Origin of the sequence: Pseudomonas sp. NBRC 111132 (assembly GCF_001320565.1) — a bacterium.
Classification (GTDB): domain Bacteria; phylum Pseudomonadota; class Gammaproteobacteria; order Pseudomonadales; family Pseudomonadaceae; genus Aquipseudomonas; species Aquipseudomonas putida_P.
Map to the genome: position 1 here is coordinate 1 of NZ_BCBI01000016.1, position 101,082 is coordinate 101,082.

A 101,082-nucleotide genomic window follows, 5' to 3' on the forward strand; every position below is an offset into this window, starting at 1 on the left:
TGCGGATGGGCCCCGCCCTTGCTGCTGATGCGCTCGTTGTTGACGACGAAGTGCCTGGCAACCTTGCCATCCAGCGTCTGCATCTGGAACACCAGGTCCTTGCCCTTGAGCTGCTGCTGGAATGCCGGATTGTTACGGCTGGCCCTGGCCATCAGCAGCCCCATGGCCCAGAGAAGAAAGCGGAACTTCATCGACGCGCCTCGATTGAAAAGTGACTAAGTTGCGCAGTTTATCCTCTTAACGACCTGATTATGCAAGTTCGCAGCAGTTACTGCGTGTAAAGCACAACGGGCGCCATGAAGGCGCCCGTTCGGGATCAACGCGTCGTCAGCGCAAGCTTACTTTTTCTTGGCGGCCTTGCTAGGCGCGGCCGGGGGATTGACGCTGTCCTTGAGGTTCTTGCCTGGCTTGAAGGCCACGGTGTTGCTGGCCTTGATCTTGACCGGCTCGCCGGTTTGAGGGTTCTTGCCGGTACGTGCACCGCGATGGCGTTTTTCGAAGGTGCCGAAACCGACCAGGGTCACGGTGTCCTTGTCCAGGGCACCGGTGATGCTGTCGAGAATCGCGTTCAAAACCTGATTGGCCTTTTCCTTGGTCAGATCGGCCTTTTCGGCGATGACGGCGGCGAGTTCTGGTTTGCGCATAGTGAAGCCTCTTTGACGGAATTCTTGTTGTTATGCCGTGCTGCCTTTAGGAGCAGCGCTCAAGGCACCGCAGGCTCTAATCTGCGGCAGACGGGAGTGAGAATGGCACGTGCTCAGAGGCCGCGCCAGTATCAGGCCGGCCATTGTGCGGGCAACAACAGGATAAATCCGACAGAACGCCCTCTATTTACGCCATTACCGGTGGCAACTGGCGATTCAGTGACAGCTTGTCCATCACGGCTGCCCCGGTCAGGGCATAGCCCAACAATTTGCCGTCAGCGCCATGGCAGAGCACCTTGAGGTCACTGCCCTGCCCCTCCACCTGCCAAGTCCCTTCGTTGCCCAGAGGCGGTGGCGAAACCACCAGCGGGCAGGCCGGGGTTTTCACGGTAATCGGCATCGGCCCGTAGGCAACCGCGGTCGGCTTGCCTGCCAGGGTTTGGGCCAGTGCCCGCGCACAACTCATCAGCGGCATCACATAGAGCAGGTTGATGCCATCCACTTCGGCACAGTCACCCAGGGCAAAGATGTTGGCGTGGGACGTGCGCAACTCGCGGTCTACGCTGACACCACGATTGGTCCGCAAGCCGGCTGCGGCGGCCAGGTCGGTACGCGGGCGCAGGCCGATGGCCGATACCACCAGGTCGCACGCGATCACGCTGCCATCCGACAGGTGCGCCTCCAGGCCTTGAGCTACCTGTTGCAGGCGGGTCAGCACCGGCCCCAGGTGGAAGCTTACGCCCAGGCCCTGCAGCCCAGCCTGCACCGCCGCTGCGGCAGCCGGGTGCAGCAGCGTCGGCATGACTTGTTCGCATGGCGCCACTACATCGACCTTGAAGCCGCCCAGGCTCATGTCGTTGGCGAATTCGCAGCCGATCAGGCCGGCACCGAGAATCAGCACACGCTGCTTGCCGACGGCGGCGGCACGGAAGCGCGCGTAGTCTTCCAGGTCGTTGATCGGGAACACCAGGTGGCTGCCATCACCCTCGATCGGCACCTGCACGGTCTGTGCGCCCCAGGCCAGCACCAGGTCGCGGTATTCCACGGCCTCTTCGCCGATCCACAGCCGCTTGTGGCCCGGGTCGATGCCGCTGATGCGGGTGTGGGTGCGGATTTCAGCGTTCAGCTGTGCGGCCATGACGCCCGGCTCGGCCATGCACAGGCCGTCGGCGTCCTTCTGCTTGGCAAAGCCCATGGACAGCATGGGCTTGGAGTACGAACGACCGTCGTCGGCGGTGATCAGCAGCAGCGGCGTCTGCGCATCGAGCTTGCGAAATTCACGGGCCAGGTTGTAGCCCGCAAGGCCGGTACCAATGATTACCACAGGGGACGTCATGTCGTGCTTTCCTCGATTAGCCGATGGAGATCATTTCAAAATCGCTTTTGCCGACGCCGCAGTCGGGGCACAGCCAGTCTTCAGGCACATCTTCCCAACGGGTGCCAGGGGCGATACCGTCGTCGGGCCAGCCTTCGGCTTCGTCGTAGATCAGGCCACAGACAATACATTGCCACTTTTTCATGGGGGTGGATTTCCTCGGTTCAGGCTTGGTTTCGTGTTGCTGCTGAGGGCCCTCTCGCAGGTGCCGACGCGCAATTCATGGGGGGCTTTTTATCGGCCCTGCCCGCAGTATGCAAGCACTCGGGGCAATCATGCTAAGCTCGCCGCCTCTCTGGTTGTAACAAGCAGACCGACGTGTCGTACGAATCCCCGCTAGCAGCCGCTGTCGCGTGGCTGCCGTATTCACAGCTGGCGACCGACATCGACCAGCCTACTCTTGACTGGCTGTTCGACGAGGGCTCGCTGACTCGCCGCCTGACCCGCCTGTCCTTCGATCACTTCTCCGTCACCCCGCTGTTCGAGGGCTGGCAGCCGCTGCGCGATGACGAATGCCAGGCGCTGGGTATCGCCGCCGGCGCCGAAGGCTGGGTGCGCGAGGTGTACTTGCGCGGCCATGGCCAACCTTGGGTGTTCGCCCGCAGCGTGGCCAGTCGCAGCGCCCTGGAGCGTGGTGGCCTGGACCTGGAAACCCTGGGCAGCCGCTCGCTGGGCGAGTTGCTGTTCTGCGACCAGGCATTCATCCGCCACCCGCTCGAAGTGTGCAGTTATCCACAGGCCTGGCTGCCGCCCGAAGCCGCCCATGCGGCGCTTTGGGGCCGCCGCTCGCGCTTCGAGCGTGACGGCCTGGACCTGCTGGTGGCAGAAGTGTTCCTGCCGGCATTGTGGCAAGCGGCCAAGGAGGAAAACCGCTGATGTACCTGCAACTGCTCAAGTCGCTCAACCGCCTGCACCCGCGGGCCTGGGACTTTGTCCAGCTCAGCCGCATGGACCGCCCGATCGGCATCTACCTGCTGCTGTGGCCGACGCTGTCGGCAGTGTGGATTGCCGGCAACGGTTCACCGACCCTGGCCAATGTGCTGATCTTCGGCCTTGGCGTGGTGCTGATGCGCGCGGCCGGCTGCTGCATCAACGACTTCGCTGACCGCAAGGTGGATGGCCACGTCAAGCGCACCGCCGACCGCCCCCTGGCCAGTGGCCGCGTGCGGCCACGCGAGGCGCTGGCACTGTTTGCGATGCTGGTCGGGGTGAGTTTCCTGCTGGTGCTGTGCACCAACAGCCGCACGGTCTGGCTGTCGTTCGGCGCGGTGGCGTTGGCGTTCTGCTACCCGTTCATGAAGCGCTACACCTACTACCCACAGGTGGTGCTGGGGGCGGCGTACTCCTGGGGTATTCCCATGGCTTTCACCGCCGCAGGTGGCGAATTGCCGGCCAGCGCCTGGCTGCTGTACATCGCCAACCTGTTATGGACGGTGGGTTACGACACCTACTACGCCATGGTCGACCGCGATGACGACCTGAAGATTGGCGTGAAGTCCACGGCGATTCTGTTCGGTGACGCGGACCGCAACATCATCCTGACCTTGCAGTTGCTGTCGCTGGGGTGCTTGTTGTTGGCGGGTAGCCGCTTTGACCTGGGGGGCTGGTTCCACCTGGGGCTGCTGGGCGCTGCGGCGTGCTTTGCCTGGGAATACTGGTCGACACGCAAGCTGGACCGGGAGTCGTGCTTCAAGGCGTTTCTGCACAATCACTGGGCGGGGTTGCTGGTGTTCATTGGGGTAGTGCTGGATTACGCGTTTCGCTGAATAGGTTGGGGCCGCTGTGCGGCCCCGGCAGTTTCAAGGCTTGGCGACGTGCCACACGTCTTTGACGCCATCACCCGTCATGTCCCCAGCCTTCTTGTCCTTGACGAAGGTATACAGCGGCTTGCCGTCATAGGCCCATTGCATCGAGCCGTCATCACGCTTTATCTGCGTCCACTTGCCCTCGGCTTTTTCGCCATCCATCACTTTCAGCGGCGGCCAGTTGGTGGCGCAATCGCCATTGCACATCGACTTTCCACCCGCATCCTTGTCGAAGGTGTAAAGGGTCATGCCGGCATGATCGACCCACATGCCGTCCTTCTCCATGGCATGGTGGGCGGACGCCACCCCCGGAAGCGCCAGCGCAGCGAAAAGGGCCATCCAGCTCAGCGTTTGTCGTGTCATTGGATTCACCATTGTTTCGGGGGAATTGAGTTCGGGTTGCCGCGATTGCGGCCCTTTCAAGCCTAGTTCAGTCATGGAATGTCGCCAGAACGGCCAACACCCTGTCACACAGCTGCAATAATTCCGTTATCTAATGCGGGCCAAGACACCGAATCCAGGAGAGGTTTTGAGCATGGTTGGCAGGAACATTCTGATCGTCGACGACGAAGCGCCCATTCGCGAGATGATCGCCGTTGCCCTGGAAATGGCCGGCTATGACTGCCTGGAAGCGGAAAACTCCCAACAGGCCCACGCGATCATCGTCGACCGCAAGCCGGACCTGATCCTGCTCGACTGGATGCTGCCGGGCACCTCCGGCATCGAGCTGGCCCGCCGCCTGAAGCGCGATGAGCTGACGGGCGACATCCCGATCATCATGCTCACCGCCAAGGGCGAAGAGGACAACAAGATCCAGGGCCTGGAAGTGGGTGCCGACGACTACATCACCAAGCCGTTCTCGCCGCGTGAGCTGGTTGCACGACTGAAAGCCGTGCTGCGCCGTACCGGCCCGAGCGACAGCGAAGCACCGATCGAAGTCGGCGGCCTGCTGCTCGACCCGATCAGCCACCGCGTGACCATCGACGGCAAGCCGGCCGAGATGGGCCCGACCGAATACCGCCTGCTGCAATTCTTCATGACCCACCAGGAGCGCGCCTACACCCGTGGCCAACTGCTGGACCAGGTGTGGGGCGGCAACGTATACGTCGAGGAGCGCACCGTTGACGTGCACATCCGTCGCCTGCGCAAGGCGCTGGGTGAAGCCTACGAAAATCTGGTACAAACCGTCCGGGGCACTGGCTACCGCTTCTCGACCAAGAGCTGATCGAGTTCAAAAGCGCCAAGCTGCACGTCGTTGTACAAGGACCGTCAATTGAACCAGAACTGGCATGCAACCCTGATTCGCCATCTGCTGTTGCTGATTACCGTCTGCCTGATCGGCGGGCTGGTCAGCGGCTACTATGGCTGGAGCCTGGCCATTGGCCTGGCGCTCTACCTGGGCTGGACCCTCAAGCAACTGCTGCGCCTGCATGACTGGCTGCGCAATCACCAGCCCGACGAAGCACCGCCCGATGGTTACGGCCTGTGGGGCGAGGTGTTCGACAGCATCTACCACCTGCAACGCCGCGACCAACGTGTTCGGGGCCGCCTGCAGGCCGTGATCGACCGGGTGCAGGAGTCCACCGCCGCGCTACGTGACGCAGTGATCATGCTCGACAGCGACGGTAACCTGGAATGGTGGAACCGCGCTGCCGAGACCCTGCTGGGCTTCAAGACCCCGCAGGACGGCGGCCAGCAAGTGACCAACCTGGTACGCCACCCGCGCTTCAAGGAATACTTCGAGGCAGAAAACTACCTCGAGCCGCTGGAAATCCCTTCGCCAATCAATGACCGCATGCGTGTGCAGTTGCACATCACCCGTTACGGCAACAACGAACACCTGATGCTGGTGCGCGATGTCACCCGCATTCACCAGCTGGAACAGATGCGCAAGGACTTCGTCGCCAACGTGTCGCACGAGCTGCGCACGCCGCTGACGGTGATCACCGGCTACCTGGAAACCCTGCTGGACAACGTCGAAGACGTGAACCCACGCTGGAGCCGCGCACTGCAGCAGATGAGCCAGCAAGGTTCGCGCATGCAGACCCTGCTCAACGACCTGTTGCTGCTGGCCAAGCTGGAAGCCACCGATTACCCCTCGGACAACCAGCCGGTGGCGGTCGATGCCCTGCTCACTGCCATCAAGGGCGACGCCCAGGCCCTGTCCGGGCCGCGCAACCAGCGCATCAGCCTGGAAGCTGCGCCTGGTTTGAAGCTCAAGGGCAGCGAGTCGGAGCTGCGCAGCGCCTTTTCCAACCTGGTATTCAACGCGGTCAAATACACTCAGGACGAAGGCAACATCCGCATCCGCTGGTGGGCCGATGCCCAGGGTGCGCATCTGTCGGTGCAGGATTCGGGGGTGGGCATCGATGCCAAGCACCTGCCACGCCTGACCGAGCGTTTCTACCGTGTAGATTCCAGCCGTGCGTCGAACACCGGCGGTACCGGGCTGGGGCTGGCAATCGTCAAGCATGTGCTGATGCGCCACCGCGGCAAGTTGGAAATCAGCAGCGTGCCGGGGCATGGCAGCACCTTTACCTGTCACTTTGCGCCGGCACAATTGGCCAACGGCAAGGCTTGAGGGCCTCGGGGGCTGCTTTGCAGCCCATCGCGACACAAGGCCGCTCCTACACGGGATCGCGGTCTCCTGTAGGAGCGGCCTTGTGTCGCGATGGGGCGCAAAGCGCCCCCAAAGAATCCATCGCCCTTTGCTTTTGCGGCCCCAGCCGCTACATTGGATCCCCTGTGCCAGCAAAAGCTGGCACTTTTTTTCTCTATCTCAAAGACGGACCCCGTAAAAACTCCATCATGGACCCTTCCCCTGGTATCAGTCTCACCTCGTTATTCGCCGACTTCGGCATGATCATCTTTGCCTTCCTGCTGGTGCTGCTCAACGGCTTCTTCGTTGCCGCCGAGTTCGCCATGGTCAAGCTGCGCGCCACCCGCGTAGAGGCCATCGCCGAGCAGCACGGCTGGCGCGGCAACATCCTGCGCAAGGTACACAACCAGCTCGACGCCTACCTGTCGGCCTGCCAGTTGGGCATCACCCTCGCCTCGCTGGGCCTTGGCTGGGTGGGTGAGCCCGCCTTCGCCCACCTGCTGGAGCCGCTGCTGGCCTACTTTGGCGTGGACAGCGCCGAGCTGGTCAAGGCGATCTCGTTCTTCGTCGCCTTCTTCGTCATCTCGTACCTGCACATCGTGGTTGGCGAGTTGGCCCCCAAGTCCTGGGCCATTCGCAAGCCAGAACTGCTGTCGTTGTGGACGGCCGTGCCGCTGTACCTGTTCTACTGGGCAATGTACCCGGCCATCTACCTGCTCAATGCCAGCGCCAACACCATCCTGCGCATTGCCGGCCAGGGCGAGCCCGGCCCGCACCACGAGCACCACTACAGCCGCGAAGAACTGAAGCTGATCCTGCACTCCAGCCGCGGTCAGGACCCAAGCGACCAAGGCATGCGCGTGCTGGCCTCGGCCGTGGAAATGGGCGAGCTGGAAGTGGTCGACTGGGCCAACTCGCGTGAGGACATGATCAGCATCGACGCGCATGCGCCGCTGAAGCAGATCCTGGCCCTGGTGCGCCGCCACAAATTCAGCCGCTACCCGGTGTATGACGCCGAGCGCGAAGAATTCACCGGCCTGCTGCACATCAAGGACCTGCTGCTAGAGCTAGCTGAGCTTGAGCATTTGCCCGAGACCATCGACCTGGAAGACCTAGCCCGGCCACTGGAGCGCGTATCGCGGCACATGCCGCTGTCGCAACTGCTGGAGCAGTTCCGCAAGGGTGGCGCGCATTTCGTCCTGGTGGAGGAAGCCGACGGCAAGGTAATCGGCTACCTGACCATGGAAGACGTGCTGGAAGTGCTGGTAGGCGATATCCAGGACGAACACCGCAAGACCGAACGCGGCATCCTCGCCTACCAGCCGGGCAAGCTACTGGTACGCGGCGACACACCGCTGTTCAAGGTCGAGCGTCTGCTGGGCATCGACCTCGACCACATCGAGGCAGAAACCCTGGCCGGGTTGATCTACGAAACCCTCAAGCGAGTGCCTGAAGAAGAGGAAGTGCTGGAGGTCGAAGGGCTGCGCATCATCATCAAGAAGATGAAAGGGCCCAAGATCGTGCTGGCCAAGGTACTGAAGCTGGATTGAGGGCCATGGGGCTGCTTTGCAGCCCCAAACATCTCAGGGGTTACCCGCAGTAAAGTCGGGCAACCCGCTGATTGGCCTGTCGAACCGGTAAGGTATCGACTCCAGCGCCAACCCCACATTGCGCTGCACCACGAAATGCAGGTGCGGCCCTGTGCTGTTGCCGGTATTACCCGACTTGGCCAGCATCTGCCCCTGCCGTACCCGCTGCCCCTCCGCCACCACCACCGAGCCACGCATCAGGTGCAGGTAAACGCCCATGGTGCCATCCGGGTGCAGGATCCTGACAAAATTGCCCGACGGGTTGGGCTCGCGCCCGCTCTGGCTGTTCTGCATCTTCACCACCACCCCTTCCCGCGCCGCGATGATGGGCGTGCCTTCGGGCATGGCGATATCCATGGCATAGCGCCCCTTGGGTCCAAAATGACTGACACGGCCATTGGGCCCCTGGGTGACGCGGAACGGCCCGCCGATCCACGGGAATGCATAGCGAAAGCCCTGGGGCCGTTTGCCTGGGTCACCCATGGCCTGTAGCAGGGTCGAACGGTAGTTCAGCAGCAGCCCTGGCCGCCCCCTGAGCACGCTGAGCATCTGCGTGGTGCGCGGCGGTAGCAGCCGGCGCACGATACGCGGGGCATCGCCGCCTTGTGCGTTCACCAGGTTGTCCAGCCGTAACTCGACCTCTACCGGCACATGCAGCTCGTTGCGTGCCGAGAAGCTCACACCACCGTCGAAGGTTTTTGCGTTAAGCAGCACCTGGCCTTCGAGCGTTTCGACCATGGGTTCGAGCAACACCAGGGGCTTGGCGCCGGGGCCGGGCCGGTCGGAGTAAGAGATCACACCGGATTCGTCAGTGATCTTGTAGAGCGTCACACCCAGGCTCGACGCCGAGGCCATGAGCATTGCACAGAACAGCAGCAGGCGCGCGGGCATGATAGTGGCTTTTTGACAGTTATGATCTGTCGAAGCCTAGCAGCGGGTTCTGTGGCGGGTATTGCAGTTGGTCGGATGGCGCAGGAGCAGCCCTGTGCTGCCCCTGCCCCTGCCTCAGGCGCCGGGGGTGAAGTGCTTCTGCGCAGTCCCTCGGGCAATCAGCCGCGACAGGTAGTCGAGCTTCTGGGCATCCTGGTCGACGAACTTGAACGTCAACTGCAGCCAGTCACTGTCAGGCTTGGGCTCCAGCGCCGCGACAGCATGCAGGTAACCGTTCAGGCGAGCGACTTCGGCGCTTTCGCCCTGCTCCAGGTCCAGCACCGCACCTTCGAGCACCTGTGGCAGCGCTTCGCTGCGGCGTACCACCAGCAGCGCTTCTTTCAGGCTAAGCGCCTTGATCACGCACGGCTGCATGCCACTGGCCAGGCGCAGCTGGCCCTGACCACGGCCGCTCGGCGCGCAGGCAGCAGGTGCGGGCGCCGTGACCAGAGGCTTAGCCGGTGCTGGCGCAGGCGCCGAAACCTTGACCGCTTCCGGCTTGCCGGCGGTCAGCGCGTTCAACGAATCGTTCGCGAACGCCGAATTGGTACGCGCCGGGCCAATAGCCATCAGGCTGTCGAGCTTGCCGATCTTGGTCAGGGCTTTTTTCACCTTGGTCAGCAGTTGTTCGTTGGTGAACGGCTTGCCGACAAAGTCGGAAACGCCCGCCTGGATCGCCTGAATGACATTTTCCTTGTCGCCACGGCTGGTCACCATGATGAACTGAAGGTGCTTCAGCGCAGGCTGCTGGCGGCACCAGGTGAGCAGCTCCAGGCCGGACATTTCCGGCATTTCCCAGTCGCACAGGACCAGGTCGAACGCTTCCTTGCCGAGCATGGCCATGGCCTTGCGACCATTGACCGCGTCGTCGATGGCCATGCCCGGGAAGGCATTGCGCAGGCACTTGCGGACCAGGTCACGGATAAACGGGGCGTCATCCACGACCAGCACATTCACTTTACTCATCGATACTCCTTCTGAATCCCGACTAGCCTACTGCCAAGTACTGGCCATTTGCTACAACCTGGTCACGCCGGGATCGTTCGCGGGTGCCTGCCGGCTCTCGACCGCAAACGAAAACGCCCGGCCAAGGCCGGGCGTCGATGCTCGGGAGCAACCTTATTTATCGTCAGATTCACCTGGAACATTAGCCTTTTCGCCGTCGACGACAGCAGTGCCCTGCACTTCTGCAGTCATGCGCTTGAGGCCCATGTGCCGCACGTCGGTGCCGCGCACCAGGTAGATAACCAATTCGGAGATGTTGCGCGCATGGTCGCCAATACGCTCCAGCGAGCGCAGCACCCAGATCACGCTCAGCACCCGCGAGATAGAACGCGGGTCTTCCATCATGTAGGTCACCAGCTCACGCAGCGCTGTCTTGTATTCGCGGTCGATGGTCTTGTCGTACTGGGCCACCGACAACGCCAGGTCGGCATCGAAGCGAGCAAAGGCGTCCAGCGCATCGCGGACCATGTTGCGCACCTGGTCGCCGATGTGGCGCACCTCGACGTAGCCGCGTGGCGACTCGCCTTCTTCGCACAGCTGGATAGCGCGGCGGGCGATTTTGGTCGACTCGTCACCAATGCGCTCCAGGTCGATCACCGACTTTGAAATGCTGATGATCAGGCGCAGGTCGGAGGCCGCCGGCTGGCGGCGGGCGAGGATGCGCAGGCACTCCTCGTCGATGTTGCGCTCCATCTGGTTGATCTGCTCGTCGACCTCACGCACTTGCTGGGCCAGGCCAGAGTCGGCTTCGATCAGCGCGGTCACCGCGTCGTTGACCTGCTTTTCCACCAGTCCGCCCATGGCCAGCAGGTGGCTGCGCACCTCTTCGAGCTCGGCGTTGAACTGCTGGGAAATGTGATGGGTAAGGCTTTCTTTGTTGATCATCATTCGCTCCGCGAAGAAGCTGCAAGCTTCAAGTAGTTCGTCTCGTTCCCTGGCGGGTCGGGCTTAGCCGTAGCGCCCGGTGATGTAGTCTTCGGTCTGCTTCTTCGCCGGGTTGGTGAACAGGGTATCGGTATCGCCGAATTCGACCAGTTTGCCCATGTACATGAACGCGGTGTAATCCGAAACACGGGCCGCCTGTTGCATGTTGTGGGTCACGATGACGATGGTGTACTTGGATTTCAATTCGTAGATCAGCTCTTCGACCTTCAACGTCGAGATCGGGTCCAGCGCGGAGCAGGGTTCATCGAGCAACAGCACCTCCGGCTCCACGGCGATGGTGCGGGCGATGACCAGGCGCTGCTGCTGGCCACCGGACAGGCCCAGCGCCGACTCGTGCAGGCGATCTTTCACCTCATCCCACAAGGCCGCGCCCTTCAACGCCCATTCGACGGCTTCATCCAGCACGCGCTTCTTGTTGATGCCCTGGATGCGCAGGCCGTAGACGACGTTCTCGTAGATGGTCTTGGGGAACGGGTTGGGCTTCTGGAACACCATGCCCACACGGCGGCGCAGCTCGGCCACGTCTTCGCCCTTGCGGTAGATGTTGTTGCCGTACAGGTTGATGGCGCCTTCCACGCGGCAACCGTCAACCAGGTCGTTCATGCGGTTGAAGGTGCGCAGCAGGGTCGACTTGCCGCAGCCGGACGGCCCGATGAAGGCGGTCACGCGCTGCTTGGGGATGTTCATGCTGACGTCGAACAACGCCTGCTTGTCGCCGTAGAACAGGCTCAGGCCCGGTACTTCGATGGCCACGGTTTCTTCGGCCAGGCGCAGGCTCTGCTTGTTGCGGCCCAGGGCAGACATGTCGATGCCGTGGGTATGGGAATCTTGCTGCATGGTCAACTCCATACGCTATCAATTCGTTTCAAAGGGCCGCCCGGCGTTCGGGCGGCACGCTTGCAATCAGGGTCAGCTGTCCAGCGCCTTGTACTTCTCGCGCAGGTGGTTGCGGATCCACACGGCCGACAGGTTGAGGGTGGCGATCACCAGCACCAGCAGCAGCGCCGTGGCATATACCAGCGGCCGCGCGGCTTCGACGTTCGGGCTTTGGAAGCCGACGTCATAGATATGGAAGCCCAGGTGCATGATCTTCTGGTCCAGGTGCAGGTACGGGTAGTTCCCGTCCACCGGCAGCGACGGCGCCAGCTTCACCACACCCACCAGCATCAGCGGCGCCACTTCACCGGCAGCGCGGGCCACGGCGAGGATCATGCCGGTCATCATGGCCGGGCTGGCCATTGGCAGGACGATCTTCCACAGCGTTTCCGCCTTGGTCGCACCCAGCGCCAGCGAACCTTCACGCACGGTGCGTGGGATACGCGCCAGGCCTTCTTCGGTCGCCACGATCACCACCGGCACCGCCAGCAGTGCCAGGGTCAGCGATGCCCACAGCAGGCCAGGGGTGCCCAGGGTCGGCGCCGGCAGTGCTTCGGGGAAGAACAGGCGGTCGATCGAGCCACCCAGCACGTAGACGAAGAAGCCCAGGCCGAACACGCCGTAGACGATCGCCGGCACACCGGCCAGGTTGTTCACCGCAATGCGGATCAAACGGGTCACCGGGCCTTGCCTTGCGTATTCACGCAGGTAGACAGCGGCCAGCACGCCGAACGGGGTGACGATCACGGCCATGATCAGGGTCATCATCACCGTACCGAAGATGGCCGGGAAGATACCGCCCTCGGTGTTGGCTTCACGCGGGTCGTCGCTGAGGAACTCCCAGACCTTGGCAAAGTAGGTGCCCAGCTTGGTGAAACCGGACATGCCGTTCGGCTGGATGGCGTGCACCACCTTGCTCAGGTTGATTTCCACTTCACGGCCATTGCCATCGCGCGCCACCAGGCTGTCGCGGGCGAAGGCCTGGTGCAGGCCGGTCAGGCGGTCTTCGATGGCCTTGTAGCGGCTGTTCAGCTCGGCGCGGTCGGCGTCCATGTCGGCCTGGGCGGCAGCGTCCAGCTTGCCGTCCAGTTCCAGCTTGCGGGCCTGCAGGCGTAGGCGCTCGAGGCCATGGTTGATGGCACCGATGTCCTTCTTTTCCAGTTGCTGCAGCTCGCCATTAAGCTGGTTGGCACGCTTGAGACGGGCTTGCAACTCGGTCCAGGCTGCAGGGCCTTCGGCAACCACGCGGCCTTGTTCCTTGACGCTGACCAGGTAGCCGTAGAAGTTACCCCACTCGCGGCGCTCCAGGGCCATCAGGTCGGCCGGGCGCTGTTCGTCGACCAACCAATCGCCAACCACCCAGGTGAAGTCGCTGCCGTTGAGGTCGCGGTTACCCACCTTGATCAGCTCGCGGGTCATGAACTCCGGGCCTTGGTCCGGTACCGGCAGGCCGGCGCCCTTGAGGCGGGCACGCGGCACCTCTTCCTTTTGCACCACTTCGCCGATAACGATGTGATCAGCCTGGCCCGGCACCTTGTAGGTGGCCTGGACAAGATCGGCCGGCCAGAAGTGGCCCAGGCCGCGCACGGCGATCACCGCCAGCAGGCCGACGGTCATGATCACCGCCATGGCCACCGCGCCGCCGCTCATCCAGACGCCTGGGGCGCCGCTCTTGAACCAGCCTTTGAGGGAATCCTTTTTCACGGATCGCTACCTTTCTATCAAAGCGACGAGTATTTCTTGCGCAGACGCTGGCGAATCAGCTCGGCCAAGGTGTTCATGATGAAGGTGAACATCAGCAGCACCAGGGCGGCCAGGAACAGCACGCGATAGTGGCTGCCACCGACTTCCGATTCCGGCATTTCCACGGCCACGTTGGCGGCCAGGGTGCGCATGCCTTCGAACAGGTTCATTTCCATCACCGGGGTGTTGCCGGTGGCCATCAGCACGATCATGGTCTCGCCCACTGCCCGGCCCATGCCGATCATCAACGCCGAGAAGATGCCTGGGCTGGCGGTGAGGATGACCACGCGGGTCAGGGTCTGCCAGGGCGTCGCGCCCAGTGCCAGCGAGCCGAGGGTCAGGCTGCGTGGCACGCTGAACACCGCATCTTCGGCAATGGAATAGATGTTCGGAATGACCGCGAAGCCCATGGCGATGCCCACTACCAGGGCGTTGCGCTGGTCGTAGGTGATACCTAGGTCGTTGGTGATCCACAGGCGCATGTCACCGCCGAAGAACCAGCTTTCCAGGTGCGGGCTCATGGTCAGGGCGAACCAGCCGGTGAACAGGATGACCGGGATCAGGATCGCCGCTTCCCAGCCATCCGGCACACGCAGGCGGATCGACTCCGGCAGGCGGCTCCAGACGAAGCCGGCCAGCAGGATGCCAAACGGCATCAGCAGGAACAGGCTGAACACACCCGGCAAGTGGCCTTCCAGGTATGGGGCCAGGAACAGGCCGGCGAAGAAGCCGAGGATCACCGTCGGCATCGCTTCCATCAGCTCGATCACCGGCTTGACCTTGCGGCGCATGCCAGGGGCCATGAAGTAGGCGGTGTAGATGGCAGCGGCAATGGCCAGCGGGGCGGCCAGGATCATCGCGTAGAACGCGGCCTTGAGGGTACCGAAGGTCAGCGGCGACAGGCTGAGCTTGGGCTCGAAGTCGGTGTTCGAAGCGGTCGATTGCCAGACGTACTTGGGTTCGTCGTAGTTCTCGTACCACACCTTGCCCCACAGCGCACTGAAGGAAACCTCCGGGTGCGGGTTGCGCAGGCTCAGCGGCAGCAGCTTGCCACCTTCTTCGATGATGATGCGGTTGGCGCGTGGCGACAGGGCCAGGATGCCAGGGCCTTCGGCAGCCGGCTCGACCAGCAAGGTACGGTGCGCGGTGCTGTGGAACACGCCCAGCTTGCCGTCGGCGTCGAGGGCGATGAAGCCCTTGCGGCGCTCTTCGGCGTCGATCTGCACGATAGGCGCCTTGCCCATCTGGAAGGTACGAATCTGCTTGAAGCGCGATTCGCCATCCGGGTCGCGGGCCATGAACCACTGGGCCAGGCCGCCCTTGGAGTCACCGATGATCAGCGAAATGCCACCGACCAGCTGGGCCGTGGCGGTAATTTCAGTGTCGGCGCTTTCAGACAACTTGTAACGGCCGTTGAGGCTCTTGTCGCGCAGGCTGAACACGTCAGCCGTGGCGCGACCGTTGATCACGTACAACCACTGCTGGCGCGGGTCGATGAAGATGTTCTTCACCGTTTCGGTCATCTGCGGCAGGGCGATACGGTTCTGCTCGGTGGTGACCTCTTCGGTCATCATGTTTTCCGTGCGAGTCAGCTCGACCACCTGCAGGTGCGCGCCAGTGGAACCGGCCAGCAGCAAGGTGTCGCCATTGACGTTGACGCTCACGTGCTCCAGCGCGCGGCCCTGTTCGTCAAGCACGAACGGCTGCTCGCCGTACGGGTAGTCGATGCCGGGGGCGATGGTTTTCTTGTTGTCGGGGTAGGTGATCTTGTAGGTGTGGTGGAACACCAGCGCCTGGCCATTGGACAAGCCAAGCACCACCAGCGGGCTGCCCGGCTGGTCGGTACTGATCGACGTGACCTGGGTGTCTGCCGGCACCGGCAGGTCGACCCGCTTGAGCGCGTTGCCGGTTTTGGTATCGAAGAACAATGCCTGGCCCTTGTCCGAAACCCGCATCCCCACCAGGTTCTGCTCTTCAAGCGCGATCATCAGCGGGTTGCCGGCATCCTGCTGCAGCCAGGTCGGCTCCAGGGCTTTCTTGCTGGTCAGCTGGGCGCCCTGGAACAGTGGCAGTACCACGTACGCCAGGTAGAAGAAGATCAGGGTGATTGCCGCCAGTACGGCAAGACCGCCGACCAGCACATACCAGCGGGTCAGGCGGTCCTTGAGCGCGCGCATGCGGCGCTTGCGTTGCAACTCGGGCGTATTGAAATCAATGCGCACGGGCTGGGAGTTTTGGGTCATGTTGGAATTGGCCAGATCATTCATGCGCACACCCTAGCGGTCCCGTGTGACAAAAACATTACAAAGTGGTGACGCGCGAAAGCCCGCCGCACAGGGAACCTGGCTTCGGACTGGAAATTCGTGGAAGAGGCCGGGCAGTGGCTCCGGCCTCTTCTTAATTACTTACTTCTTTGCAACGTTACCCGCGTGGGACAGGCCCAGGTCAGCCAGGGTCTTGTCGACGACTTTGGCCGGCAGCGGAATGTAGCCATCCTTCACCACGACCTGCTGGCCAGCTTGCGAAAGCACCAGCTTGACGAACTCGGCTTCCAGCGGAGCCAGAGGCTTGTTCGGCGCCTTGTTGACGTAAACGTACAGGAAGCGCGACAGCGGGTAGCTGCCATTCAGGGCGTTGGTTTCGTTGTCTTCGACGAACTCGCCGCCTTCCTTCTTGGCCAGGGCCACGGTCTTGACGCTGGCAGTCTTGTAACCAATGCCCGAGTAACCGATGCCGTTCAGCGAAGAGCTGATCGACTGCACGACCGAAGCCGAGCCAGGCTGCTCGTTGACGTTAGGCTTGAAGTCGCCTTTGCACAGGGCTTCTTCCTTGAAGTAGCCGTAGGTGCCCGAGACCGAGTTGCGGCCGAACAGCTGGATTGGCTTGTTGGCCAGGTCGCCGGTCACACCGACGTCACCCCAGGTCTTGATCTCGGCCTTGCCACCGCACAGGCGGGTGGAGGAGAAGATGGCGTCGACCTGAGCCATGGTCAGGCCCTTGATCGGGTTGTCTTTGTGCACGAACACGGCCAGGGCATCGACGGCGACCGGGATTGCGGTCGGCTTGTAGCCGTACTTCTGCTCGAAGGCCTGCAGCTCGACGTCTTTCATCTTGCGGCTCATCGGGCCGAGGTTGGCGGTGCCTTCGGTCAGCGCGGGTGGCGCGGTGGAGGAGCCGGCTGCCTGGATCTGGATGTTTACGTTCGGATATTCCTTCTTGTAGGCCTCGGCCCACAGCGTCATCAGGTTCGCCAGGGTATCGGAACCAACGCTGGAGAGGTTGCCCGATACACCGGTGGTCTTGGTGTAGGTCGGGATCGCAGGATCGACAGCGGCTACCGCGTTGGCGGTTGCAACGCCAGCGGCGGCAAAGGTGAGGGCCGCCATCAAACGCTTCAGTTTCATGCCTTGCTCCTAGCAGGAATATTGGGGTGTTGGATGGAACGGGCCCAAGTATCGGCAGGCCGCATGAACACGATATGACTTCATTGTGACAATTGGATGAAAGGCCATCATCGGTTATCCGGGATGGCCTGACTTGATATCGCTGGGAAACTGGCGGCGCTAAAGCTCGCGGCGATCCCTGAACATGACGTATACCGGTGCCAGCCCAGCCTGCGGCGGAAACACCACGATGTAGTCATCGAATTGAACCTGCGTCAGGTCCATGAAGCGCTCTATGATAGGCACATTGGGCATGTGCAGATAGCTAATGCTCGGCGGCCGGGAGATGTCTATCGGCGGATAGGGCGCGCTGCCCTTCTGCCACAGAACGGTAACAGGCGCCCCGGTCTCGCTAGTGAATGCGAAAGCCCGCCGACCCGCATCCCAACCAGCTTCCCGCACCCGCACGCGCGAAGGCACGATGGGGCCCTGCGTCGAGGTCATCAGCACATGACAGTAACGGGTAAAGGGTTTTACACCTTTGGTGCTGCCGGAGCGGGCACCACGCACCATCGAGCACAGACGCATGGGCAGATCCACCTCTGCCCGTTCAGCGGCCAGATCGGCCCAATCCTGCCGATCTTCGTCGAGTATTTCAGCAAGTGGCACCGTCAGCCCGAAACGCGGGTCATCGCTTGGGGTTCCCTGCACAAACTCGATTAAATCCGCATACGTACCGGGGTGGTCACCTTGCAAGGAGGTCGCCTGCCACTCCAGCTCTGCCACCGCCGAGCGCACGGTCTTGATCAGATGGCGTTGCTGTTGGGCAACGTCACCGTTCAAGCCCTGCGCCATCAGCAATGCCGGGTGCAGGTTTGAGGCATCAGCTGCCGCTACCAACGTCAAAGGCCCATGCCCTGGGCCAGCCCCGGTCGCTTTGGCCAACTGGGCAATACGTGCTTCCAGGTGTTCTATCAGTGACACACCGCGAGCGTACAACACGGAATGACGCCCTTGCGCCATGGCCAAGGCCGCAGCATGACGCTGGCTACCGGCATTCATTTCTTGCAACGCCACGGCCTGAATCGCTGCGTCCAGGAAGGGGCTGGTAGCATCACGCACGGCAGCGTCGAGTGCGAACTTGACCGACATGTGCAACCGCTCAAGTTGAAACACTGCCTGCGCAGCTTGGTGCTGAATGGATTCCAGAGCACGCAGCGTAGCAAGGCTGAAAGCCAGTTGCTGTTCCGGCGTGCTGGCCACTGGGTCAATGGTTAGCTGTTGCTCAAGTGCAGCAAGCTGCAGCGTTGCCTGCTGCTCAGCGGCATGAACCTGCGCCACCAACTTGCGCACTTTCTCCAGGTTGCGAGTGGAAGACTGGCTGGCACGCTGTTCGCTCGCCATGCTTCGAAGCTCTCTTCGCGGCTGTAAATGCTGCCCCTTGAAGGCCGGAAGGCCATTTCTCTGGTGCCACGATTTGATTGTTGCAACGATATGCTCTGGCGAGTTTATAGCGCCGACGGCATCGGCGTTTGAGTAGAACAAAAGGTCACTACCGGCGGGGTGGCCGACTATCTGGTCGAAATGATCGATGAGAGCGTTGTGCTCAGACCTCTGAGTCTCAACGTTCCATAGCGTAGTGACTAGCGATAAGAAACTTTGCTCGTCGTGATCTTGCAGTCGACTTTCAAGCTTCATCTTCCGTGCCCCTTAAAACCAGACCGGATACAACAAAATCCTTAGTGTACGAATAAATCAAATCAATATACCCAAAGCCCGCACCGGAGAGTCGATACATATCCCACCCACCCGTCTTACCTATCGGTTCCGGCATTACCAACGGCTCGCTCGTTCTTAGAGGACTACCCCAAGCAGTTCTAACAGCGCTCTTATCTAAACAACCGTAGGGCTCAGATAAACAATCTTTAAATTCAGGCGCCAAATCCACTCGCCTTATGATAGTTATAGCCACCGCTTTTAACATTTTGCTGTCTGAATCAAACTCAAAACTAACACCCGGCTCCGGCTCTAGGTAAAAATCCTCCGCCCCCGGGTAAAGCTTGATATGTCGCAGATTCGGATCAAGCCCATTCTCAACTAAATCAGCATAAGTCCTGTTAACGCTTTCCAGCCAAGGCTCAACTGCTACAATCCTTTTCATGCGTCACCTTTTATTAATCAGTTTCTTGAGCAATTCTGTAAGCTCCACCTTGATACCCTCAACACGTTCAGGCGAAATTCCATTTTCTATTAAACCTTTCTTTAGTGCTTCAACATTACTGCCAATAGCTGACAAGGGATCTTTGGAATCTAGAGCTTGTTTAGCTTTGGTGTTACGCCCGCCGTACGTTTCGCTGTACTTTCGATGCACTTCTGTAGGAATAACGACAGCAGGTGCACGCCTTAGTATTTGGTATATTTCATACAGTTGCAGGTCTGGAAAATTTTTCTGTAACCATCGTTTCAATGCGGATTGAGATGGAATGTGGTCCACGTCCATGTCATCCCTTATGCTGCGACGCTCCAAGTCATTATAATTCCCAGTTTCTCCGACTTCTGCAGGTTCATTATTAACCAGCCCAGGCTCCGGCAGATCTACATCACCACCGAATCCAGGAATTATGGCCCCTGTCTCGTCCGGATTCTCGCCAGGAAGTATTTCAAGACTTGGCCCCACAGGATCCAAGGTATCGCCTGGCAGAATGCCCGGCAGTAACGGCCCCTCCGGCAAGGGTGTCGGGCCGAGCAGCTCCGCGCCTGGGGCCACCAACGGCGTCCAGGTGCGTGATGGTTGGCCCTGAACAATGCCAGCATCGAACTCAAGGGCCAGACTGGCGGCGAACCACGGCTCGAACGGCAGGACCACTGCCGGCACGCCTAGAGTGTCCGCTGGTGTGTGGATTCTTAGCTGGTCAAGGTTGTACAACCCAGAGCCAACATCAACAGCTCCAACATGACGAAGCTCAAACTCGTGTCGCGCGCCGCTCCAACTTGCTCGCGGGGCCACGGGTGGAAAACCCCTGATGATTCGACGCTGATTCACCTCATCGAATTGACCGAGCAACCCCTGCTCCGCCGCAATGGCCCGCCATACCGCGCTTTCGAATGCCGGCATGCCGGTGAACATGCGGCCGCGTAGCTGGTTACCAACCTGCACCGGCATTGCTACGCCAGCGGCAGCGCCATTCGCGGGCCACCAGTCAGCGCCAGCGACTTGGCCATTACCGCTGACAACACCAGTACCCGCCGGCGAAACTACGAATGAAAAGTACTGGGGCAGTTGACCAGGGATACAGACGATGCAGTCATCGAAGCGAAGGTCCACGCCAGCGCCAACCTCTGCAGCTTGTGGCTCAAGCGCGAGCATCCGGCCGTTGGACGGGCTTTCCGCCACCGGGGTAGCGTTACCCAGAACGATGGTTTTCCCGTCGGGCGTCTGTGCCTCGACTCGGTAGGTATCGGTGACGGGGTCGTAAACGGCATTCCTGACCCGGACCTCCGGGGCGATTCCGGCGCCTGTGGCGGCCACCGCTATCGCACTGCCACCTGGAAGATGCTCGATCTTGATGCGCTGACCCATGCGGGCCGACCCACCCGCATCGGCGATAGCCTGAAGATCCTGCCCTGGCGCAATGCCCAGCAGGTCTGCATGTATGCCCAAACCTTCGAAGTGACGCCTGCGCTGGGCTTCGGTCAGTTCGCCATTCCCCAGCGCCGGCGAATACAGCATGGCCGTGGCCGAGAGACCGACCGCCTGACCAAGGCGGATAGCTGCAACCCTCAGCACTTCCTTGGCCGCGCTAGCAATCGCCTGCTCGATAGCCGTTGCCAGCTCAGCCGCAACCTGCGCGCCTGCCTGACCAAGCAACACGCCCCCAGCCGAAGCAGCCGCTACTGGCACGGTCAGCGTGGCGGCCTCCTTCAGCCGAACAAGGCGCCGGTCTTCGTCAACCTGCTGCTTGTAGCGAATTCTGGATTCGCGCAGCTCAGCGTATTGCCGCTGACGCTCCCATTCCGCCTCCCTGGCGCGCCAGAGCTGTTCCTGTTGGGCATGTTCTACAGCCAGCTCGGCTGAGCGCTGCGACAGCTGGGCAATTGCCTCCTGCAGCAAACGAGCCTCTGAGGCCGCTACGTACGCTGTTTCCCAGCCCTGATGCAGTTGCTGCATGTGTTGCGCGGTCGCCAGCCCGGCCAGTCGGGCGGCGTATGTACCTGCATCAGCATCATGGCCAGCAAAAGCCCCGGCCAACGCCTGCCGATTCGCCAACTCAAGCTGCTTGGCGGCTATAAGCCCTTTGGTTTCGTTTTGCGCTTTGGTGATCTGGTAAAGCTGCCAACGCTCACTGCCGTCGTATTCCGGGCGTTTGCGCGCTGCGTTGATCTCCTGCTGTAGCGCCTGTGCCAAGCCTTGCGCCTGGCCAGCGAAATGCGCATCAAGCTGCACGCGCCGAACTTCACGTGCCTGGCTATGAGCCTCCACTTGCTGCCTATGTAATGCAGCCAGCATTTCGGCATGAGCCCTTGCGGCTGCCGCTTGGCGAGCCTGCTCCTGGGCTCTTGCTTGCGCCAAGGCAGCAGCACGCGCTCTGGCACGCTTCTTCTTGCGACGTCGGCTGGAACCGCCAAAGCCACCACCGAAGCCACCGCCGCCGCCAATGCTGAAGAAGCCGCCCCCGCCGCTACTGGAACCTGAGGAGCCAGGGGTGATGACAACATCACCCGTGGAACTGTCATGAAGTGTGTTTTGAGCCATACAGATTCTCCTTCTCTGTATGGCTCAGGCTGACGATCTAGCCGTCGGTCACTGCGTTACTTATTCCTCTGTCCTTGTTCACGTCTTTCAACATGTTGCAGCAAACGAGAGTCAGCCCCAGCGCAGATCAGCGCTTGTTGGCGAGCAGGTACAGCCCCACAGCCAGACCAACGGCGCACAAGCCTGCCACATAGTAGGCAGGCGCCATCGGGCTCACCTTCAGCAGCGCGGTCACCACCATCGGCGTCAAACCGCCGAAGATCGCGTAGGCCACGTTGTACGAGAACGACAGCCCGCTGAAGCGCACCGCCGCCGGGAATGCCTTGACCATTACATAAGGCACCGCGCCAATCACGCCCACGCACAGGCCGGTCACGGCATACAGCGGGAACAGCAACTCGGGCCGGGTTGGCAGGCTGTGGTAGAAGGTCCAGGAGTTGGCCAGCAGCAGCAGGCTGCCGATCACGAACACCCGGCCCGCACCAAAGCGGTCGGCCAGGCTGCCGGCGCCGATGCAGCCAAAGCTAAGCAATACAATGGCCAGGCTGTTGGCCTTGAGCGAGTCGGTCGGGCTGATGTGGTAGAAGCTCTGCAGCAGCGCCGGGGTCATCAGGATGACCACCACGATCCCGGCCGACAGCATCCAGGTCAGCAACATCGACAGGATGATCGGGCCACGGTGGTCACGCAGCACGGCGCGCAGTGGCAGCTCCTCGGCCAGTGCCTTACGTTGCTGCATTTCGGCGAACACCGGGGTTTCGTGCAGCCAGCGGCGCAGGTAGACCGAGAACAGGCCGAACACGCCACCCAGCAGGAACGGGATACGCCAGGCGTAATCGGCCACTTCTTCCACGCTGTACACACTGTTGATCAGTGTCGCTACCAGCGAGCCAAGCAGAATGCCGGCGGTCAGGCCTGCCGTCAGGGTACCGCAGGCGTAGCCAGTGTTGCGCGCTGGCACATGCTCGGAGACGAACACCCAGGCACCCGGCACCTCGCCGCCGATCGCCGCGCCTTGGATCACGCGCATCAGCAACAGCAGGATAGGTGCCCACATGCCAATTTGTGCATACGTCGGCAGCAGGCCCATGATCAGGGTCGGCACGGCCATCATGAAAATGCTCAGGGTGAACATCTTCTTGCGCCCGAGCAGGTCGCCGAAATGGGCCATGATGATGCCGCCCAACGGCCGCGCCAGGTAGCCAGCGGCGAAGATGCCGAACGTTTGCATCAGGCGCAGCCACTCCGGCATGTCGGCCGGGAAGAACAACTTGCCCACCACCGTGGCGAAGAACACGAAAATAATGAAGTCGTAGAACTCCAGCGCGCCGCCCAGGGCGGACAGTGAGAGGGTCTTGTAGTCACTGCGGGTCAGCGGCCGCGAGGGCTGCTCGATACTGCTCGGCACGGAAGTCATCGCTCGTTGTTCTCTTTGTAGGGCATGCAGGCCGCTTGGCACGCGGCTTCTGGATTGGGAGACAAGCGAAGATAGCAAATTGCCGAGCTGCGCCGAAAGCGATACAAAATCCCTACAGATATTCATGAATGCACGGTCGTCGCTGGCCGTTATGCTCTATATACTGGCAGTTCGTAGGAAAAGGTTGCTGCTAGCGTGGGATGTTGTGCGAAAACTCCGGTCTTTATGTCAGGCGGTTTCGCAGAGTTTCCCTACGGCCGCCCAGTGAAACGAAATCGGCGTAGTATGTTTCAAGCTGAATCGTTTACCCGGCCTTTGCGCCACACCAACGAAAGCGTCACGGGTCAGAGGCCCCATCGCATGATTGAGCTCGAACAAGAAGATCCGATCCCGCAAGGCGACCTGGCCTTGCAGATCACCGCACTGCCGCGCGAGACCAACGGGTTTGGCGACATCTTCGGCGGCTGGCTGGTTGCCCAAATGGATTTGGCCGGCACCGCCATGGCCAGCCGTGTTGCTGGCGGCCGCGTGGCCACCGTGGCCATCGACCGCATGGCCTTCCTGGTACCGGTGGCAGTAGGCGCGCAGCTGTCGTTCTACACCCAGACCCTGGAAATCGGCCGCAGCTCGATCCAGATGATGGTCGAAGTGTGGAGCGACGACCCGCTGTCCAGCGAATGGCGCAAGGTCACCGAAGCGGCATTCGTCTTCGTCGCCATCGACGGCAGTGGCCGCACCCGCTCCGTGCCTCGTCGCTGAGCCACGCCGGCGGTAAACTCATTGCATGTGCCCGGGTCCAAGGCCCACTGGCAATCAATGAGATGAACGCAATGGCTACCTTCCAGGTCGTAACCGAGCAACATGGCGAACTCAACTGCTGGCGTATCAGCAGCGACCGCGCCGAACTCCTGATCGCCCAGCAGGGCGCACAGATCCTCAGCTACCAGCGGGTGGGCGAACCACCGCTGCTGTGGCTGAGCGACCAGGCCATCTTCCGCCAGGGCAAGTCGGTACGCGCCGGGGTACCGGTGTGCTGGCCGTGGTTTGGCAACCTGCAACGCAACCCCGAGGCCGTGCAGGCCATGTACCACGCTGAGCAGGCACCTGCTCACGGGCTGGCGCGCTCGCGTGACTGGCAGTTGCTGGGCATCGAGGAGGTGGGCGGCGGCCTGCGCATTGAATTCGAACTGCCTGAAGCGCAGGGCGACCTGCCCGGCTGGCCTCATGACGTCGAGTTGAAGCTGGTGGTGGAGCTGGGCGAGGCGCTGAAGCTGAACCTGACCAGCCGCAACATGGGCAATACCTCCGTTACTATCAGCCAAGCCCTGCACAGCTACTTTGCCGTCAGCGATGTACGCCAGGCACGGGTCGAAGGGGTCGAGGGGCTGGGTTATATCGAGACCCTGGCGGACTGGGAACAGCGCCAGCAGCTGGGAGCACTGGCGTTTACCGGGGAGACTGACCGGATTTACCTCGACACTCCATCGCGACTGAGCATTGTCGACCCGCATTGGAACCGGCGAGTTACCTTGACCAGCAATGGATCACGTTCGGCGGTGATCTGGAACCCCTGGACCGAGCGGGCGCGGGAGCTGGCAGATATGGCCGACGATGGCTGGCAGCGAATGCTGTGCATCGAAACGGCGAATGTGTGGGATGACCTGGTGGAACTGAAGCCGGGGGCAAGTCATTCGCTGGGACTGCAGATCGGTTGTGAAATGATCTGAGTTTTGCCGTGGTTTTTCGGGCCCCTTCGCGGGTTTACCCGCGAAGGGGCCCGTGCAGATAATCAGAGGTCTGCGTCTTCCACCACCCTCACCTTCCCCGCATCCAGTGCATAGGCCGCATCGGCCAGGTCGTTGCTGACCTTTTCCACCTTCAGCTTGCCGCTGACCCACAGCGGTGTGTAGATGTCATCGATCTTCAACCCTTTCGGGTAGCGCACCAGCACCAACTGGTTCGGCGGCGGTGGCGGCACATGGATGCATGCACCTGGGTACGGCACCAGGAAAAACAGCGTGCTGTTGCCCTTGGCATCGCTTTCCAGCGGCACCGGGTAACCGCCCAAGCGGATGTCTTTGCCGTTCATGGCCGCCACGGTCTTGGTCGAGTACATCACCGCCGGCAAGCCCTTGCTCTGCTTGAGGCCACCCTTGTCGGTAAAGGTGCCCATGGCTTCTGGCGAGTTGTGGTCGATTTCGGGCATTTGCTCGAGCGCCTTCTGGTCCGACTTGGGCATCAGCTCCAGCCAGTCGGTTTCAGGCAGTTCGGCATGGGCCAGGGCGCTGGCCAACAGCAAGGGGACAAGGAAAAAGGCACGCATGGAAATGCTCGGCAACTCGGATGAATTGCCGGGCATTCTAACCAGTATTCAGCGTTTCTTGATGAATCCGTAGATCACCAGAAGGATGACCGCACCAATCAAGGCGCCAAGGAAGCCTGCTGCCTGCCCAGCCTGGTAAATGCCCAGCGCCTGGCCGCCATAGGTAGCCAACAGTGAGCCGGCAATACCCAGCAGGATGGTCATGATCCAGCCCATGCTGTCGTCGCCCGGTTTGATGAAGCGGGCCAGCAGGCCGACGATGAGGCCGATGAAGATGGTTCCAATGATGCCCATGGCAATCCCTCTGCAGTGAATATGGAACAAGCCAAAGCCTAGACGGGCTTTGGCTTGTTGCCATGTTCAGAGGGCAAGCCGCTTGCAGAAGTTCGATTTGCAGCCCGATCAGTTGCTGATCAGTGCCTCTACTTCGGCAATCTTGCGTTCAAGGGTGGCCATGTCATGGCAGCGCAGCGTGGCATGGCCAACCTTGCGGCCAACCTTGAAGGCCTTGCCATAGTGGTGCAGGTGGCAGTCGGCGATGGCGACGACCTTGTCCACGGCCGGCACTTCACCGATGAAGTTGAGCATCGCGCTCTCGCCCACCTTGGCGGTCGAGCCCAGCGGCAGGCCGGCAACGGCCCGCAGGTGGTTCTCGAACTGGCTGCACTCGGCGCCTTCGATGGTCCAGTGCCCGGAGTTGTGCACGCGCGGGGCGATTTCGTTGGCCTTCAGGCCGCCGTCCACCTCGAAGAACTCGAAGGCCATCACGCCAACGTAATCCAGCTTCTGCAACACACGGCCGACGTAGTCTTCGGCCAGGGCCTGCAGCGGGTGTGCCTGGCTGGCCACCGACAGGCGCAGGATGCCGCTTTCGTGCGTATTGTGCACCAGCGGGTAGAAGCGGGTTTCGCCATCGCGGGCACGTACAGCCACCAGCGACACCTCGCCAGTGAACGGCACGAAGCCTTCCAGCAGGCATGGCACGCTGCCCAGCTCGGCGAAGGTACCGACCACGTCTTCTGGCGTGCGCAGCACCTTCTGGCCCTTGCCGTCGTAACCCAGGGTGCGGGTTTTCAGTACGGCTGGCAGGCCGATGCTGGCCACCGCCGCCTCCAGGCCTGCCTGCGAGAGGATGTCGGCGAAGGCCGGGGTGGGAATGCCCAGATCGCGGAACATGCTCTTTTCGAACAGGCGGTCACGGGCGATGCGCAGCGCTTCGGCGCTGGGGTACACCGGCACGAACTGCGAGAGGAAGGCCACGGTCTCGGCCGGGACGCTTTCGAACTCGAAGGTGACCAGGTCGACTTCGTCGGCCAACTGGCGCAGGTGGTCCTGGTCGCCGTAGTCGGCACGCAGGTGCTCGCCCAGGGGCGCGGCGCAAGCGTCCGGCGCCGGGTCGAGGAAGGCGAAGTTCATGCCCAGCGGGGTGCCCGCCAGGGCCAGCATGCGGCCCAGCTGGCCGCCACCGATTACACCGATCTTCATGGGTTGAGCCTCAAGCCTGGCGCGGGTCTGGGTTGTCCAGCACGGTGTCGGTCTGTTCCGTGCGGAACTGCTTCAACGCCGCGTGGTACTGCGGGTACTTGGCGCCAAGGATGCTGGCCGACAGCAATGCAGCGTTGACCGCACCGGCACGGCCGATGGCCAGGGTGGCAACCGGCACGCCAGCAGGCATCTGCACGATCGACAGCAGCGAATCGACGCCCGACAGCATCGACGACTGCACCGGCACGCCCAGCACCGGCAGATGGGTCTTGGCGGCGCACATGCCTGGCAGGTGGGCTGCGCCACCGGCACCGGCGATGATCACCTCGATGCCACGGCCCTCGGCCTCCTCGGCATACTGGAACAGCAGATCCGGGGTGCGGTGAGCGGAAACCACCTTCACTTCGTAGGGAATGCCGAGTTTTTCCAGCATATCGGCGGTGTGGCTAAGGGTGGACCAATCGGACTTGGAGCCCATGATCACGCCAACCAGTGCACTCATCGTCGAGCCTCTTCGCTTGTGCGCCCGCAGGCGCGTCAAAAAACAACAAGCCACGCGGGACGACCGGCGTGGCTTGTTTGCTGATCAGGACCGGATGCATCCGGTCGAAAGGCCGCGCAGTATACCGTAAGGTAGTGCGATTAAGGCACCCCGGCGACCAACTGTCGGGCCTTATTTTTCGGGGCTTTGGCTGACTTTTGGGTCAACCGCCGCCGCCCCCTCGAGCTTGCGCCACAACAGCCTGACGTTGGCCTTGCGCACCAGGGCGCAGCGGTACAGGCGAATTTCCAGTGGCACATGCCACTGGCTGCCGCCGCAGACAGCCAGTTCGCCCCGCTCCAGCTCGCCTCGCATCGACAGGCGTGGCACCCAGGCGATGCCCAGGCCTTCCAACGCCATGCTTTTAAGGCTGTCGGCCATGGCGGTTTCATAGACGGTGGTATAGCGCAGGTTGCGCTGGCGCAGCAGCAAATTCACCGACCGCCCGAGGAATGCACCCGCGGTATAGGCCAGCAGCGGCACGCTGCCCTCGCCTTCCAGGTCGAACAATGGCTTGCCTTCAGCATCCACTGCACACACCGGCAGCATTTCCGTAGTGCCCATGTGCAGCGACGGGAATATCTCGGCATCCATCTGCAGGGCCGCATCCGGGTCGTAGAAAGCCAGCATCAGGTCACAGCCGCCCTCGCGCAATGCGTGCACGGCATCTCCGACGTTAGTCGCAACCAGGCGGGTGGCGATGTTCAAACCGTCGTTGCGCAACTGGGCAACCCAACGGGGGAAAAAGCCTGATGCCAAGGAGTGTGCCGCCGCTACCTGAACCACCTCGCCCTGCCCACCCTCAAGGTGATGTAAATGGCGGAGAATTTCGCCCAACTGGTCGACAACGGTGCGCGCTGTGACGAGAAAAAGCTGCCCGGCTTCGGTCAGTTCGATCGGTGTGCGGGAACGGTTCACCAGTTGCAGGCCCAGCGCCGCTTCAAGGCTGCGAATGCGCCGGCTGAAGGCCGGTTGGGTCACGAAACGCCGCTCTGCCGCCTGGGAAAAACTGCGGGTAGCGGCCAGCGCACTGAAGTCTTCCAGCCATTTGCTTTCAAGGTTCACGAAGCACATCTCCCGGCATGCACCAAAATGGAACACGCTCGAATGTCAATTGGCGTCACACGAAACACTATGCCGTTTGTGCATAGGTTAGCGTGCAACAGCATTGGCCGCAAAATCACCTTCAGGCCTAGGATTGGCGCCATTCCGGCATGTGCCGGGTCAAAATCGAGATGATATACATCATGTCCTCCGCTGCATCGTTCCGCGTCGAAAAAGACTTGTTGGGTACCCTTGAAGTTCCTGCAGATGCCTACTACGGCATCCAGACCCTGCGCGCTGCCAACAACTTCCACCTCTCCGGTGTTCCACTGTCGCACTACCCGAAGCTGGTCGTGGCCCTGGCCATGGTCAAGCAGGCCGCTGCCGACGCCAACCGTGAGCTGGGTCACCTGAGCGATGCCAAGCACGCTGCCATCACCGCAGCCTGCGCCCGCCTGATCAAAGGCGATTACCACGACCAGTTCGTGGTGGACATGATCCAAGGCGGTGCTGGTACTTCTACCAACATGAACGCCAACGAAGTCATTGCCAACGTTGCGCTGGAGGCCATGGGCCACCAGAAGGGTGAGTACCAGTACCTGCACCCGAACAACGACGTGAACATGGCGCAGTCGACCAACGACGCCTACCCGACCGCTATCCGCCTGGGCCTGCTGCTGGGTCACGACGCGCTGCTGGCCAGCCTCGACAGCCTGATCCAGGCCTTCGCTGCCAAGGGTAAAGAATTCGACCACGTACTGAAGATGGGCCGTACCCAGCTGCAGGACGCCGTACCGATGACCCTGGGCCAGGAATTCCGCGCCTTCGCCACCACCATGACCGAAGACCTGCAGCGCCTGCGCTCGCTGGCCCCGGAACTGCTGACCGAAATCAACCTGGGCGGTACCGCCATCGGCACCGGCATCAACGCCGACCCTGGCTACCAGGCTCTGGCCGTACAGCGCCTGGCCGCCATCAGTGGCCAGCCGCTGGTACCGGCTGCCGACCTGATCGAAGCCACTTCCGACATGGGCGCCTTCGTGCTGTTCTCCGGCATGCTCAAGCGTACCGCGGTCAAGCTCTCGAAAATCTGTAACGACTTGCGTCTGCTGTCCAGCGGCCCGCGCACCGGCATCAACGAGATCAACCTGCCAGCGCGTCAGCCAGGCAGCTCGATCATGCCAGGCAAGGTCAACCCGGTTATCCCGGAAGCCGTCAACCAGGTGGCCTTCGCCATCATGGGCAACGACCTGGCCCTGACCGTCGCCGCCGAAGGTGGCCAGCTGCAGCTGAACGTGATGGAGCCGCTGATCGCCTACAAGATCTTCGACTCGATCCGCCTGCTGCAACGCGCCATGGACATGCTGCGCGAGCACTGCATCGTCGGCATCACCGCCAACGAACAGCGCTGCCGTGAACTGGTCGAGCACTCGATCGGCCTGGTCACTGCACTGAACCCGTACATCGGCTACGAAAACGCCACCCGTATCGCCCGCGTTGCCCTGGAAAGCGGCCGCGGCGTGCTGGAACTGGTGCGTGAAGAGAAGCTGCTGGACGACGCGATGCTCGACGACATCCTGCGTCCAGAAAACATGATCGCCCCGCGCCTGGTTCCGCTGAAGTCGTAACCAGCCCGCTGCAAACAGTCTCACCAGGTTAAGGGACTAGACACCTCTCAACCTTTCAAGGCCCGAGCCTATGCTTCGGGCCTTTTTTTTGCCTGATGGTTTTGCCGCCACCAGGCGGCCTCGGATATCGGCACACAACTTGCTCCATAATGCGTCCCAGGCCAACGGGATTACCCAGCATGCTGCACAGTCACCTGACCACCCTCAATGCGGTTTCGCTGATCCTCAATGTCTTTCAGGCAGACGGTTGCGAGGCCTCGGCACTGCTGGCCGGCAGCGGCATCGGCCCGGCAGACCTGGGCCACGCCGATGCGCGCATCACCACCCAGCAGGAACTGCAGGTGTGCGCCAACGCAGTGGCCCGGCGTGAGGACATCGGCCTGGAGCTGGGCCGGCGCATGCATGTGTCGTGCTACGGCATGCTCGGTTACGCCCTGCTCTCCAGTGCCACTTTGGGTGACGCCTTGCGCCTGGCGCTGCAGTATCCGGCACTGCTGGGAACAGTCTTCAAGCTGCGTTTGCTCGACGACGGCCAGCGCGTCTGGTTCAGCGCCAGCGACTATCACGACAGCCCTGCGCTGAGCGCGTTCAACGCAGAGTTCTGCCTGGTTTCGCTGAAAGTCATCTGCGACGACCTGCTTGGCCGCCCGTTGCCGCTGCTGGGCACCCGTTTCGAGCACCCTCGTCCTGGTTACCACACACGCTATGCCGATGCGTTCCAATGCCCGATCGGCTTCTCCGCCGAGGACAATGCCTTTGCCTTCGAAAGGCGCTGGCTGGATATGCCGCTGCCGCTGGCCGACCCGATTACCCACAAGGCCATGAGTGAACGCTGCCGACGCCTGAACCTGGAGTTCACGGGCCGCCAGGCCTGGCTAGGGCGGATTCGCCAGCTGCTGGTGCAGCAGTTGGACGCAGCACCGGGGCTGGAAGGGCTGGCGAGGCAGATGAACTGCTCGTCGCGCACCCTGCGTCGGCATTTACAGGCGTTGGGCTGCAGTTATCAACAGCTGCTGGACGAGCTAAGGTTCGAACGGGCCAAGCAGTTGTTGGCAGACGAGCAAATGCCGATTTACCGGATTGCCGAGACCTTGGGCTTCAGTGAGACGGCCAGCTTTCGGCATGCGTTCCAACGCTGGAGTGGTGTGGCGCCCAGCCACTTTCGCGGTTGAGCTGCTGCGGCCAAAGCGCTTGGCCATATCGATCCCCTTTTGGCCATTTGCGTCGTTCTCCCGTACTGATCCGCCCATGACAATGGACCCACGCCAGTACCCACCGGAGAACAACAATGCTGACGATCTATTCCGATGACCACCGCCTGCACCACGGCCGCTGCGAGCTGATCGACGGCAAGCTGATGCCCTGCTTCGAAATGCCTTCGCGTGCAGACCATGTGCTCGACCAGGTAAAAAAGCGCAACCTCGGCGATATCCAAGGCCCTACCGATTTCGGCCGCGCGCCGTTGCTTCGCATCCACAGCGCCGACTACCTGAACTTCTTCGAGGGCGCCTGGGCCCGCTGGGCCGCATTGGGCCATGAGGGCGACCTGCTACCCTTCACCTGGCCTGCACGCACCCTGCGCCAGGTAAAACCCACTGGCCTGCACGGTGAGCTGGGCTACTACAGTTTCGATGCCGGTGCACCGATCACCGCCGGCACTTGGCAAGCGGCCTACAGCGCCGCCCAGGTCGCCCTTACCGCCCAGGCAGCGATCCAGCAAGGTGCCCATTCGGCCTTCGCGCTGTGCCGTCCGCCAGGGCACCACGCCGCTGGCGAAGTGATGGGTGGCTACTGCTACCTCAACAACGCCGCCATCGCCGCTCAGGCCTTCCTCGACCAAGGCCGGCGCAAGGTTGCCATCCTCGACGTCGACTACCATCACGGCAACGGAACCCAGGACATCTTCTACAGCCGCGATGATGTGTTCTTTGCCTCGATCCACGGCGACCCGCAGGATGAATTCCCGTTCTTCCTCGGCTATGCCGATGAAACCGGCGAAGGCGCCGGCGAGGGCTGCAACATCAACTACCCCTTGCCGGCCGGTAGCGACTGGGCTGCCTGGAGTGCCGCCCTGGAAGACGCCTGCCAGCGCATCGCCCGCTATGACGCCGACGTACTGGTGATCTCCCTGGGTGTGGACACCTTCAAGGATGACCCCATCTCGCAGTTCAAGTTGGACAGCCCGGACTACCTGGAGATGGGCCAGCGCATCGGCCAGCTGGGCAAGCCGACCTTGTTCGTGATGGAAGGCGGCTACGCTGTGGAAGAAATCGGTATCAACGCGGTCAATGTGCTGGAAGGCTTCCAGCGCGCCCAGCCAGGAGCCCGGTAATGGTCCGACTCAAGCGTCTGCTCACCCCGTTCATCGCTGCCACCCTGTTCACCGGTGCCCTGCACGCCCAAGCGGAGCAGCGCACCCTGCGTGTGTATAACTGGTTCGATTACATCACCCCGCAGACCTTGACCGACTTCCAGAAGGACAGCGGCGTCAAACTGGTGTACGACATCTTCGACACCAACGAAGCACTGGAGGCCAAGCTGCTCACCGGCAACTCCGGCTATGACGTGGTGGTACCGTCCAACGTGTTCCTCGCCAAACAGATCGAAGCCGGGGTTTTCCAGCCGCTGGACCGCAGCAAGCTGCCGAACTGGCAACACCTGGACCCGGCGCTGATGAAGCTGATCGAAGCCAACGACCCGGGCAACAAGTTTGCCGTGCCGTATATGTATGGCACCGTGTTGATCGGCTTCAACCCGGCCAAGGTCAAGGCGGCGCTGGGCGACAATGCGCCGGTGGACAGCTGGGACCTGATCTTCAAGGAAGAGAACATCGCCAAGCTCAAGCAGTGCGGCGTAGCCCTGCTCGACTCGCCATCGGAGATCATGCCTCTGGCCCTGCAGTACCTGGGCTTGCCGCCGAACAGCGACAAACCGGCCGACTACAAGAAGGCCGAGGAACTGATGCTGAAGATTCGCCCGCATATCACCTACTTCCATTCCTCGAAGTACATGGCAGATATTGCCAATGGCGACATCTGCGTGGCGGTAGGCTACAGCGGCAGCTTCTCGCAGGCCGCCAACCGCGCCCGTGAGGCGAAAAATGGCGTGGTGGTGGACATGCGCCTGCCCAAGGAAGGCGCGCCGATCTGGTTCGACATGCTGTCGATTCCGAAGGGCGCGGCCAACCCGGAAGATGCGCATGCGTTCATCAACTACCTGCTGCGACCCGAGGTGATCGCACCCATCAGCGACTTCGTTGGGTATCCGAACCCGAACAAAGATGCGACCGCCAAGGTGAACCCGACGATTCGCAACAACCCCAACCTGTACCCGACGACCGAGGCGATGGCCAAGCTGTATACCCTCAAGCCCCTGGCACGGGATGCCGAACGGGCGCGAACCCGGGCCTGGACGCGGATCAAGTCCGGCACCTGAGTCACCCACGAAGGGCCGCACAGCGGCCCCATTCACTTTCTCCAGGCTTTGCGCAGCTTCATCAGGGCCTCGGCAATCTCACCCTCCGGCACCGCCGCAAACCCCAGCACCAAGCCCGCTCGCTTATCCACAGGCACATCGCTATCCGCCAACCAGAAATTGCTCAGCGGTGTTACCTCCACGCCCACCGCCTCCGCTCTTGCCACCAGTTCCTGCTCTTTCGCAAAGTTATCCACATCGACCTTCACATGCAGCCCAGCCGCCACTTCCGGCATTGCGCCCAACCCCGGAACATCCACTGGCCAACCGGCCTTGAGCACATTGCGCCGGTTCAACGCCGCCTTGCGCATACGGCGGATATGCCGCTGAAAATGCCCGCGGGCCATGAACTCGGCCATCACGCACTGGCTGCTGACCTCCGAATGCCGCACCGCTAGCGCCTTGCCCTGGCTGAACGCCTGCGCCAGCTGCGGCGGGAGCACCAGATAGCCCAGGCGTAACGCCGGGAAGGCGATCTTGCCAAAGGTGCCGACATACAGCACCCGCCCGTGCCGGTCGAGCGCTGCCAGCGGGGCCAGCGGCGCGCCACTGTAGCGATACTCGCCGTCGTAGTCGTCCTCGATGACCCAGCCATCGCTGCGTTCCGCCCAGGCCAGCAATGCCAGGCGGCGCGCCAGGCTCATGGTCACCCCGGTCGGGTACTGGTGAGCAGGCGTGACATAGGCCAGCCGGCAATCCGGCCGTTGCTCGAGCCGGCCGCAATCCATGCCGTCTTCATCCACCGGCACGCCAAACACTCGGCCACCCGCCAGCGTGAAAGCATGACCGGCCGCCCGATAGCCTGGGTTTTCCACAGCCACACCGTCGCCAGGTTGCAGCAGCAGCTGTGCACAAAGGCTGATGGCCTGCTGCGCACCACTGGTGATCACAATTTGTTCAGCCGTGCAGCTCAGCCCGCGCGAGCGGCGCAGGTAAGCCGCGATCAACTCGCGTAAAGCCGGCTCACCTGCCGGATCACCGTAGCCCAGCTGTTCAGGGGAAGGGTTGCGCCAGAAACCCGCCTGCAGCTTGGCCCAGACGTCAAATGGGAACAGGTCGAATGCCGGAATACCGACGCGAAAAGCACGAGGCGCACCGCTTCTTGGCGAGGGCAAATGACCACTTTTCAAGCGCTGCAAAGGCTCGCTCAAACGTCGATCGCTGGATAAATCATCAGTATTTCCAACGGAAAATGTGGATAACCCTGTTGATAAACCCAGGGATAACCCTGTGGATACTTGTGTGGATAGTTTCGGAAGCTGGCTAACGTACGTGCCATCACCGACGCGGCTTTCGATGTAGCCTTCGGCATACAGTTGGTCATAGGCACGCACCACGCTGTTGCGTGACAGCGCCAGCATGCCCGCCAGGTCACGTGTGGCCGGCAGCCGCGTGCCACTGCTCAGGCGCCCATCCAGCACCCGCGCCCTTAACGCCTGATAAAGCTGCTGGCTAAGCCCGCGACGGCGATCAAGGGCGATGCCGGCAGGGTCGAAAGGCAGTATGAGGGGCTGCTGGCTCATGGCATTGGACCTATCAAATCAGACAGTAATGGCTCTTACCCAGAACCAATAGCCTGCCTAGGATGAAGCCATTCGACAAGGATCCCGCCCATGTACAACAGCAAACCCCACCAGGAACACGACCTCGCCCGCCTGCACCAACACATGCTGGACACCCGTCTGGCCGTTCTGGTCAGCCACGGCGAGCAGGGCCTGCTGGCCACGCACCTGCCGGTGCTGGTCGATACCGCTGAGGGCGAGTTCGGCACAGTGTATGCCCACCTGGCCCGGGCCAACCGCCAATGGCAAGACCTCGAGCAAGGCGGCGAAGCGCTGCTGGTGTTCCCCGGCGCCGATGCCTATGTCAGCCCCAGCTACTACCCAAGCAAGGCCGATAACCCCAAGGTGGTGCCGACCTGGAACTACCTGGCTGTGCACGCCTATGGCCCGGCCGATGTTATCCATGAGGCCGAGCCGCTGCTGGCGATCGTAAGCCGCCTGACCGACCGACACGAACAGGGGCGCAGCGAACCGTGGAAGGTCACCGATGCCCCTGCTGACTACCTCGACGGCATGCTCCGCGCCATCGTCGGGGTCCGCCTGCCCATCGCCCGCCTGCAAGGCGCGCGCAAGCTCAGCCAGAACCGCTCCGAGCAAGACATCGCCGGTGTGTGCGAAAGCCTGAGCGCCAGTACCGATCAACAAGACAACCAACTCGCGGCGCACATGCGCCAACTCTGAAGGAATAGCCCCATGTCTAGCGTTACCCTGCGCCCTGTCACCGCCCAAGATCACGCCGCCTGGCAGGCCCTGTGGCAGGCCTACTTGCACTTCTACGAAACCGAGTTGGCCGATGAAGTCAGCCAGAGCACCTGGCAGCGCCTGCTCGACCCTAACGAGCCAACCCATTCGGCACTGGCCTGGGTCGATGGCAAGGCCGTGGGGATGGTCAACTTCATCTACCATCGCTCCAACTGGAGCATCGAGAATGCCTGCTACCTGCAAGACCTGTACGTGGACAGCACGCAGCGTGGCCTGGGCATCGGTCGGCAACTGATCGAACACGTCTACACCACCGCCAAGGCCGATAACTGCAGCAAGGTGCACTGGCTGACCCACGAAACCAACGCCACCGCCATCAGCCTGTATCAGCAGGTTGCCGAGCGCTCGGGCTTCATCCAATTCCGCAAAGGTTTGTAGGCCAGATATGACTGACGCATTGAACTGGAAACCCGCCGCAACACCCAAGGCCGAGCCAATCGAAGGCCGCTTCATCCGCCTGGAAAAGCTCGACCCGGTGCGCCATGGCAACGACCTCTGGGAGGTACTGCAGGGGCCAGCCTCCGACCCAGTGCTGTGGGACTACCTGCCCTACGGCCCATTCGCCGAACGTGCCGCCTTCGATCGCTGGCTGGAAGGCAACGCTGCAGGCCAGGACCCGCTGTACTACACCGTCATCGACCGCGCTAGTGGCCAGGCCCAGGGCATCCTCACCCTGATGTCGATCGTGCCCGACCACGGCCGAATCGAAATCGGCCATATCGCTTTCGGCGCCCCCATGCAGCGCACACCCAAGAGCACCGAGGCGGTGTACCTGCTGGGCAAGCTCGGCTTCGAACTGGGCAACCGCCGGCTGGAGTGGAAGTGCAATAACGCCAACGCCCGCTCGAAGCGTGCAGCGGAGCGATTTGGCTTCACCTACGAAGGGGTTTTCCGCAAACACCTGGTGGTGAAGGACCACAACCGCGACACGGCCTGGTATTCGATTACCGATGATGAATGGCCGGCGGTGGCTGCCGGCTTCGAGCGGTGGCTGGGTGAGGATAATCAGCAGCCAGGCGGGCAGCGACAAACATTGGAAGCGTGCCGCAACGGTTGATTTTTGTATTGGCTTGCTGGCGACAGGGCCATCAAATGCAGCACAAAAAAAAGGGGAGCATCCGCTCCCCAGAGGTAAACCGCTTGTGGATGAAGGCCTGAATCAGCCCTCGATCTCGATCAGGATTTCACCCGGCGTCACGCGATCGCCCTTGGCCACATGGATGGCGACGACCTTGCCGGCGATGGCCGCCTGCACTTCGGTCTCCATCTTCATGGCTTCGGTGATCAGCACGGCCTGACCGGCCTTGACCACGTCACCTTCCTTGACCAGCACATCGACGATGTTGCCTGGCATGGTGGTGCTGACGTGGCCTGGGTCGGTGGCTTGCTTGCGTTTGCTGCCGCCGCCGCCGACGAATTCGTTGAGTGGTTCGAACACCACTTCTTCCGGCATGCCGTCGATGGACAGGTAGAAGTGGCGCTTGCCTTCGGCCTTCACACCCACACCCGTGATGTCGACGCGGTAGGTTTCGCCGTGCACGTCGATGACGAACTCGGTCGGTACGCCTTCACCGCCAGGGGCAGAAACGGCGCCAGCTTCTGGAATCGGCAGCAGGGCTTCCGGGGTGAGCGTGCCGGCTTCGCGTTCTTCGAGGAACTTGCGGCCAATGTCCGGGAACATGGCAAAGGTCAGCACGTCCTCTTCACAGCGGGCCAGGGCGCCGATGTCGGTACGCAGCTTGGCCATCTCCGGCTTCAGCAGGTCGGCCGGGCGCACGTCGATCACTTCTTCGCTGCCGATCGCCTGGCGGCGCAGTTGCTCGTTGACCACACCTGGCGCCTTGCCGTAACCGCCTTGCAGGTACAGCTTCACCTCGTTGGTGATGGTCTTGTAGCGCTCGCCGGCCAGCACGTTGAAGAACGCCTGGGTGCCGACGATCTGCGAGGTCGGCGTTACCAGCGGCGGGTAACCAAGGTCTTCACGCACACGTGGGATCTCAGCCAGCACTTCGTTCATGCGGTTGAGCGCGCCCTGCTCTTTCAACTGGTTGGCCAGGTTGGAAATCATGCCGCCCGGCACCTGGTTGACCTGCACGCGGGTGTCCACGGCGGTGAACTCGCTTTCGAACTGGTGGTACTTCTTGCGCACGGCGTAGAAGTACAGGCCGATTTCCTGCAGCAGCTCCAGGTCCAGGCCGGTATCGAACTCACTGCCCTTGAGCGCGGCAACCATCGACTCGGTACCCGGGTGGCTGGTGCCCCAGGCGAAGCTGGAAATGGCGGTGTCGATGTGGTCTGCACCGTTTTCCACAGCCTTGAGCTGGCACATGGCCGCCAGGCCGGCGGTGTCGTGGGAGTGGATGAACACCGGCAGCGACTGCTCGGCCTTCAGCGCCTTGACCAGCTCGCCAGTGGCGAATGGGGTCAGCAGGCCGGCCATGTCCTTGATCGCTACCGAGTCGCAACCCATGGCTTCCATCTGTTTGGCTTGGTTCACGAAGGCTTCGATGGTGTGCACCGGGCTGGTGGTGTAGGCGATGGTGCCCTGGGCGTGCTTGCCGGCGGCCTTGACCGCTTCGATGGCCACGCGCAGGTTACGCACGTCGTTCATGGCGTCGAAAATACGGAAAACATCGATGCCGTTGACCGCAGCCTTGGCGACGAAAGCTTTGACCACGTCGTCGCTGTAGTGGCGGTAGCCCAGCAGGTTTTGGCCGCGCAGCAGCATTTGCAGGCGAGTATTAGGCAGTGCTGCACGCAGCTTGCGCAGGCGCTCCCACGGGTCTTCCTTGAGGAAGCGCACGCAGGCGTCGAAGGTGGCGCCACCCCAGACTTCCAGCGACCAGTAGCCGACTTTGTCGAGCTTGTCGCAGATCGGCAGCATGTCTTCGGTACGCATGCGGGTGGCCAGCAGGGACTGGTGGGCGTCGCGCAGGATCGTGTCGGTTACGTGAATTTTCTTGGACATTATGGGGTTCCTCACAGGCCTGCGTGGGCGGCGATGGCGGCGGCGATGGCCAGGGCCAGCTCTTCGGGTTTGCGCTTGATCGAGTAGTTGGTCAGTTCAGGGTGGCTTTCGACGAAGCTGGTATTGAACTGGCCGCTACGGAATTCCGGATTGCGCAGGATTTCCTGGTAGTACGCGGCGGTGGTCTTCACCCCTTGCACGCGCATGTCGTCCAGGGCCCGCAGGCCGCGGTCCATGGCTTCTTCCCAGGTCAACGCCCACACCACCAGTTTCAGGCACATGGAGTCGTAGAACGGCGGAATGGTGTAGCCGGTGTAGATCGCCGTGTCGGTACGCACGCCGGGGCCGCCGGGGGCGTAGTAACGGGTGATCTTGCCGAAACTTGGCAGGAAGTTGTTCTTCGGGTCTTCGGCGTTGATACGGAACTGCAACGCGTAACCGCGGTGCTGAATGTCTTCTTGCTTGACCGACAGCGGCAAGCCCGAGGCAATGCGAATCTGCTCACGGACGATGTCGATACCGGTGATTTCCTCGGTGATGGTGTGTTCCACCTGCACCCGGGTGTTCATTTCCATGAAGTACACCTCGCCATCGGCGAGCAGAAACTCCACGGTACCGGCGTTCTCGTAGTTCACCGCCTTGGCCGCACGCACTGCCAGGTCGCCAATGTAGGCGCGCTGCTCGGGGGTGAGCTGGGGGCTTGGGGCGATTTCGATGAGTTTCTGGTTACGGCGCTGGATCGAGCAGTCGCGCTCGAACAGGTGCACCACGTTGCCAAAGCTGTCACCGAGGATCTGCGCCTCGATGTGCTTGGGGTTGACGATGCACTTTTCCAGGAACACTTCAGCCGAACCAAAGGCCTTGGTCGCCTCGGAAATCACCCGTGGGAAGTTCTGTTCCAGTTCTTCGCGGCTGTTGCAACGGCGAATACCGCGACCGCCACCACCGGAGGTGGCCTTGAGCATCACCGGGTAACCGATGCGCTCGCCTTCGCTCAAGGCTTCATGAATATCGGCAACGTTGCCTTCGGTGCCAGGGGTGACCGGCACACCAGCGGCGATCATGGTGCGGCGCGCTTCGGTCTTGTCGCCCATGCGGCGAATCACGTCGGCGGCCGGGCCGATGAACTTGATCCCGCGCTCGGCGCAGATCTCTGCCAGTTCAGCGTTTTCCGACAAAAAACCATAGCCCGGGTGCAGGGCATCACAACCGGTTTCCACAGCCAGGTTCACCAGCTTGCGCGGGTTCAGGTAGCCGGCCAGCGGCTCGGCACCAATGCTGTGGGCTTCGTCGGCGCGCTTGACGTGCAAGGCATGCCGGTCGGCGTCGGAAAAGATCGCTACCGAGCGTATGCCCATCTCGGCGCAGGCACGCACGATCCGAACTGCGATTTCACCTCGGTTGGCGATCAGGATTTTTTTTATCACTGGAGTCTTCCCAAAGCCGTAGGAACAGTCGAGCCGGTTCTACCGGTCGGCGCGTGACCAGGCGTTGCTGGCCAGTCGCACATTCACCCTAGCGCTGTAGGTCGATAAACAAAAATCAATATTTGTTAGGGGCTGTATTAGCAAAAGCTTATAGTGCGGTAACAAGGTGTTGCCGAAGGCGAGACAAGAAATGCGTAAGTCCTTGATGCGTATGACTTTGCGTCAATTGCAGATCTTCAATGAGGTGTGTGATTTACGTTCTTACAGCCGTGCGGCGGAAGAGATGTCGCTGACGCAACCCGCCGTTAGTCTACAGATCCGCCAGCTTGAAGAGCTGATCGGCCAGCCGCTGTTCGAGTATGTGGGCAAGAAGCTCTACCTCACCGAGGCGGCCGAAGCGTTGCAACGCGCCAGCCACGACATTTTCGGGCGCCTGGAGAGCCTGGACATGCAGCTGTCGGACATGCAGGGCTCATTGCAGGGTCAGTTGAAGCTGGCGATCGAGTCCAGTGCCAAGTACTTCGTGCCACACCTGTTCGCCGCATTCAAGCAGCGTCACCCGGAGGTCAACCTGACCCTGACAGTGGTCAACCGCGCCCAGGCCATTCGCCGTCTTTCCGACAACCGCGACGACCTGATCATCATGTCGATGGTGCCGCAGGACATGGGTCTGGAGTTTCTGCCATTCCTCAACAACCCGATCGTTGCCGTGGCGCCGCCCGAGCACCCGCTGTGCAAGCTCGAACAGCTGCGCCTGCAGGACCTGGAGCCTCATACCCTGTTGGTCCGTGAGCAAGGTTCAGGGACGCGCAAGGCTTGCGAAGAGTACTTCAAGGACAAACGCGTGCACTTCACCCAGACCCTGGAGGTTGCATCGGCCGATGCCCAGCGCGAATGCGTGATCGCCGGCCTTGGGATCGCCCTGCTCACCCGCCACGCAGTCAACCTGGAACTGGCCACCGGGGTGCTGAAGGAATTACCGGTGGAGGAACTGCCGCTGTACCGCAGCTGGTGCGTGGTGCAGTCCAAGGCCAAGCGACAGTCGCCGGTGGCCTTGGCCTTTCTGGCATTCATCCGCGGCGAACGTGCGTTGATCAGCGCGCTTGTTGAGCGTTTTTCGGGGAAGTTGCCGCCGACGCCTGCCACACCGTGAGTTCTTGCAACTCGGGGTAATCCACCAGGTCGCGCAGCAGCTGACGTTGGTCGCAATAGCTTTCGATCGCGCGGCGGTATTCCATGCGGCGCTGATCCTTTTCCTGCTGTTTGCGAGCCTTGGCGTTGGGTTGGTACGTACCATCGAAGTCACGAGCCATTGCCTGTCTCCCAGATAGGATGCGGGAGTTTCAGACTGGCCTTGATGGTTTACGGTTTGGCTGTGGAATGGTGACAAAACAGTGAAATTTGCTTCGCCTTTGCCGGCCTTTTCACGGATGAACTCGCGTAAAGGCCGTTACAGGCCGAATTCAGTCATCTGTAGCCTTGATCGACTTGGGCGACAAACGCAGGCTGCGCAAGCTGCGCTTCACGCTTTTCAGGTGGTTGACCAGGCTCGGGCCCCGCGCCATGGCCACGCCCATGGCCAGCACGTCAATCACCACAAGGTGGGCGATACGCGAGGTCAGCGGGGTATAGATTTCGGTGTCCTCATGCACGTCGATCGCCAGGTTGACCGTCGACAGCTCGGCCAGCGGCGTCTGGCTGGGGCACAGGGTAATCAGGTTGGCGCCGCTCTCACGCACCAGGTTGGCGGTGATCAGCAAGTCCTTGGAGCGACCCGACTGGGAAATACACACGGCCACATCGCCCGGCTTCAAGGTTACCGCCGACATCGCCTGCATGTGCGGGTCGGAATAAGCAGCGGCACTGAGCAGCAGGCGGAAGAACTTGTGCTGGGCATCGGCCGCCACCGCACCAGAGGCACCAAAGCCATAGAACTCGACACGCTGTGCCTGGGCCATGGCGCTCACCGCCTGCTGAAGCGCATGCGGGTCGAGGTGCTCGCGCACTTCCATCAGGGTGTGCAGGGTGGTGTCGAAGATCTTCAGGCTGTAGTCGGCGACCGAGTCGTCTTCATGGATGGCAAACTGGCCAAAACTGGCCCCAGCCGCCAGGCTCTGCGCCAGCTTGAGTTTCAGGTCCTGGAAGCCCGAGCAACCGATCGCCCGGCAGAAACGTACGATGGTCGGCTCGCTGATGCCCACACTGTGCGCCAGATCGGCCATGGAGCTGTGCATGACGGCAGCCGGGTCGAGCAGCACGTGGTCGGCCACTTTGAGTTCCGATTTGCGCAGCAGGTGGCGCGATTGGGCGATATGTTGCAACAGATTCACGGGCTGGACTCGGTTATGATCGGCTGGCCGGGTTGTAGCTTTCTTGTAGTTATACTACATGGACGCCAACCCGCCCAGTTAAACGAACGTGGAGAGTGGTGGTTTGACTATTCCTTGCGACATTCTGGTGTTCGGTGGCACGGGCGACCTGGCCCTGCACAAATTGCTTCCGGCGCTCTACCATTTGTATCGCGAGGCGCGCCTGAACAACGCGGTACGCATCATTGCCCTCGCCCGCCGCAACATCAGCCGTAACGAATACCTCAAGCTCGCAGAACGGCATTGCCGGGCGCAGATTGCCCGCACCGACTTCGACGAAGATGTGTGGCAACGCTTTGCCGCGCGCCTCGACTACTTCCCCATGGATGCCTCGCAAAGCGCCGACTTCGGTCGCCTGGCGCGCTACCTCGGCGAGCCTGGCGGGCTGACCCGCGTCTTCTACCTGGCCACCGCGCCCTCCCTGTTCGTGCCAATCGCCAACCACTTGCGTATTTCCGGGCTGGCCGACAGCGAGGCGCGCATTGTGCTGGAAAAGCCCATTGGCCATTCACAGCACTCGGCCACCGCCATCAACGAAGCGATCGGCGCCGTGTTCGAAGAACCCCAGGTGTTTCGCATTGATCACTACCTGGGCAAGGAAACCGTGCAGAACCTCATGGCGCTGCGCTTTGCCAACGCCCTGCTTGAACCTGTGTGGCGCAACGGCCAGGTCGATCATGTGCAGATCAGCGCCTGCGAAACCCTCGGTGTAGAGAACCGCGGCGGGTACTACGACCGCGCCGGGGCAACCCGCGACATGCTCCAGAACCACTTGCTGCAGCTGCTGTGCCTGGTGGCCATGGAGCCACCCGCGCAGTTCGAAGCCGAGGCCGTGCGCGACGAGAAAGTGAAGGTCCTGCGTGCCCTCAAGCCCATTACTGGGCAGGACGTACAGGACAAGACCGTGCGTGGTCAGTACGGTGCCGGCTACATCGGTGGCCAGGAAGTGCCGGCCTATTACTTCGAAAAGGACGTGGACAACGACAGCGATACCGAAACCTTTGTGGCCGTTCAGGCGCACATCGACAATTGGCGCTGGGCTGGCGTGCCGTTCTACCTGCGCACCGGCAAGCGCATGGCGCGGCGCACTTCGCAGATCGTCATCCAGTTCAAGCCTGTGCCCCATGAGCTTTTCAGCGGCGGCCAGGTCAACCAGCTGTTGATCCAGCTGCAACCGGACGAACGCATCAGCCTGCGCATGATGACCAAAAGCCCCGGCAAAGGCATGCGACTGGAGCCGGTGGACCTGGACCTCAACCTGGCCCAGGTGTTCGGCCAGACCCGTCGTTGGGGCGCTTACGAACGCCTGCTGCTGGACATCCTGGAAGGCGACTCGACGCTGTTCATGCGGCGTGATGAAGTGGAAGCGGCCTGGGCGTGGGTCGACCCGATCATCAAGGGCTGGGAAGAGCACTTTCAGGCGCCACGCCATTACCCGGCGGGCAACAACGGCCCGGAGCAGGCCAACAGCCTACTGGCGCGGCATGGCAGGCACTGGCACAGCTGAAGCGCTTCGCGCTGCATCGCAGGTATGCGCTGCAGATATTTTCCACGACGGCCAACTGATCACTTGCATCACCGACATCGTGGAAACCCATTGATGTAGACGTGACGGCCCCTGCAGGCGCACGGCCTGCAGGGGCCGCTTTGCAGTTGCGCAAGGGTGAATATTCATACAGTGCCATTTACCCTTCCCCTGCTGCGCCCTAGAATGGCCCGATGCACACAGATGACCTCTCCCTCCTGCTTAATTCCCTCAACGATGCCCAACGCCAGGCCGTAGCGGCCACGCTCGGGCGTCAATTGGTGCTTGCCGGCGCCGGTTCCGGTAAAACCCGCGTGCTGGTGCACCGCATCGCCTGGCTTATCCAGGTAGAGCAGGCGTCGCCGCATTCGATCCTGTCGGTGACCTTCACCAACAAGGCTGCTGCAGAAATGCGCCAGCGGATCGAGCAACTGCTGGGGATCAACCCGGCGGGTATGTGGGTAGGCACCTTCCACGGCCTGGCCCATCGCCTGCTGCGGGCCCACTGGCAGGAAGCACGGTTGGTTCAGAACTTCCAGATCCTCGACAGCGACGACCAGCAACGCCTGATCAAGCGGGTAATGCGTGAGCTGGGCCTGGACGAGCAGAAGTGGCCGGCACGCCAGGCCCAGTGGTTCATCAACGGGCAGAAGGACGAGGGCCTGCGCCCGCAGCATATCCAGGCCGGTGGCGACCTGTTCCTGGCGACCATGCGCGAGGTCTATACCGCCTACGAGCAGGCCTGCGAGCGCGCCGGGGTCATCGACTTCTCCGAGCTGCTGCTGCGCGCCCTGGACCTGTGGCGCGACCACCCGGGCTTGCTGGAGCACTACCAGCGGCGCTTCCAGCACGTGCTGGTGGACGAGTTCCAGGATACCAACGCCGTGCAGTACGCCTGGCTGCGCCTGTTGGCGCGCGGTGGCGCCAGCTTGATGGCGGTAGGCGATGACGACCAGTCGATCTACGGCTGGCGCGGCGCCAAGATCGAAAACATTCACCAGTACACCGCCGACTTCCCCGACGCCGAGATGATCCGCCTGGAGCAGAACTACCGCTCCACCGGCGGCATCCTCAAGGCTGCCAACGCCCTGATCGCCAACAACAGCGGGCGCCTGGGCAAAGAGCTGTGGACCGACATGGGCGAAGGTGAACCGCTGACCCTGTACGCGGCCTACAACGAGCACGACGAAGCACGCTACGTGGTGGAAACCATCGAAAGCCTGGTCAAGCAGGGCAATGCGCGTAACGAGATCGCCATTCTGTACCGTTCCAACGCCCAGTCGCGGGTGCTGGAAGAGGCCCTGCTGCGCGAGCGCATCCCCTACCGCATCTATGGCGGCCAACGCTTCTTCGAACGCGCCGAAATCAAGAACGCCATGGCATACCTGCGGCTGATCGAAGGGCGTGGCAACGATGCCGCCCTGGAGCGGGTGATCAACGTGCCGCCGCGCGGTATTGGCGAAAAAACCGTCGAAGCCATCCGTGAACACGCCCGTCACAGCCAGCTGTCGATGTGGGAAGCCATGTGCCAGCTGCTCGCCGCCAAGGCCCTGAAGGGCCGCGCCGCCAGTGCCCTGGGGGCTTTCATCGAGCTGATCGAGGGGCTGGCCGCCAAAGTCGTGGACATGCCGCTGCATACCATGACCCAGACCACCATCGAGCAGTCCGGGCTGATCCTCTATCACCAGGAAGAAAAAGGTGAAAAGGGCCAGGCACGGGTAGAAAACCTTGAGGAACTGGTCAGCGCTGCACGCAACTTCGAATCCGCCGACGAAGATGCCGACCTCTCGCCACTGTCAGCCTTCTTGGGGCATGCCTCGCTTGAAGCGGGCGATACCCAGGCTGATGAGCATGAAGACAGCATCCAGCTGATGACCCTGCACAGCGCCAAAGGCCTGGAGTTCCCGTATGTGTTCCTGGTGGGCATGGAAGAAGGCCTGTTCCCGCACAAGATGAGCCTGGAAGAACCCGGCCGCCTGGAAGAGGAACGGCGCCTGGCCTACGTGGGCATCACCCGCGCCATGCGCCAGCTGGTCATGACCTATGCCGAAACCCGTCGCCTGTATGGCAGCGAGACCTACAACAAGGTGTCGCGTTTCGTGCGCGAAATTCCGCCAGGCTTGGTTCAGGAAGTGCGCCTGTCCAACAGCGTCAGCCGCCCGTTCGGTGGGGCCAAGACCGCCACCAACAGCAACCTGTTTGCCAATGCCAGTATTCCGCAGACCGCGTTCAACCTTGGCCAGCGTGTACAACATGCAGTGTTTGGCGAAGGTGTGATCCTCAACTTCGAGGGCTCGGGTGCGCAGGCGCGGGTGCAGGTGAACTTTGCCGAAGGCAGCAAGTGGCTGATGCTGGGGTATGCCAAGCTCGAGGCCATCTGAAAGCGCAAGGCCGCCCTGCCGGGGCGGCCTTGTAACATTCAGGCAAAAGCTCGAAACATTATGTCGCTGGTCATGTGCCCGGGAACCTGTGCACCATGACGCGCGTGCAATCCACAACAGGGGATATCCCACTTATGCAACGTTTTCTTAGCATCGCACTGGCGCTCTGCGTCGGCCTGACGCTGAGCCTGGACGCCAACGCCAAGCGTTTCGGCGGCGGTAAGAGCTCGGGCTCCGCGCCTATTCACCAGACCCGCCAGGCTACGCCAACCACGCCTGCCGCCGCGCCGACCGCACCTGGTCGTGCAGCCCCGGCCGCCAGCGGTGCTTCGCGCTGGTTGGGCCCATTGGCCGGCCTGGCCGCCGGTGGCCTGCTGGCGTCCATGTTCATGGGCGACGGTTTCGAAGGCTTCCAGATCATGGACTTCCTGATCGTGGCGCTCATTGCCTTCCTGGTGTTCCGCTTCATCGCCGCGCGCCGCCGCCAGCAGCAGCCGCAAATGGCCATGCCAGGCCATGCGCCGATGCAGCGTGAGGCTCACGCCCAGCCTGCCCAGCCGTCGATCTTCGGGGGTTCGGCCGCACCTGCCGCCGCAGCCGCTCCGGTAATCAACGCCCCGGCTTGGTTCAACGAGCAGAACTTCCTGGCTGCCGCCCGTAACCATTTCCAGTCGCTGCAGCAGCACTGGGATGCCAACGAAATGGACAAGATCGCCGAGTTCGTTACTCCGCAAATGCTGGAGTTCCTCAAGCGCGAGCGTGCTGAGCTGGGTGATGGCTTCCAGGCTACCTACATCGATAACCTGGAAGTGCAGCTGGACGGTCTCGACGACCGCGCCGACCGCACCGACGCCACCCTGACCTTCCGTGGCGTGTCGAAGAACTCGCGCTTCGACCAGGGCGAAGTGTTCAGCGAAAGCTGGCACATGGTTCGCGCCCAGGGCGAGAACCAACCTTGGCTGGTTGCCGGTATCCGTCAAAACGGCTAACCGCTACGTGCTGCATGAAAAACCCCGGGCCTGTCCCGGGGTTTTTGCTTTTGCCAGACTGGCCTACTAGGGTATAACGCGCAGCGTTGTCATCTAGGTCAGAGGAAGTGAACCGTGGAAGAAGTGATCGAACAACTCCGTGAAGCCAATGAACCCGTACCGGTGCCCTTGGAGCTTCCCGACGAGGACCAGCTGGTGGAGATCGAAGAGCAGCTGTTCATCAATATTCCATTCGTGTTCAAAGAGTTTCTGCTGACCGTAAGTGATGTTGTTTACGGCTCTCTTGAGCCTGTCACTTGTACCGACCCGCAGTCGCACACGTACCTGCCAGAAGTTGCCGCCACAGCTTGGGATGCCGGCGTGCCGCGTGAGTTGATCCCACTGTGTCAGGACGGCGACAACTACTACTGCGTAGAAGAAGATGGCACCGTGGTGCTGTGGGATGCCGATGAGGAACTGGTCGGCGAAGACAGCTGGGAATCGGTGTGGCACTGGGCGCGGGATGTTTGGCTGGAAAGCTGAAATATCCACAGGAATATTTATGGCTTAGTGCCATCAATGTAGTTAAAATCGCCAGGCTTTCTGCGCCTGGCGACATCGCTACCGCTCCATCCCCTCGGACGACGGTGAAATCTTGCGCAGGGAGCATTGCCCCTTAGTGCGAGTTCTCGCGACTATTCTCTAGCGTCTCCAACAAGGCGATCTGCATGCGCGTGTGCACGCGGATGAACCAGCGCCACAACAACGCCACCACCACGGCAGCGACTACAGCAATCACCAGCAACAACTCGCTGGTCGGCAGAATGCTCGCCGACAATGCCGACAGCAGCAGGAAGATCACCAGCAGCGACAACAGCGGGATAACTTCAGCAATCACACGGCGCACACGCTGGGTATGCCGCCCTGCCATTTCAGGCTTCACGCCCATCTCTGCCAGCAACATCGAAAGTGCCTTGAGCTTGCGGTAGGCGGCGATAAGGAATGGCAGTGACAGCAACAAGGCCGCCCCCCAGATCACAGCCTTCTGCTGGCTCGCATCGCTCACCCACTCACTGAGCCAGTTGCCGATTCGCCCTGCGAAGTAGCCACCACTGAAGAAAATGGCGATTACCAGCGCCAGGTTTACCCCCACCTGCAACAGGATGCGCCGAATCATCGCCGCCAGCATGGCGCTCTCGCCCTGCGGCTGGATGTTGCGCAACCACTCGCCATACAACGACAGCACCCGCGCCAGGCGGCCCGGCACTATATTGCCCAGCTTTTGCGACAACGGGTCGGCCGCGCGGATCAGGTACGGCGTCAGCAACGTGGTGATTGCCGATACCGCGACAGCCACCGGGTAAAGGAAATCGCTGGTTACCTGCAGGGTCATGCCCAGCGCGGCGATGATGAAAGAGAATTCGCCAATTTGCGATAGCCCCATGCCCACGCGCAGCGACGTGCGCCCATCATTGCCGGCGATGAACGCCCCCATGCCACAAGACAGCATCTTGCCCAGCACCACCGCCAAGGTGATGACCACGATCGGCCAGGCGTAGTCTATGAGCACCTGGGGGTCGATCATCAGGCCGATGGCGACGAAGAATATGGCGCTGAAGAGGTCGCGTACCGGTTCGATCAGGCTTTCTATTTTCAGCAACTGGCGCGATTCAGCCATGATCGCACCAATCAGGAAGGCGCCAAGCACCATGCTGTACTCCAGCTTCACCACCAGCAGGCAGAAGCCGAAACACAGGCCCAGTACGGTAATCAGCAACATCTCGTTGCTTTCGAACTTGGCCACATAGGCCAGCAGCCGCGGCACCAACAAGATGCCGATGACCAGGGCGACGATCATGAACAGTGACAGCTTGCCGACAGTGGAGAACACCTCACCCGAGCTGACCGTGCCACTGACCGCGATGCCCGACAGCAGGGCAATGATGCCGATGCCAAGGATGTCCTCGACAATCAGCACGCCGAAGATCAGCTGGGCAAAGCGCTCGTTCTTCATCTTCAGGTCGTTGAGCGCCTTGACGATGATGGTGGTCGAGGATATGGCCAGGATGGCGCCGAGGAACAGCGAGTCCATGGTATTCCAGCCGAACCAGCGACCGATCTCGAAGCCGATCCAGATCATCAGCACGATTTCCAGGAACGCTGCGATGAACGCTGTGGCACCCACCTTGAACAGCTTGCGCAGGCTGAACTCGAGCCCCAGGCAGAACATCAGGAAGATCACCCCCAGTTCAGCGAGGGTCTTGATGGTGTCTTCATCATGGATAAGGCCAAACGGCGGGGTGTGCGGGCCAATGATGAAGCCCGCGACAATGTACCCAAGCACCACCGGCTGCTTGAGGCGATGGAAGAGAATGGTGACCACGCCAGCGACCAGCATGATGACCGCCAGGTCCTGGATGAAGCTGATGGCATGCATGGCGTGATACTCCTTTTCTCGTCTTTTTCTGGATGCCTGGGCAGACCGCTCCTCTGCCAAGGCAAACCTGAGGGAGCAGCAAGTACATACTGTATTGAATGCAGGAACGCCCATGTTGCATGGGCGTACTCAGGTTAACATCGCACCCCGCCGCAAAAAGCCGGTGCAATATGCAGAAACAGATCGGCTGGAAAAGCGCCGCTGATGGCATGATCAGCGTGACGACAGCGCGTCAGCCAACGTCCCGTATCAGCAAGGCAAATTCATAAGAGGGGAACAGCAGTGTCAGCAGATAACGCCCTCCATTCGCCCGATTCAGCGCAACCTCACCGTGAGCACACTATGGAACCTGGAAACGCCCAGCTGAGCATGACCGTCCTGATGACCCCGGACATGGCCAACTTTTCTGGCAACGTACATGGCGGCACCCTGCTCAAGTACCTCGACGAAGTGGCCTACGCCTGCGCCAGCCGCTATGCCGGTAGCTATGTGGTGACCCTGTCGGTCGACCAGGTGATCTTCCGCGAACCCGTACACGTAGGTGAACTGGTGACCTTCCTCGCGTCGGTCAACTACACCGGCAACACCTCGATGGAGGTCGGCATCAAAGTGGTGACCGAGAACATCCGCGAGCGCTCGGTGCGCCACTCCAACAGTTGCTTCTTCACCATGGTTGCAGTCGACGACAATCGCCGCCCGGTGCCGGTGCCACCGCGCCAGCCGCATAGCAGCGAAGAAAAGCGTCGCTTCCTGCAAGGCCATCAGCGGCGCCAGATCCGCCAGGAGCTGGAGAAGCGCTACCAGGACCTGAAAACCGACGCGATCTAAAGCGCCAGCAACTGCGCCTCGAAGCGTACCCGTGGGTGCGCAATGCGGTCCTGAGCCCGCACCAGCTGCAATTCGTAGCTGGCGCAGGCCTGGGTTTCCAGCAGCACTTCATGCACCGCTGCAGCCGTGAACTCGAATGCCTGCACCCAGCTGTCGCCCAGCATTACACGGGCCAGGAACAAACCGGAGGTGAGGTCACCCACCCCCACCGGCTGGCGTGGAAACGCCAGCAGCGGGCGGCGTAGGTGCCAGCTGTGTTCGGCAGTCACCAGCAGCATTTCGAACTGGTCCTCGGCGCGCCCAGGGTAGGCCAGGTGCTTGACCACCACCACCTGCGGCCCACGCTTCAGCAAGCTGCGCGCCATGTTCACGCAATCTTCCAGTGACTGCGCGCGGCGCCCACAAAAGCTGTCCAGCTCCAGTTGGTTGGGGCACAGGATGTCCGCCCTGACCGCCGCCTCCTCGAGCAGAAACGCACTGACTTCGGGCGGGACGATGCAGCCCTTCTCCGGGTGCCCCATGACCGGGTCGCACAGGTACAAAGCCTTTGGGTTCACCGCCTTGATCCGCTCGACGCCGGCCAGGATCGCTCGCCCCTGTTCGGCACTGCCCAGGTAGCCGGAAAGCACCGCATCGCAGTGGCCCAGCTCGCCGATGTTGGAAATACCTTCCACCAACGCAGGAATTTGCGCCGGGGCAAGCACTTCACCCGCCCACTGGCCATACTGTGTGTGATTGGAGAACTGCACGGTATTGAGCGGCCAGACATTGACCCCGATACGCTGCATGGGGAACACCGCGGCGCTGTTGCCGGCGTGGCCGAACACCACATGAGACTGAATGGCGAGCAGGTGCGGGGTACGTTTCATGCGGGTGGTTTCCAAAGCTGTTTCAAGGATTGTACGCAGCGCAGTATGAACGCGATTGCCACCTGTACGACAGGCCAGGGACGCAGTTAAGCTGGATACACCTGTTTGGAGCATATGCAAATGTTGACCCTGGAGAACCTCTTCGTCCTGATGCTGGTAGCCACGGCAGGCGCCTGGTTGTGGCACAACCATGGGTTGCGCGAGAAAGCCCTGGAGCGGGTCAAACAGCATTGCGCCAAGCTCGACCTCGAATTGCTCGACGACGCCGTCGCGCTCAAGCGCATCGCCTTTGTCCGGGATGCCAATGGCCGTAAACGCCTGGCACGCATCTATGCCTTCGAGTTCACCGTCACGGGCGAGCAGCGCCACCCCGGTACCGTGACCCAGTTCGGCGCCCACAGCGTGCAGATCGAGCTGGCACCCTACCCGTTCGAAATCAAGACCCCACCGCGCGCCGACAATGTCATCGAAATGCAGCAGTGGCGCCAGGAGCACAACCGCTGGCGCAACTGATCAGCTGACTTGGCATTCGCTCAACCCGGCATGCAGTGCGGGTTGCGATTGCGGCTGATCGAAAATCAGCTCGATACGCGTATCCCTGCGCCATTCGCTGGGCTGCCAGGCGGGCATGCCTCCATTGAGCCCATTGAATGATTGCCAGCCTTCCACACTGTGGATAACTCCCTTGGCGCGTCGCCATGGCCAGACGCGCAAGAACGCCTGTAACCGCTGTGGATAAAACTGTTGGCCAGGGTGCCAACGCCAGCCAATACTCCAACCTCCTTCCCCCTGTTGGCTAAGGCAGATGGGCTGCCTGGGGTCTGTCCAGAGTAATGCTGGGGCACTTTCAAGATTGTCGACAATCTTGTTATCTAGGAATGGGCTGTCAACAATCTGGGAAGATGCCTGCGGAAGGCCCGACAGAGGCAGCCAACCTTGCACTGTCCATATGATTTTCTTGTTTATAAATTTATTAGTTATCAACAACTTATCTGATTCATCCACAAGCTCTGACTTGTTGAAAACCACGTTCTCACAGCCATAGAAAGCCTGCTGTTGAGCCTCCGTGAGGGGCTCGTTTCTAGCCATGGCCAGGGCATCCACAACCATCAGAAGTGGTTGAATTGTCAGCACTCCAGCCCAAGGGGCTTGCTGTAGCTGAGCCAGCAGCTGTAATGGGTGGCCCAAGCCGGAAGGCTCGATAAACAACCTGTCGGGCCGGGATTTACGCAGCAAGCGCCCCAGGCCCACCTGAAATGGCATGCCGTTGACGCAGCACAGGCAGCCGCCTGCCACCTCGCCGATGGCTATGCCGTCTTCGTCACGGCTGAGCAAGGCCGCATCCAGGCCTACCAGGCCAAATTCGTTGATCAGTACAGCCCAGCGTTCATTGGCTGGGCGCTGGGCCAGCAGATGACGGATCAGGGTGGTTTTGCCAGCGCCCAGCGGGCCGGCAATTACATGGGTGGGAATGTTCTGCAGCATGGGGCGACTTCAGGCGGTGGTGATGCCTCACTATGCGCCGTCAGGCCAGCCAGTCAAGGCTGAGCAGTAGCCGCCCCTGTTGCCCTGAAGGGGACCGATGCACCAGGCCTGCGCCCTCGTTGCCCTGCCATTTCTCGCCTTTCAGTATCCCTACCTCGCCGGGCTGCAGGCGCTTTATGTTATCCACAGGAAGATCAGCTGTGTGTAACTCTCCACGCCGGCTATCCTGCTCTTGCAACCATTCACTACCCGGACCCGCATAGGTAGTGAGCAGGCGTAATGGCACGTTATCCACATGGAAGCGCGGGCACATAGGACCGTCCAGTACCCGCAGACGTAAACCGACCCGACGTGCGCCAACCAGGCAGGTGTACGCCGCCACCAACCACGTCACATCGGCAACGAAGGCCTCATAGCCAAGTAAATCCGACGCTTCACGCAGCAGATCGGGCAGTACTGGCATCTGCTGCTCGTCCACATCGATTACCCGCTGATCAGCCAGGGGCTGACCAAGGCTTATGGCCAATTCAGAAAAGTCCTGTAACTGTGCCGGCAGGCGCCGGCGCCAAACGGCCAGGTTCACGCCGTCCTGCAGCACTTCAGCCAGAACTTGCGGGCTATCGCCGTGCACCTGAAAGATATCCACAGCCCGAGTTGCCGCGTTCATGCCGCCTCCTCGTGCCATGGGCCAAACGGATCGGGCAGGCGTAACCAACCCATGTGGCCCAAGTCCATTTCCTGATCCGTCAACAGGCAGCCATCAAGGGCTGTGGATAATTTTCCGAAGTCGATATTCTGCCCGATGAACACCAACTCCTGGCGGCAATCACCGGTCTCAGCAGTCCAGTGTTTCAAGATCGCGCTGGTGTTATCCACATCCTGCGGCCACTGATCGCGCGGTACGAAGCGCCACCACCGGCCAGCCAGGCCATGGCGCATCATGCCGCCCGCTTGCGACCAGCTACCGGCTTCCTGATATTTGCTGGCCAACCAGAAAAAACCCTTGGAACGCAGTAACCGCCCGTTAGTCCAGTGAGTGTGGATAAAGTCGAAAAAGCGCTGTGGATGAAGCGGACGTCGTGCCTGCCAGGTCATGGCCGCGATACCGTACTCTTCGGTTTCGGGCACATGCTCACCGCGCAACTCCTGCAACCAACCCGGTGCCTGGGCTGCCTGATCGAAGTCGAACAGGCCAGTGTCCAGAATACGCGTCAGCGGCACCTGCCCCATGACCATGGGTACGATCTGAGCCCGGGCATTGAGGCTGCGCAGAATGGCGGTGAGTTCTTCGCGCTCATGTTGGCTGATAAGGTCGATCTTGCTCAGCAGCAGCACATCGGCGAATTCGACCTGCTCGATCAGCAGATCGCTGATTGACCGCTCGTCTTCTTCGCCCAAGGTTTCGCCACGGCTGGCCAGGCTGTCTGCCGCCTGATAGTCGCGCAGGAAGTTCAGGCCATCGACCACGGTGACCATGGTGTCCAGGCGCGCCATATCGGACAGACTGCGGCCCTGTTCGTCGCGGAAAGTGAAGGTTTCGGCCACCGGTAATGGTTCGGAGATACCGGTGGACTCGATCAGCAAATAATCAAAACGCCCTTCTTCGGCCAGCCGCGCCACCTCTTCAAGCAGGTCTTCACGCAAGGTGCAGCAGATGCAGCCGTTGCTCATCTCGACCAGCTTCTCTTCAGCGCGGTTGAGGCTGACATTGCGCTGCACCTCACTGGCGTCGATGTTGATTTCACTCATGTCATTGACGATGACCGCGACCCGCAGGTTGTCGCGGTTGCGCAGCACATGGTTGAGCAGTGTGCTCTTGCCGGCGCCCAGGAAGCCGGACAGCACGGTGACGGGGAGACGATTGGGCATGGCGAACCTCTTCAGGCAGACGCATTCGAAACGATGCATTGCACAACGTTATAAAGTAACAATACAATTTCGCCAAGCCGTTCTCGACGGACGAGTGCTCACCGGGGATGAAAAATGAATCTGCCAAGGGTCTTGGCGTTGCTGATGCTGGTCATGCCGACTTCACTGCTGGCTATGCCAAAAGGCAGTGCATTGGCGCTTTGTACGCGAAGCGCCACGCTGCTCGCCTGCCAGGACGGCAAAGGCAGTTACTACAGCGTGCGCACCGAAGGCAGCACGTTCTACCTGCGCGGCTACGACTTCGACAGCCGGCGCCTGTGGGCACAAACCAACAGCCGCTACGGCACATTGACCTTTTTTACCGGCCTGGCCAGCGATGGAGAGGCCTGGGTGGGTTACAGCCGCCGCGTTGGCTGGACCACTTTGAACCGCGTATCCAGCTCCAGCGGGCAGCGCTTCAATCTGCATTGCAGTTTGATTGGCGGTTGCCGTTGATGCCTTTACTTGCTTGGAAAGCCAAATGACTCAGCTCAAGCTCCCCGATATCGCCGCACAAACTCAAGCGTATGCCGTGCCATTGAATTGGGTTGGCATGTGCGGAATCGCCCTGCCAGTGCAATTCGAAGGGCGCACCGCGGCTGCCAAAGTCGACGCAGGAGTTAGCCTGGTAGACGGCAGTTCACGCGGCATACACATGTCGCGGCTTTACCTTGCGCTGGGGTCATTGGAACACCAGCCTCTCACACCACTCGCCATCCGGCAGCTTCTGGAGGATTTCCTCAGCAGCCACGAAAGCCTTTCTTCCGCAGCTTACTTGCGCTTCAGCTTCGAGCATCTGCTGAACAGGCCCGCCTTGATCAGCCCATTGGCGGGCTGGAAAAGCTACGCCGTAACGGTAGATACCAGGATCGAAAATGAAGTGTTCCACGTGGAACTATCCGTTTCTGTCCCTTACTCCTCGACTTGCCCATGCTCGGCTGCACTCGCGCGGCAGCTGATTCAGCAGCAGTTTCAGACACACTTCAGCGGGCAGCAGATTGAAAAGGCTGCGGTACTACAATGGCTTGGCAGTGCTGAAGGGATTGTTGCTACGCCTCATAGCCAACGCAGTACCGCGCAGATTCAGGTACGGCTAAGCAGCAATCAGCAGGTGTTGCCCATCACCGAGTTGATCGACCGCATAGAGGCCAGCCTGGGGACGGCGGTACAGACCGCCGTAAAGCGCGCAGACGAGCAAGCCTTCGCCTTGGCCAACGGGCAAAACTTGATGTTCTGTGAAGACGCCGCACGCCGCCTGCATCAGGCTCTACGGCAAATTGAATGGAGCAAGGCCTTCAAGCTGCGCGTGGAACATGCAGAGAGCCTGCATGCCCACGACGCTGTAGCAACCAGCCAGTGGCAATGGGATGTCAGCTGCGCGGTTTGACCGTGCCGCAGTCATTGCCCAGCCACACCGCACGGGTGTTCATGCTGCCTTGCTGCTGCACACCCGAGGCGTTGAATGTGCCGCTCACCTGGGTAGTGAATTCCCGATCACTGAGGAATGTAGCCTGGCCACTCCCCTGGGCCTTCGGGCAGCTGAACTGAAACTTCCACACATTACCGGTGCGGTCAGTGATCTTCTGCGTGCAACCTGACTTCGGGTCCTGCAGCGGGATGTCGTTGGTTGCCACCTGTTCTGGCGTCAGGCACGAACGTACACCCTTACCGCCTACGCTTACTCCCTGTTTGGCCAACACCCCTTCCATCATTGCGCGCTGCTCTGGCGGCAGGTTTTTTAACTGGCCGAGCATGAATTCCATGTCGGGTAGCGGCTTGCCATCGACCTGCATGTTGCTGGTGGTCAGCTCCCACAAACCGGGTTGCAGCATCTGGGCATGCACCAGCGGGCTGCTCATTGCTAGGGCCAACGCCAACAGTGGCAGACGAATCTTCATGGACGAACGCTCCTGGAAAAAAGCCGGCCAAGCGGGCCGGGCTGAGCCTTAGACGCCAAATCCACCTTCGGGTTGCAAGGCGGACCGGGAACGTGTTCTGTTACCTCTAGTGTACTCGGCAAGCAGGATGCATATGGATTACCACAGCCCCTACTTCTTTGGTTACCTACTCGGCCTGATACATCTGCTGGGTATCGTAGCCGCACTGCACGCGGTGTTCACCGTGCGGACTGCCCAAGGCGCGATTGCCTGGGCCATGCCCTTGTTCTTCATCCCCTACCTCACCTTGATTCCCTATCTGGTCTTCGGTGCCCGATCGTTCTATGCCTACATCAAGGCGCGGCGCCAGGCCAACCAGGAAATGCACGTGGCCATGGCCAACCTCAACTGGCGGCCCTGGGTTGAGGAAGCCCTTACTGCCCGTGAGTCGGAAAGCTACGCAGCCTTGCGCGCCATGCCCAAGCTGGGTCGCATGCCATGCCTGGCAAACAACCAGGTGAAACTGCTGATCAATGGCCAGGCCACATTTGATGCCATTTTCGCTGCCATCGAGAAAGCCCGCGATGTGGTGCTGGTGCAGTTCTTCATCATTCATGACGACACCCTTGGCAAAGCGCTGCAGCAACTGTTGTTACGCAAGGCCGCCGAAGGGGTGCAGGTGTTCGTGCTCTACGACCGTGTCGGCAGCCACGCCTTGCCGGCCAGTTACAGCCAGGTGCTGCGTGACGGTGGTGTGCAGATCCATGCCTTCGCCACCCGCCGCGGCTGGTTCAATCGTTTCCAGGTCAACTTCCGCAACCATCGCAAGATCGTGGTGGTGGATGGCCTGGTCGGTTTCATCGGCGGGCACAACGTGGGTGACGAGTACCTGGGTAAGCACCCGCAGCTTTCACCCTGGCGCGACACCCATGTGCAGATTAGCGGGCCGGTGCTGGCCTGCCTGCAAGAGTCGTTCGCCGAAGACTGGTACTGGGCCACGCGCCAGCTACCGCCACTGATCCTGCCAGATGCCTACCCGGACAACGGTGTCCTGTGCCAGGCCTTGGCCAGCGGCCCGGCAGACCCACAGGAAACCTGCTCGCTGTTCTTCCTTGAAGCAATTCACTCCGCCACCCGCAGAGTGTGGATCACCAGCCCTTACTTCATTCCTGACGAGGCCGTGTTCGCCGCCTTGCGCCTGGCGGTGTTGCGAGGGGTCGATGTGCGCGTGCTGATTCCATCACGGCCGGACCACCGCATTGTCTATGCCGCCTCCAGCCTGTTCGCCTTTGAAGCGGTACGCGCAGGGGTGCGCGTGTTCCGTTACCAGCCAGGGTTCCTGCATCAGAAGGTGGTGTTGGTGGATGACGACGTCAGTGCGATTGGCAGTGCCAACCTGGACAACCGCTCGTTCCGCCTGAACTTCGAAATTACCCTGCTGACAGTCGACCGCAGCTTCGCCGACCAGGTCGAGCACATGCTGAACGATGACTTTGAACAGGCACGGGAGATTACTGCAGAGGACAGCCGCGATACGCATCGACTGCAACAACTGGGGATGCGCATTGCGCGGCTGATTTCACCGATTCTCTAAAAGCGTGTTTTTACTTAAGTCCCAGTGGAAGCGCACTCGCTCACTTCCACTGGGACTTGAGTAATCAGCGATACAGGTCCTCACGCGTCCAGGGCAGGTTATGGTGCCCATCGGCGCATGGCTTCACCGCCAAGATTTGGTGCAGGTTGATCCAACCCTTCTGGAAGGCATAGGCACACCCGGCCAGGTACAACCGCCAAATACGCAGTGTCTTCTCGGGCACCAGCGCCGCCGCCTTGTGCAACTGGTTTTCCAGGTTCTCGCTCCAGTGGTGCAGGGTCTTGGCGTAGTGAAGGCGCAGGCTTTCCACATCCACCACTTCCAACCCCGCTTCACAAATACTGGCGCTGATCATCGACAGGTGCGGCAACTCGCCGTGGGGGAACACATAGCGGTCGATGAACTCACCAGCACCTCGCCCCACCGGTCGGCCATCGACATGCTTGGCAGTGATGCCATGGTTCATCACCAGCCCACCTTCCCTCACCGCGCCGAACAGCTTCTGGCAATACAGCGCGAGGTTGGCATGCCCGACATGTTCGAACATACCCACGCTGACAACCTTGTCGAAGCGACCATCCTGGGGCAAGTCACGGTAGTCGAGAATCTGCAAGTCAACCTTGTCAACCAAGCCCTCGGCCTTGACGCGCTGACGACCAAGCTTGAGCTGCTCCTTGCTCAAAGTAATGCCGAACACCTTGGCGCCGTACTCGCGGGCAGCAAAACGCGCCAGCCCTCCCCAGCCGCAGCCAACGTCGAGCAGGTAGTCCCCGGCTTCCAAACGCAACTTGCGGCACAAGTGGTCGAACTTGTCCTGCTGCGCCTGATCAAGTGTGTTGTCGGGCTCACGGAAGTAGGCGCATGAATAGGCCATGTCCTGATCCAGCCACAGCTGGTAGAACGCGTTGGAGACGTCATAGTGATAAGAGATGGCTTCGGCGTCAGTGCTCTTGTCATGAGCAAGCCTCTGCGGCAGCACTTCTTCCTCACCGGCCAGCAATGCTTCGCTCAGCTCATCACACACGCGGATGGCCTCGCCAATATCGCCCTCCAGCTCCAGCTTGCCTTCAACAAATGCGGTGCCTAGCTGATCCATGCTTGGATGGGTCAACTGGCTGATGAGCTGTGGTTCCTTGACCAGGATGGTGACCTGCGGGCTAGGCCCCAGATCGAACTGGTTGCCGTCCCACAGTTTCAGCCGCAGCGGCAGATGCAGGCTCTGCAATGCCGGTGGAAGTTGAGCAAGCATGAACAACCCTCCTATCCCTAATTGACTACGACGCCTGATATTTCGAACGTCGCCGCAACAGAGTAGTTCATTGGTGGGATGTTTCCTCTAAACAAGACCATGGTCTAGAACCAACTGTTCTTATCCATGCAGTGGATTGTATACAATCTTTCCTTCTCAGCTTAACCTTATGCCCCTCTCGCGCTTCTACATCCTGGAGTTGAACCCATGAAATCTTATGACGTGGTGATCATCGGCGGTGGCCCTGGCGGCTACAACGCCGCCATCCGCGCTGGCCAGCTGGGCCTTAGCGTCGCCTGCGTGGAAGGCCGCTCGACCTTGGGCGGCACCTGCCTGAACGTTGGTTGCATGCCTTCCAAGGCACTGCTGCATGCTTCCGAGCTTTACGAAGCCGCCAGCGGTGACGAATTCGCCCACCTCGGTATCGAAGTCAAGCCCACCCTCAACCTCGCCCAGATGATGAAACAAAAGGATGAGAGCGTGACCGGCCTGACAAAGGGCATCGAGTACCTGTTCCGCAAGAACAAAGTCGACTGGATCAAAGGCTGGGGGCGCCTGGATGGCGTGGGCAAGGTCGTGGTCAAGGCCGAAGACGGCAGCGAAACTGCGCTGCAGGCCAAGGACATCGTCATCGCCACCGGCTCCGAGCCAACCCCCCTGCCAGGCGTGACTATCGACAACCAGCGCATCATCGACTCGACCGGTGCGCTGTCGCTGCCGCAAGTGCCCAAGCACCTGGTCGTCATCGGTGCCGGCGTAATCGGCCTTGAGCTGGGTTCGGTCTGGCGCCGGCTGGGTAGCCAGGTCACCGTCATCGAATACCTCGACCGCATCTGCCCAGGCACCGACACGGAAACCGCCAAGACCCTGCAGAAGGCACTGGCCAAGCAAGGCATGGTGTTCAAGCTGGGCAGTAAAGTGACCCAGGCTACTGCAAGTGCCGATGGCGTGAGCCTGACGCTGGAGCCTGCCGCTGGCGGCACCGCAGAATCGCTGCAGGCCGATTACGTGCTGGTGGCTATCGGCCGCCGCCCTTATACCAAAGGGCTGAACCTTGAAAGCGTGGGCCTGGAAACCGACAAGCGTGGCATGCTCGGTAACGAGCACCACCGCACTTCAGTGCCAGGTGTGTGGGTGATTGGCGACGTCACGTCCGGCCCGATGCTGGCGCACAAGGCCGAAGACGAAGCGGTAGCCTGCATCGAGCGCATCGCCGGCAAGCCCCACGAGGTGAACTACAACCTCATCCCTGGCGTAATCTACACCCGCCCGGAGCTGGCCACCGTGGGCAAGACCGAGGAGCAGCTCAAAGCAGAAGGACGCGCCTACAAGGTCGGCAAGTTCCCCTTCACCGCCAACAGCCGGGCCAAGATCAACCACGAGACCGAAGGCTTCGCCAAGGTCATCGCCGATGCCCAAACCGATGAAGTACTGGGCGTACACCTGGTAGGGCCAAGCGTCAGTGAAATGATTGGTGAGTTCTGCGTGGCCATGGAGTTCTCGGCCTCGGCAGAAGACATCGCCCTCACCTGCCACCCGCACCCGACGCGCTCCGAGGCCCTGCGCCAGGCAGCGATGAATGTGGACGGCATGGCGATGCAGATCTGACCGCAGCTGTTCGCAGCAGTGGCCATTCAAGATCAGGATGCAAGCGGCCAGGTTAACGTAGCCATTGATTGTGAATGACGATCCTGATCGTATGCCTGGGTGCACTGTTTCCTCGAAAAGGTCGCGGAAAGCTATGCAGCTATGGTCTAGCTGGCCTGCTCTATTCGGTGTTTACGACATCTCTTTTCGTACAGAGCCTAGCCCCTGTCTGAAAAGCCTTGATTCTCGGTGATGCTCCTTTGAAAACCGCCCAGGAATGCTCATTTACTCCAGTAAACTGCGCTTCCTCGGCGGTTTCGCCTTGCCTGACCATCTTCTCAGACTCTTCAAAAAGAGCCTAGAACCCTCATTACTCACAAAAATCTGCTTTGTTTTTTTTCGCCTCAATTGCACATTCTCTTGTCTAATTTCCCCTGTTTTCTGTTGAAAGTAGTAAATAGCACAATGACAGATACTATTGCTAAAGTTCCCCAACCATAAGCAAAGGTACCAAGGCTATCCCGTGATAAGCCAATAATCGGGGGAATCAATACAACGGAGAGCTGATTAGCTGTCATGGCCATTCCCAGCGCAAAACCCTTGCGATCAGCAGGAGCAGTTTCTGCAATGTAAGCTACCCATGGACCGTACCATCCGTATGCAAAAAAACCAGTGAACGCCATAAAAACACTTAGCATTAACAAATTTTTTGTATTCAAAAAGGGTAACAGCATCAATATGGCCGCTACCGCACCGAGACAAGTCATCACGGGGTAGTACCTTCCTGACTCACAATGATCACTCCAAGCCGCTAGGACAATCCTTCCGACTATGCCTGCCCCTAGCACCACGAAGAACATCATCGTCGCAGTAGATCTATCAAGCCCAACTGAGGTATAAAGATACAAAACTAAGAAGACTGAAATGGCATACTGTGAGGCAGTGAGACTAGCACCGGACACCATGATTTTTCTCATGGCAGGTTCGGTTACCATAGACAGTCGGGACACAGCCGCCAATTTTAGATTGATTTTTTTTCTTTCGATGCCCTGACTTATCTCAGGTTTTTTATACAGCAAAACAAATAAGATGGCACCAAACAACGCTACAAGTCCGCCCACCAAAAAAGCTGTTTGAACAGAGTATTGGCTGGCAAAAAATGGAAGTAGTAACGCGGCCATGGCGCCGCCCAGGGGTAATCCAGCTTGTCGAATACCCATTGCAAAACCTAGCTGACTACCTTGAAACCAATTAGATACAGACTTGCTTCCTCCGGGCTGAGCCGTGCTGTATCCAAAACCTAATAGTACTAGGATCATAAGCAATTCAGTGTAAGAATTTGCCAGCGCAGCGCAGCACAATGAAACGCCAACGATTACTGTTCCTACACCAACAACAAATCGCTCACTGTACCTATCCAATAGCTCGCCAGCAATCAATAGACCAAAAAGCGGAATCAACTGTGCTGCCGAAACCAATGTGCCGATCTGCCAATTACTGAGGCCCATCTCGGACTGAACATTTAACGCGATAGCCCCAAAGCCTTGAACGAAAAAACAAGCGCTAGCTTGTGCAAAAGTAGCCACAGCTAAAATTACCCAACGATAATTCTTATTTGGAAAATTCATGCGTCAAATCCCCCACTTCTAAAAACCTGACACTAAGACGTTGCGTTGACATTTGAAGTTCTCTGCCTGCACCAATGAAATTTCCAGTTTCTAACAACGTATGTTAGTTGACTGACCAACCAACGATCAAAAATTAGCGGTCAAGGTTTTGATGTCTGTGCAGAAGCCATTTTTCGAAAACACCTTGCGATAGCCAATAATATCTTGCTTACTTGTAAAGATAACAGCTTTTAAAGGCTGGCTAATGGAAGCGTGCTTTTTTTTCACTGTAGATGCGACCCGCAGAGCAACTTTTTTTGCAGGGTCGAGCCAATTCTGAACGGATGGGAATATCCCTTCCAAGTCTTTAATTACATGAGGGAAGTGAGTGCAACCAAGGATAACTGTGTCAATTGAAAATCGCTGTTTTGTAGTGAGATGGTCATCCACAAGCTTAGTGAAACTAGCAAAACTTGCTACCTGCCCTGCCAATCGGGCTTCAGACAGTGCTACCAACGGCTGCGCCGCTATTGGCCATATATTGGCCCGATTTCTTGTTATGGCCATCGCGCGGCGAATATACCTACTCTTAACCGTGCCGGGAGTGGCAAGTAATACGATATTTTTTTGGTCGGAAATTTCAACAGCTTCCTCTAGGGGGGGCGTTATTAAGAAACAGTGCTGAACACATGAGTCTAGACCATAGTCCTTCATAGCGACGGAAGCGGTATTACACGCTACAACGATAGCTAACGGCCTAATTTGTGTATAGAGCTGATCAATTAAATGCTGTACCCTTTGAGAAATTTCAGCCCCGGACTTGCTACCGTACGGGAACCATTCATTATCTACCACATAGAGTATACTTGCCTCAGGAAGTAGAAGTTCCAGTTGCCGGGACAGTGTTAGCCCCCCTACGCCAGAATCCAATACTACAATTGGCCGCTTCGCACTCAACCATTGACTGCTATATAGTTTATTTTCGTCATCCAGCCAAAAGCTGAAGGCAATCGCCAGTGAACTATTGAGGATATGCATCGGCCTTCACCCTATGCATTGATAGCGCGAGTATCTACCGAGTCCCGCATTTCTCGGGACTTCCTCAGGCTTGATGCGAATACAACCCGAGATAGCCAACGGGCGCCACCACCGTAATTAGCATTGAACGAATCACGTGCATGTACACACCGGTAGTTATCGATGAAGACACAATCCGCTTGCTCAAGTATGAGTGTCACGCGATTTTCTGAAAAGTGATTTAAGAGTTTTTCCAACGCTTGACGTTCGATGCCTTCATATTCCCCGACATCCAAAGTGGCTGCATTAATTTTTACATAGGGTGCGTCTCTATGGCCAAATAGAATTGTCTGGGCGTTTTCTTCGACCACGTCAGATGTGTTGTGTATTGGGTTGTGAGAAATTCTAAACCTCGACTCAAATAGCACATTCATTTCTTCCTCTCTAAGCTTGATGCCATCAATGCTCGAAAGAACTGTCGCTGCACGTTCATCATTACGCATGCACACGAGCCCTAAGTACTCTGGTCGAGCAGGGTGAAATGCATCTTCTACATGGAATCCAAAATCGAGAACAGACCCAGAACTTGAATTGGCAATGCATCCATACCCTTCAAACGGTATAATATTGTTATACAGGCTACCCCCGCGCTGCGAAGTGAATCCGATACCTTCGCCCAGTAATGACCCGTATAGGCCATGCAAGATTTTTGCGTCACTCAAACAATAGTCTTCTTCTAATTCAATATACCCTTTTGGCGTTGCCCCTGCACCATGTCGAAGAACGGGATTCCCGGAAACTAGAAGAGCCGCAAATTCTTCTTTTCGTTTGAAGTCGTAGAATACTTTACGAATGCTTCGTGGCAATTCTTGGGCATACAGAACTGCTTTTTCCATAAAGCTGTACTGATTTGTCATTCCGGGCTCTTTAATAACCTCATCCAACAAACCCCGAACTTGCAGTTTTTCATAATGGGTAAGAACAAGCTTCTTTACTTCAGTCACCACAATATGTTACCCCTTCGTATCTGTGATCAAACCTGTCGAAACCTATCTTAGGCACTGGTCGAAATTTAAGACTCCACGTCCTTCGATTGACCGTAGACTTGGAAATTGGCAACCTTTTCTGTCTTATATTTAATGTCGAAAAATATCCAATCACGGTTGTTGTGATGTAAGAATTACGATAAGGAAATTTGCTGGGCATGGTCAATATTCAAAGACGTAGGGTATTTCTTATTCTTTTGTGCGAAAAATAAAATCGCGGATTTTGAAAGCATTGAAAGCTATAATTTTGCGGAACAAAAAAATGCACCACATCGAAAGATGCGGTGCATTTAAATGAGAATAGGGGCAAGTAGCTTGGTCCAGAACGTACACGTTGAAACGTATGACGCTGCGAACTCTACAAAATGCTTCAGCGGGGTAGTAATTGGGTTTCCGGAATTTCGTACAAAACCTAGAATATCTTCAAAACTCTCGCAGACCTCAGAATATCTAAGTCAGAGTCGTGGAACTGTAAGTAAAGGTTTCGTTCAACATCCGAAAGGGGCATTTCATCAGGTTGGATTCGCAACAGCACGGGTTGCGGGTCCCTGAAGAGCAGAAAAGGTAAGGGGCGAAGCTTCAGACGAAGGGCCGGAAGCCTCGCAGGAGACGATGAGATGGACCTCACCGGCTCCTGCGACAGCTTTAATTCTCTAAACCCAATTTTGTGATCGTAGACATTAAAGTCTGTCTCGTATCAGCACGAATCTTGGGGCCTGTAGCGTGGTGGAATGAGTTTTAAAGTCTGTCTCACCCTACCGCTGGGGAAGCTTTTCGGTTCTGAAAAATATTAAAAACTGTCTCGCATCCAACCAGAAGCAACCCTCAGCCTGACGATGAACAGGTAGGCCGCGCAGAATGCGTAACCTGAAGAGGTCTGCTCTGAAACTCTGTTGGCAATGGTCTCCCCTCAGAGACCCTTGTAAGCCCGGCCCAGATGGCGGGCTTTCTGCTTTCTTGCTGCAATGCTAGGGGAGCAGTGGCCAGCATACCGATCCCAGCGGCGCCTTTGTGAAAGCGGGATTCTCCTTATAGAAGCGTAGGCGACTCGCACGCATTACAGGTCGGGGTAATTGGCTTCCTCTCTCGACTGAGTCTCATGCCATTCCTCCCAATGCTTCCGCACTGCTTTAAATTGCTCGGGACAGACGGTACGGGGCCTGTACTCTTCAATATCTCGCGTATCTGTCGCAAACAAGTAGTAATGGGCCCCGGTCAAAATCATCGTCCTAAAAAAAGCTGCTTCAGCCAGACTCAGCGTGGTGCCGCGCCGAGGGCACGGTGAGCCAACACACGTGAACAGAAGATGCTTGGGACTGAGTGGCATGAACAGCTGTGTGCCTGGAACATCCCAACCGCCTTCAAGACTAAATGTTCCATTCGCTCCAGCTCCTACCCTCATGAATGGGTTATCGGACGTTGGCCAGGTGACTCCTGGCGGCGCGTGGAGGATGGTCCAACGATGATTTGGCATCCGATTGATAGTGCCCTTGAGCACTTGTTCAATCTGCCAGAGCCAAAACTTCCGCCCGACCAGAATCTCGGCTTTGATGCCTTCTTCGCCATCCTCATTCTTCACACGATGAATCTTCAGCGGAAGTTTGCAGTGTGGGTCTAAAACCGGAGGGGGTTCAAGTTGAACTCCAGCGGCTGACGCTGCCTCGATTTTGCGCACTGACGATTCCATGACCTCAGTTAGCAATGCCTCAAGCGTTTCATTTTGGCGTTTGATAAAGATCTGCATTTGCGCAGGAGTACGGACCGATTGCGCAACAGCAAAGCGGAACAAATTGTTCCAATCCTCTCGGGTCAACCGCGACTCGCTCACTACCTTTTCGATGGATGCCAGTCCAGGAGTTTCGAAGTCACGTTCAAGCCATCGCTCGACTTCGTCGCTGGCTTCAGAGCCAGACAAACGAGTATAAAGATGCCGAAGCACCGCCACGCTTTTGGTTGAATGCGGCTTCCAAATCGCGCTTTTTTCATGGGGTACTAGCAGACGATAGGCAAGGACTTTTCCCTCTATCGTCCAGTGCTTCAGATACGACTGCGGTACGTAATGGTTGTCCTTTTTGAAGCCTTTCATTCCCTTCTACTTCCTCAAATGCCTTGCCACTTGGCAGCCGTGCTCGCAGGCGTGGCTCGCCAGCGACCCTTATCCCGAAGCATCCTGGACGAAGTCCAACGTCGCCCCTATTTCCTTTTTGTTGGCATGCCGTTTCCCGCCTCGCGCATCAGCTTTCTCGGCAGCCGCTTGCTGATCATCAGGAGATGGCCAACGAGTACCAAATCCCCTCACCAAATAGCGGTTAGTCCGGTCAAATTCGTACTCGCTCTGGAATTCACCTGGCCTGAACGATATCAGCCGGGAATCGTACAATCGGGTGTTGGGCCATGCAAGCTAACAGTTCCTTGGCACACTCTCCCATAACTCTCTTCGCTTACGTGAGAATGCAATGTTCCCTAGTATTTTTTAGCAGTTCGTATTCTTGGTGAAAGTTATAGCTTGTCTGGCGGACTTGGGTGTACCAGTGGTTTTTTCAGTCATGTAAGTTGCAGCTTTATAATTTAAGGTGGCGATGATTTCATCCTACTGGCGATTTTCGAAAGTGGTGCTATTCTGAAAGTCATGAAAATTTCTCGATGCGCCATCGGTAGTAAATGAAGTGTAGTAGAGATATTTAATGGTGATTTACTTCTAAGATTTAATAATCGAAATCAGAAAGCTGTTATCGATTACAAGGAGTTGCTATGAGTCGAAACATTTTGGCGCCTCTTATTCCCGTGTGCGAGGGGAAAGAAAACGATCTATCAACTGGCTCGGCGCAACACATTATTGAGTCAGATTTGATCGACTCACAGAATGACGCATTTCCGCTTAATAGTTGCGTGCGAAGGGGTTTGGTAAGCTGGTCGATGGAGGGTAGCCAAAGTAATCGATCTGTAGACACGCAAGGGCCGTTTGATAAGCGCGCATTCCGATATGACGGCGTAACAGACCATGAGTGCCCTGGCAATCAAAACACGCCCGCATTGCCCTCGATTTGGTTTGTAGAGGAGGTGAAGGGTTTCAGAATGGTTCTTTCCGAAGAGTGGTATTCAGGTGACGCGAATCACACTAGATATACGTTATTTTTTGATATGCAGTTTATAAGTGTTTCTCAATCATTTGGGATAGCTGCGGGGCGGAGATGTAAAGGCGGAGTTCAGGATACTGAAGGAGACATGGCGATTACCTTATCTCTGCGCCAGCGTCGTGTTGCTGATAAGCATATTTTAATGGTTTTTTCTCTTGCCGGAACAATCTGGAAGGATCAAGAGGGTGGGATTGGTAATTTCATTTTAAATATATTAAATGGGACAAATAACCAGCTATTGCACTCTGAGCCGATACTTGCTCCATATCGAAAAGTCATGCTTTTGACAGATATTTATTCAACTGATCTTGTCCCTGATGGGCATGAATTCAAGGTTGAGATAAGACATGACTGTGTTCATAAAACCCAGTCTCTAGGTAAGTACTCGATGGCAGGGGCTAGATTTGATTCCTGCTTGGCGATAGAAACTGCGAGGCAAGAGATATAGGGAGGTTGATATGAGTGATATATCGTGCGGATTAGCGGTGGAGGATCTCGATTCGATTGCAAAAAAAATTAGGGAAAAATTTCCTTCGCTGCTTCCTGGCGAAGATACTGATTATCCAGCTTTCCACGCACCGGAAGCACAATTGATAGAACGTGCCATACAGGTAAATTTGGGAGCTAGTTTATCCTGCTTTGCAATGGAGCAACTGTTAGAAGAAGCTGCAGTTTTGGTATCAAGATGTGCTCAGGCAAGAGAGCTCAAGTTGGATCTTGAGGCCAAGGCGCTTGATTTTTGGCTTGAAGTTGAGAGTCTGGAGGCACAAGAGTTAGTCCGCCGACGGCAGATTGCCGCTGGAGAGTTCTCGCTGTCAGGTCATACGAGCCGATTAGAAGCTGAACTTCACGATACCTCAGAACAAAGCTTTTCAGAGGCGCTTAAACTTAAGCGCATTGCCGAGAGTATCCGGGGTACTGGAAGTAGACTGGGACAGGAGCGAGTCCAGCTCTCGGGTTCAGTAGCATCTCTGTCAGCATATACTAATTTTGCAGCTGTAAGAAAAGCTGCTGAAGAACTAGCTGAGAATACCTTGAGCTGTGAGTTGATTTCTGCTCAGGCAGATACATTTTCTACAAATCCAAGCGTGGTGTTCCACTCAAAAATGAAAGAGGTAGCAGATAGCCGAGTAAAATACGAGCTAGTTAATGAGGCGGCGAAAGGCGATCTATTCGAAATTGAAGTCAGCGCGCGGAAAAAGCGGGCCGCATTTGCGGTTCAGCCAGGAGTTGGTCTGAACTATAGAGAGCGAATGCTTGAGAATCAGGCTCTCTTCGAAAGGGATTTTATAAGTGCTTACAGTCGGGCGGTGGCAGTAAGGGAAGGTTTTGAGTCGATATTGGGTATTTCAGTTCCCATTCCTGGTCCAGCGGCTTCGCTTTCCGATTTTATAGTTTGGATCAGAGAGCGTACTGAGGATCTAGCTAGTCTTTCAGGGCGCGAAATTGTTACCTCTATTTCTTTTTCACTGCGTACACTATGTGGTGCTCAAGGATGGCAAGAAGGCGTAGCAACGGGAAGTTTTATATTTAACGTTCCAGCCTCGCAATTTGGCGATCTAAAGTGCGTCCGGATAAGGGGAGCAAGAAGTTTCTTGAAGACTAATGCTGTAGGTTCTTGGTGCCTCAATTACAATCTTCCGACATCGGCTGAAATTATCCAGCTTGATGGTAAAAGCAAAATTTTATCTCAAGATAACAGCGCTTGTCTTTGGTTTGGGAGTGTGACGTCCCGTCGCCCAGATCATAGAGAGGCAAGCTGTGGCGGGCGCTCTGTCGTCGGTAGATCTGTTATTGGTCAGTGGACTGCTTTGGTGGCGTCGCAGTCTGATGAGGGCGAACCTCTTTCTGTGATTGATGACATTAAAATTGAGCTCGATATTATTGCTTATAGGTAGGCTGCTATGCCTGATAGGACTTTGACTCTCCATAATAGTAATGACTTGCTTCGCTTTAATTATTTGGCTGGTCTAAATTCGCTGCCGCCGGAACGATCTGATGCATATGTTGTTCGTGTATGGGGATTTCGACCGACTGATTTGTTGGAAAACTCAGTCGAAGTCGTGGGGCAGGGCTTTGCTGAACATTTAGCACGAGAAAAACCATCCGGCGCGCCAGGCATTGATATTGACGTCAGGTATAATACAGAGCATCTCCCAACGTGGGAGAGACCTATCGTTAGATCACCGGTTAGCGGAGAAGTAGTTTTTTCAGGCGGTCAGTATGGCACTGTGCGTATAAAAGATAAGAATGGTTATGAGCACAGGATTCTTCACATGTATCTGGATTCTGAGGGGCCAATAGGTGGGCGCGTTTTCCCTCTCGGTAAATATGTAAAAAGAGGTGATCCGATCGGTGTGATTGGAGATGTTCACCCTCTCCGAAAAATCCGTGATCATGTGCATTATTCGGTAATAAAGCCAGATGGTGGCTTCGCAGATCCCAAGAAATTATATTTCGGTGAGGATGGTGCAGTTGAGCGTTACAAGTCATTTGAAGACCAACTCTTGGACAGCCTAATTCAGCGACGCAATGAACTAAGGCAGCAGGACTACGATAGAATTGATGCTCCCGATGTGTCTGGGCTCGCATGAGCTATTGGTAAACGCAGTATTCAAGTCGGCCCAGGAAGTCATCAAGGAGTTCTAGGTTGTCTTGGTCTTCGAGCAGGTCAATCGGCCTTTGCCGTCAAGCCCCATGGCAGGTTTAGTGAGCCATTGCTCGGATAGGTTGGGTGAACCTAATACGGCTAATGCTTTTGCATGTGCATACGCTGGGCGCAGGACCTGAATGCGTTGATCGTATGTGAGGTGCTTTCCTTAGACATCTCTAAGCCTCATAAGAGGCCCAAATAGAAGGTGCCCCGCAGATGTCGCCCAGCGCTTGGACATGCACCGTGCACAGCCTTTACGCCTGGCTCTAGGTCTACAGGGGCATTTATTTAGCTCTGCCATTCGCCCAGTCTTTCGGCGATCCGGGCCTCTAGAGCCTCCACTGATACACCATGGCTCAACACGAATTTTTCCGAAAGCGCGGAGATTTCCTTCAGTAGTCGCCCAGCTTCGTCCAACATAGATTGCAGCCTTCTGTGAAGATCGCTGTAGGCAACGTCGTCATCCAGAGCTTTCTTGCTATCTGCGTTTGAGCTATGTACCAACCAGTTTCGGTCCTTTAACAAGGCCTGGAACCTCTCCAGTACGTCATTAGGAATGTGTTCACTTTTGGATAGGCGCGAAATGCTACCTCCAAAGGTCTTCTTCTGGGCGTCGGTTACAAGGAGGTTGCCTTCTTCCTCCCCCATCTGCGGTTCCGCTTGCTCAACCAATACAAAAAATTGGGCCGTTGAACCCTCAAGCGTCTGGAGCTGCCACAACGTGAAGCCAATTGCCTGGCAGATCTCACCAAACCGCTCAGATCTTTTGTGAGTGTTAGCTGCGTTCATTTTCTTTCCGAGTAGCGAAATAAGTTACAGGTTTGATGAGGGGAGAGAGAGCCCAGCACTGGGTGCCGGGGGACTCGTAGGTGGAGGGGCCGCTGGTTCTATGGAGGGCGCTTTCAACCTTGCCTTGGCTTTTTCGGCTTTACGCTGCTCGCGTTTCCGGGCCGCTTCAAATTCCTGCATCGGATGCGTCACGAAATGCTGGCGGTATGTTTTGAGAAGCCCTTGATCATTGCCGCTCATGGCCTGGCCAAGCACGTACTCGGCATCACGCAGCTGGATGTCCAATTTTGGGTTTTTTGCCTGTGCAGCTTTCACCATCGCAATCGCGTCATCGGAAAGCTTGCCACTGGTCCACAGTTCGAACCTTTGGCGGATGTTAGCCCACTCAGAGTGCGTTTTTACAAATCCCCTGATCACGGGGATACGTTTATCCAGCCATTTCTCCACCTCGGCATCATCCAAAGTGCTGATGGGGTGTATCCCTTTGCATTCGATGAAAACAACTTCATGGCCCGGACGGTAGGCAAGCACGTCGATCTCCGCTTCTGCTCCGATGCTGTCCTTGACGATCCGGTTCATCTCCTGGGGATATCCCAAAAAGGTAGAACGCGCGATCTGAGCTACCGCGAATTCGAAAAGGCTGCCGCGCAGCGTCGACGCTGCACCTTCGATTCTGGACAAATCGTTGAAAATTTTGTCCAGCGCTTCAGGCGCTTGTGTGAGCTTTGCTGTGTCGGTCAGGACAGCACAAAGATTCTTCAATGCTAATGCGACATCGCGGCCAAAAAGGCTCTCGGTTGTCGCCGGAATGATGCCCTGTTCCTTGAGAAGGGCGAAAGCTTCAGTGTGGTAGCTTTCGGCGACAAAAATCTGAAGACATTTGCTCACCTTCCTGAGACTACGCAGCGTGACACATTTGTTGACGAACCCTGCCAGATGGGCAGCGGTCACCCCCCCGTTGAGGGCAAGGTCGCAAACGAAGAAACCTGGTTTGAGAGTTGTGTTGACGTACTCTCGCATGGGGAATAAGTACGAGGGTCCAGCTAGGTCCCAATTGAACGTCCCGACCTTCGGTAACGTCTCGGAGCCCTCATCCTCGCGGGTTTCAACGGAATCGTAGCTCACCATTCCCAAGTTGCGGGCCCAATCCTTGACCGCCAAAAGGGTTACCTTTTCTGCGATGAGACGACCCTTCATTTTTGCCCACGTCGAGGTCACTTCGAGCATCTGGTGGTGATCGCATCGCACCACACAGGATTCGCCCCCTGGAAGCGCCACCTCCTTTACAAGAGTCGCTTTCACCAGTCGCTCCAGCAGAGTTTCTGCTGAAATGTGTTTCTTTTGAGCAACTGGTGCACCGCAAGCAATAAGAAAATGGCGGCGGGGCATCACGTTGCCTCGAAGCGCAAGAGCCTGTAATGCCGCAAAATAGGCACTGCGCGTTTTTTTCAGAGCCTCCATCAAATTATCGAAGAAAAACGGAGACCCATACTCCTCTTGGAGATAGCAGAAGCGTGCCCGATGGGGAAAGATGATGTGATTGAGACGGGTCATACCAGCGCACCCACGCTCAACACGCTTTCTCGCCGCTTCGGCGTTCAGGCCGTATTTTGTCTCAAGGAGCTTCGACAAATCACTGCTCAGCAAGGGTCCAGTTTGCTTCAAAAGGTCGATGAGCGCATTGTCAGCCATGTTCGTTCTCGAAGGATGTCACACAGCGCTATTTATACTCCTTGTAAACAAGGGTCAACGCTTCGTTTCGGCGCCTGTTGTTGGGCCTAGCAAAAACGGGCGTTTCAGCGCGAATTTCTCTGGTTTTTGCTCAAAATGTCACAAAGCCTTTTTCAGGCCCGCATTGCCACCTTTGCCTTCAGTACCTGGAAGCAGGACCTGCGAGTGATCTCCGTAGGCTGATCAAAGATGATCGCCAAGCTGTCTTGAGCCTGGGGCTTCGTAGCCAAGACCGTATGGGAATGCCATCGATGACGACTATCTTGACCAGTTTCATGTACCAGGCGAAAAATCCCACATCCCAGAATCTTGGAGCTGATTATGGATGAGCATCGCGACACACCTGTTCGACTGGATTACTTCCGTTTGGTTAAGCGCCTGAATGAGCATCTGAGCAACCTCGGCGATGAGCGAATCGATGAGCAGATTCAAGAGGCCTGGGCAGGGTACTTTCAGGAAATGGCTATCACGCAGGAGGAGATTGACGTTATCGGCCCTTGGTACAACAGTCACTACACAGTCAGTCTCTCGATTCCCACTCTGCGCCGTTATGTAGAGCATCTTCGAACGCATTCTTTTTTGCCGGGTCAACGGCTTGTAGATCAGGTTGAAAGTGATGCAGCTGCAATCCTTGAGGCGTGTGCATCAATGGGGCTGGCTGGCCACAGGCTCTCTGACGCACTCTTCCAGGCTGCCGCGTTGGTTCACCACGCTGCCTACCGTGCAAATTATCCAAACATCGATTCAGCCTGTATCCGGCAGGAAATCGAGAGCCGCGCACGGCTCGCGGATTACTTCTCACGTGACATTTTGAACGAAGCTCAAAATGGGATCGGGGCCGCAGCCAAGCTAGGCAAGACTCTTTTCCACGACAATGAAATCTGATCTTGGCACAGTGGTTGTGTGCCTGGGCATCCATCAATACGACCCGTGATCCAAGCAAGGCCCTGCGAGTGATTGATGGCTTCTACCACGGCGAGTGGCGCGCTTGGTCCGGCATACATTCATCAGCCAACCGCCAAGCAGAGAGACGCGATCGGTGTACGGTTCCCGCATTAGACCCCTCCCTTGTGGGGGTAGAAAATTCCTTTGCGCCACAAATGGCGCGTTCTGCGGGTGATCGCTGGTGTGTTGAGCGCTGGTCGCTTGTTCGGCGGTCTGCTGCACATGCTTGATCGCTTGAATCTCTGAATAAAAGACCCCGCCAATCGGCGGGGTCTTTTTTAGGTCCGTCGAGGGAAACGTCCATCATCAACCATCAGCTCGATGAGCATGCTGATAGGCCAACTCGGCCTCGACCTAGGCTCACACTACCGGCTGGATCTTGCGACCACGTAGCTGAAGGGTTAGTTGAGGATGCTCCTCCACCGCTCCGCGCAGTTCGATGGTGCCACCCTCATAGTCAACGCGCCCCTTGGCCAACAGGGTGTAGTTGTCGATGCCCACGACGTTCACATTACCGTCACGGTATTTCCGAACGATAAATCGCGATTCGAAATCGCCAGATTGGGTAGGGACTTCCCCCTGATAAAGGTAATGAGGATCGCCTCCATTCACCGCGCCGTCCTTCACAACCACGAGCCCCTCACCGAAATCACCTGTGCTCGCGCGAAATTCCACATGAAAAATCCCACCGGCCATACGTCATAACCTCGATTGATTGGAGAGCAGAAGCGTAGTTCATAAAGGCTAAGGGGCTGGTGAGACGCTGTAACTTTCTGTGTAGCGAATAAGGCGAGGCATCGTGGAGCGGCGTGGGAGCGGAGATGGCCAGACTTTTTCAAGAAACGGAGCCGGCGGATGAAACCAAGCAAACTGAATTTTGTAAGGTGCTAGGCAGAGGACAAGCAATCGTGCTTCGAAGCCAGTAAAAGAGGACCGTTCCAAGAATGAATCCAGTAAAGACAATCGTTGCCGGCCTACTCGGGGTCATGCTGATCTTCCTAGGCGTTGAACTCCCTATTGCCCGCCCTTTTGAAACGGTCTATGCCTTCGCGGAAAATCCAGCCTGGGGGTTTGGTCCAAGAGAGCTTGCGCACTGTGTGGGTTTTGCAGGATGCACACTGGGATTATGGTCTCTGATGAGATCTTTCAGCTCCCAAAGCGGTCGGCGCATGAATTTTATCGCCGCCATTGGAGGCTTATGCATGTACCCAGTATTTCTGAGGTGGCCAGAGTGGATGCCATTCACGATCGATTACGGCTTACGCAAGTTCATATGCACCATCGGCATCCCATTTTACCTTCTAGGTACGTTAATGATACTGCGCTATGTGAAAGACTGGCCCAGGCTCACCGAGCCATTGCCTGCAGCGCTAATGAGTGGCGGAGGTATGTGGTTATGGTCAATTTCCTGGGAGCTCGGCGTTCAACCCTTTGAGTCCGCCTATGGAGGATCACCCCGCGGTTACATCCAGTGGGCACAACTGATCAGCGATTTCATTGGAATTTGGACGCCTGTGTTTGTGCTAGCGACCTGCGTGGGGAGGTCCACGGTCAGAAAGAAAAACCGCTTTCAGCAACACGGGAAATCTCCTAGGTAAGCATGTGGCTGGAAGGTCGGTACTCCCAGGAGGTCCCGACGTTTCGCGGGCTACAGCCCGATTGTGATAGAACGCAAAACCGTCGCAACCTGTCCCCAAGCTGGTTGGGGCCAAACGCTCTAGAGAGTTAAAAACTGTCGCGGCCACAGCCTGGCGCGGTATTTCCTGTAGAGGCCGCCGCAGAGAACGGGTAGGACGCACTGTGGATCCACTGCATCATCCTCCGTCGTTGAAGAAATCATCCTTCGCTATCAAACCGAAATCATCATCCGGTATTGCGCCGTTCTCTTCGAAAAGCCCCTGAGTACGCCGCTCTTGCTTGAGGCCAGCAACAGCTTGGAAAAAGCAGTCCTCACACAGGTGTATCTCCCACCGCTCACCGTCATGCTTTGATCCATACCCCCAATGAGCCTGCAACGTTGCGAATTGAAGGCCTCCGCCATTCACCCTCGTGGTGAGTCGGCAGACATCGCAAACAACATCACTGACGCCTTCAATTTCAACCATGCCGATAACTTTCATCTCTACCTCCTATACGCCAGCGAGCGCATGAGAGCAGATCAGCCCCGAGTGTTCGTATCGCGTGAAGGGCCGCCGCTACTGGTAAACACCCAAGCGAGTGCGTTCTAGGTAGTCCACCACAACCTTGAAGCCCACCGAGGTATTAAGCATCTCGAAGGGAACCAGACCTGACAGATGCTTGCAGGGTCGTTCCAGCCAATGCTCGGCGAGGGCTTGAGAGCCGAAGACCGTGACAGCAAGCTCCAGCCCCTGGGCGTACTGGACCGCTACTGCGCTCTGCTGGGAATTCAATCGGACTTCGGGGGCACTCAGCCGCTGGATGGTCCGAGCAGACTTCCCCATGATTTGCTCCAGGAGCTTGCGGGTTTTGAACAAGCACGACGAGTGGACCATCGCCTGGACATTACTGAGGGCAAAACCAGCTTGGACGAGCCGCAGGATGTCCAGATGGCTCAAGCTTCCTGTTTCAGCCTGGGTCAACAGGAACATTGCGGCGTGAGCTGCCGCCCCAGCTTGAGGATTCAATGATGAAGAACTCATTGGACTGACCTCCCAATGCTCTGAATGCCAGATTAAGTCCGTTTCACTCTCATAGCACGAGAATGGTGCTCAGCCAGCGGCGCTGCTCGCTTCCAAACCTGGGTTTTGCAGATTCAACCGATTGAAACCAAATCTCTCGAAATGAGGACTGAATTAGGGGGTTGTCATAGGCATTTTGAGCAGCTAGGCTCTGGCCAACGGCCCCTACAGGGTGGCCGTTGGCCAGAGCCTGACGGGAAATTTACCCCTTGAATTTCGTCGGATCTGCCACACTACAGATGAGGAAGTCAGCCAAATGGAAATCGGCGCGCTGCAAGGCTTAACGTCTTGCCCACATCCTTCTCGATTGCCTTTGGCCAGCGTTCCACACTGCTCGGAATTCGGAGCTTCCTACTCATGAGTACAGGCATGTTCAAGCCGGTTCACGGTGCGCACGCCGTGGTTGAAACAGTGTTTTTCTTCGAGTTTGCAGCTCCGATTCTGTCGGACAAGGCAATCGAGGAACACCTGCCGGCCGTCTATGCCGATATCCTTGCTCGCGTTGATAAGACGGGATCGATTGAGGTGAGCTTTGATGCTGCCACTCGCCAGTCGAGCCAGCGCGAGATCTTCACGTACACGTTTTCCAACGGAGGCGATGAAGAATCCGAGGCTCCTGAATGGGCTGTGCGCATTACCGACGGGCTTCAGATTTCCATCCATTGCACTGCTTACACTCGATGGGATGCCGTGTCGAAACAGGCCTTCCAATTCCTGGATAAGCTGGCAATGCATGCCGAGGCCGCGCTTGATTTGAGGTCACTGGGGTTCAAGGTAGTAGATCAGTTCCGGTACGAGCCGTCTGAGGGTCCCTATGACCTACGCCTGCTCTGTAACCCGGACAGCAGCTACTTGGCCCGCAAAAACTTTGAGTCCGGTGACCGCTGGCACAACAATTCCGGCTGGTTCTGGACGCACCCCAATGGGAAAAAGATACTGAATCACCTGAATGTGAATTCATCAGCCGTAGCGGTTCAACACAAAGCTCCTCACACCTACGTGACCATTGATCATGTCCAGGTTCTGCGACGAGAGGAGGAAGGGGATGCGTTGCTCGGTTCGGTTGACGCAGACCAGTTCTCTCGCATGGTCCATGAATTCTTTGAACCGCTTCACGATCAGAACAAGCTGGTGATGAACGACCTGCTAACGGAGGACGCTTGCCGTCGTCTGAGCCTGGTCGTAGGAGGGAAGCAATGAACGCGACGATGCTCAGCAATCCCTTTGCGAACGCTCAAGAAACCACTTCTGGCGGTGGCAAATGGCTGCCGCCTGTAAAGGAAAAGGGTAAGAGCAAGATCATCTACGCGAAGGCCGGCACGGTTCAGAGAACGGTTAAAAGCACTGATTGCTTCACCGTCTCCTACACCTGGGCCTCGCGAGTCATGTTGGTTGGTAGCCCGGTGGAGAGCACGCTACGCGGACAGTCGAAAGTCAATCAGTTCCCGCTTTACGACTTCCGTCCGGCTCACACTCTCAAAAACAGCCTGCTGTCGAAGATACGTGGCCTGCTCGACTTGGAGCCAGGATGGGATGGCTACACCGCAGAAGCGCCGGCCGGCGCGGCTATTGATGAAGCCGAGCAGTTTTCGAGCAATGTACTGCCAGCCGATGGGTTTCAATTGCCCACGGTGACGGCAGCAGCAGATGGCGAGGTTAACTTCTCTTGGAAGAACGCTCTCGGCTATATTGATCTCGGCTTCTACGGTGACGGAAGCTACTCCTACTATGCCAAGACAGCAGTAGGTCAGGAGTTCATGAGTGATGAATCTTCTCTGACGGATCACCTTCCAGAGCAGGTTTTGAAGATTATCCGGGGAAACTGAGTTCATGGAAGTGCCGCCACTGTCCGATGACGAGAGCTTGGTCAGAGCCTTTTTTTGCCCAGAGCATCACGATGGCCAGGCATTCCTGGCCACCGCTGTGAGCCTCGATGACCTGAAGGACCGTGGGTTCAGTGTTGATCGCCCGACGCTGACACCACTGTCTGTACTGACGCATCGAGTGGATAACCAGCGTGCAAAAAACCCTGAACAACGGGAGTTTCCCAAGTACTCGCAGCTTTTCTATTCCAAGCTCAAAGAAGACCGGAACGCTGAAGGTCAACACTACTTCGAGGTTCAGCCATCACCCGTCTTGGAGTCGGGAGACATGCCGGGCAATCCTGGCCACGCGTCGATTTACAGTGCCGACAAAAAACTAGGAAATGGCGGCCTTCGCAAGGTCAGAACGGCGCTCATCGAACATTTGAACAACGTCGTAGAGCTGGAGCACATCCCCTACATTCGCGATGAAGCGCCAGAGTGATCAGCCGCTTCGAAAAGTGAGTTGATCCACCTCGGCCCATTGACCCCTCAAGATCGCTTCTTCACTCCCAAACCTCCAAGCAACTCCGGCAGCACTTGCGCGGCGCTGCCTATCAACATGATCTCTCTGTCTCCCCCCAAGCTTACGTCCTCAAGGTTTACGTGGATCACGGTGGCATTCGCCCTTATGGCCATCTCAGGTAGGTCCGCTGCCGGCCTCACTACACCAGATGTCCCTACGGAGATGAGCACGTCGCAGTCCCTGACAAGCCGCATAGCCGACAGCCAAGCATCCTCAGGTAAATTCTCCCTAAACCAGACTACTCCCGGTCGAGCCCGACCATTGCAGCGACAGCACCTGGGCGGCTCAACCAGCTCGCCCTCTTTGGAAATACTCAACTGCTCTGGCTCCAGCGCAATTGGACGGTGACATGCAAAGCACTTCACATCCAGCAGGCTTCCATGCAGATGAACAACTGCATCTACTCCAGCCCGCTCATGAAAATCGTCGATGTTCTGGGTGATCACCGACACGTCCCAGCCAACCTCCTTCAAATTGCTGATTGAGTGATGACCGGCGTTAGGTTGGGCCAAGGTGACTTGGCGCCGGCGCCACAGATACCAACCCCATACCAGCGCGGGGTTCTCTCGAAACGCGTCAGCGGTTTCCAAACGCTCTGGGTCGTGGTTTGCCCACAACCCAGTGAGCTTGTCTCGGAAGGTCGGTATGCCGCTTTCGGCTGAGATACCAGCACCCGTGAAGAACACGATTCGCTTGGCTTGTGCCAGCACTCCGGCCGCTTTCTGCATGTGGGTCATGATGCACACCTGGGCGCTCAGTGAAGCCCTATCGTTTGGAGAGAAGCTTCATGTAGGCGCGAGTTCGCGAATACCGATCTCGGCGCTCCAGACGCTGTGCAAGGCGTGGCAGCAAGGAGAAAATTTGCGATTGTTTGAGACACAGGTTCTGGTCCGATCCGAATCGCCGAATGATCTCAGCCTTTAGCTCACGTTGAAGCTCATCGTCCCTGTTCTCCCAATCGACTCGCGGATTAGGGATTCTGGCGGGCTTGGCCATTTGATTCGCCTGCCCATTCAACCATTCTCTGTCGTTTCGATGCAGCCAGATATAAAGCGATTGGCATTCGCGGCGAAGCTCAGTAAGGGAGTGCGATGGAAAACGCAACTGAAGCTCAGCCCATCGTAAACGATGATCTGCCTGATCGAGAGCCATCCGTCGAGCTGACCAGGACACTTGAACCTCAGGCTCGGCGCGAAGCAGCTTGTTCACCGTGGAGATGGTGAGTTGAAACTCACGGCACAGATCATCTTTAGGCATCCCTACTGCAAGACGGCTCAGTAAAAGCGCCCTGAGTTCAGGCTTGAGTCGCTTAGGTCGAGGTTGGCCCTTTCTTTTGGCCGGTGATACCGAAACGTCAGGGTTTTGGGGTAACGCCGTCGGTGCAGAGGCCGCACTGCTTTCGTCGCAAGCGATATCGTGGCAGACAGCAAAGGACGAAACCTCGCCGAATAACCAGGTAATCATCATCAGGTGCTTGAGCGGATGAATATGCCGGCGTGGTGAACGCACCATTTGACTGATGAAGCTGGTGGCGGCGACCTCAGTGGAGGGTAGGTATACATACGGATGAAACCTTCGCAATGGGCAGATATGCCTCAATAGGCCATGTGCTGCGCTCTCTACCGGTAGCCGCTCGCGGTAAAGCTGGGCGGCCACTACCGGATCAAAGTGCGCTGCTATTCCCATAGATCCCAGATCACGACACGCGCAGGCCAATAGGGCTAGGCGCTCTTGTTCCATTGGGGTGATCACACCGTAATCCAAGTCGCGTAACGTGCCAGTGCTGGGCATCGTCCAACTGAAACGGCCGCACCAGCGACGGTTTTGAACGCATTCGCAAAGCACTTCGCCGTGTTCATGGCAGATCACCACGCCAGGGTACTGATGAGGCAGATGCCAATACGCGACCCCGTAGGATCCCAGATCCTTGGCCATGCAGGACCGGCACGCTCGCAACGGATGATCCGCACCGAATCCCCCACAAACTAGGCCGAATTGGTACTTCAGCGATCCCACTGATGGGCCTCTGATCTGAGCAAGAGCACCAGCGACTGAGCTATCCGACTGAAAAGGTGAAAAGAACGGAAATATGGTGTGCTGCTCAACGATGGAGATGGCTCCTCCCCAACGGCCGCAGGTATTCAGCTCGAAGGCATCCAGACCACACGGCAGGTCGTGCTTGATGCTCCGCTCCGAGAGGCCGAAAAGCTGCTTGGATGTCGAGCCTGGGCGGAGGTTGCCCGACAGGAAATGCAGGCGGCTGCAAAGACTGAAAAAGGTCTCTCCCGGTAGCCAAGCGGGGAAAACACCTAATCTGGACGCATCCAATGGCACTTCTCCATGCAGACTCGGGGAAGAAAACGCACTGTGGATAACTTATTGTAGCCCGCTGTCAGTTGTGGATAGTCTGTTTGGGATTAACGGATAGGGCAGATATTACGCAACTCTGTTGCAATGTGGATAACTTTCAACTTATCCAAGTGAAACCTTTTGCACACAATTTTCGAAAGGAACTATCGCTATATCAAGCAGATATGAATGGGACCGGAATCTTGTGAGCGCTCTTTAGTGATTTTTTGTAGTTGTCAATGCAGCTTTCATAGCGTTACCATGCGCGGTAATCGCTATAAGCGTAACTGCGAATCGATCTAAAAATGCGCGTATTGGGGAGTATGCTTATTTACCAAACTTTGCTAATAGCCTAGAACCTAAAGTTATGCGACCTAGAACGATAGCTCAGTGTTTAGAAAAGAGTGAGGAAGGAAGAATGAAGAATTCTGGTTAGCTTTTTGGAGAGCCAGAATAGACAAAGGCCTGAGTTTTACCCCAAGCCCCTGTGTCAAGATTCGAGCCCTGACACAGCCATTGTCTATCCGCATGCGCGGGGCGTCAAGCCCTGCCGGTTCTCCTCGTCCCTAGAAACGTAAATCCGGGTGTTCCGACAGCACCTGGTCGTGTGCGTACACCAGTCGTACGCATGTACTCAGCTTGGCCACGTGATCGAACCTAGTGGCCTGGGTATAGACAACAATGATCTCCGAAAAGACGCTGAAACGGATCAAAGACCGTCAGGGCAATTTCCGCTGGGGGGATGATTACGTCCCCGCCATTTGTGCCGTGCCAGGTGAAGCTCCAAAGACCTCAAGGATCTGCCGCCTCAACAGCCGCAAGCTCGGCCGCACACTTCACCTGTTGTCCATTCCTGAGCGAGTCTTCACACAGTTGGCGTTGTTCAATCCAGCTGTGTTCGAGATCCATGAGCAAAAAATGCTGCATCCCGTGCCGCATGTACATCCGCTACACGGCCACCCTCTCGCGCTCGGCTTGAGCCTCAATCCCCTAGTCGGAACGCTCGCCGCAGCGAAGGAAATAGGGTTGGATCATGCAAAGGTGGTGATCGAAACATCGAGCGGCGAACGCCAGTGGTCCGCCTATCCCTACCTGGGCGACCTGCTGATCTACCTAAGGAAAGCAGACGCGGCGCCCTATGCCCTCAACTGGAACATCAAACTGTCCAAGTTTGATTTTATGGAAAAACGGCGCTCTCAAGTGAAATCATTGGATGCGCGCAGGAAAGATCGTGAACGCGCTGAATTACGTCTTCGCTTAGAAGAAAAATATTATGCAAGCGCCGGCATCAGAACAGTAAACCTGTCACTCGACGATATTGATCCAATTGTCGTCGCCAACCTAGATCAGCTTTTTGGTTTACATGATCGTCCTCTGAGCCTCGACTCACAATTACTGGAGGACTTCAGCCACCGACTACAAGAAGATTTTAAAATCGGTCGCCCTCCGGCGCTGGCAGCCATCGCCTACAGCAATAAGTGGGGGCACCGGGACCAGTTCATCGCCCGCATATATCAAGATATCTGGAATAGAGCGCTGCCAGCCGACCTATTTCAATATATACAGATTGACCAACCACTCAGGCAGGCCCGGTGCGAGGTCCTTGACTACTATCGCGATTTCTTCGCGGAAAGCGCTCCATGATGGCGGGATCGCGGCTCATCGCGCCGGAGGGCTGCGGTGAGCTCGTCAAGGGAACGGAATACCACTTTCTCATCAGTGATGGTGGGTGTAACCGCGTCCGCTTGGTCCGATTCGATGAAAACGGGTCATCGGCCAAGCTGCTCACGATGACCAAGCTACGCTTCGAAGCGGCGTTGGAGGATGGTGAGATTGTTGAGGTAGGCAGCCATGATTATCCGCCATGGCTGGCAGCGGCAGCTGGGATCGAAACAAAATGGCGTGAAAGCAGCCGCATTAGCCCGAAACAGTCCTACGAGGAGAAAGTTGACGACCGCCTGATGAGGATTGCAGAACTTATTCCCCGGAGTGCGGAAATACTCGCTTCCGACGATCCTGAGGCTGAAATAAATTCCCACGCCAGAGCTTTCAAACCGAGGCAAAATCCAGCACGGATTAGACTTTGGTTCTTCACTTACCTCGTATTTGGGCAGACCAAATGGTCACTAATGCCCCGTTTAACTGGGTGCGGTAAATGGGACAGGACTGAGAGAACTGATAAGAAACTTGGTCGCCCCTCCCGTCATGGTCAGAGTCATGGGTATCCCATTACTCCAACCATGAAGGAAAAAATTCTGGACGGATTTTGGAAGAATAAAGGGGTACAAAAGACCAAGGACGAGATATACGGAGAAGTATTGCGTAATACTTTTGGATGCCGTGCTCGTGAAAGTTCAGCGGAGAAAGAGTTTTATCATCCCAACGGTGAGCCCTTTCCGAGCTTTACTCAATTTTGGAATTGGGTCAAGAAATTAACTGAGCCGGCCCCCCTCGTAAAAGCGATGAAGGGGCTAAGCGCTGCCCGTGCCAAATCTGGCGATATTGGAAGCTTTGCGCATATGATTGGAAACTTAAATCAGTTACTGGAATTCGATGGCTATTATCCGAGTGAAAAGATATCAGGCATCATCGAAGGAGCTCCTTTAGACTCATTTTGCGTAGTACGCGCAGTGTGTGCACTTTCAGGTGCAATTGTTGGCATCGGATTTGCCAGAAATAAAGAGAGCCTGGAGGCATATCGAATGGCCTTATTTTGTATAGCAATAGGTAAGGTCAAATACTGTGAGCTATTTGGAATCGAAATCAAGCCAGAGGAGTGGCCCTGTGTAGGGCTCTCTAGCAAGATGGTATTTGATAGGGGACCCGCAGTGCATATGAATGTTTCTGAAGCGAAAGAGTGGCTAGGACGTCTAGAAGCGACACCAACACATAGTGGCCAAGCAAAAGCCACAGTTGAGTCATCCCACCCGAGGGATAAACAGTTCAAGGATGAGCCAATGTACGCTCATAGCGGACTCAATCTCGTTGAGATGTCCCGTAGAGAAATCCGTAGGGTAATCAAAGACAATGAAACCTCAGACGCAAGTGGACGGATGGATGAAGATATGTGGTTGGAAGGTTTCTCACCAAGCCCACTTAACATTTGGAAATACCACGATTCGCTAGGCCGGAACCATGGCATTAATATGTCATTTGAACAAGCGGTCAGAGAGTTTTTGACACCTATGCCTGCGGTGATCCGTAAAGGAGGCGTTTTCTTTTTTGGAAGAAAGTACAACTCTAAATCACTGACGGAAACGGGCATATTTGATCGCGTTGCTAAAAAAGGCGTGATTAACGTAACGGCTTACAGCATGACGATGTGCGTTCGTCACATATGGATCGAAGTGGAGGGTAGGCTTTACGAACTCAACTTCGTTTATACCGCAAGCACAAGGCCGGGCAGCGCAGATATCTCGCTGGAAGATCTTCAGTTCATCAACGAGGCGCGACTGCAAGCTCAGGCAAAACGCCGGAACGAAAAAGTTGCCATTGAACAGCATCATTATCAAGAATTTGAAAAAGAGACCGGCAAGAAATGGCATGCGGGGGTAAGGAAACTCGGACGTCCCGCAAAGAGCCAGGAAACGCAGCGAGACATAGATGATCAACGACGACTGCTGGGTAATAAATCATGATCGAGAAATTGCGAACTAGATTCGAAGGTCTGATTGACATCGAGTACATACGAAAAAAGGTGACGATCCGTCCAGAACCCGTTGGCGACATAGATCGACTGCCACCAATGCTAGCTGCACACATTCTCGAAATGGCACTACGGCAGATTTTCCTACCCAATCAATTCAGCCTAGAATTGATTGCAGAGCTGGTAGGGAGAGCAGCTGTCCATTCCGCCATGTGTTCCGAATCAGAGCAAACGTTCGTCAAAGGTATGTATTACCCCGCACCAGCCGAAACGTTTCCAATCTGCCTTACAGGGTTAGCGGGTGTAGGTAAATCGGCGACCATCGACGCGCTACTTCGCGTTATGCCCGGGCCCACTGAGTTCAAAATTGACCATTGCATGGAACCTCAAACGGCCGAGTCTTTCTGGTACGCCAGCGCTAAGGGTAAAGCGTCTGGTAAGCAACTGCTCACAGATTTTCTAGGCATTGAGGTGACTACCCGAGAGAACGCTTCAATCCTCAAATCAAGAGCCCAGCAGCAAGCAAACCAACGCGGCATCTCACTGGCTATCCTTGAGGAAATGCAGCATTTGACCCCTGGGAAAGGTGTAGCTCTTACAACCGACATATTGCTTACGATGTCCGGCCTTGGATTGCCTATGGTATATGTATCAAACTTCAGCTTGGGGCATAAGCTGCTAAAACGTAATCAGGAAGACACCCAACGCTTGATAGCACAGCCGAGAATCATGTGGCCGGACGCTCCAGAGTCAAAAATCTGGACTGACTTCATAGAAGAATGCATCACTGTGAGTGATGGCCGAATTCGGGCCAAACCCGCAGATTTCTCCCATGAAATATATCGTGGGAGCTATGGGCTTAAGCGTGCAGCCATTCACCTGATGGTTCAGGCATACATCCAAGCTCGTACATTAAACCGCACACGGATAGAAATTGAGGATGTCCATCGGGCTTATATCTCAAGTTCGTATTACTCGTACCGCGTAGACGTTGAGGAACTTGAGCGAATCGCGATTCAAAAAAACTCCAAGCGCGATGACCTCAATTGCCCATTCGGTTCCCCGATACGGTCAAATGTAGTGCAGTTCGTAAGGAAGGAGCGCGACAATCGTGTTGCTCAAGCTGCTTTCAAAGGTGCGTTGACGGCTGAGGAGCGTGAAACGCATAAAAGCCTGAAACTGGATACGGACATGAAAGTTCAAAAACATCAGCGCCCTAAGCGACCCTCTTTAGGGAAACCGACAAATGATGATCTGGGGAACGCATTCAGCGATTATTTTGGCGATAAGGATGACGAGTAGTATCTAGGAGCTTCCCGGCACTCGATACGCATAAGGTCATCTACACTCTGTAAAATATTATCTGTATCACGTAGGCTATTTATCAAAGCAGCAAAGCTCCCATACAACAATGCTATAACTTCAATAATGTTTTGAGAATACCTACCATCAGGGCGATAATCTAAACTTGTATCTGAAATTCCTCTAAAGCGTTCGAGCTTCCAGTTTATTGCGATCAACTGCTCCTCAGTAATCAATCTCTCCATGGCTATCTTAGTGGCTTTGCCCGCAAGCTGCGCTATAGCAGACTCCAAATCAACAGCAAAATGCGACTCTCCGATTTCCGCAAAAATTTTTGCGAATGTCAGCTTATATTCGCTTGTATTTTTCCTGGACTCGCAGTGATGGATATAGCGTCCTTTGCAGCCGGTCCAAAGGAGATCATGACCGTATCCTTGGCCATGATATCGGATATCTCTACCACATACTGGGCATTGTCTAAGCAGGATTGTATTGTGCTTTGCACATACCTCGACATATCTGTGGTCACGTCTCCAGTAAGGGAAACCAAGCGACTCAATGTCTTCTTTTACACAATCTATGCAAATTCCAGCTAGCTGACATTCTGTCTCAAATCTCGTATAGCAATCCTTATAAATTTTTCTGGTATAGCTGCGTTGGTCGAAATCCGGAAAGACACCTACCTGCGAATAACTCGTGTGTTCATGCAGCAGACGATTGAATCCGTAGGTATCAGACATGCCTAGCAGATCAGCAATAATCCCGATTGACTGTCCTCGCATGTAGTACCTGGATATTTCCTTGAGCTTGATCGACTCGGGTGAGCGTGGAGCCAGGTAGAAATGCCTTTCGATAAAGGAACGCAGAGACTCGTGCGGTTGGATGGCGAGCAGCAAGGAGGAGTACCTAGGATTTCAAGGCAGCGGAGGGGCAGCAGAGCGGGATCTGCGCTTGGAGCCCACAGAGGCTCCAAGCGAGACAGACTTTAATATTCAGAGACAGACTTTAATATTTACGATCATTTGAAACGATTACTTAGCGTTATTTACTCGACAGTAACCGACTTGGCCAGGTTACGCGGCTGGTCAACGTCAGTACCCTTGAGCACGGCTACGTAGTACGACAGCAACTGCAGTGGAATGGTGTACAGGATCGGCGCCAGCGCGTCAGCGATGTGCGGCACCTTGATCACGTGGGTGCCTTCGCCATTGGTCATGCCCGCCTGCTCGTCGGCGAACACAACCAACTCACCACCGCGAGCACGCACTTCCTGCAGGTTGGACTTCAGCTTCTCCAGCAGTTCGTTGTTCGGCGCGACGGTAACCACCGGCATGTCATTGTCCACCAGTGCCAATGGGCCGTGCTTCAACTCACCCGCCGGGTAGGCTTCGGCGTGGATATAGGAGATTTCCTTGAGTTTTAGCGCACCTTCCATTGCCACCGGGTACTGCGCACCACGGCCGAGGAACAGGGTGTGGTGCTTGTCGGCGAACAGCTCGGCGATTTTCTCGACGGTGGCATCCATGGCCAGGGCTTCGCCCAGGCGGGTCGGCAGGCGACGCAATTCTTCAACCAGCTCGGCTTCGACACCCTCTTCCAGGGTACCGCGCACCTGGCCAAGGGCCAGGGTCAACAGCATTAGCGACACCAGCTGGGTAGTGAAGGCTTTGGTAGAGGCCACGCCGATTTCAGGGCCGGCCAAGGTCAGCAGGGTCAGGTCCGACTCACGTACCAACGAGCTGATGCCCACGTTGCAGATCGCCAGGCTGCCGAGGAAACCCAGCTCCTTGGCGTTGCGCAGCGCGGCCAGGGTGTCGGCGGTTTCACCGGATTGCGAGATGGAGACGAACAAAGTATCCGGCTGCACCACCACCTTGCGGTAACGGAATTCGCTGGCCACTTCCACCTGGCACGGGATGCCAGCCAGGCTTTCCAGCCAGTAACGGGCGACCATACCCGCGTGGTAGCTGGTGCCACAGGCGACGATCTGCACGTTGCGCACTTTGGCGAACAGTTCGGCAGCCTTCGGGCCGAAAGCCTGGACTAGCACGTTGTCCTTGCCCAGACGGCCTTCCAGGGTGCGCTGAACAACGCTTGGCTGCTCGTGGATTTCCTTGAGCATGAAGTGGCGATAGTTGCCCTTGTCGGCAGCTTCGGCGCCTTCATGGTACTGCACGGTTTCGCGCTGGACCTTGTTGCCTTGCTGGTCCCAGATGGTGACCTGATCACGGCGGATTTCAGCGATGTCGCCTTCTTCCAGGTACATGAAGCGGTCGGTGACCTGACGCAGCGCCAACTGGTCGGACGCCAGGAAGTTTTCACCCAGGCCCAGACCGATAACCAGCGGGCTGCCGCTGCGTGCAGCTACCAGGCGGTCAGGCTGCTTGGCGCTGATCAGCGCCAGGCCATAGGCACCATGCAGGCGCTTCACCGCTGCTTTCAGCGCGTCGGCCAGGTCCGGAATGCTCTTAAGGGTGTGGTGGATCAGGTGAACGATGACTTCGGTGTCGGTCTGGGACGTGAAGATGTAGCCCAGGCCTTTCAGCTCTTCACGCAGCTCTTCGTGGTTTTCGATGATGCCATTGTGCACCACAGCCACTTCATCGCCCGAGAAGTGCGGGTGGGCGTTGCCTTCGGTCGGCGCACCATGGGTAGCCCAACGGGTGTGGGCGATACCCAGCTGGCCCGCCAGTGGCTCAGCAGCAACCGCAGCTTCCAGCTCGCTGACCTTGCCAATGCGGCGGCGGCGCTGCAATTCACCGTTCTGGGTGAGAACCGCCAGGCCGGCGCTGTCGTACCCGCGGTACTCAAGACGCTTGAGGCCTTCGATCAGGATGGCTGTGATATTGCGCTCGGCGACGGCACCAACGATTCCACACATGTTTTATTGCTCCTGGCTGATCGCGGCGCAGATCAGGTTGATGCCGCGGGCTTGAATTTGTTCGCGTGCCGCTGCAGGCAGGCGTTCATCTGTAATAAGGGTATGTACGCTGCCCCAGGGCAGCTCGAGGTTAGGGATCTTGCGCCCCACCTTGTCCGACTCGACCATCACGATCACTTCACGGGCAACTTCGGCCATGACCCGACTGAGCCCAAGCAGCTCGTTGAAGGTAGTAGTACCCCGGCCGAGGTCGATGCCGTCGGCACCGATGAACAGCTGGTCGAAATCGTAAGAGCGCAGTACCTGCTCGGCGACTTGGCCCTGGAATGATTCGGAATGCGGGTCCCAGGTGCCACCGGTCATCAGCAGTACCGGCTCGTGTTCGAGGTCGCAAATGGCACGGGCTACATTCAGCGAATTGGTCATTACTACCAAGCCCGGCTGGCGCCCCAGTTCGGGGATCATGGCTGCCGTGGTGCTGCCGCTGTCGATGATGATGCGCGCATGTTCGCGGATTCGCCCGACGGCGGCACGCGCAATGGCCTTCTTATAGGAAGACACAGGCTGGGCCGGCTCACCGAGCAGTTCTTGCGGCACCGGTACCGCGCCGCCGTAGCGGCGCAGCAACAGGCCGTTGGTTTCGAGGGCGGCGAGGTCTTTGCGAATGGTCACTTCCGAAGTTTCGAAACGCTTGGCCAAGGCGTCCACGCTCACCTCGCCCTGCTCGCTGAGCAAAGCCAGGATGTTGTGCCGCCGCTGCGGTGTGTTTCGTTTCGACATGAGCTCTTAAGTTTCGTTTCGAAAGATAATGGTTGCAATCAAAACCTAAGACGCTCGTCTCGTCAAGCAGTAGCTGCCCTGTGGATAATTTCTTCTGCTTTTGGCAGGGTCCCTGTAGGAGCGGCCTTGTGTCGCGATGGGCTGCAAAGCAGCCCCGGCAATTTCAGGTTCACCTCGAAATCCAAGGGGCCGCGTTGCGGCCCATCGCGACACAAGGCCGCTCCTACAAGGGATTACCAATAGCCCAATAAAAAAGCCGACTTATTCACATAGGTCGGCTTTGGATCGAAACAGCTGTGAATAACTCAGCTCTTCTTGGTTTTCTCCGGGCGCTTCCAACCCGAGATGTTGCGCTGGCGTGCACGGGCCACCGCCAGGTCGCCAGCTTCAACCGTCTGGGTAATGGTCGAACCGGCTGCGGTGGTCGCGCCGGCCTTGATTTCCACAGGCGCCACCAGCGAGTTGTTCGAACCGATGAACACGTCCTCGCCCATCACCGTCTTGAACTTGTTGGCGCCATCGTAGTTGCAGGTGATGGTGCCGGCGCCGATGTTGGTGCGCGCACCGATTTCAGCATCGCCCAGGTAAGTCAGGTGACCGGCCTTGGCGCCTTCACCCAGGTGTGCGTTTTTCAGTTCGACGAAGTTACCCACATGGGCCTTTGCGTCCAGTACGCTGCCCGGGCGCAGGCGGGCGAACGGGCCGGCATCGCTGCCCTCGCCCATCACAGCGCCTTCGAGGTGGCTGTTGGCCTTGACCACCGCGCCTTTGCGCAGCGTGGTGTTCTTGATGACGCAGTTAGGGCCGATCTGAACATCGTCCTCGATGACCACCTTGCCTTCGAGAATCACGTTGATGTCGATGAGCACGTCACGACCAACGGTCACTTCACCCCGTACATCGAAGCGCGCCGGGTCGCGCAGGGTCACGCCCTGGGCCATCAGGCGGCGGCCTTCACGCAGTTGGTAGTGACGCTCCAGCTCGGACAGCTGGCGACGGTCGTTGGCGCCCTGCACTTCCATCGGGTCGTGTGGCTGCTCGGTGGCCACCACCAGGCCGTCAGCCACCGCCATGGCGATGACGTCGGTCAGGTAGTACTCGCCCTGGGCGTTGTTGTTCGACAGGCGGCCCATCCAGTCGGCCAGGCGCGCGGCTGGCAACGCCAGAATACCGGTGTTGCCTTCCTTGATGGCTTTCTGTGCATCGTTGGCGTCCTTGTGCTCAACGATGGCAGTCACCTGGCCTTGCTCGTCACGCACGATACGACCATAGCCGGTCGGGTCTTCGAGCGTGACCGTAAGCAGGCCCAGTTGCTGATCATTGGCTTTGGCCAACAAACGCTGCAGGGTCTCCACTTCGATCAACGGCACATCGCCGTACAGCACCAGCACGGTATCGGCGGTCAGCGCTGGCAAAGCCTGGGCAACAGCATGGCCGGTACCCAGCTGTTTATCCTGCATGACGAAATTCAGGTCGTCAGCGGCCAGGCGCTCGCGAACCAGCTCGGCGCCATGGCCAATGACCACGTGAATACCTTGTGGCTGCAGTTGACGTGCGCTGTGGATAACATGGCCGAGCATGGAGTTGCCGGCTATCGGGTGCAGCACCTTGGGCAGCGCCGAGCGCATGCGGGTACCTTGGCCGGCGGCGAGAATAACGATATCGAGTGACATTACTGGCTACCAATCCTGGGCGGTCAGTGAAAGACCGGGGGGAGAAAACAGAAAAAGAAAAAGGGTAGCCGAGGCTACCCTTTTACTCAATCGCAATAGAAGTGATCAGCCAAAGGCCAATTACTTGCCTTTGCGCATTTGCTGAACGGTACGCAGCTGGGCTGCGGCCTCGGCCAGACGTGCGGCGGCGGCACCGTAGTCGAAGTCCGCGCCTTTCAGATTCAGGGCGTTCTCGGCAGCCTTGAGGGCTTCCTGAGCTTGCGCTTCATCCAGGTCTGCAGCACGTTGCACGGTATCGGCAAGCACCTTGACCATGTTCGGCTGAACCTCGAGGAAGCCACCAGAGATGTAGAACACCTCTTGGGTGCCACCCTGCTTGGTCAGCGTGATCGGACCAGGCTTGAGATTGGTGATCAGCGGCGCGTGGCCCGGAGCGATACCAAGATCACCCAGGTTACCGTGCGCTACTACCATCTCGACCAGGCCGGAGAAAATCTCTCCTTCCGCGCTGACGATATCGCAATGGACTGTCATAGCCATCTGTTTGCCTCAACCTGATAGCGCCCCTTGCGGGGCGCAGGAATTACAGTTTCTTGGCTTTCTCGATCGCTTCGTCGATGCTGCCGACCATGTAGAACGCTTGTTCTGGCAGGTGGTCGTAGTCACCTTTGAGGATGCCGCTGAAGCCAGCGATGGTGTCTTTCAGGGAAACGTACTTGCCTGGCGAACCGGTGAAGACTTCGGCCACGAAGAACGGCTGCGACAGGAAGCGCTGGATCTTACGAGCGCGGGCTACCAGTTGCTTGTCGTCTTCGGACAGTTCGTCCATACCCAGGATCGCGATGATGTCCTTCAGCTCTTTGTAACGCTGCAGAACATACTGAACGCCACGAGCGGTGTCGTAGTGCTCGTTGCCGATCACGTTCGGGTCCAGCTGGCGCGAAGTCGAGTCCAGTGGGTCGACTGCTGGGTAGATACCCAGGGAGGCGATGTCACGGGACAGAACGACGGTGGCGTCCAAGTGGGCGAAGGTGGTCGCTGGCGACGGGTCGGTCAAGTCGTCCGCAGGTACGTATACGGCCTGTACGGAGGTGATCGAACCTTCCTTGGTGGAGGTGATGCGCTCTTGCAGAACGCCCATCTCTTCAGCCAGGGTCGGCTGGTAACCTACTGCCGAAGGCATACGGCCCAGCAGTGCGGATACTTCAGTACCGGCCAGGGTGTAACGATAGATGTTGTCGACGAACAGCAGAACGTCGTTACCTTCGTCACGGAACTTCTCAGCCATGGTCAGGCCGGTCAGCGCTACGCGCAGACGGTTTCCTGGTGGCTCGTTCATCTGACCGTAGACCAGCGCTACTTTGTCGAGAACGTTGGAGTCCTTCATCTCGTGGTAGAAGTCGTTACCCTCACGAGTACGCTCACCCACACCAGCGAACACGGAGTAACCGCTGTGTTCCATGGCGATGTTACGGATCAGTTCCATCATGTTTACGGTCTTGCCGACACCGGCACCACCGAACAGACCAACTTTACCACCCTTGGCGAACGGGCAAACCAGGTCGATAACCTTGATGCCGGTTTCCAGCAGGTCGTTGCCACCTGCCTGGTCAGCGAACGAAGGCGCTGGCTGGTGGATACCGCGACGCTCTTCTTCGCCGATCGGGCCGGCTTCGTCGATCGGGTTGCCCAGTACGTCCATGATACGGCCCAGAGTGGCCTTACCAACTGGAACGGAAATGGCAGCGCCGGTGTCGACGACATCCAGACCACGCTTCAGGCCTTCGGTCGAGCCCATCGCAATGGTACGAACCACGCCGTCGCCCAGCTGCTGCTGAACTTCCAGGGTGGTTTCCGCGCCTTGTACTTTCAGCGCGTTGTATACACTCGGCACGACGTCACGTGGGAATTCCACGTCGATGACGGCGCCGATGATTTGAACGATACGTCCGCTACTCATAGCTGGATCCTCTGAATATGTGAACCGTTAAACCGCGGCAGCGCCGCCGACGATTTCCGAGATCTCCTGGGTGATCGCAGCCTGACGCGCCTTGTTGTAGATCAACTGAAGCTCTTTGATCAAATCACCGGCGTTGTCTGTGGCGTTCTTCATGGCGATCATCCGGGCCGCTTGTTCAGCAGCGTTGTTCTCGACCACCGCCTGGTACACCTGCGACTCCACGTAACGCACCATCAAGCCGTCCAGCAGCTCTTTTGCGTCGGGTTCGTACAAGTAATCCCAGTGATGCTTGAGATCCTGATCCGGGGTTGCCACCAACGGTACCAATTGCTCGACCGTTGGCTTCTGGGTCATGGTGTTGATGAACTTGTTCGAAACCACCGAGAGGCGATCGATACGGCCGTCGAGGTAGGCGTCCAGCATCACTTTGACGGAGCCGATCAAATCGTTGATCGATGGCTCTTCGCCCAGGTGGCTGATCGCGGCTACGACGTTACCGCCAAAGATGCGGAAGAAAGTCGCACCCTTGCTGCCGATCACGCACAGGTCGATTTCCACGCCCTGTTCGCGGTTTTCGTTCATGTCCTTGACCAGGGCCTTGAACAGGTTGGTATTCAAGCCACCGCACAGACCACGGTCACTGCTCACCACGATATAACCGGCGCGCTTTACAGGGCGCTCGATCATGAACGGGTGACGGTATTCCGGGTTGGCGTTGGCCAGATGACCGATCACCTGGCGGATACGCTCCGCGTAAGGACGGCTAGCAGCCATGCGCAGTTGTGCCCTGCGCATCTTGCTGACCGCCACTTTCTCCATGGCGCTGGTAATTTTTTGCGTGCTTTTGATGCTCGCAATCTTACTGCGAATCTCTTTTGCGCCTGCCATGTATCACCTATCAGGTTAGCAAGCGGGGGCCAGAGCCCCCGCTGCGGCTTACCAGGTCTGGGTGGCCTTGAACTTCTCGATACCGGCTTTCAGGCCTGCGTCGATTTCGTCGTTGAAGTCACCCTTCACGTTGATCTTCGCCATCAGTTCAGCGTGATCACGGTTGAAGAAGGCGATCAGTGCTTGCTCGAAGCTGCCGATCTTGGAGACTTCTACGTCGGTCAGGAAGCCACGCTCAGCGGCGTACAGCGACAGAGCCATGTCCGCGATGGACATCGGCGCGTACTGCTTCTGCTTCATCAGCTCGGTTACGCGCTGACCATGCTCCAGCTGCTTGCGGGTCGCTTCGTCCAGATCGGAAGCGAACTGGGCGAATGCAGCCAGTTCACGGTACTGAGCCAGTGCGGTACGAATACCACCGGACAGCTTCTTGATGATCTTGGTCTGAGCGGCACCACCTACACGGGATACCGAAACACCGGCGTTCACTGCAGGGCGGATGCCCGAGTTGAACATGGCCGATTCCAGGAAGATCTGACCGTCGGTGATGGAAATCACGTTGGTCGGAACGAACGCGGAAACGTCGCCAGCCTGGGTTTCGATGATCGGCAGAGCGGTCAGGGAACCGGTTTTGCCAGTCACAGCGCCGTTGGTGAACTTCTCGACGTATTCTTCCGAAACGCGCGATGCACGCTCCAGCAGACGGGAGTGGAGATAGAACACGTCGCCTGGGTACGCTTCACGTCCTGGTGGACGGCGCAGCAGCAGGGAGATCTGACGGTAGGCAACGGCCTGCTTGGACAGGTCATCGTAAACGATCAGGGCGTCTTCACCGCGGTCACGGAAGAACTCGCCCATGGTGCAACCGGCGTATGGCGCCAGGAATTGCAGTGCGGCGGATTCCGAAGCACTGGCAACTACCACGATGGTGTTGGCCAGGGCGCCGTTTTCTTCCAGCTTGCGAACGATGTTGGCAACGGTGGAACGCTTCTGGCCGACAGCAACATAAACACAGAAAATACCGGAGTCTTTCTGGTTGATGATGGCGTCGATGGCCATGGCGGTCTTGCCGATCTGACGGTCGCCAATGATCAGCTCACGCTGGCCACGGCCGACTGGGATCATGGCGTCGACGGATTTGTAGCCAGTCTGTACAGGCTGGTCTACCGACTTACGCCAGATCACGCCTGGAGCAACTTTTTCGACCGCGTCGGTCTGGGTGTTGCCCAGAGGACCTTTGCCGTCGATCGGGTTGCCCAGTGCGTCGACGACGCGACCCAGCAGTTCCTTACCAACCGGAACTTCCAGGATGCGGCCGGTGCACTTGGCGCTCATGCCTTCGGCGAGGGTGTCGTATGCACCCAGGATCACTGCACCTACGGAGTCTTGCTCCAGGTTCAGGGCCATGCCGTAGACGCCGCCCGGGAACTCGATCATTTCGCCGTACATGACGTCGGCCAGACCGTGGATCCGCACGATACCGTCGGAAACCGAAACAACGGTACCTTCGTTACGGGCTTGGGAGCTCACATCGAGGTTGTCGATGCGGCCCTTGATGATTTCACTAATTTCGGAAGGATTGAGTTGCTGCATTGCTCTGCTGCCCCTTCAAACTCAAGATTTCAATGCTTCGGCCAGTTTCGCGATCTTGCCGCGAACAGAGCCATCGATTACCAGGTCACCAGCGCGGATGACGACGCCGCCAATCAGGCTGGCATCCTCCGACGCGTGCAGGCGCACTTCCTGGCCTAACCGTGCACTGAGAACCTTGGCGAGTTTGTCTTGCTGTTCTTGGTTCAACGCGAAGGCACTGGTGACTTCCACGTCCACGGATTTCTCTTGCTCGGCCTTGTACAGGTCGAACAGAGCGGCAATCTCCGGCAGAAGCAGGAGACGGTCGTTTTCCGCGGCAACATGAATGAAATTCTGTGCCTGTGCATTGAACTTGTCACCGCACACGTCAATGAACGTGGCGGCCTTTTCTGCGCTCGTCAGTCGCGGGGCCTTGAGCAGGCGCTGCATGGTGTCGTCTTGCGACACCGCAGCAGCCAGGCCGAGCATGGCTGACCAATTGGCCAGTTGCTGATGGGCCTGGGCATGCTCAAAGGCAGCCTTAGCGTAAGGTCGGGCCAACGTGGTCAGTTCTGCCATGATCGCCCTCGCTTAAATTTCAGCGGCCAGTTTGTTAACCAGCTCCGCATGCGCGTTTTGATCGATTGTGGCGCCAAGGATCTTTTCAGCACCACCAACAGCCAGAGCACCCACTTGGGCACGCAGGGCGTCTTTAGCGCTGTTCAGTTCCTGTTCGATCTCGGCCAGAGCCTGAGCCTTCACACGGTCAGCTTCGACGCGGGCCTGGTCACGGGCTTCCTCGACAAGCTGAGCAGCGCGCTTCTTGCTTTGCTCAATGATTTCGGCTGCCTGTGCTTTAGCTTCACGCAGTTGCTGACCCGCTTTCTCTTGGGCCAGCTCCAGGTCGCGAGCTGCGCGGTTGGCAGCGTCCAAGCCGTCGGCAATCTTCTTTTGGCGCTCTTGCAGGGCAGTGATGACCGGAGGCCATACATACTTCATGCAGAAGAGTACAAAAATCAGAAAAGCAACGGATTGGCCAATCAGGGTTGCATTAATGTTCACGCCAACACCTCGCTCGGTCTTTATTCATACAGCCATCAACTCGTGGTGACGAGTGATTAGCCGGCGATCTGACCAACGAACGGATTCGCGAAGGTGAAGAACAGAGCGATACCAACACCGATCATGGTTACGGCGTCGAGCAGACCGGCAACGATGAACATTTTGACCTGCAGCATCGGAACCATTTCTGGCTGACGAGCAGCGCCTTCCAGGAATTTGCCGCCCAGCAGGCCGAAACCAATGGCGGTACCCAGAGCACCCAGGCCGATCAGCAGAGCAACAGCGATAGCGGTCAGACCAACTACAGTTTCCATCTTTCCTCCCGACTTTTACGTCGTATTGGTTAGGTTTTTAGTTTGAAGCGGTAAAACAAATCGTTTGGTACAGCATGCCCTTGCGGACTTTTTAAGCCCTCCCCCCGAACAGGCGGGGAAGGCTATCAGACACGCCAGGCGGTCTTAATGGTTATCTTCGTGGGCCATCGACAGGTAGACGATGGTCAGCATCATGAAGATGAAAGCTTGCAGGGTGATGATCAGGATGTGGAACACAGCCCACGCCCATTGCAGCACCACACCCAGGCCGCTGAGCCACAGCAGGCCGGAGCCGAACATTACAGCGATCAGGATGAACACCAGCTCGCCGGCATACATGTTGCCGAACAGACGCAGTGCCAGCGAGATCGGCTTGGCGATCAGGGTGACGAATTCCAGCAGGAAGTTGACCGGAATCAGCAGGATCTGCACGAAGATGTTCTTGCTGCCGAACGGGTGCAGGGTCAGCTCACCGATGAAGCCGCCCAGGCCCTTGACCTTGATGCTGTAGAAGATGATCAGGGCGAACACGCAGAAGGCCATGGCCAGGGTCGCGTTCGGGTCGGTGGTCGACACGGCGCGGAACGGAATGTGCGGGTCACCGGAGATCAGGATGGCCAGCTGAGGAATCCAGTCGACCGGTACCAGGTCGACGGCGTTCATCAGGAATACCCAGACGAAAATGGTCAGCGCCAGCGGTGCAATCACCGGGCTACGGCCGTGGAAGGAGTCCTTCACGCTGCCGTTGACGAAGTCCACCATCACTTCAACGAAGTTCTGCAGGCCGCCAGGCTGGCCGGAAGTCGCCTTCTTGGCCGCCATGCGGAAGATGAACAGGAAGATCAGACCCAGCGCGACGGACCAACCCAGGGTGTCCAGGTGGAACGCCCAGAAGCCCATTGCCTTGGCTTCTGCAGCCGAATGGGCGAAGCCCCAGCTGCCGTCTGGTAGTTGACCGTAGGTCAGGTTCTGCAAGTGGTGCTGGATATAGCCCGAAGCGGTTTCTGCTGCCATGGTTGCCTCAAACGCCCTAAGGTCTCGAAAGTCTTTTATTCATCAGCAGGGGCGCGAACCAGCTGACCAAAAGGGTCAACACGAAGACGCCGAATACTGCTAACGGCGCCAGTGGCTTCACTCCTGCGAAGGTCAGTGCAAAAAGCACTGCCGTCAAAATCATCTTGCCTGCCTCGCCAGCGTAAAACGACTTGACGATGGCTTGTGCCGCCCGAGCCCCGCTGAAGCGAAAAGCCTTCCAGGCGAAATACACATTGGGCAGCCAGGCAATCAAACCTCCGCAAAGGCCTGAATATCCACTGACCGCCCCTTTCCACTGCCACAACACCAAGGTTGCCAGCAGCAGTACGACGAATTGAGCCAGCAGTACCGGAAAAACCGCCCAGCGATGGAAAGGCAGGCGGTTTGGCGTGCGGATTTCCATCACAACTGCTCCTCGGAAGTCGACCAACAAGTCAGTTATGACTTGGCATAATTTGTGCCGACAAAATGCGCGCAGAGTATAGGGGTGGATTAACCCCTATTCAACTCTTCGGTAGTGATTTCCGACTGCGCGCTACAACAGCAATTGTTTCAGCGGATGTGAGAAAGCACGCCTTGCAACTCGTCAAGCGAGTTGTAGCGAATAACCAATTGGCCTTTTCCCTTGTTGCCATGACGGATCTGCACGGCGGAGCCCAGGCGCTCTGCGAGCCGCTGTTCAAGGCGTGCGATATCCGGATCAGGTTTGCTCTGTTCGACCGGATCAGGTTTGTCGCTGAGCCATTGGCGAACCAATGCCTCGGTTTGGCGCACGGTGAGGCCACGTGCGACAACATGACGCGCCCCCTCCTCCTGACGGCTTTCGTCCAGACCGAGCAATGCACGGGCATGGCCCATCTCCAGATCGCCATGGGCGAGCATGGTCTTGATCGCTTCGGGCAAGGTAATCAGGCGCAGCAAGTTGGCCACGGTTACCCGCGATTTGCCCACGGCGTCAGCCACCTGTTGCTGGGTGAGCTCGAATTCCTGCTGCAGCCGCTGCAGGGCCATGGCCTCTTCCAGCGGGTTGAGGTCTTCGCGCTGGATGTTCTCGATCAGCGCCATGGCGATGGCGGCTTCGTCTGGCACTTCGCGGACCATGGCCGGGATCGTGTCCAGGCCGGCCTGCTGGGTGGCGCGCCAACGGCGCTCGCCGGCGATGATCTCGTAACGGTTGTCGCCGATCGGGCGGACCACGATCGGCTGCATCACGCCATGAGTGCGAATCGAGTGCGCAAGCTCTTCCAGCGCCTCCGGGTCCATGTCCCGGCGTGGCTGGTACTTGCCACGCTGGATCAACTCGACCGGCAGGTGTTGCAGTTCTTTCTGGTCGATCTTCACAGCCTGCTCTTCGAGCGCGCTGACGGAAGGACCACTGAGCAGTGCATCCAACCCACGTCCGAGACCCCGTTTCTTGACGGCCATACGGATTCCTTAAGTTGTTTGTGCAGTGCGTGATTGACGGCGTTGACGGCGAACCAGTTCCCCAGCAAGGGCCAGATACGCCAGCGCGCCGCGCGATTGCTTGTCGTAAGCCAGGGCCGGCATGCCGAAGCTGGGGGCCTCGGCCAGGCGAATGTTGCGCGGAATGACCGTGTCGTACAGCTGCGGGCCAAAATGCTCTTTCAGCTGCGCCGAAACATCGTTGTTCAGGCTAAGGCGCGGATCGTACATGGTCCGCAGCAGGCCCTCGATCTTCAGCTCCGGGTTCAACCGGGCGGCGATGCGCTTGATGTTATCCACAAGGTCGCTGAGACCTTCCAGTGCGTAGTACTCGCACTGCATGGGGATAATCACGCCATCGGACGCGACCAGGGCGTTGAGCGTGAGCATCGACAGCGACGGCGGGCAGTCGATGAGGATGTAGTCATAGTTCTCACGGATGGGTGCCAGGGCGTTGCGCAGGCGGCTCTCCTTGACCTGCATTTCCAGCAGCACCACTTCGGCGGCGGTCAGGTCGCGGTTGGCCGGCAGCAGCTGGAAGCCTCCGTGTTCGGAGTAATGCATGGCCTGGGCCAGGTCGCATTCCCCGATGAGCAGGTCGTAGACCGAGTGCTCGAGCTCGTGCTTGTCCACGCCGCTGCCCATGGTGGCGTTGCCTTGCGGATCGAGGTCGATCAGCAGCACACGACGCTTGGTCGCGGCCAGCGAGGCGGCGAGATTGATACAGGTGGTGGTCTTGCCTACACCACCTTTCTGGTTCGCGATTGCGAATACCTTAGCCATTGATGCGCGTGTTCCCAGTCATGCCTT

93 protein-coding genes and 1 pseudogene are annotated in these 101,082 nt (G+C 58.1%); 35 read left to right on the forward strand and 59 right to left on the reverse strand.

All coding sequences use genetic code 11. The features are described from left to right. The 4 genes and pseudogenes from APH35_RS09985 to APH35_RS10000 all read right to left on the reverse strand — a co-directional run. A pseudogene (locus APH35_RS09985) lies at positions 1–191 on the reverse strand (helicase); the annotation flags it as partial. Between the two features lie 147 nt (positions 192–338). Further along, positions 339–644: an HU family DNA-binding protein gene (locus tag APH35_RS09990; RefSeq protein ID WP_012274843.1), complete on the reverse strand. Its 306-nt coding sequence runs from the start codon at positions 642–644 to the stop codon at positions 339–341. Positions 645–831: 187 nt separating this feature from the next. Next, entirely contained in the window at positions 832–1,980 is a 1,149-nt protein-coding gene (locus APH35_RS09995; RefSeq protein WP_012274844.1) for an NAD(P)/FAD-dependent oxidoreductase, read from the reverse strand. 16 nt (positions 1,981–1,996) lie between these two features. Beyond that, positions 1,997–2,164, reverse strand: coding sequence for a rubredoxin (locus APH35_RS10000; protein WP_003253349.1), 168 nt, complete (start codon positions 2,162–2,164; stop codon positions 1,997–1,999). A gap of 173 nt (positions 2,165–2,337) precedes the next feature. On the opposite strand from APH35_RS10000, the gene APH35_RS10005 reads away from it, so the two are divergent. Then, positions 2,338–2,895 carry a chorismate--pyruvate lyase family protein gene (locus APH35_RS10005; protein ID WP_012274845.1) on the forward strand — a complete coding sequence of 186 codons (558 nt, stop codon included), beginning with the start codon at positions 2,338–2,340 and terminating at the stop codon, positions 2,893–2,895. Then, positions 2,895–3,785 (forward strand): 4-hydroxybenzoate octaprenyltransferase, encoded by an 891-nt coding sequence (ubiA, locus tag APH35_RS10010; protein ID WP_012274846.1) that lies wholly within the window; start codon positions 2,895–2,897, stop codon positions 3,783–3,785. The genes APH35_RS10005 and ubiA overlap by 1 nt, the downstream gene beginning before the upstream one ends. Before the next feature lie 33 nt (positions 3,786–3,818). Here ubiA and APH35_RS10015 read toward each other — a convergent pair whose 3' ends face one another. Beyond that, positions 3,819–4,187, reverse strand: coding sequence for a COG4315 family predicted lipoprotein (locus APH35_RS10015; protein ID WP_060493970.1), 369 nt, complete (start codon positions 4,185–4,187; stop codon positions 3,819–3,821). A 172-nt stretch (positions 4,188–4,359) separates the two neighbouring features. Here APH35_RS10015 and phoB point away from each other — a divergent pair, with 172 nt between their 5' ends. The 3 genes from phoB to APH35_RS10030 all read left to right on the forward strand — a co-directional run bounded on the left by phoB (position 4,360) and on the right by APH35_RS10030 (position 7,973). Continuing rightward, a complete protein-coding gene (gene phoB / locus APH35_RS10020) occupies positions 4,360–5,049 on the forward strand; it encodes a phosphate regulon transcriptional regulator PhoB (RefSeq protein WP_003253341.1) in 690 nt (229 codons plus the stop codon). Between the two features lie 48 nt (positions 5,050–5,097). Next, on the forward strand, positions 5,098–6,405 hold the full coding sequence (gene phoR / locus APH35_RS10025; RefSeq protein WP_012274848.1) for a phosphate regulon sensor histidine kinase PhoR: 1,308 nt from the start codon (positions 5,098–5,100) through the stop codon (positions 6,403–6,405). Between the two features lie 227 nt (positions 6,406–6,632). Then, a complete protein-coding gene (locus tag APH35_RS10030; protein WP_012274849.1) occupies positions 6,633–7,973 on the forward strand; it encodes a hemolysin family protein in 1,341 nt (446 codons plus the stop codon). Between the two features lie 33 nt (positions 7,974–8,006). Here the strand turns inward: APH35_RS10030 and APH35_RS10035 are convergent, their stop codons facing one another. The 11 genes from APH35_RS10035 to APH35_RS10080 form a co-directional block, all read right to left on the reverse strand. Continuing rightward, complete coding sequence (locus APH35_RS10035) at positions 8,007–8,903, reverse strand: peptidoglycan DD-metalloendopeptidase family protein (RefSeq protein WP_060514723.1); 897 nt, start codon at positions 8,901–8,903, stop codon at positions 8,007–8,009. 114 nt (positions 8,904–9,017) lie between these two features. Next, entirely contained in the window at positions 9,018–9,908 is an 891-nt protein-coding gene (locus tag APH35_RS10040) for a response regulator (protein ID WP_060514724.1), read from the reverse strand. Between the two features lie 153 nt (positions 9,909–10,061). Further along, on the reverse strand, positions 10,062–10,832 hold the full coding sequence (gene phoU, locus APH35_RS10045) for a phosphate signaling complex protein PhoU (RefSeq protein ID WP_012274852.1): 771 nt from the start codon (positions 10,830–10,832) through the stop codon (positions 10,062–10,064). Positions 10,833–10,895: 63 nt separating this feature from the next. Further along, positions 10,896–11,729, reverse strand: a complete 834-nt coding sequence (gene pstB / locus APH35_RS10050) for a phosphate ABC transporter ATP-binding protein PstB (RefSeq protein WP_012274853.1) — start codon at positions 11,727–11,729, stop codon at positions 10,896–10,898. 72 nt (positions 11,730–11,801) lie between these two features. Next, complete coding sequence (pstA, locus tag APH35_RS10055) at positions 11,802–13,418, reverse strand: phosphate ABC transporter permease PstA (RefSeq protein ID WP_176729470.1); 1,617 nt, start codon at positions 13,416–13,418, stop codon at positions 11,802–11,804. A gap of 71 nt (positions 13,419–13,489) precedes the next feature. Further along, the gene (locus APH35_RS10060; RefSeq protein WP_012274855.1) at positions 13,490–15,778 is read right to left on the reverse strand and encodes an ABC transporter permease subunit; all 2,289 of its coding nucleotides are present in this window, start codon (positions 15,776–15,778) and stop codon (positions 13,490–13,492) included. Positions 15,779–15,916: 138 nt separating this feature from the next. Further along, on the reverse strand, positions 15,917–16,915 hold the full coding sequence (locus APH35_RS10065) for a phosphate ABC transporter substrate-binding protein PstS (protein WP_012274856.1): 999 nt from the start codon (positions 16,913–16,915) through the stop codon (positions 15,917–15,919). A gap of 159 nt (positions 16,916–17,074) precedes the next feature. After that, on the reverse strand, positions 17,075–18,592 hold the full coding sequence (locus APH35_RS10070) for an S-type pyocin domain-containing protein (RefSeq protein ID WP_060514725.1): 1,518 nt from the start codon (positions 18,590–18,592) through the stop codon (positions 17,075–17,077). After that, positions 18,582–19,055: a DUF6392 family protein gene (locus APH35_RS28805; RefSeq protein WP_141729059.1), complete on the reverse strand. Its 474-nt coding sequence runs from the start codon at positions 19,053–19,055 to the stop codon at positions 18,582–18,584. The genes APH35_RS10070 and APH35_RS28805 overlap by 11 nt, the downstream gene beginning before the upstream one ends. Positions 19,056–19,058: 3 nt before the next feature. After that, entirely contained in the window at positions 19,059–21,647 is a 2,589-nt protein-coding gene (locus APH35_RS29330) for an S-type pyocin domain-containing protein (RefSeq protein WP_060514726.1), read from the reverse strand. 127 nt (positions 21,648–21,774) lie between these two features. After that, complete coding sequence (locus APH35_RS10080) at positions 21,775–23,064, reverse strand: MFS transporter (protein WP_060514727.1); 1,290 nt, start codon at positions 23,062–23,064, stop codon at positions 21,775–21,777. A 360-nt stretch (positions 23,065–23,424) separates the two neighbouring features. Here APH35_RS10080 and APH35_RS10085 point away from each other — a divergent pair, with 360 nt between their 5' ends. Next, on the forward strand, positions 23,425–23,823 hold the full coding sequence (locus tag APH35_RS10085; RefSeq protein WP_012274860.1) for an acyl-CoA thioesterase: 399 nt from the start codon (positions 23,425–23,427) through the stop codon (positions 23,821–23,823). A gap of 71 nt (positions 23,824–23,894) precedes the next feature. After that, a complete protein-coding gene (locus APH35_RS10090) occupies positions 23,895–24,791 on the forward strand; it encodes a D-hexose-6-phosphate mutarotase (RefSeq protein WP_060493964.1) in 897 nt (298 codons plus the stop codon). A gap of 62 nt (positions 24,792–24,853) precedes the next feature. On the opposite strand, the gene APH35_RS10095 is transcribed toward APH35_RS10090, so the two are convergent. From APH35_RS10095 to APH35_RS10115, 5 genes are all read right to left on the reverse strand, one after another. After that, positions 24,854–25,387, reverse strand: a complete 534-nt coding sequence (locus tag APH35_RS10095; protein ID WP_012274862.1) for a DUF3299 domain-containing protein — start codon at positions 25,385–25,387, stop codon at positions 24,854–24,856. A gap of 48 nt (positions 25,388–25,435) precedes the next feature. Beyond that, positions 25,436–25,681: a GlsB/YeaQ/YmgE family stress response membrane protein gene (locus APH35_RS10100; RefSeq protein ID WP_012274863.1), complete on the reverse strand. Its 246-nt coding sequence runs from the start codon at positions 25,679–25,681 to the stop codon at positions 25,436–25,438. A 108-nt stretch (positions 25,682–25,789) separates the two neighbouring features. Next, positions 25,790–26,872, reverse strand: coding sequence for a 5-(carboxyamino)imidazole ribonucleotide synthase (locus tag APH35_RS10105; RefSeq protein WP_060514728.1), 1,083 nt, complete (start codon positions 26,870–26,872; stop codon positions 25,790–25,792). Between the two features lie 10 nt (positions 26,873–26,882). Then, a complete protein-coding gene (purE, locus tag APH35_RS10110) occupies positions 26,883–27,374 on the reverse strand; it encodes a 5-(carboxyamino)imidazole ribonucleotide mutase (protein ID WP_003253304.1) in 492 nt (163 codons plus the stop codon). Positions 27,375–27,545: 171 nt separating this feature from the next. Continuing rightward, positions 27,546–28,478, reverse strand: coding sequence for a LysR substrate-binding domain-containing protein (locus APH35_RS10115; protein ID WP_012274865.1), 933 nt, complete (start codon positions 28,476–28,478; stop codon positions 27,546–27,548). Between the two features lie 182 nt (positions 28,479–28,660). Between APH35_RS10115 and aspA the strand changes: the two genes are divergently transcribed. The 4 genes from aspA to APH35_RS10135 all read left to right on the forward strand — a co-directional run bounded on the left by aspA (position 28,661) and on the right by APH35_RS10135 (position 33,520). Continuing rightward, positions 28,661–30,085 (forward strand): aspartate ammonia-lyase, encoded by a 1,425-nt coding sequence (gene aspA, locus APH35_RS10120; RefSeq protein ID WP_041166808.1) that lies wholly within the window; start codon positions 28,661–28,663, stop codon positions 30,083–30,085. Between the two features lie 179 nt (positions 30,086–30,264). After that, positions 30,265–31,257 carry an AraC family transcriptional regulator gene (locus APH35_RS10125; protein WP_012274867.1) on the forward strand — a complete coding sequence of 331 codons (993 nt, stop codon included), beginning with the start codon at positions 30,265–30,267 and terminating at the stop codon, positions 31,255–31,257. A 116-nt stretch (positions 31,258–31,373) separates the two neighbouring features. Next, positions 31,374–32,417 carry a histone deacetylase family protein gene (locus tag APH35_RS10130; RefSeq protein ID WP_012274868.1) on the forward strand — a complete coding sequence of 348 codons (1,044 nt, stop codon included), beginning with the start codon at positions 31,374–31,376 and terminating at the stop codon, positions 32,415–32,417. Beyond that, positions 32,417–33,520 (forward strand): polyamine ABC transporter substrate-binding protein, encoded by a 1,104-nt coding sequence (locus APH35_RS10135; RefSeq protein ID WP_060514729.1) that lies wholly within the window; start codon positions 32,417–32,419, stop codon positions 33,518–33,520. Before APH35_RS10130 ends, APH35_RS10135 begins: the two co-directional genes overlap by 1 nt. Positions 33,521–33,552: 32 nt before the next feature. Here the strand turns inward: APH35_RS10135 and pdxR are convergent, their stop codons facing one another. Further along, on the reverse strand, positions 33,553–35,082 hold the full coding sequence (pdxR, locus tag APH35_RS10140; protein ID WP_012274870.1) for a MocR-like pyridoxine biosynthesis transcription factor PdxR: 1,530 nt from the start codon (positions 35,080–35,082) through the stop codon (positions 33,553–33,555). A 90-nt stretch (positions 35,083–35,172) separates the two neighbouring features. Between pdxR and APH35_RS10145 the strand changes: the two genes are divergently transcribed. The 3 genes from APH35_RS10145 to APH35_RS10155 are packed head-to-tail and all read left to right on the forward strand — an operon-like array spanning position 35,173 to position 36,940. Further along, complete coding sequence (locus tag APH35_RS10145) at positions 35,173–35,802, forward strand: FMN-binding negative transcriptional regulator (protein WP_012274871.1); 630 nt, start codon at positions 35,173–35,175, stop codon at positions 35,800–35,802. A gap of 12 nt (positions 35,803–35,814) precedes the next feature. After that, on the forward strand, positions 35,815–36,261 hold the full coding sequence (locus tag APH35_RS10150; protein ID WP_012274872.1) for a GNAT family N-acetyltransferase: 447 nt from the start codon (positions 35,815–35,817) through the stop codon (positions 36,259–36,261). A 7-nt stretch (positions 36,262–36,268) separates the two neighbouring features. Next, positions 36,269–36,940 (forward strand): GNAT family N-acetyltransferase, encoded by a 672-nt coding sequence (locus APH35_RS10155; RefSeq protein ID WP_012274873.1) that lies wholly within the window; start codon positions 36,269–36,271, stop codon positions 36,938–36,940. Positions 36,941–37,042: 102 nt separating this feature from the next. Here the strand turns inward: APH35_RS10155 and oadA are convergent, their stop codons facing one another. Both oadA and APH35_RS10165 read right to left on the reverse strand, forming a co-directional pair. Further along, positions 37,043–38,851 (reverse strand): sodium-extruding oxaloacetate decarboxylase subunit alpha, encoded by a 1,809-nt coding sequence (gene oadA / locus APH35_RS10160; RefSeq protein WP_012274874.1) that lies wholly within the window; start codon positions 38,849–38,851, stop codon positions 37,043–37,045. 11 nt (positions 38,852–38,862) lie between these two features. Continuing rightward, complete coding sequence (locus tag APH35_RS10165) at positions 38,863–40,278, reverse strand: acetyl-CoA carboxylase biotin carboxylase subunit (RefSeq protein WP_012274875.1); 1,416 nt, start codon at positions 40,276–40,278, stop codon at positions 38,863–38,865. Positions 40,279–40,468: 190 nt separating this feature from the next. Between APH35_RS10165 and APH35_RS10170 the strand changes: the two genes are divergently transcribed. Next, a complete protein-coding gene (locus tag APH35_RS10170; RefSeq protein ID WP_012274876.1) occupies positions 40,469–41,431 on the forward strand; it encodes a LysR family transcriptional regulator in 963 nt (320 codons plus the stop codon). On the opposite strand, the gene APH35_RS28250 is transcribed toward APH35_RS10170, so the two are convergent. Further along, positions 41,373–41,591 (reverse strand): PA3496 family putative envelope integrity protein, encoded by a 219-nt coding sequence (locus tag APH35_RS28250; RefSeq protein ID WP_012274877.1) that lies wholly within the window; start codon positions 41,589–41,591, stop codon positions 41,373–41,375. The two genes, APH35_RS10170 and APH35_RS28250, sit on opposite strands and share 59 nt — an antisense overlap. 150 nt (positions 41,592–41,741) lie before the next feature. Beyond that, a complete protein-coding gene (gene hexR / locus APH35_RS10175) occupies positions 41,742–42,608 on the reverse strand; it encodes a transcriptional regulator HexR (RefSeq protein WP_012274878.1) in 867 nt (288 codons plus the stop codon). Between the two features lie 103 nt (positions 42,609–42,711). Between hexR and zwf the strand changes: the two genes are divergently transcribed. From zwf to APH35_RS10195, 4 genes are all read left to right on the forward strand, one after another. After that, positions 42,712–44,154 (forward strand): glucose-6-phosphate dehydrogenase, encoded by a 1,443-nt coding sequence (gene zwf / locus APH35_RS10180; RefSeq protein ID WP_012274879.1) that lies wholly within the window; start codon positions 42,712–42,714, stop codon positions 44,152–44,154. Between the two features lie 212 nt (positions 44,155–44,366). Next, positions 44,367–46,553: a DNA helicase II gene (uvrD, locus tag APH35_RS10185; RefSeq protein ID WP_012274880.1), complete on the forward strand. Its 2,187-nt coding sequence runs from the start codon at positions 44,367–44,369 to the stop codon at positions 46,551–46,553. A gap of 134 nt (positions 46,554–46,687) precedes the next feature. Further along, the gene (locus APH35_RS10190) at positions 46,688–47,542 is read left to right on the forward strand and encodes a Tim44 domain-containing protein (RefSeq protein ID WP_060514730.1); all 855 of its coding nucleotides are present in this window, start codon (positions 46,688–46,690) and stop codon (positions 47,540–47,542) included. Between the two features lie 114 nt (positions 47,543–47,656). Beyond that, positions 47,657–48,064 carry an SMI1/KNR4 family protein gene (locus tag APH35_RS10195; protein ID WP_012274882.1) on the forward strand — a complete coding sequence of 136 codons (408 nt, stop codon included), beginning with the start codon at positions 47,657–47,659 and terminating at the stop codon, positions 48,062–48,064. A 133-nt stretch (positions 48,065–48,197) separates the two neighbouring features. Here APH35_RS10195 and APH35_RS10200 read toward each other — a convergent pair whose 3' ends face one another. Beyond that, positions 48,198–49,958: a cation:proton antiporter gene (locus APH35_RS10200; RefSeq protein WP_012274883.1), complete on the reverse strand. Its 1,761-nt coding sequence runs from the start codon at positions 49,956–49,958 to the stop codon at positions 48,198–48,200. 342 nt (positions 49,959–50,300) lie between these two features. Here APH35_RS10200 and APH35_RS10205 point away from each other — a divergent pair, with 342 nt between their 5' ends. Next, positions 50,301–50,786 carry an acyl-CoA thioesterase gene (locus tag APH35_RS10205; RefSeq protein ID WP_012274884.1) on the forward strand — a complete coding sequence of 162 codons (486 nt, stop codon included), beginning with the start codon at positions 50,301–50,303 and terminating at the stop codon, positions 50,784–50,786. On the opposite strand, the gene pdxY is transcribed toward APH35_RS10205, so the two are convergent. Beyond that, positions 50,783–51,655, reverse strand: coding sequence for a pyridoxal kinase PdxY (gene pdxY / locus APH35_RS10210; protein ID WP_060494501.1), 873 nt, complete (start codon positions 51,653–51,655; stop codon positions 50,783–50,785). The two genes, APH35_RS10205 and pdxY, sit on opposite strands and share 4 nt — an antisense overlap. 120 nt (positions 51,656–51,775) lie before the next feature. Between pdxY and APH35_RS10215 the strand changes: the two genes are divergently transcribed. Next, positions 51,776–52,168 (forward strand): DUF3301 domain-containing protein, encoded by a 393-nt coding sequence (locus APH35_RS10215; protein ID WP_012274886.1) that lies wholly within the window; start codon positions 51,776–51,778, stop codon positions 52,166–52,168. On the opposite strand, the gene APH35_RS10220 is transcribed toward APH35_RS10215, so the two are convergent. Genes APH35_RS10220 through zigA form a run of 3 tightly spaced genes read right to left on the reverse strand, consistent with a single transcriptional unit; the run spans position 52,169 to position 55,009 of the window. After that, positions 52,169–53,140: a CobW family GTP-binding protein gene (locus APH35_RS10220; RefSeq protein ID WP_060514731.1), complete on the reverse strand. Its 972-nt coding sequence runs from the start codon at positions 53,138–53,140 to the stop codon at positions 52,169–52,171. A gap of 40 nt (positions 53,141–53,180) precedes the next feature. Beyond that, positions 53,181–53,807, reverse strand: a complete 627-nt coding sequence (locus tag APH35_RS10225; protein WP_012274888.1) for a DUF1826 domain-containing protein — start codon at positions 53,805–53,807, stop codon at positions 53,181–53,183. Further along, positions 53,804–55,009 carry a zinc metallochaperone GTPase ZigA gene (zigA, locus tag APH35_RS10230; protein ID WP_060494497.1) on the reverse strand — a complete coding sequence of 402 codons (1,206 nt, stop codon included), beginning with the start codon at positions 55,007–55,009 and terminating at the stop codon, positions 53,804–53,806. Before zigA ends, APH35_RS10225 begins: the two co-directional genes overlap by 4 nt. A 114-nt stretch (positions 55,010–55,123) precedes the next feature. On the opposite strand from zigA, the gene APH35_RS10235 reads away from it, so the two are divergent. After that, positions 55,124–55,504, forward strand: coding sequence for a hypothetical protein (locus APH35_RS10235; protein ID WP_012274890.1), 381 nt, complete (start codon positions 55,124–55,126; stop codon positions 55,502–55,504). 25 nt (positions 55,505–55,529) lie between these two features. Continuing rightward, positions 55,530–56,435, forward strand: coding sequence for a GTP cyclohydrolase FolE2 (folE2, locus tag APH35_RS10240; protein WP_060514732.1), 906 nt, complete (start codon positions 55,530–55,532; stop codon positions 56,433–56,435). Here folE2 and APH35_RS10245 read toward each other — a convergent pair. Continuing rightward, positions 56,419–56,946, reverse strand: coding sequence for a DUF3617 domain-containing protein (locus APH35_RS10245; RefSeq protein WP_012274892.1), 528 nt, complete (start codon positions 56,944–56,946; stop codon positions 56,419–56,421). The two genes, folE2 and APH35_RS10245, sit on opposite strands and share 17 nt — an antisense overlap. 133 nt (positions 56,947–57,079) lie before the next feature. Here APH35_RS10245 and cls point away from each other — a divergent pair, with 133 nt between their 5' ends. After that, positions 57,080–58,519 carry a cardiolipin synthase gene (cls, locus tag APH35_RS10250; RefSeq protein ID WP_060494493.1) on the forward strand — a complete coding sequence of 480 codons (1,440 nt, stop codon included), beginning with the start codon at positions 57,080–57,082 and terminating at the stop codon, positions 58,517–58,519. 64 nt (positions 58,520–58,583) lie between these two features. Here the strand turns inward: cls and cfaB are convergent, their stop codons facing one another. Beyond that, positions 58,584–59,768, reverse strand: a complete 1,185-nt coding sequence (cfaB, locus tag APH35_RS10255) for a C17 cyclopropane fatty acid synthase CfaB (RefSeq protein ID WP_060514733.1) — start codon at positions 59,766–59,768, stop codon at positions 58,584–58,586. Positions 59,769–59,975: 207 nt separating this feature from the next. Here cfaB and lpdA point away from each other — a divergent pair, with 207 nt between their 5' ends. Next, on the forward strand, positions 59,976–61,376 hold the full coding sequence (gene lpdA / locus APH35_RS10260) for a dihydrolipoyl dehydrogenase (protein ID WP_012274895.1): 1,401 nt from the start codon (positions 59,976–59,978) through the stop codon (positions 61,374–61,376). A gap of 383 nt (positions 61,377–61,759) precedes the next feature. On the opposite strand, the gene APH35_RS10265 is transcribed toward lpdA, so the two are convergent. The 4 genes from APH35_RS10265 to APH35_RS10270 all read right to left on the reverse strand — a co-directional run bounded on the left by APH35_RS10265 (position 61,760) and on the right by APH35_RS10270 (position 67,111). Then, a complete protein-coding gene (locus APH35_RS10265; protein ID WP_060514734.1) occupies positions 61,760–62,983 on the reverse strand; it encodes an MFS transporter in 1,224 nt (407 codons plus the stop codon). 126 nt (positions 62,984–63,109) lie between these two features. Further along, positions 63,110–64,000, reverse strand: a complete 891-nt coding sequence (locus APH35_RS28255; protein ID WP_012274897.1) for a glutamate racemase — start codon at positions 63,998–64,000, stop codon at positions 63,110–63,112. An 11-nt stretch (positions 64,001–64,011) separates the two neighbouring features. After that, positions 64,012–64,983 carry a TauD/TfdA family dioxygenase gene (locus tag APH35_RS28260; RefSeq protein WP_177335365.1) on the reverse strand — a complete coding sequence of 324 codons (972 nt, stop codon included), beginning with the start codon at positions 64,981–64,983 and terminating at the stop codon, positions 64,012–64,014. Positions 64,984–66,082: 1,099 nt separating this feature from the next. Then, a complete protein-coding gene (locus tag APH35_RS10270; protein WP_060514735.1) occupies positions 66,083–67,111 on the reverse strand; it encodes a DUF4238 domain-containing protein in 1,029 nt (342 codons plus the stop codon). A gap of 665 nt (positions 67,112–67,776) precedes the next feature. On the opposite strand from APH35_RS10270, the gene APH35_RS28815 reads away from it, so the two are divergent. From APH35_RS28815 to APH35_RS28265, 3 genes are read left to right on the forward strand one after another with little or no spacing between them, the layout of a single operon-like run. Next, the gene (locus APH35_RS28815; protein WP_148043760.1) at positions 67,777–68,610 is read left to right on the forward strand and encodes a hypothetical protein; all 834 of its coding nucleotides are present in this window, start codon (positions 67,777–67,779) and stop codon (positions 68,608–68,610) included. A gap of 10 nt (positions 68,611–68,620) precedes the next feature. Then, positions 68,621–70,060: a hypothetical protein gene (locus APH35_RS28820; protein WP_012274901.1), complete on the forward strand. Its 1,440-nt coding sequence runs from the start codon at positions 68,621–68,623 to the stop codon at positions 70,058–70,060. A 6-nt stretch (positions 70,061–70,066) separates the two neighbouring features. Then, positions 70,067–70,756 (forward strand): M23 family metallopeptidase, encoded by a 690-nt coding sequence (locus APH35_RS28265; protein ID WP_082425758.1) that lies wholly within the window; start codon positions 70,067–70,069, stop codon positions 70,754–70,756. Between the two features lie 347 nt (positions 70,757–71,103). Here the strand turns inward: APH35_RS28265 and APH35_RS10280 are convergent, their stop codons facing one another. Both APH35_RS10280 and APH35_RS10285 read right to left on the reverse strand, forming a co-directional pair. After that, a complete protein-coding gene (locus APH35_RS10280; protein ID WP_060514737.1) occupies positions 71,104–71,604 on the reverse strand; it encodes a hypothetical protein in 501 nt (166 codons plus the stop codon). 24 nt (positions 71,605–71,628) lie between these two features. Beyond that, complete coding sequence (locus APH35_RS10285; RefSeq protein ID WP_060514738.1) at positions 71,629–73,296, reverse strand: hypothetical protein; 1,668 nt, start codon at positions 73,294–73,296, stop codon at positions 71,629–71,631. Between the two features lie 360 nt (positions 73,297–73,656). Here APH35_RS10285 and APH35_RS10290 point away from each other — a divergent pair, with 360 nt between their 5' ends. Next, a complete protein-coding gene (locus APH35_RS10290; RefSeq protein WP_060514739.1) occupies positions 73,657–74,220 on the forward strand; it encodes a hypothetical protein in 564 nt (187 codons plus the stop codon). Between the two features lie 420 nt (positions 74,221–74,640). Here APH35_RS10290 and APH35_RS10295 read toward each other — a convergent pair whose 3' ends face one another. The 3 genes from APH35_RS10295 to APH35_RS10310 form a co-directional block, all read right to left on the reverse strand. Beyond that, the gene (locus APH35_RS10295) at positions 74,641–74,976 is read right to left on the reverse strand and encodes a GrlR family regulatory protein (protein ID WP_060514740.1); all 336 of its coding nucleotides are present in this window, start codon (positions 74,974–74,976) and stop codon (positions 74,641–74,643) included. Between the two features lie 1,118 nt (positions 74,977–76,094). Continuing rightward, positions 76,095–76,400 carry a hypothetical protein gene (locus APH35_RS10305; RefSeq protein ID WP_060514742.1) on the reverse strand — a complete coding sequence of 102 codons (306 nt, stop codon included), beginning with the start codon at positions 76,398–76,400 and terminating at the stop codon, positions 76,095–76,097. A gap of 75 nt (positions 76,401–76,475) precedes the next feature. Beyond that, the gene (locus APH35_RS10310) at positions 76,476–76,940 is read right to left on the reverse strand and encodes an antitoxin Xre/MbcA/ParS toxin-binding domain-containing protein (protein ID WP_060514743.1); all 465 of its coding nucleotides are present in this window, start codon (positions 76,938–76,940) and stop codon (positions 76,476–76,478) included. Positions 76,941–77,348: 408 nt separating this feature from the next. Here APH35_RS10310 and APH35_RS10315 point away from each other — a divergent pair, with 408 nt between their 5' ends. Genes APH35_RS10315 through APH35_RS10325 form a run of 3 tightly spaced genes read left to right on the forward strand, consistent with a single transcriptional unit; the run spans position 77,349 to position 79,286 of the window. Continuing rightward, positions 77,349–78,179, forward strand: coding sequence for a TIGR04255 family protein (locus tag APH35_RS10315; protein WP_060514744.1), 831 nt, complete (start codon positions 77,349–77,351; stop codon positions 78,177–78,179). Then, on the forward strand, positions 78,176–78,805 hold the full coding sequence (locus APH35_RS10320) for a hypothetical protein (RefSeq protein WP_060514745.1): 630 nt from the start codon (positions 78,176–78,178) through the stop codon (positions 78,803–78,805). The genes APH35_RS10315 and APH35_RS10320 overlap by 4 nt, the downstream gene beginning before the upstream one ends. 4 nt (positions 78,806–78,809) lie before the next feature. After that, on the forward strand, positions 78,810–79,286 hold the full coding sequence (locus tag APH35_RS10325) for a hypothetical protein (protein ID WP_060514746.1): 477 nt from the start codon (positions 78,810–78,812) through the stop codon (positions 79,284–79,286). A 47-nt stretch (positions 79,287–79,333) separates the two neighbouring features. Here the strand turns inward: APH35_RS10325 and APH35_RS10330 are convergent, their stop codons facing one another. Both APH35_RS10330 and APH35_RS28270 read right to left on the reverse strand, forming a co-directional pair. After that, positions 79,334–80,104 (reverse strand): SIR2 family NAD-dependent protein deacylase, encoded by a 771-nt coding sequence (locus tag APH35_RS10330; protein WP_060514747.1) that lies wholly within the window; start codon positions 80,102–80,104, stop codon positions 79,334–79,336. Positions 80,105–80,132: 28 nt separating this feature from the next. Continuing rightward, complete coding sequence (locus APH35_RS28270; protein ID WP_082425762.1) at positions 80,133–81,701, reverse strand: TnsD family Tn7-like transposition protein; 1,569 nt, start codon at positions 81,699–81,701, stop codon at positions 80,133–80,135. Between the two features lie 696 nt (positions 81,702–82,397). Here APH35_RS28270 and APH35_RS10345 point away from each other — a divergent pair. Genes APH35_RS10345 through APH35_RS10355 form a run of 3 tightly spaced genes read left to right on the forward strand, consistent with a single transcriptional unit; the run spans position 82,398 to position 86,664 of the window. Continuing rightward, positions 82,398–83,360, forward strand: coding sequence for a hypothetical protein (locus APH35_RS10345; protein ID WP_060514750.1), 963 nt, complete (start codon positions 82,398–82,400; stop codon positions 83,358–83,360). Then, on the forward strand, positions 83,357–85,354 hold the full coding sequence (locus APH35_RS29335) for a hypothetical protein (RefSeq protein ID WP_060514751.1): 1,998 nt from the start codon (positions 83,357–83,359) through the stop codon (positions 85,352–85,354). The genes APH35_RS10345 and APH35_RS29335 overlap by 4 nt, the downstream gene beginning before the upstream one ends. After that, positions 85,351–86,664, forward strand: a complete 1,314-nt coding sequence (locus APH35_RS10355) for an ATP-binding protein (RefSeq protein WP_060514752.1) — start codon at positions 85,351–85,353, stop codon at positions 86,662–86,664. The genes APH35_RS29335 and APH35_RS10355 overlap by 4 nt, the downstream gene beginning before the upstream one ends. Here APH35_RS10355 and APH35_RS28825 read toward each other — a convergent pair. From APH35_RS28825 to APH35_RS10430, 15 genes are all read right to left on the reverse strand, one after another. Further along, the gene (locus APH35_RS28825; protein WP_156341212.1) at positions 86,637–87,560 is read right to left on the reverse strand and encodes a hypothetical protein; all 924 of its coding nucleotides are present in this window, start codon (positions 87,558–87,560) and stop codon (positions 86,637–86,639) included. The two genes, APH35_RS10355 and APH35_RS28825, sit on opposite strands and share 28 nt — an antisense overlap. Before the next feature lie 149 nt (positions 87,561–87,709). Further along, positions 87,710–89,545 (reverse strand): glutamine--fructose-6-phosphate transaminase (isomerizing), encoded by a 1,836-nt coding sequence (glmS, locus tag APH35_RS10365; protein WP_012274905.1) that lies wholly within the window; start codon positions 89,543–89,545, stop codon positions 87,710–87,712. A 3-nt stretch (positions 89,546–89,548) separates the two neighbouring features. Further along, positions 89,549–90,325: a DeoR/GlpR family DNA-binding transcription regulator gene (locus APH35_RS10370; RefSeq protein ID WP_012274906.1), complete on the reverse strand. Its 777-nt coding sequence runs from the start codon at positions 90,323–90,325 to the stop codon at positions 89,549–89,551. A 305-nt stretch (positions 90,326–90,630) separates the two neighbouring features. After that, entirely contained in the window at positions 90,631–91,998 is a 1,368-nt protein-coding gene (gene glmU, locus APH35_RS10375) for a bifunctional UDP-N-acetylglucosamine diphosphorylase/glucosamine-1-phosphate N-acetyltransferase GlmU (protein ID WP_060514754.1), read from the reverse strand. 120 nt (positions 91,999–92,118) lie between these two features. Further along, entirely contained in the window at positions 92,119–92,538 is a 420-nt protein-coding gene (locus tag APH35_RS10380) for a F0F1 ATP synthase subunit epsilon (RefSeq protein ID WP_012274908.1), read from the reverse strand. 43 nt (positions 92,539–92,581) lie between these two features. Beyond that, the gene (gene atpD, locus APH35_RS10385) at positions 92,582–93,958 is read right to left on the reverse strand and encodes a F0F1 ATP synthase subunit beta (protein WP_012274909.1); all 1,377 of its coding nucleotides are present in this window, start codon (positions 93,956–93,958) and stop codon (positions 92,582–92,584) included. 27 nt (positions 93,959–93,985) lie between these two features. Then, complete coding sequence (gene atpG, locus APH35_RS10390) at positions 93,986–94,846, reverse strand: F0F1 ATP synthase subunit gamma (RefSeq protein ID WP_012274910.1); 861 nt, start codon at positions 94,844–94,846, stop codon at positions 93,986–93,988. Positions 94,847–94,894: 48 nt separating this feature from the next. After that, positions 94,895–96,439, reverse strand: a complete 1,545-nt coding sequence (atpA, locus tag APH35_RS10395; RefSeq protein ID WP_012274911.1) for a F0F1 ATP synthase subunit alpha — start codon at positions 96,437–96,439, stop codon at positions 94,895–94,897. Positions 96,440–96,460: 21 nt separating this feature from the next. Then, positions 96,461–96,997 carry a F0F1 ATP synthase subunit delta gene (locus tag APH35_RS10400; protein ID WP_003253191.1) on the reverse strand — a complete coding sequence of 179 codons (537 nt, stop codon included), beginning with the start codon at positions 96,995–96,997 and terminating at the stop codon, positions 96,461–96,463. A gap of 12 nt (positions 96,998–97,009) precedes the next feature. Next, entirely contained in the window at positions 97,010–97,480 is a 471-nt protein-coding gene (locus APH35_RS10405; protein WP_003260032.1) for a F0F1 ATP synthase subunit B, read from the reverse strand. 56 nt (positions 97,481–97,536) lie between these two features. After that, on the reverse strand, positions 97,537–97,794 hold the full coding sequence (atpE, locus tag APH35_RS10410) for a F0F1 ATP synthase subunit C (protein ID WP_003097235.1): 258 nt from the start codon (positions 97,792–97,794) through the stop codon (positions 97,537–97,539). Positions 97,795–97,938: 144 nt separating this feature from the next. Continuing rightward, on the reverse strand, positions 97,939–98,808 hold the full coding sequence (gene atpB, locus APH35_RS10415) for a F0F1 ATP synthase subunit A (RefSeq protein ID WP_003260030.1): 870 nt from the start codon (positions 98,806–98,808) through the stop codon (positions 97,939–97,941). A 16-nt stretch (positions 98,809–98,824) separates the two neighbouring features. After that, entirely contained in the window at positions 98,825–99,232 is a 408-nt protein-coding gene (locus APH35_RS10420; RefSeq protein WP_008092225.1) for a F0F1 ATP synthase subunit I, read from the reverse strand. A 149-nt stretch (positions 99,233–99,381) separates the two neighbouring features. Further along, entirely contained in the window at positions 99,382–100,254 is an 873-nt protein-coding gene (locus APH35_RS10425; RefSeq protein ID WP_012274912.1) for a ParB/RepB/Spo0J family partition protein, read from the reverse strand. Between the two features lie 9 nt (positions 100,255–100,263). Continuing rightward, complete coding sequence (locus APH35_RS10430; protein WP_012274913.1) at positions 100,264–101,055, reverse strand: ParA family protein; 792 nt, start codon at positions 101,053–101,055, stop codon at positions 100,264–100,266. Positions 101,056–101,082: the final 27 nt, after the last annotated feature.

Coding starts and splice junctions, on each gene's coding strand:
- APH35_RS09990 (WP_012274843.1), bottom strand. CDS start 644: ATGCGCAAACCAGAACTCGCCGCCGTCATCGCCGAAAAGGCCGATCTG.
- APH35_RS09995 (WP_012274844.1), bottom strand. CDS start 1,980: ATGACGTCCCCTGTGGTAATCATTGGTACCGGCCTTGCGGGCTACAAC.
- APH35_RS10000 (WP_003253349.1), bottom strand. CDS start 2,164: ATGAAAAAGTGGCAATGTATTGTCTGTGGCCTGATCTACGACGAAGCC.
- ubiA (WP_012274846.1), top strand. CDS start 2,895: ATGTACCTGCAACTGCTCAAGTCGCTCAACCGCCTGCACCCGCGGGCC.
- APH35_RS10015 (WP_060493970.1), bottom strand. CDS start 4,187: ATGACACGACAAACGCTGAGCTGGATGGCCCTTTTCGCTGCGCTGGCG.
- phoB (WP_003253341.1), top strand. CDS start 4,360: ATGGTTGGCAGGAACATTCTGATCGTCGACGACGAAGCGCCCATTCGC.
- APH35_RS10030 (WP_012274849.1), top strand. CDS start 6,633: ATGGACCCTTCCCCTGGTATCAGTCTCACCTCGTTATTCGCCGACTTC.
- APH35_RS10035 (WP_060514723.1), bottom strand. CDS start 8,903: ATGCCCGCGCGCCTGCTGCTGTTCTGTGCAATGCTCATGGCCTCGGCG.
- APH35_RS10040 (WP_060514724.1), bottom strand. CDS start 9,908: ATGAGTAAAGTGAATGTGCTGGTCGTGGATGACGCCCCGTTTATCCGT.
- phoU (WP_012274852.1), bottom strand. CDS start 10,832: ATGATCAACAAAGAAAGCCTTACCCATCACATTTCCCAGCAGTTCAAC.
- pstB (WP_012274853.1), bottom strand. CDS start 11,729: ATGCAGCAAGATTCCCATACCCACGGCATCGACATGTCTGCCCTGGGC.
- pstA (WP_176729470.1), bottom strand. CDS start 13,418: ATGAGCGGCGGCGCGGTGGCCATGGCGGTGATCATGACCGTCGGCCTG.
- APH35_RS10060 (WP_012274855.1), bottom strand. CDS start 15,778: ATGAATGATCTGGCCAATTCCAACATGACCCAAAACTCCCAGCCCGTG.
- APH35_RS10065 (WP_012274856.1), bottom strand. CDS start 16,915: ATGAAACTGAAGCGTTTGATGGCGGCCCTCACCTTTGCCGCCGCTGGC.
- APH35_RS10070 (WP_060514725.1), bottom strand. CDS start 18,592: ATGAAGCTTGAAAGTCGACTGCAAGATCACGACGAGCAAAGTTTCTTA.
- APH35_RS28805 (WP_141729059.1), bottom strand. CDS start 19,055: ATGAAAAGGATTGTAGCAGTTGAGCCTTGGCTGGAAAGCGTTAACAGG.
- APH35_RS29330 (WP_060514726.1), bottom strand. CDS start 21,647: ATGGCTCAAAACACACTTCATGACAGTTCCACGGGTGATGTTGTCATC.
- APH35_RS10080 (WP_060514727.1), bottom strand. CDS start 23,064: ATGACTTCCGTGCCGAGCAGTATCGAGCAGCCCTCGCGGCCGCTGACC.
- APH35_RS10085 (WP_012274860.1), top strand. CDS start 23,425: ATGATTGAGCTCGAACAAGAAGATCCGATCCCGCAAGGCGACCTGGCC.
- APH35_RS10090 (WP_060493964.1), top strand. CDS start 23,895: ATGGCTACCTTCCAGGTCGTAACCGAGCAACATGGCGAACTCAACTGC.
- APH35_RS10095 (WP_012274862.1), bottom strand. CDS start 25,387: ATGCGTGCCTTTTTCCTTGTCCCCTTGCTGTTGGCCAGCGCCCTGGCC.
- APH35_RS10100 (WP_012274863.1), bottom strand. CDS start 25,681: ATGGGCATCATTGGAACCATCTTCATCGGCCTCATCGTCGGCCTGCTG.
- APH35_RS10105 (WP_060514728.1), bottom strand. CDS start 26,872: ATGAAGATCGGTGTAATCGGTGGCGGCCAGCTGGGCCGCATGCTGGCC.
- purE (WP_003253304.1), bottom strand. CDS start 27,374: ATGAGTGCACTGGTTGGCGTGATCATGGGCTCCAAGTCCGATTGGTCC.
- aspA (WP_041166808.1), top strand. CDS start 28,661: ATGTCCTCCGCTGCATCGTTCCGCGTCGAAAAAGACTTGTTGGGTACC.
- APH35_RS10125 (WP_012274867.1), top strand. CDS start 30,265: ATGCTGCACAGTCACCTGACCACCCTCAATGCGGTTTCGCTGATCCTC.
- APH35_RS10130 (WP_012274868.1), top strand. CDS start 31,374: ATGCTGACGATCTATTCCGATGACCACCGCCTGCACCACGGCCGCTGC.
- APH35_RS10135 (WP_060514729.1), top strand. CDS start 32,417: ATGGTCCGACTCAAGCGTCTGCTCACCCCGTTCATCGCTGCCACCCTG.
- pdxR (WP_012274870.1), bottom strand. CDS start 35,082: ATGAGCCAGCAGCCCCTCATACTGCCTTTCGACCCTGCCGGCATCGCC.
- APH35_RS10145 (WP_012274871.1), top strand. CDS start 35,173: ATGTACAACAGCAAACCCCACCAGGAACACGACCTCGCCCGCCTGCAC.
- APH35_RS10150 (WP_012274872.1), top strand. CDS start 35,815: ATGTCTAGCGTTACCCTGCGCCCTGTCACCGCCCAAGATCACGCCGCC.
- APH35_RS10155 (WP_012274873.1), top strand. CDS start 36,269: ATGACTGACGCATTGAACTGGAAACCCGCCGCAACACCCAAGGCCGAG.
- oadA (WP_012274874.1), bottom strand. CDS start 38,851: ATGTCCAAGAAAATTCACGTAACCGACACGATCCTGCGCGACGCCCAC.
- APH35_RS10170 (WP_012274876.1), top strand. CDS start 40,469: ATGCGTAAGTCCTTGATGCGTATGACTTTGCGTCAATTGCAGATCTTC.
- APH35_RS28250 (WP_012274877.1), bottom strand. CDS start 41,591: ATGGCTCGTGACTTCGATGGTACGTACCAACCCAACGCCAAGGCTCGC.
- uvrD (WP_012274880.1), top strand. CDS start 44,367: ATGCACACAGATGACCTCTCCCTCCTGCTTAATTCCCTCAACGATGCC.
- APH35_RS10190 (WP_060514730.1), top strand. CDS start 46,688: ATGCAACGTTTTCTTAGCATCGCACTGGCGCTCTGCGTCGGCCTGACG.
- APH35_RS10200 (WP_012274883.1), bottom strand. CDS start 49,958: ATGCATGCCATCAGCTTCATCCAGGACCTGGCGGTCATCATGCTGGTC.
- APH35_RS10205 (WP_012274884.1), top strand. CDS start 50,301: ATGGAACCTGGAAACGCCCAGCTGAGCATGACCGTCCTGATGACCCCG.
- pdxY (WP_060494501.1), bottom strand. CDS start 51,655: ATGAAACGTACCCCGCACCTGCTCGCCATTCAGTCTCATGTGGTGTTC.
- APH35_RS10215 (WP_012274886.1), top strand. CDS start 51,776: ATGTTGACCCTGGAGAACCTCTTCGTCCTGATGCTGGTAGCCACGGCA.
- APH35_RS10220 (WP_060514731.1), bottom strand. CDS start 53,140: ATGCTGCAGAACATTCCCACCCATGTAATTGCCGGCCCGCTGGGCGCT.
- APH35_RS10225 (WP_012274888.1), bottom strand. CDS start 53,807: ATGAACGCGGCAACTCGGGCTGTGGATATCTTTCAGGTGCACGGCGAT.
- zigA (WP_060494497.1), bottom strand. CDS start 55,009: ATGCCCAATCGTCTCCCCGTCACCGTGCTGTCCGGCTTCCTGGGCGCC.
- APH35_RS10235 (WP_012274890.1), top strand. CDS start 55,124: ATGAATCTGCCAAGGGTCTTGGCGTTGCTGATGCTGGTCATGCCGACT.
- folE2 (WP_060514732.1), top strand. CDS start 55,530: ATGACTCAGCTCAAGCTCCCCGATATCGCCGCACAAACTCAAGCGTAT.
- APH35_RS10245 (WP_012274892.1), bottom strand. CDS start 56,946: ATGAAGATTCGTCTGCCACTGTTGGCGTTGGCCCTAGCAATGAGCAGC.
- cls (WP_060494493.1), top strand. CDS start 57,080: ATGGATTACCACAGCCCCTACTTCTTTGGTTACCTACTCGGCCTGATA.
- cfaB (WP_060514733.1), bottom strand. CDS start 59,768: ATGCTTGCTCAACTTCCACCGGCATTGCAGAGCCTGCATCTGCCGCTG.
- lpdA (WP_012274895.1), top strand. CDS start 59,976: ATGAAATCTTATGACGTGGTGATCATCGGCGGTGGCCCTGGCGGCTAC.
- APH35_RS10265 (WP_060514734.1), bottom strand. CDS start 62,983: ATGAATTTTCCAAATAAGAATTATCGTTGGGTAATTTTAGCTGTGGCT.
- APH35_RS28255 (WP_012274897.1), bottom strand. CDS start 64,000: ATGCATATCCTCAATAGTTCACTGGCGATTGCCTTCAGCTTTTGGCTG.
- APH35_RS10270 (WP_060514735.1), bottom strand. CDS start 67,111: ATGAAAGGCTTCAAAAAGGACAACCATTACGTACCGCAGTCGTATCTG.
- APH35_RS28815 (WP_148043760.1), top strand. CDS start 67,777: ATGAGTCGAAACATTTTGGCGCCTCTTATTCCCGTGTGCGAGGGGAAA.
- APH35_RS28820 (WP_012274901.1), top strand. CDS start 68,621: ATGAGTGATATATCGTGCGGATTAGCGGTGGAGGATCTCGATTCGATT.
- APH35_RS28265 (WP_082425758.1), top strand. CDS start 70,067: ATGCCTGATAGGACTTTGACTCTCCATAATAGTAATGACTTGCTTCGC.
- APH35_RS10280 (WP_060514737.1), bottom strand. CDS start 71,604: ATGAACGCAGCTAACACTCACAAAAGATCTGAGCGGTTTGGTGAGATC.
- APH35_RS10285 (WP_060514738.1), bottom strand. CDS start 73,296: ATGGCTGACAATGCGCTCATCGACCTTTTGAAGCAAACTGGACCCTTG.
- APH35_RS10290 (WP_060514739.1), top strand. CDS start 73,657: ATGGATGAGCATCGCGACACACCTGTTCGACTGGATTACTTCCGTTTG.
- APH35_RS10295 (WP_060514740.1), bottom strand. CDS start 74,976: ATGGCCGGTGGGATTTTTCATGTGGAATTTCGCGCGAGCACAGGTGAT.
- APH35_RS10305 (WP_060514742.1), bottom strand. CDS start 76,400: ATGAAAGTTATCGGCATGGTTGAAATTGAAGGCGTCAGTGATGTTGTT.
- APH35_RS10310 (WP_060514743.1), bottom strand. CDS start 76,940: ATGAGTTCTTCATCATTGAATCCTCAAGCTGGGGCGGCAGCTCACGCC.
- APH35_RS10315 (WP_060514744.1), top strand. CDS start 77,349: ATGTTCAAGCCGGTTCACGGTGCGCACGCCGTGGTTGAAACAGTGTTT.
- APH35_RS10320 (WP_060514745.1), top strand. CDS start 78,176: ATGAACGCGACGATGCTCAGCAATCCCTTTGCGAACGCTCAAGAAACC.
- APH35_RS10325 (WP_060514746.1), top strand. CDS start 78,810: ATGGAAGTGCCGCCACTGTCCGATGACGAGAGCTTGGTCAGAGCCTTT.
- APH35_RS10330 (WP_060514747.1), bottom strand. CDS start 80,104: ATGACCCACATGCAGAAAGCGGCCGGAGTGCTGGCACAAGCCAAGCGA.
- APH35_RS10345 (WP_060514750.1), top strand. CDS start 82,398: ATGATCTCCGAAAAGACGCTGAAACGGATCAAAGACCGTCAGGGCAAT.
- APH35_RS29335 (WP_060514751.1), top strand. CDS start 83,357: ATGATGGCGGGATCGCGGCTCATCGCGCCGGAGGGCTGCGGTGAGCTC.
- APH35_RS10355 (WP_060514752.1), top strand. CDS start 85,351: ATGATCGAGAAATTGCGAACTAGATTCGAAGGTCTGATTGACATCGAG.
- glmS (WP_012274905.1), bottom strand. CDS start 89,545: ATGTGTGGAATCGTTGGTGCCGTCGCCGAGCGCAATATCACAGCCATC.
- APH35_RS10370 (WP_012274906.1), bottom strand. CDS start 90,325: ATGTCGAAACGAAACACACCGCAGCGGCGGCACAACATCCTGGCTTTG.
- glmU (WP_060514754.1), bottom strand. CDS start 91,998: ATGTCACTCGATATCGTTATTCTCGCCGCCGGCCAAGGTACCCGCATG.
- APH35_RS10380 (WP_012274908.1), bottom strand. CDS start 92,538: ATGGCTATGACAGTCCATTGCGATATCGTCAGCGCGGAAGGAGAGATT.
- atpD (WP_012274909.1), bottom strand. CDS start 93,958: ATGAGTAGCGGACGTATCGTTCAAATCATCGGCGCCGTCATCGACGTG.
- atpG (WP_012274910.1), bottom strand. CDS start 94,846: ATGGCAGGCGCAAAAGAGATTCGCAGTAAGATTGCGAGCATCAAAAGC.
- atpA (WP_012274911.1), bottom strand. CDS start 96,439: ATGCAGCAACTCAATCCTTCCGAAATTAGTGAAATCATCAAGGGCCGC.
- APH35_RS10400 (WP_003253191.1), bottom strand. CDS start 96,997: ATGGCAGAACTGACCACGTTGGCCCGACCTTACGCTAAGGCTGCCTTT.
- atpE (WP_003097235.1), bottom strand. CDS start 97,794: ATGGAAACTGTAGTTGGTCTGACCGCTATCGCTGTTGCTCTGCTGATC.
- atpB (WP_003260030.1), bottom strand. CDS start 98,808: ATGGCAGCAGAAACCGCTTCGGGCTATATCCAGCACCACTTGCAGAAC.
- APH35_RS10420 (WP_008092225.1), bottom strand. CDS start 99,232: ATGGAAATCCGCACGCCAAACCGCCTGCCTTTCCATCGCTGGGCGGTT.
- APH35_RS10425 (WP_012274912.1), bottom strand. CDS start 100,254: ATGGCCGTCAAGAAACGGGGTCTCGGACGTGGGTTGGATGCACTGCTC.
- APH35_RS10430 (WP_012274913.1), bottom strand. CDS start 101,055: ATGGCTAAGGTATTCGCAATCGCGAACCAGAAAGGTGGTGTAGGCAAG.